The organism is Pseudomonas sp. URMO17WK12:I7 (assembly GCF_003269045.1).
In the GTDB taxonomy this organism is placed as follows: domain Bacteria; phylum Pseudomonadota; class Gammaproteobacteria; order Pseudomonadales; family Pseudomonadaceae; genus Aquipseudomonas; species Aquipseudomonas putida_J.
The window spans coordinates 344,265-425,454 of record NZ_QLTL01000002.1 but is presented as its reverse complement, the minus strand read 5'-3'; the positions used below and the strand labels follow the sequence as shown (position 1 = coordinate 425,454).

Here is an 81,190-nt window from a genome sequence, read left to right as displayed (position 1 = left end):
ATGGAGCAGCCTGGTAGCTCGTCGGGCTCATAACCCGAAGGTCGTCGGTTCAAATCCGGCTCCCGCAACCAGATTCGAGAAAAGGCCACTGTTAACGCAGTGGCCTTTTTCTTTTTGCCTGGAAATCAGGACCAAAATTAATTGTGCGTCACTTTGCAGTTAGTTCTTGACTTGAACGCCCAACTCTATAGAATGCGCACCTCTGACGCGGGATGGAGCAGCCTGGTAGCTCGTCGGGCTCATAACCCGAAGGTCGTCGGTTCAAATCCGGCTCCCGCAACCATATTCGTCAGAACAAACCCCGCCTGTGTAACAGCAGCGCGGGGTTTGTTGCATTTCGTCGCCTGAAAATTCCATCAGCCTCAAGCAAACCCGCTTGCTTGAGGTGTCGTCTTATAGGATGAACTATCTTTAACACTGCCGGACGACTGAAAGTAACGTTGCCCGGAGTAATATCTGGATACGTTTACCAAAGGGACTTTCACTTGGCCGCAGCTCTTCCCCTCCTCGCGCAGCACGCTCGAGGCATCTCATGACATCGCACACCCCTGAACCTCAGGTGCCTCTAGCCTCGGCACTGCCGGCTGCTACCCAGCGCTTGCCTTGGCTGGAGCGGATGAGCCGTTACCGTCAGCCGATTGGCCTGGCCGTGACCTTGCTGCTGTTTGCCATGGCGCTGATTGCTTGCCGGCATCTGTTGAGCGAACTGGACATCTACGCCCTCCACGATGCCATGCTCGACGTACCGGCACGGTCACTGATCGGCGCCCTGTTGGCGACAGTCGCTGGGTTCGTGATCCTGCTGGGTTACGAGTGGTCAGCCAGCCGTTATGCAGCCGTCAAGCTGCCCCCGCGAACCTTGCTGATGGGTGGCTTCAGCGCCTTTGCCATCGGTAACGCCATCGGCCTGTCGATGCTTTCGGGTGGCTCGGTGCGCTACCGGCTCTACGCGCGCCAGGGCCTCGGCGCCGCCGAAGTCGCGCGCATGACCGTGTTTGCCAGCCTGTCCCTGGGTTGCGCGCTGCCACCACTGGCGGCATTGGCCACCTTGAGCAACCTGCCGGCGGCGGCAGCGGCTCTGCGCTTGCCCGCGACGGTGCTGGCCGGCATCGCCATCGCCGTGCTGGCCGTCACTGCCCTGCTGGTGATCGGGCTGTATCGCCGCCGCCTGCCAGAACAACCGTTGGCCGACAGCCTGCTGGTCCAACTGGGGCGTCGCACCCTGCGCCTACCCGGTGGCCGCCTGGCGGCCCTGCAATTGCTGATCACCGCACTGGATGTGGCCGCTGCGGCCACCGTGCTCTACCTGCTGCTGCCGGAGGCGCCGCCCTTCGGCGCCTTCGTGCTGGTCTACCTGCTGGCCCTGGCCGCCGGGGTGCTCAGCCATGTGCCGGGTGGCGTAGGGGTGTTTGAAGCGATCCTGCTGGCTGCCTTTGCCGACCAACTCGGCGCCGCGCCGCTGGCCGCCGCCCTGCTGCTGTACCGGCTGATCTACGTGGTACTGCCACTGCTGCTGGCCTGCGTGCTGTTGCTGGCCAACGAGGCACGCCGCCTGCTGTTCGCCCAGCAGGCAATCAAGGCGGCTTCAGGCCTGGGCGCACCGATCCTGGCGATTCTGGTGTTCCTGTCGGGCGTGGTGCTGCTGTTCTCCGGCGCCACCCCGGAAATCGACACGCGGCTGGAGCACATGGGCTTCCTCGTGCCACACCGGCTGATCGACGCCTCGCACTTCGGCGCCAGCCTGATTGGCGTACTCTGCCTGCTGCTGGCCCAGGGCCTGCGCCGGCGCCTGTCGGCGGCCTGGCTGCTGACCACCGTGCTGCTGCTGGTCGGCGCGTTGCTGTCGATACTTAAAGGCTTCGATTGGGAAGAAGCCAGCCTGCTGACCCTGACCGCCGCGCTGCTGGCCATTTTCCGCCGCTCGTTCTACCGGCCGAGCCGGCTGCTCGAGCTGCCGTTCTCGCCGGTGTACCTGGTGGCCAGCGCCTGTGTGGTCGGCGCTTCGGTGTGGCTGCTGCTGTTCGCTTACCAGGACGTGCCCTATACCCACAAGCTGTGGTGGCAGTTCACCCTCGACGCCGACGCACCGCGCGGCCTGCGCGCTGCCCTGGGCAGCGCGGTTCTGCTGGTGATCGTCGCCCTGACCTGGCTGCTGCGCACCGCCCGTCCGGTCATTCACCTGCCTGATGACACCGAACTGCAACGCGCCAACCGCATCCTGCTGGCCTCCGACCAGCCCGATGGTGGCCTGGCATTGACTGGCGACAAGGCATTGCTGTTCCACCCCAGTGACAATGCCTTCCTCATGTATGCCCGTCGCGGCCGCAGCCTGGTGGCCTTGTACGACCCGATCGGCCCGGCCCAGGAGCGCGCCGAGATGATCTGGCAGTTCCGCGACCTGTGCGACCTGCACCACGCCCGCCCGGTGTTCTACCAGGTGCGCGCGGAAAACTTGCCGTTCTACATGGATATCGGCCTGACTGCCCTGAAGCTTGGCGAGGAAGCGCGAGTCGACCTGCGCCGCTTCGACCTGGAAGCCAAGGGCAAGGAAATGAAGGACCTGCGCTACACCTGGAACCGCGGTGGCCGGGATGGCCTGAGCCTGGAGATCCACGAACCTGGCCAGGCACCGCTGGCCGAGCTAAAGGAAATCTCCGACGCCTGGCTCGGCGGCAAGAACGTGCGCGAGAAAGGCTTCTCGCTGGGGCGCTTCAGCCCCGAGTACCTGCAACACTTCCGTATCGCCTTGATTCGTTACCAGGGCCGGCCGGTGGCCTTTGCCAACCTGCTGGAAACCCACAGCAACGAACTGGCCAGCCTCGACCTGATGCGCGCCCACCCCGAGGCGCCGAAGCTGACCATGGAATTCATGATGATCGGCTTGATCCTGCATTACAAAAGCCGTGACTACGGCCGCTTCAGCCTGGGCATGGTTCCGCTTTCCGGCCTGCAGCCACGACGGGGTGCGCCCTTGACCCAGCGCCTGGGCTCGATGGTGTTCCGTCGTGGTGAGCAGCTCTATAACTTCCAGGGCCTGCGGCGCTTCAAGGACAAGTTCCAGCCGGACTGGGAACCTCGTTACATGGCCGTGCCAGCCGGGCTCGACCCGCTGGTGGCACTGGCCGATACTGCCGCCCTGATTGCCGGCGGCCTGACTGGATTGGTGAAACGTTGATGATCCGACGCTATTGGCTGTACGTACTGATTCCCCTGTTGCTGGCCGCCCTGGCTGGCGCCGCGGGCTTTTGGCTGTGGGCCCGCCCTGCCCCCGAGGCACGGCTGGAGCAGCTGACCCTCAATGACACCAGCATCATCCGCGTCACCCCGGGCGTGCACGCCAAGGCGCGGGTCGCCATCGGCGTCCCCCAGGACCAGGCCCTGACCGACAAGCAGTTGCTGGACCTGAGCCAGGCCGCCGAGGCACAACTGGTGCAGGTGATCCTGCCGCCGAATGACTGCACCAAGCAGCAACAAGCCATGGATCAGGCACTGACCCAGCTTTCCGACAAACCGACCTTGGTCGCCGGCATTGGCCCAGGCGCAGCCCAGGCATGGCGCTGGCTGGCCTCCCAGAGTGACGACAAGGCACGGGCCATCTCGGTCGACTTCACCCTGGAGCAGCCGGGCTGCAAGGCCGAGCTGCCGAAGTCGGCCGCCCACGGCCACTGGAACGTCGCCTGGAACGACAACCCGGACGACGCCAGCGCCGCATTCGTGCGCGACCAGGCCAACGCCGAAACCAGCATCAGTGACTACGACATCCACCTGCCACAGGTGCTCAAGGCTCAGCTGACCCAGGCCCTGGTCGGTCGCGACGGCAACGCCCTGGCCATCCCGGTGGTGGAAGTGCCAGCCGGCCAGACCACCGACACTGTCACCCTGTTCCTGTCCGGTGACGGCGGCTGGCGCGACCTGGACCGCGATGTGGCCGGTGAAATGGCCAAGCTCGGCTACCCCGTGGTCGGTATCGACACCCTGCGCTACTACTGGCAGCACAAAACCCCGGAGCAAAGCGCCGCCGACCTGTCGGAGCTGATGCAGCACTACCGTCAGAAGTGGGGCACCAAGCGTTTCGTGCTGACCGGTTACTCGTTCGGCGCCGATGTGCTGCCGGCCATCTACAACCGCTTGCCGGCCGAAGACCAGCAGCGCATCGACGCGGTCGTGCTGCTGGCGTTCGCGCGCAGTGGCAGCTTCGAGATCGAGGTTGAGGGTTGGTTGGGCAAGGAAGGCCAGGAAGCGCCTACCGGCCCGGAAATGGCCAGGCTGCCGGCATCCAAGGTGGTCTGCGTGTACGGCGTGGAAGAAACCGACGAGAGCGGCTGCACCGACAAGACTGCTGTAGGCGAGCGCATGAAGCTGCCAGGCGGCCATCACTTCGATGAGAACTACCCGGCGCTGGCCAAGCGCCTGATCGACGAGATCGAGACCCGCCAGGGCAAGTCCAGCGTCGCTGCACAAAACTGAAAATGCCTGGGGCCGCCTTGCGGCCCCGGCACTTCAAATCTCGACCTGAGTCCCCAGTTCGATCACCCGGTTCAACGGCAGGTTGAAGAAGCGCAAGTTACCGTTGGCATTCTTCAGCAGGAACGCAAACAGGTTGCCCCGCCAACGCGACATCCCCTCCAGACGCGACGCAATCACCGTTTCCCGGCTGAGGAAGTAGGTGGTGCGCATCGGGCTGAAATCCAGCTCGTCCAGGTGGCACAACTTCAACGCCGCCGGCACATCCGGCTCGTCCATGAAGCCAAAGTGCAGCAGCACACGGAAGAAGCCGTCACCGTAGGCCTCGACTTCGAAACGCTCTTGTTCCGGTACGCGTGGACGGTCTTCACTTACCACCGTCAACAACACCACCTGGCTGTGCAGCACCTGGTTATGCAGCATGTTGTGCAACAGCGCATGGGGCACCGCATCTGCCCGCGCCGTCAGGAACACCGCCGTGCCTTCGACCCGATGCGGCGGCTGCACGCGGATGCTACTGATGAACACCGGCAGCGGCAGCCCGCCTTCATCGATACGCTCCACCAAAATCTGCTTGCCGCGCTTCCAGGTGCTCATCAGCAGGAACAGCACGCCGCCAGCCAGCACCGGGAAGGCACCACCCTGGACGATCTTCGGCACGTTGGCGGCGAAGAACAGACCATCGACAAGGAGAAAGCCCACCAGGATCGGTACCGCCAGCACGGGTGGCCATTTCCACAGCAGCAGCATCACCGCCGACACCAGGATGGTGGTCATCAGCATGGTCCCGGTCACGGCCACTCCATAAGCCGCCGCCAGGGCGCCGGAGGACTCGAAGCCGATCACCAGCAGCACCACGCCGACCATCAAGGTCCAGTTCACCGCACCGATGTAGATCTGCCCCTGCTCGTCGCTGGAGGTGTGCTGGATCTGCATACGCGGAATGTAGCCAAGCTGGATGGCTTGGCGGGTCAGGGAGAAGGCCCCTGAGATTACCGCCTGCGAGGCGATCACCGTGGCCATGGTCGCCAGCCCGACCATCGGCAGCAACGCCCAGCCTGGCGCCAGCAGGTAGAACGGGTTACGGGCGGCCTCGGGGTTCTGCAGCAATATTGCCCCCTGGCCAAAATAGTTGAGCACCAACGCCGGCAGCACCAACGCGAACCAGGCGCGGGCGATCGGCTTGCGGCCGAAGTGGCCCATGTCGGCATACAGCGCCTCGGCACCGGTCAACGCCAGCACCACGGCACCGAGAATGGCCACCCCCATGCCGGGGTGGACGATGAAGAAATTCACTGCCCAACCAGGGTTGAACGCCTTGAGCACTTCCGGGCTCTGGGAGATGCCATGCGCGCCCAGCGCGGCAAGCGCGAGGAACCAGACCACCATGATCGGGCCGAACAGCTTGCCGATCTTGTCGGTACCGTGCTTCTGCACCAGGAACAGGGCCACCAGCACCACCAGCGAAATGGGCACTACCCAGTGGTCGATGCCTTCGAACGCCAGGCCCATGCCCTCAACGGCGGACAACACCGATACCGCCGGCGTGATCATGCTGTCACCGTAGAACAGCGAGGCGCCGATCAGGCCGCAGACAACCATCAGCGCACGCAGCCGCGGATAAGCCGCCGTGGCCCGTCGCGCCAGCGCAGTCAATGCCATGGTGCCGCCCTCGCCCTGGTTGTCGGCACGCAGGATGAACATCACATACTTGAACGACACTACCCACAGCAGCGACCAGAGGATCAACGAGAGGATGCCCAGCACACCATCATGGTTGACCGGCACCCCGTAACCGCCGGTAAAGACCTCTTTAAGGGTATACAAGGGGCTGGTACCGATATCGCCATAAACCACCCCGACCGCTGCCACGAGCAGGCCCAGCGACCGTGTCGCGCCCTGCTTCCCCGCGTGCCCGCCTTCGGCGTGACTGCTTGCCTGAACCATCGAACACTCCCGCAGATGGCCTTGAAGGCCGGTAGAATTCACTCCTGCGTCAGGGGCATGCAATGACCCCGGCGCAATGGCGCGAAGCATAGCGCAGCGTTCGTCGCTTTTCTGCTGGTCAAGCGACCGTGCGCTCGCTAGAATTGCGCACTTTTTGATCAGAGGCGCCAAAAGCGTCCGTCAAGATCGCCCCCGGCTGCGCCAGGGCGAACTGCATTCAATACCGAGGTTAGTCATGTCCACCACTCCCGCCACCCCCAAGGTTGGTTTCGTCAGCCTGGGTTGCCCCAAGGCCCTGGTCGATTCCGAGCGCATCCTGACCCAGCTGCGCATGGAAGGCTATGAAGTCGTGCCCACCTACGAGGATGCCGATGTAGTGGTGGTCAACACCTGCGGCTTCATCGACAGCGCCAAGGCCGAGTCGCTGGAAGTGATCGGTGAAGCGATCAAGGAAAACGGCAAGGTCATCGTCACCGGCTGCATGGGTGTCGAAGAAGGCAGCATCCGTGACGTGCACCCGAGCGTGCTGTCGGTGACCGGCCCGCAGCAGTACGAGCAGGTGGTCAATGCCGTGCACGAAGTGGTGCCGCCACGCCAGGACCACAACCCGCTGATCGACCTGGTGCCGCCACAGGGTGTCAAGCTGACCCCGCGCCACTACGCCTACCTGAAGATCTCCGAAGGCTGTAACCACAGCTGCAGCTTCTGCATCATCCCGTCGATGCGCGGCAAGCTGGTCAGCCGCCCGGTCGGTGAAGTGCTGAGCGAAGCCGAGCGCCTGGTCAAGGCCGGCGTCAAGGAAATCCTGGTGATCTCCCAGGACACCAGCGCCTACGGCGTCGACGTCAAATACAAGACCGACTTCTGGAATGGCCGCCCGGTCAAGACCCGCATGCTCGAACTGTGCGAAGCGCTGAGCAGCCTGGGTGCCTGGGTGCGCCTGCACTACGTCTACCCGTACCCGAACGTCGACGACGTGATCCCGCTGATGGCCGCCGGCAAGATCCTGCCGTACCTGGACATCCCGTTCCAGCACGCAAGCCCCAAGGTACTCAAGTCGATGAAGCGCCCAGCCTTCGAAGACCGTACCCTGGCACGCATCAAGAACTGGCGCGAGCAGTGCCCTGAGCTGGTGATCCGCTCGACCTTCATCGTCGGCTTCCCTGGCGAGACCGAGGAAGACTTCCAGTACCTGCTGGACTGGCTCACCGAAGCCCAGCTCGACCGCGTCGGCTGTTTCCAGTACTCGCCGGTCGAAGGTGCCCCGGCCAATGACCTGGGCCTGGAAGACGTACCGGATGACGTCAAGCAGGACCGTTGGGACCGCTTCATGGCGCACCAGCAAGCCATCAGCGCCGCCCGCCTGCAACTGCGCATCGGCAAGGAAATCGACGTGCTGATCGACGAAGTCGAGGAGCAGGGCTCGGTTGGCCGCAGCTTCTTCGATGCCCCGGAAATCGACGGCAGCGTGTTCATCGACGGTAACCATGGCTTCAAGCCGGGCGACAAAGTGCGTTGCCGTGTGGTGGATGCCGATGAGTACGACATGTGGGCTGAACCCGTTTAACGCGGCCCGCACATGAAAAGCCCCTGCCGGGTATTCCCAATGTGGAAATACCCGGCAGGGGCTTTTTTATCAGAAGGTATGAAAAACCATCAGTCCACCTTCTGCATCAGGGCTGGCGTCGGAAAAGCCCTTGACCGCATACAGTTGAACTTTCCATTCCCGGTTGAGCTTATGGGTCAGGAACAGAGTCAGTTCCTGGATCTGTGACCCCGTCGAGACGACTTTCTGCCGCCAGTCGTACGAGGCGCCCGCCGAGGTACCCTGCGCCACAGGAATGGCAAAGCCCAGGCTGACAAATATCGGATCTCTGAAGTCGCTGTCAGGCGGGTCGCCGAACTTCTTCCAGCCCAGGGTTGCGAAGCCGGTCAGCGGGCCGAACGCCTTGGCGATATCAACCTGGCCGGTATAGTCGTACTCACCCGTGCCCAGGCACTGCTTTTCATCAGCAGTGGGAAATTTGACCTTGCCGATGAGGTCCAGCATCAGGCCACCGTCACTGCCATCGAGCAATGCATAACCTGCGCTGGCAACCGTGTCGCCCAACCCGCTCTCCACTGCATGGCAGCCACCAGGCAAGGGGTCGCCATTCGGGCCTACTTCAGGGTTGGTGATGCGCAGCCAGGGCACGGTGACTTTGTAAGTCATGGGGCCGGTTTCATATTTGCCGACCACGGGGACGTACCAGATTTCCGAAGTGGTACCCGTGCCATAGTCGCCACTCGAATAGTCCATGCCAATGGAGGCGCTGAAGGCATCGGCCAGAACCGGCACACTGGTACAGGACAACAAACAGGCGAAAAGAGGGAGCGTAGGTCGCATCTGCACCTCAGTATTGCATCGGGAAGTGTGATCTGACTTACCCAGCCTAGTTACCTAATGCCCGGAACGCTCTGGATGCTCGACTTTTTCGACCTTCTCTACCGTTTCGGGTCTTTCCACCTTTTCGACTTTTTCCACTTTCTCGACTTTTTCAGGCTTTTCGACTTTCTCGACCTTTTCCACCTTCTCGACCTTCTCGGGTCTTTCTATTTTCTCGACTTTTTCCACCTTCTCGACCTTCTCGGGTCTTTCGACTTTCTCGACTTTTTCCACCTTCTCGACTTTCTCGGGTCTTTCTACCTTCTCGACCTTCTCGACCTTCTCGGGCTTTTCTACTTTTTCGACCTTTTCCACCTTCTCGACTTTTTCGAGCTCTACGTTTTCTACTGCCTCGACCTTCTCCACCCGACCAGAGCTGCCGCTGTTACTGGTCTCGCGCTCCTCCACGCTATCGATATGCCCCGACCTTCCAGATCTGTCTTCACTTCCAACGCTGTCATGGCCACTGGAACCGCTATCCGAACGCCGTCCACGCTGCTCATCACTGCCTTCGTTGCGGGTGCTGGAGAGACCACGTTCACCCTGGCCACTGTTGCTCGAGCTTCCCGAGCCGCTTGTACCGTGTTCGCTGCCGCGCCCCGAATGCCCTCTGCCCGAATTGTCGGGGCGATCGTCATGGAACTCGATGCTAGATGCCCTTAGCTCATGCGCAGCACTGAACACCCCGCTTACCCGCACGCGTTGGTCGAGCGCAACTGCCGCAGGCTGTCTGCCGACGATCACGGTATCCTGCCCCAGCGTCACATTGATGCCCGCCACCACCAGCTGATGCGCCTGGGTACGCTGCACCAGCCCCTCGATCACAGCTGTCTGCACGCGGCCAGCAAACGGCAGGCTCGGGTCTGGGCGGGTTTGCGCCACTTCCAGCTGGCGCCCGGTCCATTGACCACGCACCAGCACTTCCCGCGCCGGTGCCACGCGGGTCCCGAGCTTGAGACCCTGGAGGCTACCGGGGTGGTCGATCGCACCAATGGCACTGGCCTCTCTGAGCCCAGGTGCCCGCTCGATACGGCTTGCCACCACTTCTCCAGCAGCGTCGCGCAGGCCGCTGACCCTGACCGGTTCGCCCGGGCGCAGCCCTTCAGCCACCCGCGCCCCAGCGGCAAGCCGCACAGGTTGGCCCATGACCCGCAGTGGCTGCGATGCATTAGGCAGTGCAGTCAGTGGCCCTTCGTAAACGTTGAGGATCGCAATGCGCCCCGCTTGCAGTCCGCGCTGTGTGCCATAGGCCTCCACCGCGACAACCTGCCCTATCGCCAGATGAGCGCTGCTGGCAGGAGCACCATTCTGACTCACGGGTACATCCTTGCCGTAGTGCACCTCCTGGCCATTGACGCAGATCGACGCGAACCCGGTGATGGTGCCGACGATTCCCGTGCCACCGGTACCGCCCGGACGCTGGATCGGCGCGCCACTACCGCCCACACCGCCATGGCCGCGATCGATGAAGCTAGCGTCGACGCCCTCCGCGACCGCACCGGTACCGCCAGTGCCGCCGGGGCGCTGCTGGCTCGGCGCACCTGTGCCGCCCACGCCACCGTTCTCGCTGCGCACGCCAGTGCCGCCAACACCGCCGGTCCTGGCACCGGTACCACCCACTCCCCCGGGGAACTGCATGCCCGCTGCACCGGCCATCCCCACTTCATCACGGCTGACACAAACCGGTGCTGCAGCCACCCAGGCAGGCGCCACCAAGCTCAGCCCGAAAGCCAGAACGAGTGCGACGATACTGAGGCAGCGCGCGAGGGGTCTCATGGTGCCGGCGTCTTCGACGAATCGGGATCGGTGGCTTCAGTGTAGAAATAAAGCCCGACCGTGATTCGCTGGCGTTGCTCGCGGCTTGGCACGTCGGTGTTTTCCAGTTCTGCAGCCAGCCTGCTGAAGGCCAGCAGGGTCTGCATCCCGTCCTTGGTCACCGCTTCGCGCAGCGTGTCGACACTGGCCGAGGTCAAGGCATCGTAGTGCACGCTGCGCTCGAAGAATGGCAAGCCTTCGCCGCTGAGGTTATGCACCGCAGCGCAGGCGTGGTCATGCAGGTTATGGCCGAAGTACGCGGCTTTTTCTTCGAAGCCCTTCTGCGGCACGAATGCCTGGGCCTCGAGGTGGACGCAATCCTGATCATCAAGCCGGACGATGCCCAGGCGCAGCCACTCATCCAGTACTACTCGCCCGCGGATGTCGGTACTGACATTCGCCACCAGGGCATCGAACGAGCAATCGCCGCCAACACTGGCCAGCCGAGGCAGCGCCAACGCCTCCCCAGCGTCGGAGCAGAACGGTGGGGTGCTGGTCCATACATTCACCAATTGCGCACCCAAGGTGATGTTTTCCGGCAGTGCGGCGATCGACGTGTCAACTTCGCTTCGCAGCCGCCGCACATCCTTGCGGTGCACGCCAGTCAGCAGGCTGATGCGGCTGTCTGTCGGCACCTTGTCGCCCAGGCGAAATTCACGATGGGCCACATCGACGAACACTTCCTTGAGCAGGTCGGTAAACATCGTGTAGGTCACCCCCTTGCGCAGCATCAGACGCACCAGAGGGCGCATGACCCTGCGCAGGGCGCTCAACATGGACGGGGGTAAAGTGGGCGATTGCATGAAGCGCATTCCCTGACAGTTGAACCCAGTGTACGGCGCGGGAAAAGATCCCACACAAACTGTAACTACTTCCCACCAGAATGAGAAAAAACTGTCGGCACTCACCGCAAATGCGTGATGAAGGGCAAATGTGCTGCCTGATACCCGCTCATACAAAACCCGTCCCCTGGGTCTTGTATGGGCTGTTCACTGCCAGTCAGCTCCTGCTGTTGTCATCGCCGGCTTCGCCGGCGGCATGAGCACCGCGGTCATCACCCGGTTCGCCACCCACATGGTTGCCGCGATCGTCGCCAGGTTCACCACCAACGTGATTGCCATGATCGTCGCCAGGTTCACCACCAACATGATTGCCATGATCGTCACCGGGCTCACCGCCAACATGGTTGCCATGATCATCACCGGCTTCAGCGTGGTTGCTGCTGCGTCCGGCGTTTGAACTGCCGTCATGGCCTTGGCCTGCTTCACCGTGGCCGCTGCCGCTGTTGCCTGCGTGGCCGCCGCCGCTGCCACCACCGCTTCCGCCGCCACTACCGCCACCACCGCCGTGACCACCGCCACCTCCGCCACTACCACCGCCGCCGCCGTGACCACCGCCACCTCCGCCACTACCACCGCCGCCGCCGTGACCACCGCCACCTCCGCCACTGCCACCGCCGCCGCCGTGGCCACCGCCGCCGCCACCACCACCACCGCCGTGACCGCCACCGCCACCGCCACCGCCACCATCCTTGGCATAAGCGCTAGAGCCATGAGAAATCGAGTCAGGAACGAATACGATGGCCGTCGACAGCACGCCTGCAACGGCAGCCGCCAGTAGAGCCCTTTTGAACAGCATGTGAATTTGCATTTTCCGTCTCCAGGTCTTCGCCATGAGAACGCCAAATCAAACCGGGAATCTGTTGTAAGTTTTACTTTCTTATTTCGTGGGATTTTTTCCCACGCCTAATTAATAGACCTCTGCGAACCATGCTTCAAGCGGCGCACGCGAAAGCCGACCAGTGGCTGGCCTGCTATGTTTTTCCTATCGTTCTGGAGAGATGCCGGCATGCATTCAGCCCTGACGCTGCAAACCCCGCGCTACAGCGATTACGGCGAACTGGTACAGCTCTGGGAGGACTCGGTGCGCGCAACCCATCACTTCCTTCCCGATGCCTACATCCTGCTGTTGCGCGAGCAGGTGCTACGCCGGTACCTCGACGCAGTGATGCTGATCTGCTGCCGTGATCGCCAACGCATCTGCGGCTTCGCGGGTGTTGCCAACGGCTACGTGCACATGCTGTTCGTCGCACCGGACTACCGTGGCAAGGGGGTTGGCAGGCGCTTGTTGCGATATGCGATCGAAGAACTGAATGCCGAATGCCTGGACGTCAACGAGCAGAACCCGCAAGCCCTGGGTTTCTATTTACATGAAGGTTTCGAAGTGGTCGGACGCTCGGAAACGGATGGCTTGGGGCAGCCGTATCCCCTGCTGCACATGAGGCTGATTCCTACAGCGTCCTAGGGCCGCGTCCGAATATGCCGTGCTCTGCGCCCAAAATGGCGCATCTGACACAGATTCCCCTCATCAACCGCCTGCAGGCAGGTACAATGTGAGTCTTTCCCTGCCTTGCGAATTGCCCCATGTCCGAACCCGTCCGCCTGTCCAAACGCCTCATCGAGCAGCTTGGTTGCTCCCGCCGCGAGGCCGAGCTGTACATCGAAGGGGGCTGGGTCACGGTCGATGGCGTGGTGGTCGAGCAACCCCAGTTCAAGGTCGACCACCAGCGCGTCGAACTGCTGCCGGGTGCCCGTGCCGAGGCATTGGACCCCGTCACCCTGCTGATGCATCAAGCGGCCGGTGTCGACAGCGAGACCGCGCGCATCAGCATGAACATGGGCAGCCTCAGCGAGGCCCACCGTGAAGGCGTCCGGCCGTTGCACGGGCATTTTGCCCGGCAGTCCTGCCTGGCTCCGCTGGAGCGGGGTGCCAACGGCCTGCAGGTGTTCACCCAGGACTGGCGGGTCACCCGCAAGATCGACGCCGACCTGCGCCGCATGGAACAGGAATACATCATCGAAGTACGCGGCGAGACCACGCCCCAGGCCTTGGAGCGCCTGGCGCGCGGCGCCACACGCAATGACCGGGAGCTGCCAAAGGCCAAGGCCAGCTGGCAGAACGAGACCCACCTGCGTCTGGTCGTGAAAAACCCGCAACCCGGGCAGATCTCCGAGCTGTGTGCCTACCTGCGCCTGGAGGTGCTGGGCATGCGCCGGATTCGCCTGGGTGGTGTATCGATGGGCAAACTGCCCGTGGGGCAGTGGCGTTACCTGGCAGCCACCGAACGTTTCTAAGCAATGCGCCACGCCCTGGCGTGGCTACTGAACAGGATTTTGCAGCAATGAACCACAACGATGTCCTGCGCAGCCTGCGCTACATGCTCAAGGTGAACGACGCCAAGATGGCCGAAATCATCGCGCTGTCCGGCCTCGAAGTTAACCCGATCGTGCTCGCCACCTACTTGAAGAAGGAAGATGAAGCCGGCTTCGTGCGCTGCCCGGAGCGGGTCATGGCGCACTTCCTTGACGGCCTGGTGATCCACCGCCGTGGCAAGGACGATAGCCGCCCAGCGCAGCCGGTCGAACTGCCAGTGACCAACAACACCATCCTGAAAAAGCTGCGCGTGGCCTTCGAACTCAAGGAAGAAGACCTGCACACCATCCTCAAGGCGGTCAATTTCCCGGTGTCCAAGCCTGAACTGAGCGCGCTGTTCCGCAAGGTCGGGCATGACAACTATCGCCCATGCGGCGACCAGTTGCTGCGCAACTTCCTCAAGGGCCTGACCCTGCGCGTGCGCGGCTGAGTGGCCATGCAGCATACGGTTGCACCGGTCGGCATCGTCCGCTCCTGCTTCAAGGAGAAGTTCGCCATCCCGCGCCAGCCCCAGCTGGCGCCAGCCGCCCGCGGCGTGCTGGAGCTGCTGCCGCCGTTCGATCAAGGCGATGCGGTGGCTGGGCTGGAGCAGGTCAGCCATGTCTGGTTGCTGTTCCTGTTCCACCAGGCCCTGGAAGACAAGCCACGCCTGAAAGTGCGCCCGCCGCGCCTGGGCGGCAACAAGAGCATGGGCGTATTCGCCACCCGCGCCACTCACCGCCCCAACGGCATCGGCCAATCGGTGGTGCGCCTGGAGGCCGTGGAGCCAGGGCGTCTGCTGCTGTCCGGGATCGACCTGCTCGACGGTACGCCGGTACTGGATATCAAACCGTATGTCCCCTACGCCGACAGTGTTGCAGGGGCGAGCAACCGGATGGCCAGCGATGCGCCGGCCGCGATTGACGTTGGCTGGAGCGACAGTGCCCTGCCCCAGGCCCACGAGCATGGGCTGCGGCTTGGCGAGCCGTTGGTGGAGCTGATCGAGCAATGCCTGGCACAGGATCCGCGCCCGGCCTATCAGGTGCCACCGCCGGAACGGGTGTATGGGGTGAAGTTCTGGGACGTGCAGGTGCGCTGGCATTACCCGCAACTGGATCAGATCCAGGTGCTGGAAGTCGTTCGGGAAGGTTGATATCACCGCCTTGCAGGCATAAAAAAACGCAGACCCAGGTCTGCGTTTTTTCGTTGCGTTCGTCTTACTTCTCGACGAAGGCACGCTCGATCAGGTAATCACCCGGCTCACGCATACGTGGGGACACCTTCAGGCCGAAGCTGTCGAGCACTTCGCTGGTCTCGTCGAGCATGCTCGGGCTGCCGCAGATCATCGCGCGGTCGTCTTCTGGGTTGATCGGTGGCAGGCCGATATCGCTGAACAGCTTGCCACTGCGCATCAGGTCGGTCAGGCGGCCCTGGTTTTCGAACGGCTCGCGGGTCACGGTCGGGTAGTAGATCAGCTTGTCACGGACCGACTCGCCGAAGAACTCGTTCTGCGGCAGGTGCTCGGTGATGAACTCGCGGTAGGCCACTTCGTTCACGTAACGCACACCGTGAACCAGGATCACTTTTTCAAAGCGTTCGTAGGTTTCCGGGTCCTGGATGACGCTCATGAAAGGCGCCAGGCCAGTGCCAGTGCTCAGCAGGTACAGGTGCTTGCCCGGTTTCAGGTCGTCGAGGACCAGGGTACCGGTTGGCTTCTTGCTGATGATGATCTCGTCGCCTTCCTTCAGGTGCTGCAGCTGCGAGGTCAGCGGGCCGTCAGGGACCTTGATGCTGAAGAACTCCAGGTGCTCTTCCCAGTTCGGCGAAGCGATGGAATAGGCGCGCATGAGCGGACGGCCGTTCTCCTGTTGCAGGCCGATCATCACGAACTGACCGTTCTCGAAGCGCAGGCCCGGGTCGCGGGTGCACTTGAAGCTGAACAGGGTGTCGTTCCAGTGGTGCACACTGAGGACACGTTCGTGGTTCATGTTGCTCATCTAAAGGGCTCCTGAAGAAAAACGCAGCGCGCAAGACGCGCAGTTGCGCGATAGTTTAGGGGCAGCCACAATATCTGTTAACTGAATTATCAAGATATGTGTTATCGGTTATATAGATATGCGATTTACACTTCGTCAGCTTCAGGTATTCGTCGCCGTGGCCCAGCACCAGAGCGTGTCGCGAGCTGCCAGCGTGCTTGCGCTTTCACAATCGGCGGCGAGTACTTCCATTACCGAACTTGAGCGGCAATCGAGCTGCCAGCTGTTTGACCGTGCCGGCAAGCGCCTGGCCCTCAATGCCCTGGGCCATCAGTTGCTGCCCCAGGCCGTCGCCCTGCTTGACCAGGCCAAGGCAATCGAAGACCTGCTCAACGGTAAGTCCGGCTTCGGCTCGCTGGCGGTAGGTGCCACGCTGACCATCGGCAACTACCTGGCCACCCTGTTGATCGGCAGCTTCATGCAGGTACACCCGGAGAGCCAGGTGAAACTGCATGTGCAGAACACAGCGCATATCGTGCACCAGGTCGCGCAATACGAAATTGATCTAGGTCTGATCGAAGGTGACTGCAACCACCCGGATCTGGAGGTGCAGCCGTGGGTCGAGGATGAGCTGGTGGTGTTCTGCGCACCGCAACACCCACTGGCCAAGGCCGGGCGCGCCGATGTCGAGGCCCTTTCGCAGGAGGCGTGGATCCTGCGCGAGCAGGGTTCTGGCACGCGCCTGACCTTCGACCAGGCCATGCGCCATCACCGCACCAGCTTGAACATCCGCCTGGAGCTGGAGCACACCGAGGCGATAAAGCGTGCCGTGGAATCTGGCCTGGGTATCGGCTGCATTTCCCGGCTGGCACTGCGCGATGCCTTCCGCCGCGGCAGCCTGGTACCCGTGGAGACGCCGGCGCTGGACCTGATGCGCCAGTTCTACTTCATCTGGCACAAGCAGAAGTACCAGACTTCAGCGATGCGTGAATTCCTGGAGTTGTGCCGCAACTTCACTGCGGGCTTTACCCGCAGTGATGAAATCGTCTTGCCAGCGATCGCTTAAAGCAGGATCACGCCCCACACCAGCGCGACCATGCTCAGCGCCACCAGCTGCGCGGCGCTGCCCATGTCCTTGGCGTTCTTCGACAACGGGTGGCGCTCCAGCGAGATGCGATCGATGGCTGCCTCCACTGCCGAGTTGAACAACTCGACGATCAGGCCGAGCAGGCACACGGAGATCATGATTGCCCGCTCCGCGCGGCTGACCGGCAGCCAGAAGGCAATCGGGATCAGCAGCACGTTGAGCAGCACCAGCTGGCGGAAGGCGGCCTCACCCTTGAAGGCGGCGCGCAGGCCGTCCAACGAGTAGCCGGCGGCGTTGAAGATGCGTTTCAGGCCGGTCTGGCCTTTGAATGGCGATGTCATGTGAGTCACTTCACAACAGAAAGGCCAGCAGACTAGTGCGGCGCGGGTCAAAAAAGCGTGAATCCAGACGCTGTCAGTTGCTGGCAACCGATTCAAGTTGTTGCAGCAACAGCGCAGCCTGGGTGCGGGTGCGCACACCGAGCTTGCGGAAGATAGCCGTTACGTGGGCCTTGATGGTCGCTTCCGACACACTCAGCTCATAGGCGATCTGCTTGTTCAGCAAGCCTTCGCAGACCATGGTCAGCACGCGGAACTGCTGCGGGGTAAGGCTGGCCAAGCCTTCGCTGGCGGCCTTCGCTTCGGCCGAGACATCGACCTTTTCGAAGGCCTGCGGTGGCCACCAGACGTCGCCATCGAGCACTTTTCTCACGGCATCCTGAATGACTTCAAGGCCGCTGGACTTCGGAATGAAGCCGCTGGCACCGAACTCGCGGGACTTGACCACCACGGCGGCCTCTTCCTGCGCCGAGACCATCACCACCGGAATCTGCGGGTACTGGCCGCGCAGCAGGACCAGCCCGGAGAAGCCATAGGCACCTGGCATGTTCAGGTCCAGCAGGACCAGGTCCCAGTCGGCTTTTTCGCTCAGGCGGGTTTCCAGTTCGGCGATACTCGCCACTTCAACCAGGCGCACATCCGTGCCCAGGCCGAGGGTAACGGCCTGGCGCAGAGCGCTGCGAAACAGCGGGTGGTCATCGGCTATCAGGATTTCGTATGTGGCCATCGATCTATGGATCCTGTTCTATGCCAGGCGCATGCGGGAGAGTGAGGCGCCTGGCGGGGAATCGGCGCCAAGGATGCCGAGCACGGCTGCAGGTGGTCAAACCATCTACCCTGCCGTCTCGCCCACCCTGGCTGCCAGCCCCGTCATTATGAACCAAAGTGGGACTTATGCCCCTTGGACTATAGGAAGGTATGCAAACGCTGGTGGGTGTCATCCTGATCATCCAGCGGAAGACGACGCTTGCCGCTGAGGTAATGCAGGCTGAACACGTCCAGGTAGGCATCCAGTGCCTGGGAAGCCAGATTGTCACCCGCCAGGTCCAGGCACATGGCCGCCACTTCGGCAGTGCAGAAATGGTCGTCGCGCTTGGACCGGCGCAGGCGATATCGCGACATCTGCTCGGCTTGCAGGCTCAGCACCGGGAAACGATCAAGATACGGGCTCTTGCGGAACATCTTGCGGGCTTCGGTCCAGGTGGCATCGAGCAGGATGAACAACGGGCGTCTGCCGGGTTCCCGCGCAACCTCGCTGACTACCCGCTCCTGAGCAACGAATTCGCCGGGGAAGACGATAAAGGGCTGCCACTGAGGGTCGTCGAGCAGCGCCAGCAGCCGCTCGTCCACTGAGGTGCGCAACCAGCCGAAGGCGTACGTGTCTTCGATCAGGTCGGCGATCAGCCAGCCGGTGTTGGTAGGTTTCAATGGCTCGGTGTCATGCATGATCAGGCACACCCCGGAGTCGGCCTGCACCTTGGGCTTCCACGCACACAGGCAGTGGGTGGCGATCACCCGGCAATCGGGGCAACGCTCGGCGCGCGAACCACGGGCAATGAAAGGCTTGATGCTGCGCGCCAGGCGCTCGGCACGCAGGCGTGCTACCGCATGGCTCATGCTGGCAAGCCTGTGGAAGGGTTGTGACTGGACACTGCAGGGACTCGGCAGAAGCAAAGCGCCAGTCTATCAGAGCAGGCGCCATTTGGCCGTGCAGCGGAGCCAATCGGTCCCTTATAATCGACATCTTTGGCCGCCGTGAACTTGCCCGCGATGCAGCGGGTTTCATGGAACGCCCGCCGCCGGCGCATGTCAAAGCGCCAGTCATCGAACCAGGAGAGATTCATGCTGCGTTTTATCGTCCCGGCCCTGAGCCTGTTGCTCACCCTGCCACTCGCAGCCCAGGCTGCCTCCAAGCAGGAGTTCGAGCTCAACAAACTGCTTCAGAAGGTCGCCACGGAAAGCAGTGCCGGCACCCCACGCGCCATCAACGAAGACATTCTCGATCAGGGCTATACCGTTGAAGGCAAGGCGCTGGTCAACCACCTCAGCGTACGTGCCGAGCATGCGGCACGCATGCAGCAAAACCCGGCGCAAGTCCGCAGCCAGTTGGGCGACAGCGTGTGCCGCAACAGTGGTTTCCGTAACCTGATGTCCAAAGGCGCGGTGATGGTCTATCGCTTCAGTGTTTACAAGACCAACCAGCCGGTGATGGACCAGGCCTTTGATGCTGCCAGCTGCACCGCCGGCAACAAGAAGAAGTAACTAGATTACCTGCTCCCCTTCAGCGCGCCGCGGCTCTTCGTCGGCGCGCATCTCCGCCAGCAACGCCTGCACATAGCGTGACTGGCACTCAAGTGCTGCCAGCCTTCGGCGGCACTCTGCTTCCAGGCTCACATGGTGATCCTGGGCTGCATTTTCCAGCTGCTGATAGAGCTGCCGGTCTACCTCGATGACCAAGCGATGCATACCGCCACCTCCTGCATCGACACGTTTCGCTTCTCCAGTTAACCAAACCCTCGCCGAGGCTGTTCGCAGCCCGACGAGTGGCCACGGTGATCGCGCCTGCACGATCAGGCGCTACGGTCTAGATTGATAGCGAGGACCCGCAAATCGACAAGATCCTGCACCACGGCCTTGAAGGCCTACTGCAATGCTCGAGATGCACACTCGAGTCACGGCAGCCAGCGACACACGTAGTGTCGCGGCCGAGCCACATCATCGGCCCGGTCAGAGGTTTTGCTGCAGAAGGAGACGTTGAATGCCTTATCAATCGAATGAACACCTGTTCAATCACTTCCGGGATCACAACATCGACCTGAGCAACATCGACCAGCAACTGCAACTGGTCGCACCGAACAGCCCCAACCTGCCGCTTTACCGCGACATGATGCTCACGGTCTTGCGCATGGCCCATGACGACAGCGACCGCTGGAACGCCAAGATCACCTTGCAGGCCCTGCGCGAACTGGACCACTCGTTCCGCATGCTGAAGCGTTACCGGGGGCGACGCAAAGTCACCGTGTTCGGCTCGGCACGCACCCCTGTGGAACACCCGATGTACGCCCTGGCTCGCGAGCTGGGGGCAACACTCGCCCGCTCCGAGCTGATGGTCATTACCGGGGCCGGCGGTGGCATCATGGCGGCGGCCCACGAAGGCGCCGGCAGTGATCATAGCTTGGGCTTCAACATCACCCTGCCTTTCGAGCAGCATGCCAATGCCACGGTGGATGGTACCGACAAGCTGCTGCCCTTCCACTTCTTCTTCATTCGCAAGCTGTTCTTCGTCAAGGAAGCAGACGCCTTGGTGCTCTGCCCTGGCGGCTTCGGCACCCTGGATGAAGCGCTAGAAGTGTTAACACTGATCCAGACCGGCAAAAGCCCGCTGGTGCCGGTGGTATTGCTGGACTCACCGGGTGGCACCTTCTGGCGCGATTGCCTGGCGTTCATCAGCCACCAGCTCGAGGAAAACCGCTACATCCTGCCCAGCGACCTGAAACTGCTGCGCCTGGTGCACAGCGCCGATGAGGCCGTTGAGGAAATCAACCAGTTCTACAGCAACTATCACTCCAGTCGCTGGCTGAAGAACCAGTTCGTGATCCGCATGCACCATCGGCTCAGCGAGGCCGCACTGCATGACATCCAGGAGGGGTTTGCCGACCTGCGCCTGAGTGGCCGTTATCACCAACACGCCGATAGCGGCGCCGAACACGAGGTGGGCAACTTCAGCCATCTGACGCGGCTGACCTTTGCCTTCAATGGTCGTGACCAGGGGCGACTGCGGGAGTTGGTCGACTTCATCAACCTGCCGGAAAACTGGGCCAAGCCAGAGCCGATGCATACCACCCAGCGGGCGCGGGAGGCACTGAAGGTCAGTTGATCGCTGCATGGTGCGGTCGTTGTAGGAGCGGCCTTGTCGCGAAAAGGGATGCGTAGCGCCCCCAGCAGTTTCAGTGTTAGCGCTGAAATACTGGGGGCGCTACGCACCCCTTTCCGACCGGTCCGGCGCCCCGGCAAGGCCGCCCCTACAGGGCAATGCAGGGTTAGTAATCGTCCAGATCCCTGCCACTGAGCAGGCGGCCGATCATGTCCATGGGGAAACCACGGTAGGCAAGGAAGCGGGTCTGCTGGGCGCGACTTCGTGGATCTTGGGGGCGTTGCCCCGCGAATTTGCGCTGCCAGGTATCCCGCAATAGCGTCGTCCAGTCCACTTCGCTTTCACGCAGAGCCTGTTCGATATCGCTACGGTTCAGCCCGCGCTGACCAAGCTCCTCGCGAATGCGCGCCGGACCATAGCCGGCACCGGAACGGTATCGGATGAAGCTCTCGAGATAGCGGGCTTCGCTGAGCAGCCCTTCTTCTGTGAGCCGATCGAGCGCAGGCTCGATCAGTTCATCCGGGGCACCGCGCTGACGCAACTTGCGCGTCAGTTCGACGCGACCATGCTCGCGGCGCGCGAGCAGGTCCATGGCTGTCCGCCTGACGGCGACGGGGGTGTCGAGTACGACGGACATACCAGCAGCTATCAATAACCGGCGTCGGCGTCGGCTACGTCGTCTGCGTTGGCGTCAGCAGCAGCGGCCTTGCCGGCCTCGGCTACAGCACCGGCCTTGAGCAGCTTCTCACGAATCTGCTTCTCGATCTCGGCGCCAATAGCAGGGTTCTCCTGCAGGTACTTGGCCGCGTTAGCCTTGCCCTGGCCGATCTTGTTGCCTTGGTAGGCATACCACGCACCGGATTTCTCCACCAGGCCTTGGGAAACACCCAGGTCGATGATTTCGCCGTTGCGGTAGATACCCTTGCCGTAGAGGATCTGGAACTCGGCCTGACGGAACGGAGGCGAGACCTTGTTCTTGACGATCTTGACGCGGGTTTCGCTGCCGACCACCTCGTCGCCTTCCTTGACCGCGCCGGTACGGCGGATGTCCAGGCGCACCGAGGCGTAGAACTTCAGGGCGTTACCACCGGTGGTGGTTTCCGGGCTACCGAACATAACGCCAATTTTCATACGAATCTGGTTGATGAAGATAACCAGGCAGTTGGCGTTCTTGATGTTACCGGTGATTTTGCGCAGCGCCTGGGACATCAGACGGGCCTGCAGGCCGACGTGCATGTCGCCCATTTCGCCTTCGATCTCGGCCTTCGGTACCAGTGCAGCCACGGAGTCGACGATGATCACGTCAACGGCGTTGGAGCGCACCAGCATGTCGGTGATTTCCAGGGCCTGTTCGCCGGTGTCCGGCTGCGAAACCAGCAGGTCGTCGACGTTGACGCCCAGCTTGCCGGCGTATTCAGGGTCGAGGGCGTGTTCGGCGTCGACGAAGGCGCAAGTCGCGCCGTTCTTCTGGGCTTCGGCGATGACCGACAGGGTCAGCGTGGTTTTACCCGAGGACTCCGGGCCGTAGATTTCGACGATGCGGCCTTTTGGCAGACCACCGATGCCGAGCGCGATGTCCAGGCCCAGGGAGCCGGTGGAAATGGCCGGGATACCCTGACGTTCGTGGTCGCCCATGCGCATGACCGCGCCTTTGCCGAATTGGCGTTCGATTTGACCCAGGGCCGCAGCCAAGGCGCGCTTCTTGTTGTCGTCCATTGAAATCCTCACGTGTTCGACTTGGCCCTGAACGGCCGGAATACCTGTATAAGTAGCCAGTATTATTCCACAGGCAGACGCGCGAGCAAACCCCTGTCGTCGATTTACTCGGCACCAAGCTGTAACAAGCCGTCTAACGCGGCGATCACCGTCTGTCGGCGCACGGCTTCGCGGTCACCGTCGAAGTGCCGGCGCTCGCTGCTCACGTGGCTGCCATCGGCCCAGGCGAGCCACACCGTCCCCACCGGTTTGGCCGGCGAACCGCCGTCCGGTCCGGCCACACCACTGACCGCCACGGCAAAGCGTGCGCCGCTGGCGGCCTGGGCACCACGGACCATGGCCTCGACCACTTCCTGGCTGACAGCGCCAACCTCGGCGAACAGCGCCTCAGGCACGTTCAACTGGCGGGTTTTCTGGGTGTTGGAATAGGTTACGTAGCCGGCCTCGAACCAGGCCGAACTGCCAGGCACACGGGTGATGGCCTCGGCGATGCCACCGCCGGTGCAGGATTCGGCGGTGGTTACCTGGGCGTTGAAGCGGCGCAGGTGTTCGCCGAGGCGGGTGGAGAGGACGGTGATCGGGTCCATGAGGGGTCCTTGAGGCCTTGGGAGGATGGGACACCCTAGCATCTGGAAAGGGCGATGGGGATGGTCTTGATGGTCCAACGCTTGATTGATCGACGTGCTCTGGGGGCATGCCATAAGGTTTTCAGCGACTGTGAGATCGAGCGCGGCGCTCGATCTCACAGTCGCTGAAAAATTCAAGCCAAGCACCTATCACAAGCGCTAAAAACCTCATGCCCTGCATTAATACCCCCTACTCACCTCCCGCACATACGCCTGACAAGCCCGCAACGCAATCAACCCCCGGTCGCCTTCATCGGTGATGGCGACAATTCGTCGAGCATGCGCTGGCTCAAGTTCGGCGCGTACGGTTGCATGATCCACGCTGCCGGCGCTGGCGGTGGCAGGCACTGCGTTACAGATGGTGTCGCGTTGGACCAGGACTGACAGGCGCAGATCGGCAGTAGCGAGGCGATCACGCAGGCGAGCCTGAGCGTGTTGCGCATCGGCAAGCTCCTTGAAATGACGGGTTTCACTTTCCTTCAGGCGTTGCTCGAGCGCCTGGCGCTGCTCCTGCTCGATGAGCAATCGGGCAGCCTCGGCATCTGCCTGGGCTTGCGCCTGCAGTGCCAGTTGCCGGCCGCAGCGCCAACCCTGTACCTGCCAGGCCAGCGCTGCGGACACCATCAACAGCATTGCGCCTAGGCCAAGTTGCAATCGGCTCAACACAACACCTCGCGCGCCCGTGCCCAGAGCTTGAGACGGTCCTCCAACCCATTGAGCCCACCATTGATATGGCGCGTGATGCGGTTGAACTCACCTCGGTCCGCCAGGGCATTAAGCCCACGCGAGTGCCAGAACCACGCCGCCGACTCGCAGGCCCAGCGCGGCTGTTCGAGCAGTTGTGGTTGCGCCAGCAGGCGTTCATCGCCGAACAGCGCGCGGCTGCATGCCTGGTAGTTGTTGCGCCCGGTAACTTGGATCAGGCCGCGCCCGCAGTACAGCTGGCCATCGCCATCAGCCTGCGGCGTATTGCCCAGGCGCAAGGCCAGGCTGCCCGTGTCATAGCGCGCAAGGTAGCGGTCACTGCCCAGCTCCTTGAGGTAGCGGAACTGGCCGGACTCGTGGCCGACCTGGGCGATGAACGCCGCCACACGCTTGGGGTTGTCGATTTCCCAGCGTGGCAGGGTGACGTTCAGTGCAGAAAGGAAAACGCCCGCAACGGGGCGGGCGTTCGGCAGGATCTGCAGCAATTGTGTTTCAGTGAGCATGTCTGACACTCCTTCCCTGTCTCGTTCCTCAAGCCTTGATCGCGGGCTGGCGGCGGGGCGCTGCGCCCTTGGCCTGTACCTTGCCCGCCTTGCCGCCGTTGCCCTGCACCGTGGTGCGCCAGCCCGAGCTGGTGAACACCTGCTCCACAGAATCGATCTGGTATTGCCCGTCGAGGCCATCGACGAAGCCCTGCAGGTCGATGCTGCGTTCGGCGAACAGGTCGGTACGCCCCGGCAGGTCCAGGCGTACTTGGGCGGTGTCGCGGTTGAAGCTGGCCAGGCGTGCCCTGGCCGCCTGTTCGGCAGCCGCGCGGTTGGGATAAAGGTGGCGGTCGGTGTGCACCGGCCGCTGGCCGTCAACGGCCTCCTCGTTGACCAGCTCGATGGTTTGCGACTCACCACTGGCAATGTCCCAATGACGAGTGCGCACGGCTCGGCGCGCAGCTTTATCGTCCAGGCGAAAATGCCACTGGCTGACCTCGTTGCGGGCGATGCCGACCACGCCCAAGGGTTTGCCGCTGGCGCTTTGCCCTGACTGGCGCGGCAGCACCAGTAGCTGCCCATCGGCGAGCTTGGCGGTACAGTCGTACTGGCGGGCCAGGCGCGTGATGAAATTGAAATCCGACTCGTTGCACTGATCGACCCGTGGCACCTGAATGAACACCGGGCAGACCACTTGCCAACCATTACGCGCGCCGATCTCGGCGACGATGCGCTGCAAAGGCACGGCCTCCCAGCTGCCACTGCGGATGCTCCTGCCGCTGCCACGCAGGTCACTGGCCTTGCCGCGAATCACCAGGGTATCGGGCGGGCCAGACAGTTCGACCTCATCGACGGTGTAACGCCCCAGCCGGGTCAGCGGCTGGCCGGCGTAACCCAGATGCACCTCGATCAGTGCGCCGCGCGCCGGCAACGCCACAGCGCCATCGCGCGCGTCGATGCGCAGCTCGAAGTCATCCGATTCCATGCCCGGTTTGTCGGTGGTACGCAGCAGCAACAGGCGGTCGTTGATCAGCGCAGTAATGTCCTTGCCATCGGCGTGGATGCGAAATACCGGTTGCATGGCATCAGTCCCACAGCTGCACGACGTTGGCCGCAGCCGGCGCCAGCGTCGGCAAGCGGATCGTCACGCCACTTCGAAACGGCTGGGCCTCATCGGCAAGCCCCTGGTTGGCTTGCAACACCGCCTCGACGCTACCGTCGAGATGCCCGTAATAGTGGTGGCAGAGGGTATCGAGCACGTCCCCCTCAGACGTTTTGCAGGTCTTGTCCATAGCTGACGAACTCCAGTGAGAATCCTTGTTTGCGGGGAATACCGCCGGCCAGCAAGGCGCCCTGCTCTTCCTCGACGCTGGTCAGGCACCAGGTGCCGAGCACTTCGCCATAACCGGTGGTCAACGACAGCGGCAGCAGTTGCCGGCCGATACCGCGCAGCGCCTGCAGCTGGCCCAGCCCACCCTTGAAACCCGGGAAGATCGCGCCACGGATGCTGATGCTTTCTTCGCCCAGGCTCACTGCCTGTTGGGCGTTCTCGCGGCTCAAGCGCTCTTGCCCTGCCCAACGAAATCGGGTTTGCCGGCGCAGCTGGTCGAAAGCGGCGGTGTCCAGGTTGAAGTAGTACGGTGCAGCGTTGGCCTTGAGTGGCTGCAGCACCAGCAGGTGCGGGAACGGCGTGATCGCTTCTGCCGCCGGGGTAACATCCGGCGCGAAACCGAAGGTCGAAAGCACACCACTGGCCACCGAATGTGCATCGCCGATCACTCGCCGAATGGCCGCTCCGGCCTTGCCCAGGTGTTCGGCGAAGGCATCGACGCGGTCGCGTACCTTGCGCACCACGTCGAGGGTCTGGTCATACTTGGCAATGACCTTGTCGACACGCTGCTTGGCCGAGTCGATGGCGCGCATCGTGCGTTGCAGGCGCTTGCCGATTTCCGGGCCGATCCAGGGCAGTGCTTCGAGCTCGGCGGCCGCCTCCCTGGCATGGCCGACCGCCTGGTTCATCGGGTCGAGCATGGCGTCGGCACGCCGACGCCCCTCCTCGCCCGCCTTGACCAGTGCATGCAAGCCGCCTTGCAACTGTTCCAGGTACGTCATGGGTCCTCCTCATGGTTGTGGTTGATCGGCCATCTGCACCGAACGCGCCTGGCGCATCAGATCGTCGAGCACGCGGCGGGCGATGGCTTCAAGTTGTTGCAGGGTGGTCGGGTCGTCGAAGCTGTTGTTGAAGGTCACCGGCATGTTGGCGGTGAAGGTGAACTGCTGGTTGGTGGGCGCTGGTGGTGTCGCAACGGTGGGCGACAATTGCGCAGTAGCGGCCTCCGAGACGTGAACACCGCTGCCCGCCGGGGCTTGTGCCCCCGGGGCCTGCCCAACAACCGACGAGGTGATGCCCAAATGACTCGGAGCAGGTACAGCAGGCGTACTGGTGGAAGCGCCTTCATTACTAAGCCCCGCGCCCAAGGCTTTGCCCAACCAGTTGCCGAGACTTTCTCCCCCCATGCTGCCTATCACGCCACCAATCAGCCCCCCCACCGCAGTACCGATGACCGGCACGACAGAACCGATCGCAGCACCGGCAGCGGCACCCGCCAGGGAGCCTCCCAGCCCCCCTACCGCGCTGCCGTAACCTTCCATCTTTTGTGCCGGTGTCGCGTTGCTGCTGTAGGTGTCAGCCAGTTGCAGGGAGGCATCCAGGAGCGCACCGACGGGTACTCGCCTCACCAACCCCTTGACCACGCCGAAGCCGCTACTGCCACCCTGCCCGGGCGAAGGCGAGAGAGGAGCAAGCCCAAAGCCCCGCACTGCTCGCTGAGTCCTTGCAGAAGAGGCAGCAAGGCTGGCCTGCTCTAGGGATGGGGCGCCGGAATAGGGAGCAGATGGCTGCGGTTGTCGCGTTTCGCGCTCCTCCTCTAGGCCCTCGTCAACTTCCTCTTCCTCCTCTTCTTCTTCTAGCTCCTCCTCTTCGTCCTCATTCGCTTGCCTTTCGTTGGATTGCGGCGCTTTGTCGCGACTCACTGAGCCCTTGGCATTGCCATCGGTGATGCTCGCCGCTGCAGTTGTCGAGCTTTTTGCTCTCGGCCCTGGCTTGTCTTCGTACATGGCCAGGTCATACAGACCGCCGCCAAGCACTCCGCCGACCCATTCGCCAATAAAGCCGCCCGCCATGCTGGCGTATTCCTGCACACGCGAGTTCTTGGAAAGCGTTGCCCCCAATGCGGCACCCAACAGGCTGCCACCCAACTCTCCGGCAGCGGCCCCAACACCCTTGGCCTTGTCTTCAGGTGAATCGCCTTCCAACCAAGCCTTGGCACCAGAGACTGCCGCGTTGACAACCCCTGTCTCCCTGCGAATGCTGACTGCCTTGCGCGCTCGTTGCCGTCTCTCTGGGGGTAGGTGACGGTCAACTTCATAGGCAGTACGAGCGCCGACAATCAAGCCTCCACCCAATACCGACGTGAGGACCATGGCACTTTCGGCCGCGCTTCTACGCGTTCGGGATGAAGCCTCAGGTGCAGCATCCGGGGTCTTGGAACCAGAGCCCGATGACTGCCCACGCTTTGCTCCGTCAACGGTCAACGTCTTGAACTTCGCCAACCCTGCGATCACCTGATCCAGCATCAGGTAGTGCTGGCGCAAACGCTCGACCGCCTCAGCCTCGCTCCACAACCGGCTGATCTGGCCTTCGTGTTGCTGCTCCTGGTCCAGCGCCAGCTGGCGTTCGACCTGGCGTACCTTGCCGAGCTCCAACCCCAGGCGGATCACCTCGCCGATGAGCCTGCCAAGCCGGGTGCCATCCGCCTGCCTGCGCAGGCGTTCGACATCCTGGCGCAGCTGCTCGATGGCATGGCCCAAGGGGTTGGTGACGGTGACGCCGAGCCCGAGGGTGAACACCTGTGTGTTCGCCATAGGTTCCTCCTTGTCACGGCGCGAGCCACCAGACCATGTCGCCGTACGACATGGTCATGATTTCGCTCGCGGAAAAGTTCAGCTCCTTGGCCAGCCGCTTTGCTGCGGCCTTCTGCCGGGCCGGGTCAAAGTTCGTCGTCCTGCACCAGGCGAAAATAGCCGCTTTGCAGGCGGCCATAGTCCTTCAGGGCAAGGCCTTCGAGGTCCTTGATGCCAACCTCGGCCAGCGACGCGAACAGGTTAAGTTCGCGCTGCTCGTCATCAGCCGCACCACCGGCCTGGGCATTGCGGATATCGCGCACGGTCGGCGCCCGCAGCGACAAGCTGTCGACCTGCACGCCATTGGCTTCGCTGGGGCGCGACAGGCGCACGGTGACGCGGTCGGCACTGAGGGTCAGCCATTGCGGCTGCTTTTTCGCTTGAGCCATGGTCGCCCCCTTACAAGCCGAGCGCAGCGCGCTGGGCGGCCAACTGGTCGACGCCATCGATCACCCGCTTCATGCCCAGTGCGTCGATCTCGTAGATCAGGCGGCCATCGACTTCGAGCTTGTAGTAGGTCAGGCCGACGCTGTGCTTGATCTCGGCCTTGTCGCCGGACTTCCAGTCGCCCATGTCGATTTCTTTCAGGGTGCCACGCAGGGTCACCACCACCGGGTTGATCTTGCCCTTGAGGCCCTTGAAGGCGCCGCGGAAGGTGCCATTGAAGCCGCTGCCATCGGCCAGGCCGAAGAATTTCAGCGCTTCACGGCGCACGCCAGTGGTGGTGAAGGCCGCTTCCTGCTTTTCCATGCCCAGGTCCATCTCGACCGGCATGTCCATGCCGCCGGGGCGGTGTTCTTCCATCTTCAGGGTGAGTTTGGGCAGGGTCAGGCTGGGTACATCGCCCTGGAAGCTGACGCCATCGACGAACAGGTTCAGGTTGGCCAGGGTTTCGGGAATCATTGCCATGTAGATGCGCTCCTTAAGCGGCGGAATCGAGAACTTCGGTCAGCCACTGGTTAGTGACTTCAACGCGGAAATTGGGGTTTTCGGCAGGCGGCACGTCGGTGAAGCGGATGTTCCAGTACACCTTGCCCTGCTCGAGCTGGCTGGCGGTGTTCAGCTCCGGGTCGGCGAAGACCTCGAAGTTGATGATCGCGCCCTGGTTCTTCAGGTCGCGCATGAAGGCCTGCAGGCCTTCGGTGACGTCCTTGACGTAGGTGGCAGTGATGGCGCGGTCGACCGCCCACTTGTGGCCGTAGAGGATCGCGTCCATGACGATGTCCATGGTCCGCACGCGGGTGACGAAGGCCCATTTCGGGTCGCTGGACAGGGTGCGGTTGCCCCACAGGCGGAAGCCGTCATCGCGGATGATGGTGGCGATGTTGGCGTTGTTCAGCAGGTTGGCGCGGCAGCTGTCGTCGCCATCGAGGAACTCCACCGGGCGGACGGTGCCGGTGACGCCGACGAACTCCTTGTTCGACGGCGAGGCCCAGAAGCCGTATTCGCTGTCGGTCCAGGCGAACAGGCCGGCGACCCAGGCCGAGCCCGGCGCATCGACGGTGGCCTCCTCGCCGTTGTCCCAGTACTGCACGCCCGGGTCGACCAGAAAGGCGCGCTTGGCGCCGAAGTTCTTGGCGTAGTCGAGGGCTGCCTCATCAGTGGTGTTGGGGCCGTCGATGATGGCGATGCCGCGCAGCTTGTCGGCCAGGGCTACCAATGCGGTGCCGACCGCCTGGGTGGCGCTGTGGCGTGGTGCGGCCAACAGGCGCGGCTGGGCGTTGAAACGGCTCTTGCCGTCGAGCAGCGCCTGCAGGCCGGTGCGTTTGCCGTCGGCCTGAACGCTGCCGATGATCGCGGCGGTCTGCTCGGCGGCATCGTCCAGCTTGGCCACGCCACAGGCGACGATGACCGCCTTGGCGCGGGTGTAGATGGCCCGGCAGGCCTTGGTGATGGCCGCGTTTTCGCCGAATGCGGCGACCGCTTCGCGTTCGCTGGTGATCAGCACCAGGTCGTTGGCTCTGGCCGTGGCGCCAGCGCCTTCCGTGAAGGTGTCGACCAGGCCGATGATCGAGGAAGAAGGCAGCGCGATGCTGCGGGCGCCGGTGTCGACGTTGGTTACGGTGACGCCGTGGAAGAATCCACTCATGTAGGTTTACTCCAGGTTCAGGTACGAAAAGGCCCTGCGGGTGCAGGGCCGGTAAGAATCAGTCAGATAGAAAAAAGCCCCGAGGAGACGGGGCCTTACTGTGATTGCAGAGCAATCCAAATCGGTGGTTCAGGCTTCGATGAGGAGTCAGGGAACATTGAGGAAGCTGGCCAATCACGAAGACTCTGTCTGTAGGTGAGAAGCTCGGTGTATTGCTGAGACGTCAGCGAAGTACTGATATTCATTGCGAGCTCATCTCGATGACGCATCACTAGCCATTCACCAGATTGCAGCTGATGATCACGCCAACTGCGTAACGCTAGATTCGACTCACTTTCAGCCGTGACAGAGGGGGGAACATAAACGCCCTCGACAACCTGCCAACCTGGCATCGTCTCAAGCGTACACTTTTCCCAGACAAGGTCGGAATGGAAGCGGTCGACTGGATTGATATCGGTAACTTCCATCACCTGGCCGTTTGCAATTCGTGCCCACATATAAAATCTCTTCAGTAAGTTATGAACACACAGCCATCGGCACCAGGCTGCGAACTGCTAATTGTCCGACCGGCGCCGCCCATGCCCGGCTGCGTCGGAGTGGAAAAATCAGAGGCGGCATAAATAGACTCCCCGCCCCCCCCAGGCCCGCCCCAAGCACCAGAGTTATTAGTATTGCGTACAGGCGGCGAGCCAGCCCCCAAGGAGGCGTTGAAGTCTCCACCAACCCCCATACCGCCACCTGCTCCGTTGAATAGCGTGCCCCCTTCGCCTCCGGTCGAGGAACAAAACGCACCGAACGACGAAGTGCCTCCGCTAAAACCTACCGTATTTAGGACACTTACAGCTTTGCCACCAGCACCCACTGTTACCGTAATGCTTGTCCCTGGTGTAACAAGGCAGATACGGTTGCAGATTCCGCCACCGCCGCCGCCGCCGGCACCTGTCTCAGCAGGCCCGAATGCTCCACTTCCCCCTGCTCCACGAATATCAACAAGCACTCGAGTTACATTGGCTGGTACTTGCCATTGGTAAGTACCAGCCTTGGTATAGAGCGCCCGACCACGGAAAGGAAAGTGAACGCTGGTGGCACTCATCGCACCACCTGCAACTAGTGCATAGATGCCGTCGGAAATACAGGTCAAGATTAGCGGCGGGTCTAAATGCGTAACGGTCACTGCCGCATAGGGTGTTGAGCCAACAGCGATGTACCCTTTACCGGAACGAGGAGCGTTCACCGTAAGGGTTCCGTATCCGGAGCCTACCGACACGATGAAAACAGATCCTTTTGATATACCCGATTCTGGAAGATACAAGGTGCCGACCCAACTACCCACTCCGGCCATGGTGGAATACTTGCCAGCATGAGCCTGACTCAAGGTTTGCCCGTCCGATAGCCCAGCCCCAATACTTGGCAAATTAAGCCCCAGCTGCTTGACGAACTCCGTTGTGGCCAATTGAGTACTGCTGTCATCCGGGGCTGCGGTTGGACCGCTGGGAATACCCGTGAATACCGGGCTGGCGAGGTTAGACTTCAGACTGAGCGCACTATTAACTTGAGACGCTGTAAGAACATCTGTCAGGCCATAGCCTGCTACCGTGGTTGGGTTAGTTGCCGCAATCACACGGCCATATTTGTCGACGGTGACGCTGCGATACGTTCCCGCCGTAATGCCACTGCGCCCGAAAGCCATTTCATACGCTTGCGCGCTGACTCCCACATTAATCGGCCCGTCGCTGACCAGCTGCCAGGCACTGTCGCTATTGGCTACACCCCGCTCTACCACTATCAATAATCCCGGGGTCACTTTGGCATCGGTATCAGCGTCGCTGCTGCGACTCCACTCCCCTGCAGCAGCTTCGTAGATGCCATTGTCCTTAGGAACCATCTGGTTCTTCACCAATACCCGAGCGCCCTTCACAAGTGCCACGCCATCTATCGTCTGTAAACCGCTCAAGTTGATGTTCGCTGTAGTTGCAGCCAACACAGAATGCTTAAAATCCTGCCGTGCCAGCTCCTCGGTCACCCACTCCCGCGTAGCCAGCACCACCGCCGGATCGATCTTCAACTGCACGTTGCTGGCACTGCTCACCACCAGGTTCATCCGCACCACCTGGGTACGTCCCGAGCCCTGGCTGAGTAGCGGCTTATAAGTAGGCGCACAGTTGGCCACGGCCACCATGTCGCCATCGGCATCGTAAAGCGCGATCTCGCGGATCCACTTGCCGCCGACATCCGCCGGGATGACCTGCTCGGCAATGATGATTGCGCTGTTTTTATCGTCCACTTTCAGCTGATTCAACGGCGCACGTCGCCATTCGTTGATCAGGCTGGTCTGGGTGGCGTTGGGGGTGGGGTCGGTGCCGTTGGCGTCGCCGACACCCATCTGGGTGATTTTCCATGCGATGCCCAAGGCATCCGCGTTGGCTTGTTTCGCCGCGCCCACATTGGTGAGGATGGCGTAGAACTGAGAAGTCTGGTCAACCATGTGCAATATCCAAGGTATCGATTGTATGTTCGCGGCCGCCACGACCTATGGCACCGATCACTTCGATGTCACGGGGTGCCAGCGGGTAGATGTCCAGTTCGTCGCCGTCCTGGATCGCGCAGCCGACATGAAGGGCGCCACGGCTTTCGAGGCTGATGACCAGGCCGGTCAGGTGGCGGCTGACCGGGCGGGCGTCGTCGATCAGCGATGACAGCTCCTGATAGGTGCTTTCGCTGATGCCCGCATCGGAAACGCCGATCTTCAGTGCGAAGGTGCCCGCCTGTGCAGGCGGCGTGGCTTGCCACCACTCCTGCACCTCGATCAGGTAGCCGAACGGCTCCACCACACGCCGGAGCGCACCGAGGGTGCCTTTGTGGGCGTGGACGAAGAACGCCGCACGGATCACCGAACGCTTGATCTCGTCACTCCAGCTGTCTTCCCAGCGGTCCACCGACCAGGCCCAGGCCAAGTGATAAAGCAACTGCGCGGGGCAGCTGTCGGGGCTGTAGAGCCGGCGCAGGCTGACCTTCAGGTCCTCATCGGCCGCCACTTCGATGGCCCGCTCCAGCGCTGAGCGATTGAGCGGCAACAGGCTCTGCATGTCAGCCACCCCGCTTCAAGGTGAAACCGCTGCACCACGCTGCCTGGGCCTTGCTCGGGCGAATATCCGCCCAACCGCTCAGCTCGACCCGGCTGACACCATCGATATGCAGCTGGGCATCGATCCCCGAACGGGCCACTTCCACGCCAAGCCGCCGTCGCGGGTTGATCCAGGCCTCCAGGCGACGCTGGCACTCGGCGAGGATCGCCTCGTACTCAGGGCCGCTGTCGGCCAGGTACAGCACGGCATCGATGCGATAGGGCAGGATTTCGGCGCTGCGTACATTGACCCGGTCGGCGACCGGGCGTATGTCGTCATCGTTGAGATAAGCCGCCACCTGCGCCAGCAGCTCGGGGCTGGCCTCGCCATTGCCTTCCAGGCCCAGCACGGTGACATCCACCACGGCCGGCGACGGGCTTTCGGCGGTGGCGTCAGCCACCTGCCCCGAAGCGTTGCGGGCATGCAGGATGTAACTGTTGCGCGGGCCCGCGGTGGTCAGGCCTTCGTAGACCAGCTGCACCCGCTCACGCAGGGCATCGTCCGCCTCCAGCAGGGCCTCGACGGGCGGGACGCTGGCCAGGTCCTCGGCCTGGATCACCAGGCGCTGCAGGCTGACATTTGCCGCCAACTGGTCCAGGTCAGAGCCCTGGGCGTAGGCCAGCAGCAGCGCCTTGGCGGCATCGTTGATGCGCGCCCGGTTGAGCAGCTTGCGGTAGGTGCCGACTTCGAGCAGCTTGGTGACCGGGTCGCTCTCCAGATTGGCGCTCCAGGCGTCGCCCAGGTATTCGCGGAAGGTGTCCAGGTCGGCCTGATAGAGGGCTTCGTAGTCGAGGTCCTCCAACAGCTGTGGTGCAGGCAGTTTCGACAGGTCGACCTGGCTCATACGCTCACCTCCACCAACGCGTCGTCGCCCAGGTAGCGACCGCTCAAAGCCAGGCTGACCTGGCCGTCTAGCACCGCGACGACCTTGACCCGCTGCAATTGCAGGCGCGGCTCCCAACGGCCCAGCGCGCGGGCCACTTCGGCTTGCACGGCGCTTTTCCAGCCCTCGTTGACTGGCAGGTCGACGAAGCGCCGCAGCTGGCTGCCGTATTCAGGGCGCATGCGACGGCTGCCCAGCGGCGTGGTGAGGATGTCTTCGATGGACTGGCGCAAATGATCGATGCCGGCCAATGGCTGGCCGGTGCGGCGGTCCATGCCGATCATGGTGCACCGCCCTGTTCATGAGTGTGCATGGCATTCTCCTGATATGAAAAAGCCCGCGTGGGCGGGCTTGATTCAGTGTTTGTGATTGGCCGTGTTGCCGGCGGTATCGATAATCCGCCCACCGCCGTTGATATCGCCGCTGACCTGCAGCGCGCCGTCGATGGTGACGTTGCCAGTGAGGTTGATCGCTGCCGCCTCAAGGCTGATCGCAGCGTCGCTGACCTGCACGGTGCTGGCGCCGACCTTGATGGTCGCGCTGCCGCCAGGCAGCTGGATGTCGTAGTGGCTGGCCTGCCAGTCATAGCTGAGCGAACCCCCATCGGCGAAACGCCAGACCTCGGCATGCTCACGGTTATCCGCCGCACTGCCAGCATTGCCATACAGGCCGGGGAGGAACGTGCCCTGGGCCGGCTCGCCACTGGGGCTGAGCAGCACGCCCTGCTCGCCCAGGCTGGGTGCTCGCCAGTGCCGGGCCTGGCCGGCAGCCTGGGCATGCCAGCGCAGCCAGGCGCTGGTCCAGCCACTGCCATCGGATACCCGCACCCGAGCGGCTGCAAGATCGACCGCAACCACCCGGCAGGGAATGACCATGCACGCCAGCATGCGGTCATGCATGGCGCTGACGTAGCTCATGTCAGGTCCTCCGGGGCGATGTAGTGCGCCTCGTTGCCCAAGCCAATATCTGGCGCAAAGCCCAATACCAGGTTGCCGGGAGGCTGGTCCGGCCAGCTCCAGCGTGCCTCGCCAAGCAGCACCGGCTGGTCCCAGCGCACGGTCCAGGCGCTGCCCTCGAATTGCGCCTGCACGTTGCGGCTGGCTTCGACGAAGTCCAGTGCCCAATGCTGCTGACGCAGCAGATCCATCAGTTGTGCGGCAAGCAGGCTGCCCTGCAGACGCGCTTCGGGGTTGGCGCTATCAGCGGTGATATCCGCCTCGAAGGTGGCGATCAGCACCGAGCGGCCATCGCGTGGTGCCGCATCCGCCGTCATTTGCACAATGCCGTGGCGCAGCGCCGGTCGCTCTGGGGCATTTCCTACAGCTGTATAAGCATCGACCGAGGCCAGTTCCGGCATCGCCTCACGAATCGTTGCGGTCACGGCCGCATGCAAAGTGGCCAATTCGCTCATGCATATTCTCCTTATTGCTCGTCGGCCTGCGTGGTGTCGCGCAAGCCCAGGCGCCGTATCGCCCAACGTTCGTAAAGGCGCATGGCGACATCGGCGCCGCCGACGGCGGTCATGCAGCCAAATGCACTGGCCGCCCAGATCGACAGGCCGCCCGCATACAGCAGCATCACGGTCGACACGCCGCAGACCATGCAGGCCCCGGAGCGCAGCGCCAGCCGGCGCAGCAGCGACCAACCGGTGGCTCCGGCCTTGTCGGCCCGCCACATTTCGCCGCTCAGGCCGCCCAGCAATGCCAGGACGATTACCAGCCAGAGCGGCATCTCCAGTAACGCTTGTTGCTCGTTCGTCACTGTCCTGTCTCCTGTGTAATGCCTGTTGACGGGGCCAACAGGCGGGTTGTGGGTACGCTGCATATTTCAAAAACCTCGGCATTCCAAAAAGCCCGGCTCGCCAGGCTTTTCAGTAATGCGTTGTCGAACCGCCGGCCACGACTGGTGACGCCGCACGGTTGCGCTTCAAATTGGTGACTCCGACCGCGGCCGCCTGCCCGCCGGATAACTGATCGTGGTGCTTTACGCTGCACACCCGGGCCAGTTGCCAACCCTCTGGACAGTTGAGGCCTGTCCATCGCTGCCTGTGTAACAACCGGTTTCCGTCCGGCTTGAGACACAGGCTATGCATTAATGCATATGCAGTCAATGCATTTCTTCAAATTTCTATGCGCTGATTTTTGCTGATATGCATGCAGGCCATGCATGGCTTGCTTTGTAGGGATTTTCTGCAGGCGAAAAAAAACCCGCCGAGGCGGGTTTCTGGGGAGGGTGAGGCGTCAGCGAGCGTACATGCCCCACCAGAACACATGCCCGAGCAAGCTGATCTGTTCGTCCTGCATCTGCTGGAAGCTGTAGTCCTCATCGGGGTGTTCGTCACGGTTGAAGCTGCGCAGGCGGATACCGGTAGGCAGGCGGTAAACCTGCTTAACCCGCAGCTGGCCGTTATGGTTGATGGCGTAGAGGTCGCCATCGATGATATCGCCGATCGAGCATTTGCCTGTGTTCACACCGACCGTCGCGCCATCGCGCAGCACCGGCAGCATGCTGTTGCCGCGCACGGTCACACATTTGGCCTGGTCGAACTGCACGCCGTTGTGACGCAGGCTGCGCTTGCCGAACCGCAGCCGCGCTCGCTCGCTTTCTTCGATGACGAACCTTCCTGATCCTGCTGCCAATTCGACCTCGCGAAGAAAAGGTACCGACACCTCGTCATCCTCGACGGGGGTTTCATCGTCCCACAAGCTGATATCGCTGAGGTCAGCATGGCCGTGGGCCGGCAACGCCGCTTCGCGCGACTCGCCCAGCTCGGCGCGGCCACGCAGCTGCTCGGTGCTTACACCGAAGTATTCGGCAATCTTCGACACGTGTTTGTCTGAAGGGTCGACGATCTTGCCGCCGAGGATCCGCGACAAGGTGGATTGAGGGACGCCCGTGCGCCGGTACAGCTCCGTCGGGGACAGGCCGTGGCGGTCGAGCAGTTCTCTGAGTACGGTGGCTACATTGCGTTTTTGCATAACATGCATAATGCAGGCATGCGCCGGCAAATGCAATGCGCCTGGCTGCGCGCGCATGCCCCATGGCCCGCGCCTGCATCTGGTTGAAAAAGCCTGTACCATTGCCGGTTTGATAATCGCCAACCAGATCACCCGCTGTAAGGCCCTGAATGTCTGATCTTTCCGCACACACACCAATGATGCAGCAGTACTGGAAGCTGAAAAACCAGCACCCGGACCAGCTGATGTTCTACCGCATGGGCGATTTCTACGAGATCTTCTACGAAGATGCGAAGAAAGCCGCGAAACTGCTGGACATCACCCTGACCGCGCGCGGTCAGTCGGCCGGCCAGTCGATCCCCATGTGCGGCATTCCGTTCCATTCGCTGGAGGGCTACCTGGCCAAGCTGGTCAAGCTTGGCGAATCGGTGGTGATCTGCGAGCAGATCGGCGATCCGGCCACCAGCAAGGGCCCGGTGGAACGCCAGGTGGTGCGCATCATCACCCCCGGCACGGTCAGTGACGAGGCCCTGCTCGACGAGCGCCGCGACAACCTGATTGCCGCCCTGCTCGGTGACGAACGCCTGTTCGGCCTGGCGGTGCTGGACATCACCAGCGGCAACTTCAGCGTGCAGGAGATCAAGGGCTGGGAAAACCTGCTGGCCGAACTCGAGCGCCTGAACCCGGTAGAGCTGCTGATCCCCGACGACTGGCCACGCGACCTGCCCGCCGAGAAGCGCCCAGGGGCCCGTCGCCGCGCGCCGTGGGACTTCGACCGAGATTCGGCGCGCAAGGCCCTGTGCCAGCAATTCGCGACCAAGGACCTGAAAGGCTTTGGCTGCGACAAGCTGACCCTGGCCATCGGCGCTGCCGGCTGCCTGCTGACCTACGCCAAGGAAACCCAGCGCACGGCCCTGCCACACCTGCGCAGCCTGCGCCACGAGCGCCTGGACGACACGGTCATCCTGGATGGCGCCAGCCGCCGCAACCTGGAGCTGGACGTCAACCTGGCCGGTGGGCGCGACAACACCCTGCAATCGGTGATCGACCGCTGCCAGACCGCCATGGCCAGCCGCCTGCTGACCCGCTGGCTGAACCGCCCGCTGCGCGACCTCAAGGTACTGCAGGCGCGCCAGGACTCGATCCGCTGCCTGCTCGACGGCTACCGCTTCGAAAAGCTGCAGCCGCAACTCAAGGAAATCGGCGATATCGAGCGGATCCTCGCCCGTATCGGCCTGCGCAATGCCCGCCCGCGTGACCTGGCGCGCCTGCGCGACGCCCTTGGCGCCCTGCCCGAACTGCAGAACGCCATGAGCGAGCTGGAGGCGCCGCACCTGGCGCGCCTGGCTGCCATCACCGGGACCTACCCGGAACTGGCCAGCCTGCTGGAGCGTGCAATCATCGACAACCCGCCGGCGGTGATTCGCGATGGCGGTGTGCTCAAGGCGGGCTACGACAGCGAACTGGACGAGCTGCTGGCAATCAGCGAAAACGCCGGCCAGTTCCTCATCGACCTCGAAACCCGCGAGAAGGCCCGTACCGGCCTGGCCAACCTCAAGGTCGGCTACAACCGTGTGCACGGCTACTTCATCGAGCTGCCGACCAAGCAGGCCGAGCAGGCGCCGGGCGACTACATCCGCCGCCAGACCCTCAAGGGAGCCGAGCGCTTCATCACACCCGAGCTCAAGGCCTTCGAGGACAAGGCGCTGTCGGCCAAGAGCCGCGCCCTGGCGCGCGAAAAGATGCTCTACGACGCGCTGCTGGAAACCCTCATCAGCCACCTGGCACCGCTGCAGGACAGCGCTGCCGCCCTGGCCGAAATCGACGTGCTGAGCAACCTTGCCGAGCGTGCGCTGAACCTCGACCTGAACTGCCCGCGCTTCACTGACGAGCCGTGCCTGCGTATCGAGCAGGGCCGTCACCCTGTGGTCGAACAGGTGCTGACCACGCCGTTCGTGGCCAACGACCTGGGCCTGGACAACAGCACGCGCATGCTGATCATCACCGGCCCGAACATGGGCGGTAAGTCCACCTACATGCGCCAGACGGCCCTGATCGTGCTGATGGCGCACATCGGCAGCTTCGTCCCGGCAGCCAGCTGCGAGCTGTCGCTGGTCGACCGCATCTTCACCCGTATCGGCTCCAGCGATGACCTGGCCGGCGGGCGTTCGACCTTCATGGTCGAGATGAGCGAAACCGCCAATATCCTGCATAACGCGACCGACCGTAGCCTGGTGCTGATGGACGAAGTCGGCCGTGGTACCAGCACCTTCGACGGCCTGTCGCTGGCCTGGGCCGCCGCCGAGCGCCTGGCCCAGCTGCGTGCATATACCTTGTTCGCCACCCACTACTTCGAGCTGACCGTACTGCCGGAGAGTGAACCGCTGGTGGCCAACGTGCACCTGAACGCCACCGAGCACAACGAGCGTATCGTCTTCCTGCACCACGTGCTGCCTGGCCCAGCCAGCCAAAGCTATGGCCTGGCCGTGGCGCAGCTGGCGGGCGTGCCAGCGCCAGTGATCCTGCGCGCTCGCGAGCACCTGGGCCGGCTGGAAACCACCAGCCTGCCCCATGAAGCACCGGTGACGAAAAAGGCCAAGGACGAGCCGCAAGTCCCGCACCAGAGCGACCTGTTCGCCAGCCTGCCACACCCGGCCATCGAGAAGCTGGGCAAACTCGACCTGGATGACATGACCCCACGTCAAGCTATCGAAATGCTATATCAACTAAAGAACCTGTTATAACGGCGCCCACTACAAGCTGGTAGAATCCGCCGCGGTTTGCTGGTGCTGCAGGTTATTAGCCTGGCCTGCAGCCACATGCCCGTAAACCGCGCGGCCCTGAGAGGAAGGGCCGCCGCCGTCGCCTGAGGAGAGAACTAGAAATGACCTTCGTCGTCACCGACAACTGCATCAAATGCAAATACACCGACTGCGTGGAAGTCTGTCCGGTGGACTGCTTCTACGAAGGCCCGAACTTCCTGGTGATTCACCCGGACGAGTGCATCGACTGTGCACTGTGCGAGCCTGAGTGCCCGGCCGAGGCGATCTTCTCGGAAGACGAGATCCCCGCTGGCATGGAAAACTTCATCGAGCTCAACGCCGAGCTGGCAGAAATCTGGCCGAACATCACCGAGCGTAAGGACGCCCTGCCCGACGCTGAAGAGTGGGATGGCAAGACCGGCAAGATCGCCCACCTGGAGCGCTAAGCGCCCGGATACGAAAAAGGCCCGCAACGGGCCTTTTTTACTTTTCTGCGGGCAAAAAAAAGGGGCGGTTTGACCCGCCCACATTTTTTCCGTAGTCCCTGCTTGTCCCAAACATCATCCTGATGAAATCGCGTCTTGCGATGTCCTTGGCCTTCTCCCTGAAAGCCTGTGCATGTCCGTGTGCACAGTTCGAATACTAGCGAGTTCCCTGAGCCGGGCAACTGCGAGATTTCTCAGGATGTTACTGGGGACACATTTCCACATAGCCAAAAATCACTTATATTTCAGTGATTTACGAATAAACCAGACCTGAAATCGACTTTGATTTACTGGTAGTTGCACAGATGGCTTACATAAAGAGTAAGCAAAGGCTTACACGCCATGCTTCAGGGGTAGCGCCGTACACATTGCTCGCCACCAGATTTATCCCATCTCTACCGGCCTCTTCGCGGGCAAGCCCGTCACCCCAGAGAGGGCGCAGGCCTGAGCCCTGTGATGATCCTGTGGGAGCGGGCTTGCCCGCGAAGAGGCCAGTACTGGGTTACGAAATACCGAAAATAAAAAACGCCCCGAGGTCATCGGGGCGTTTGCATACGGTACAGCCTGGCTTACTGGAACAGCGACTCGCTGGAAAGCCCGTTCTTTTCAAGAATCTCGCGCAGGCGCTTGAGCCCCTCCACCTGGATCTGTCGCACACGTTCGCGGGTCAGGCCGATCTCCAGGCCAACATCCTCCAGGGTGCTGCTCTCATGCCCGCGCAGACCAAAGCGACGCACGACCACCTCGCGCTGCTTGTCGGTCAGCTCACCCAGCCACTGATCGATGCTCTGCGACAGGTCGTCATCCTGCAGCAGTTCGCACGGATCGGTCGGGCGATCGTCGGTCAGGGTGTCGAGCAGGGTCTTGTCCGAGTCCGGGCCGAGCGACACGTCCACCGAAGACACACGCTCGTTCAGGCCCAGCATGCGCTTGACCTCGGCGACCGGTTTTTCCAGCAGCGTGGCGATTTCTTCCGGCGACGGCTCGTGGTCGAGTTTCTGGGTCAGTTCGCGCGCGGCCCGCAGGTAGACGTTGAGCTCCTTGACCACGTGGATCGGCAGGCGAATGGTGCGGGTCTGGTTCATGATCGCCCGCTCGATGGTCTGGCGGATCCACCAGGTCGCATAGGTCGAGAAGCGGAAACCGCGCTCCGGGTCGAACTTTTCCACCGCACGGATCAATCCCAGGTTGCCCTCCTCGATCAGGTCGAGCAGCGACAGACCACGGTTCACATAACGACGGGCGATTTTCACAACCAGACGCAGGTTGCTTTCGATCATGCGTTTGCGGCCGGCAGGGTCACCCTTTTGCGACAGGCGCGCAAAGTGCACTTCCTCTTCCGGCGAAAGCAGAGGCGAGAATCCAATCTCGTTGAGATACAGCTGGGTGGCATCGAGCGCCCGGCTGTAATCGATGTACTTGTGTTGCTTGAGCGAAGAGCCTGATTTGGCCCTGGTCCGAACCGAAGGTACAGCAGGTTCGTCTGACACCACATCCGTTTCCAAAACGATGCCCGTCTCCATGAGGAGGACGTCATCGTCGATGTCAAACTCCGGCGCTTCTTTACTGAGAGCCATTGTTATAGTCCTTTGCTGAGTTCGAACTCAGACTCATGCGGCGCCTGTCTCCCTGGCAACGCAGGAGCCTGTCCCCTTTACGTCACAGGAACAGGCCGGGCACAACGATCAACGACGTGGCAGGAACTGGAGTGGATCGACGGGTTTACCCTGGCGGCGAATCTCGAAATGCAGCTTCACCCGATCAGTGCCCGTGGACCCCATTTCAGCAATCGACTGCCCTGCCTTGACCTGCTGCCCCTCCCGAACCAACAGCCTGCGGTTGTGACCGTAGGCACTGACGTAGGTATCGCTGTGCTTGATGATGATCAGTTCGCCGTAGCCCCTCAAGCCACTCCCGGCGTAGACCACCGCACCATCAGACGCAGCAAAAACAGGCTGTCCCAAATCACCGGCGATATCAATGCCTTTATTCAAACTACCGTTTGAAGCGAATTTTCCAATCAGCACGCCATTGGCTGGCCACGCCCAGTTGCCCACCGCCCGCTCTGCCGCGGGCACCGTGGCAACCACCGGAGCAGGCGTGGCGGGCGTTGTTGGCGTCGGCTTTCCGCCGTTTTGCGGGGTGTTGATAGGCGTTCCGGCAGGGCGACGAATGACCGTTGTTCGGCTCGAGGAGGACGGGCTGGAGACCACCGTGGTACTGCTGGCAGACCCGCTGCTGAAACGGATCGCCTGGCCCGGGCGAATGGTATAGGGGGCGGGAATGCCGTTACGCGCGGCCAGCTCCTTGTAGTCCCAGCCATAGCGGAACGCGATGGAGAACAGGGTATCGCCAGGTTTGACGACGTACTGCCCCGAGGTCACTGCAGGTCGCTTGGGCGCAGCAGTGTTGCGATCGACCACGCGCGCACCGCTGGAGCCTGTGCTGGAGCAACCTGTCAGCAGGGTGCCCATGGCCAGTGCAATCACCAGAAGCTTGAAAACCGACCGATCCTTTCGCTGCCGAATGACTGTGTGCCCCACCCGCGCTCCCCTCATGGTGCCGAAAATCGATAATACGATATGAAATGCAATATTGTTGCAATTATAACCAAGCCAGGCGGCATTGGCAGGGCCCAGGCCCCGCCAGATAGACAGGGCCATGCTGCAAGAATTCGTTGCGGCTGCAAATATTCCTGCCGCCTCAGGCCAGCGGGCCATTGAGCAGCGGCACGAAACGCACTGCACCCAGCACGCGACGGGAGAAGCCGTGCTCTTCGCGCACGATCAGCATCAGCTGTTGCACCTCGCCGGCAGGGCCGACCGGAATCACCATCCGCCCTCCCGGTGCCAGTTGGTCGAGCAGCGCCTGCGGCACTTCCGGGGCCACCGCAGTAACGATGATGCCGTTGTAGGGTGCCAGCGCCTGCCAGCCATCACAGCCGTCGCCCCAACGGAACACCACATTGCGCAGGTTGAGCTCGACCAGGCGTTCTTTGGCCCGATCCTGCAACACCTTGATCCGCTCCACCGAGAACACCCGCTCGACCAGCTGGGCCAGGATCGCGGTCTGGTAGCCGGAACCAGTGCCGATCTCCAATACCTTGTCCAGCGGCCCCGCCTCCAGCAGTAGCTCGCTCATGTGCGCCACCATGAACGGCTGGGAGATGGTCTGGTTGTGCCCGATCGGCAGCGCCGTGTCTTCGTATGCCCGGTGCGCCAGCGCCTCGTCGACGAACAGGTGGCGTGGGGTACGGCGAATCACGTCAAGCACCTTGGCGTTCGACACGCCTTCCTCATAGAGGCGCTGGATCAGCCGCTCGCGGGTCCGCTGCGAGGTCATGCCGATACCGCCACGGCGCTGCAGATCGTCCTGTTCACGCATCAGAGCAGGCCCTCCAGCCAGCCGTCGAGCTGTTCGAAGGCATCGTTGAACGTGCGGTCCAGCTGCAACGGGGTGATCGACACGTAACCTTGCATGACAGCATGGAAATCGGTGCCTGGCCCGCCATCCTCGGCATCACCGGCCACGGCGATCCAGTAGCCTTCCTTGCCACGCGGGTTGACCACCTTGGTCGGCGCCGCCGCCCGCGCCCGGTGACCGAGGCGGGTAAGCTGGATGCCGCGGATGTGCTCCAGCGGCAGATTGGGGATATTGACGTTGAGTACAGTGCGCGGCGGCAGGTGCAGGCGCGGCAGCGCCTCTACCAGGCGGCGGGCAATGTAGGCGGCGGTCGGCAGGTTGTCGGGCAGCCGCGACAGCAGCGAGAACGCCAGCGAGGTGCCGCCCAGGAACCGGCCTTCCAGTGCGGCGGCGACCGTACCGGAATAAATCACGTCATCACCCAGGTTGGCCCCCAGGTTGATGCCCGAGACGACCAGGTCCACAGGCTCCGGCAACAGACCGTTGAGCCCCAGGTGCACGCAATCGGTAGGTGTGCCGTTGAGGCTGATGAAGCCGTTGGCCAAGGTCTGCGGGTGCAGCGGCCGGTCCAGCGTCAGCGAACTGCCAGCGCCGCTCTTGTCTTGGTCCGGGGCGATCACCACGCACTCGGCATAATCCGCCAGCGCACTGTGTAGCGCGGCGAGGCCCGGTGCCGTAACACCGTCGTCATTCGAAATCAGAATACGCATGGGCTGTCCGTCTGCCCTGCCGGCACCAGATCGACGAGTTCGCGCACCACCACGGTGGCGAAGCATCCGGCCGGAAGGACGAATTCCAGTTGCAGGATATCAGGCTCGGGATAATGCCACGTCAGGCCGCCAATAGGGAGCCGCAGGATGCGCCGTTCGTGACTCATGCCCGCATATGCCAGCCACTGGCACAGTGCCAGGTGACGCTCGCCGACTGCCGTCTCAAGCCCGAAGGTCGCGCCAGCCGCGGGCGAAGGGCCTTCCCCCCACATCGGACCAGTCGGATGCAAATCAAGAATCGCCAGGCGAGGATCGGAACATTCCTGCTCTCCAGCAGGAAAGAAGCTACGGCTATCGGTGAACGCCAACAGGTCCCCGACCTGGGCGCGCTGCCAGCTGCCATCAGCGACCCGCGCCGCCAGCACTTGGTTGAACACGTAGCTGCGCGCTGCCGAAAGCAGGCGCGAACGCACGTTGCGCTGTTCCGGCAGAGCCTTGCGCGCGGCCCAGTCCTGAGCGTCGTGGACGTTGCCGCCACCGTGACCGAAACGCTGGCTGCCGAAGTAGTTCGGCACGCCCTGTTGCTTGAGTTGCTCCAGGCGAGCATCCAGGGCCTGGCGCTCAGCCGCCAGGGCGGTCAGACGCAGGGTGAAACCGTTAGCTGAATGGGCACCGCGCTGCAGCTTGCGCTGGTGACGCACCTGCTTCAGCACCCGCAGGGTGTCATCTTCGGCACGCGACAGATCCGGGTCGGCCTTGCCCGGCAGGTGCAGGCTGAACCACTGGCGGGTCAGGGCCTGGCGATCCTTGAGGCCGGCATAGCTGATGGCGCGCACCGGTACACCGGCGGCGCGGGCCAGGCGGCGGGCAGCTTCTTCGGTGTTAAGGTCGCGCTTCTCGACCCACAGCCACAGGTGCTCGCCCTGGCCGGACAGCGGGATGTCCAGCACTTCGTCGACCTGGAAGTCATCAGCCACGGCCTTTAGCACGGCGCTACCCAACGATTCGCCCGACGCGCGCGGGCCCAGCAGGTCCAGTTCGGTCATGCTGGCAGCAGCAGGGCAACCGCATGCACGGCGATGCCCTCCTCACGGCCGGTAAAACCGAGCTTTTCGGTGGTGGTGGCCTTGACGTTGACCTGGTCGAGTTCAACCTGCAGGTCTTCGGCAATCAGCTGGCGCATGGTTTCGATGTGCGGGGCCATTTTCGGGGCCTGGGCGACGATGGTGGCGTCGACGTTGCCGACCTGCCAGCCCTTGGCCTTGACGATAGCGACCACGTGACGCAGCAGCACGCGGCTGTCGGCGCCCTTGAACTGCGGGTCGGTGTCGGGGAAATGCTTGCCGATGTCGCCCAACGCAGCAGCGCCGAGCAAGGCATCGCTCAGGGCGTGCAGCAGCACGTCACCGTCGGAATGGGCCAGGAGGCCGTATTTGTGGGGGATACGCACCCCACCCAGGGTAATGAAATCACCGTCGCAGAAACGGTGCACATCGTAGCCGTGGCCAATACGCATAGAAAAACGCCCTGATTGAGTCAGGGCGTGATTCTACCTGCTTTAGCCACTATTGGGGCCGCCATGTAGGCGCGGCCTTGCGCCGCGAAAGGGCTGCGCAGCAGCCCTGGCGATAGAGGCAGTGGCGCCGAAATCCTGGGGCCGCTTTGCGGCCCTTTCCGACCGGTCCGGCGCCCCGGCAAGGCCGCTCCTACAGGCGCCCCATTGCCTTCGCATGATGGCGCAGGTGCTCGTCGATGAAGCTGGCGATGAAGTAGTAGCTGTGGTCATAGCCAGGCTGCAAGCGCAGGGTCAGTTCATGCCCGCCTTTGCGTGCGGCCTGCTCCAGCGCTTCAGGCTTGAGCTGCTTCTCGAGGAAGTCATCACGGTCGCCCTGGTCCACCAGCAGCGGCGGGCACTCGCCTGCAGGCGTCTGCGCCAGCAGCACACTGGCATCCCATTCACGCCAGCGCGCACGGTCTTCACCCAGGTAACGGCTGAAGGCTTTCTCACCCCACGGGCAATCCATCGGGTTGCTGATCGGCGAAAATGCCGACACCGAACGATAGCGCCCCGGGTTGCGCAAGGCGCACACCAGCGCGCCATGCCCCCCCATGGAGTGGCCGCTGATGCTGCGCTGCTCGGACGCCGGGAAGTGCGCCTCGATCAGGGCCGGCAACTCCTGCACCACATAGTCGTGCATGCGATAGTGCTGGGCCCAGGGTTGCTGGGTAGCGTTGAGGTAGAACCCGGCGCCGAGGCCGAAGTCCCACGCACCATCAGGGTCGCCCGCCACTTGCTCGCCACGCGGGCTGGTGTCGGGGGCGACAATGATCAAGCCGAGCTCGGCGGCCAGGCGCTGGGCACCCGCCTTCTGCATGAAGTTCTCGTCGGTGCAGGTAAGGCCGCTGAGCCAGTACAGCACTGGCAGCTTCTCACCCTGCTCTGCCTGTGGTGGCAGGTAGACGGCGAACACCATGTCGCAACCCAGCACCTTGGAGTGATGCCGGTAACGCTTGTGCCAGCCGCCGAAGCTTTTCTGGCAGGAGATGTTATCCAGGCTCATGGCTGACCTCAGAAGTGGATCACGCTGCGGATGCTCTTGCCTTCGTGCATCAGGTCGAAGGCCTTGTTGATGTCCTCCAGGCCCATGGTGTGGGTGATGAAGGTATCCAGCGGGATCTCACCCTTCTCGGCCATGTCCACGTAGCTTGGCAGCTCGCTGCGGCCACGCACGCCGCCGAATGCCGAACCACGCCAGACACGGCCGGTCACCAGCTGGAACGGACGGGTGGCGATTTCCTGGCCGGCACCGGCGACGCCGATGATCACCGACTCGCCCCAGCCCTTGTGGCAGCACTCCAGGGCCGCGCGCATCAGTTGCACGTTGCCGATGCACTCGAAGGAGAAGTCCACGCCACCGTCGGTGAGATCGACGATCACTTCCTGGATCGGGCGGTCGTACTCTTTCGGGTTGATGCAGTCGGTAGCGCCCAGCTGGCGGGCGATTTCGAACTTGGCCGGGTTGATGTCGATGGCGATGATGCGCGAGGCCTTGGCCTTGACCGCACCAATTACGGCCGACAGCCCGATGCCACCCAGGCCGAAGATGGCCACGGTGTCACCTGGCTTGACCTTGGCGGTATTGAGCACCGCGCCGATACCGGTGGTGACGCCGCAACCGAGCAGGCAGACCTTCTCCAGCGGTGCTTCTTTCTGGATCTTGGCCACGGAAATTTCCGGCAGCACGGTGTACTCGGAGAAGGTCGAGGTGCCCATGTAATGGAACAGCTGCTGGCCCTTGTACGAGAAGCGGGTGGTGCCATCCGGCATCAGGCCCTTGCCCTGGGTGGCACGGATGGCCTGGCACAGGTTGGTCTTGCCCGAGAGGCAGAACTTGCACTTGCCGCATTCCGGGGTGTACAGCGGGATCACATGATCGCCCACTGCCACCGAGGTAACGCCCTCGCCCACGGCTTCGACGATCGCACCGCCTTCATGGCCGAGGATCGACGGGAAGATGCCTTCCGGGTCGGCGCCGGAGAGGGTGTAGGCGTCGGTGTGGCAGACACCGCTGGCGACCACGCGCAGCAACACCTCACCGGCCTTGGGCATGGCCACGTCGACTTCGACGATTTCCAGGGGTTTCTTGGCCTCGAAGGCAACGGCGGCACGGGACTTGATCATCACAGGGTCTCCAGACAATGGGGATCGATTCAGTCCAGCAGTGTAATCCACGCGCTTTTGATGAATAATCCAGTAAAAGCCAAAACATTATTGCCATACAGGGATAATCCATGAGCAGCCGCTGGGAAGGCATCGACGAGTTCGTCGCCGTGGCCGAGTCGGGTCAGTTCACGGCTGCGGCCGAGCGCCTGGGCGTGTCGTCATCCCACATCAGCCGGCAGATCGCCCGCCTTGAAGAGCGCCTGCAAACCCGCTTGCTGTACCGCAGTACCCGCCGGGTGGCCTTGAGTGAAGCCGGGCAGACCTTTCTGCAGCACTGTCAGCGCCTTCAGGACGGTCGCGAGGAAGCGCTGCGCGCCATGGGTGACCTGGCCAGCGAGCCCAAGGGCCTGCTGCGCATGACCTGTGCGGTGGCCTATGGTGAACGCTTCATCGTGCCGCTGGTAACGCGCTTCATGGCGCTGTATCCGCAATTGCGGGTCGAAGTTGAACTGAGCAACCGCACCCTCGACCTGCTGCACGAAGGCATGGACCTGGCGATTCGCCTGGGCCGGCTGGCCGACTCGCGGCTGGTGGCCACGCGCCTGGCGCCGCGGCGCATGTACCTGTGTGCCTCGCCAGCGTACCTGGAGCGCTACGGGCGGCCGCACAGCCTGTCGGAACTGGCCCGGCACAATTGCCTGATCGGTAGCTCTGACCTGTGGGGGCTGCAGCAGGATGGCCGCGAGATCAGCCAGCGGGTGCAGGGCAACTGGCGCTGCAACAGTGGCCAGGCCGTGCTGGATGCGGCGCTGTTGGGGATGGGGTTGTGCCAGTTGCCGGACTATTACGTGCTCGAGCACTTGAACAGCGGCGCACTGGTTTCGTTGCTGGAGGGGCATCAGCCGCCGAATACGGCGGTTTGGGCGTTGTATCCGCAGCAGCGGCACTTATCGCCGAAGGTAAGGCGGTTGGTGGATTACCTGAAGGAAGGGTTGGCGGAGTTGCCTGAGTATCGGGTGACCTGATCGAATGCCGGGACCGCTGCGCGGTCCTTTCGCGACACAAGGCCGCGCCTACAGGGAAATGCGATCTCCTGTAGGAGCGGCCTTGTGTCGCGAGAGGGCCGCAAAGCGGCCCCGGCAATTTCAGCGCCTGCCCGCCCAGCGCTGGCGCAGCCACTCCAGATCTTCTGGCCGGGTGACCTTGATGTTGTCGCTGCGCCCTTCGACCAGCCGCGGCGCCTGCCCCGACCACTCGATGGCCGACGCCTCGTCGGTCACCACCACATCCGAAACCAGGCTTTCGGCCAAGGCCCGATGCAGCGCGCCCAGGCGGAACATCTGCGGTGTATAGGCCTGCCAGATGGTGCTGCGGTCCACCGTCGCGGCGACCCGCCCATTGGCATCGGCGCGCTTGAGGGTATCGCGCGCCGGCACCGCCAGCAGCCCGCCTACCGGGTCGTCAGCCAACTCCGACAGCAGCTTGTCCAGGTCACTACGCGCCAGGTTCGGCCGAGCCGCATCGTGCACCAGCACCCAGTCGTTGTCCGACGCCCCCTGGGCATGCAGCAGCAACAAGGCATTGAGCACCGAGTCGGCACGTTCGTCACCACCCGCTGCACGTTGGATGCGCGGGTCGCTGGCGCAACGCAGGCCAGGCCAGTACGGGTCATCTTCGGCAATGCTGACCACCACGCCCTTGAGCGAGGGGTGGCCAAGAAAACAGTCGAGGCTGTGCTCAAGGAGGGTCTGCCCGGCCAGCTCCAGGTATTGCTTGGGGCGGTCGGCAGCCATGCGGGCACCGACGCCCGCAGCAGGAATTACGGCCCAGAAGGCCGGCAAAGATTCATTCATTTTTGCGGCAGCTGGAAGAGGGTTTCGCCCTCTTTGACCATTCCCAGTTCATGACGAGCCCGTTCTTCGACGGTCTCCATACCCTTCTTCAACTCCAGCACCTCGGCATCGAGCACGCGGTTACGCTCCAGCAGCCGCTCGTTCTCGGCGTGCTGTTCGTCGATCTGCTGCTTGAGCTCGGCCACTTGCGCCAGGCTGCCGTTACCCACCCAAAGGCGGTACTGCAGGCCACCGAGCAGCAGGAGCAGGACAAGGAACAACCAATAGGGACTGCGCATCAAGGTATCCAGGTTAAAGACCGCCGCACACGGGCGTCATATAGCACGAAGCCTGGCCGAGGCCAGGCTTCGTTGACAGAAACCCGCATGAAGCGTCAGAAATTTCAGATCGAAAGTTCCGACAGCCTCGGCTGCTGTCTTTTTACCATCTCTTGCTTAACCGCGAAACTCGGCACGACCACGGTAAACCGCTTTGGCGCCCAGTTGCTCTTCGATGCGCAGCAGCTGGTTGTACTTCGAGACGCGGTCGGAGCGGCACAGCGAGCCAGTCTTGATCTGGCCGGCAGCGGTACCCACGGCCAGGTCAGCGATGGTCGAGTCTTCGGTTTCACCGGAACGGTGCGAGATCACCGCAGTGTAGCCGGCAGCCTTGGCCATCTGGATGGCTTCCAGGGTTTCGGTCAGCGAGCCGATCTGGTTGAACTTGATCAGGATCGAGTTACCGATACCCTTCTCGATGCCTTCCTTGAGGATCTTGGTGTTGGTCACGAACAGGTCGTCGCCGACCAGTTGCACCTTCTCGCCGATCTTGTCGGTCAGGATCTTCCAGCCAGCCCAGTCGGACTCGTCCAGGCCGTCTTCGATCGAGATGATCGGGAAACGCTCGGTCAGGCCTTTCAGGTACTCGGCGAAGCCTTCGGCATCGAACGATTTGCCTTCACCGGACAGGTTGTACTTGCCGTCTTCGTAGAATTCGGAAGCCGCGCAGTCCAGGGCCAGGGTCACGTCGGTGCCCAGCTTGTAGCCGGCTTTTTCAACGGCTTCGGCGATGGCGCCCAGGGCGTCTTCGTTGGAGGCCAGGTTCGGAGCGAAGCCACCTTCGTCACCTACGGCGGTGTTCAGGCCACGGGCCTTCAGCACAGCTTTGAGGTGGTGGAAGATCTCGGTGCCCATGCGCAGGCCATCGGAGAAGGTCTTGGCGCCCACCGGCTGAACCATGAACTCCTGGATGTCGACGTTGTTGTCGGCGTGCTCGCCACCGTTGATGATGTTCATCATCGGAACCGGCATCGAGTACTGGCCCGGGGTGCCGTTCAGGTTGGCGATATGCGCGTACAGCGGCAGGTCCTGATCCTGTGCAGCAGCCTTGGCGGCAGCCAGGGACACCGCCAGGATGGCGTTGGCGCCCAGCTTGGCCTTGTTCTCGGTACCGTCCAGCTCGATCATGGCGCGGTCCAGGGCCTTCTGGTCGGAAGGATCCTTGCCCAGCAGCAGGTCGCGGATCGGGCCGTTGATGTTGGCGACGGCCTTCAGCACGCCCTTGCCCAGGTAACGGCTCTTGTCGCCATCACGCAGCTCCAGCGCTTCGCGCGAGCCGGTGGAAGCACCGGACGGCGCGCAAGCGCTGCCGATGATGCCGTTGTCGAGCAGTACATCGGCTTCCACAGTGGGGTTGCCACGCGAATCGAGAACTTCACGACCTTTGATGTCGACGATTTTTGCCATTGTTGTAAGCACTCCAGAATTGACGAAAACAACGCAGCTTAGGGAATTCTTGCCTTGCACCAGGCGGGGACGCAGCAGGCAGGCCTGGCAGAAGCAACCCCTGACCGAGCGGTCAGGGGTAGATCGGGGCGTACTTTACCCGAGAAATGAGCTTTGCGCGGTTTTAACCGTCGGAAAACTCACCAAAGACCTGAAAAAATCAGGCCTTGTTCTTCTGGGCCAGGGCCGCCTTGACGAAGCCGCTGAACAGCGGGTGACCGTCACGCGGAGTGGAGGTGAACTCCGGGTGGAACTGGCAGGCAACGAACCATGGGTGATCCTTGGCCTCGACCACTTCGACCAGCGCGCCGTCTTCGGAACGACCGGAAACCACCAGGCCGCCATCGACCAGCTGTGGCAGCAGGTTGTTGTTGACTTCGTAACGGTGGCGGTGACGCTCGGTGATGACGTCCTTGCCGTAGCAGTCGTGCACCTTGGAACCGGCAGCCAGCTGGCAGTCCTGTGCGCCCAGGCGCATGGTGCCGCCCAGGTCGGACGCTTCGGTACGGGTCTCGACGGCACCGGTGGCGTCGGCCCACTCGGTGATCAGGCCGACCACCGGGTGGCCGCTGTTGCGGTCGAACTCGGTGGAGTTGGCGTCTTTCCAGCCCATCACGTTACGGGCGAACTCGATCACGGCCACCTGCATGCCCAGGCAGATGCCCAGGTACGGAACCTTGTTCTCACGGGCGTACTGTACCGCAGTGATCTTGCCTTCCACGCCACGCAGGCCGAAACCGCCCGGGACCAGAATGGCGTCGGCACCTTCGAGCAGGCTGGTGCCCTGGTTCTCGATGTCTTCGGAATCGATGTAACGCAGGTTGACCTTGGTACGGTTGGTGATGCCGGCGTGACTCATCGCTTCGATCAGCGACTTGTACGCATCCAGCAACTCCATGTATTTGCCGACCATGGCGATGGTCACTTCCTGCTCAGGGTTGAGCTTGGCATCGACCACTTTGTCCCACTCGGACAGGTCGGCGCTGTTGCACTGCAGGCCGAAGCGCTCGACGACGAAGTCGTCCAGGCCCTGGGCGTGCAGAACACCTGGGATCTTGTAGATGGTGTCGACGTCTTCCAGCGAAATCACCGCACGCTCTTCGACGTTGGTGAACAGCGCGATCTTGCGGCGCGACGAGGCGTCGACCGGGTGGTCGGAACGGCAGATCAGCACGTCAGGCTGCAGGCCGATGGAGCGCAGCTCCTTGACCGAGTGCTGGGTCGGCTTGGTTTTGGTCTCACCGGCAGTGGCGATGTAAGGGACCAGGGTCAGGTGCATCAGCATGGCGCGCTTGGAGCCTACTTCGACACGCAGCTGGCGAATCGCTTCGAGGAACGGCTGCGACTCGATGTCACCCACGGTACCGCCGATTTCCACCAGGGCCACGTCGGCATCGCCGGCGCCCTTGATGATGCGACGCTTGATCTCGTCGGTGATGTGCGGGATCACCTGGATGGTCGCGCCCAGGTAGTCACCACGACGCTCTTTACGCAGCACGTGCTCGTAGATGCGGCCGGTGGTGAAGTTGTTGTTCTGGGTCATGGTGGTGCGGATGAACCGCTCGTAGTGGCCCAGGTCGAGGTCGGTCTCGGCGCCATCGTGGGTGACGAACACTTCACCATGCTGGAACGGGCTCATGGTGCCCGGATCGACGTTGATGTACGGATCCAGCTTGAGCATGGTGACCTTCAGGCCCCGCGCTTCCAGGATGGCCGCCAGGGAAGCCGAGGCAATGCCTTTCCCCAATGAAGAAACAACACCGCCCGTGACGAATATGTAGCGCGTCATGAAAAACCCTAGAAGTCTGCGTTAAGGCGGCCAGCGCCGCCGGAGAAAGCGAAGGAAGGCCGAAGCCCCCGATCACCTGCGTCAATCACAGTGCATCTCGAAAAACTGCCGCGTCTGTACAGACCAGGGGTATCCCCGGCATGGAGCTCGCTCGTCATTTCCAGAATCAGCCCAGCAAAAAACTGCTTGGTAATCGGCAACTGCTGTGTTTCCGGGGAAGCCACAGAAGTTGTATCAAGAAGGGAGGGTAGTCTACCGGAATGTACCCTTCAGCTCAAACCTTGCGCGTTCGTCGGCGGCTGCCAATGAAGCTGGCAATCGGCCTGCGCCAGCGAAGGCAGATTGGCCACCGCCAGCAGGCGCTCGCCGCGATATAGCAGTGGCAGGCGCGGACGCACGAAGTGCGGGACCTGCAGCTCGTTGAGCAGGCGCTTGAGGTCGCGTCGGCCGCGGCCGGGGATATCCAGGACCTCGCCGCCCTGGCGATAGGCGATACGCAGTTCGCTCAGAGGCTGGGCGACATCTAGACGCACACTGCCGTTGCCCGGCAGTGCCAGGGCCTCGCCAGGATCGCGCCAGGGCACCTCGCCCGCCGGCTGCTTCAACCAGTCGCCACTCAGCCACCAGATGCGACCGTGACTGCGTATTAACCGACCATCGGCAAGCCGCCAGATCGGTTGTGCATCTGCCGCGGCATCGCGCAGGTCCGCCCAACCTGCCCAATGACGGGTATCGGGCAGGCGGGTTCGCTGGCTCAGCCAGTGCTGCAGGGCATTGCGCTGCCGCGCAGGTGACAAACGGGTGAGCACCGCCAGATCGAGCGACTGCAGGGCAGCCCAGGCCGGCGCGCCGCCCTCCCCGGCCTTGGCCAGATCGCCCAGCGCCAGTTCATCGAGCAGCCCCAGCGCCTCGCCCAGGTGCTCTGCACAACGGGCGAAGTTCTGGCTGGCCTGCGGCCAACGCTGTTGCAAGTGCGGAAACACCTGCGCGCGCAGATAGTTGCGGTCGAAGGCGCAATCAGCGTTCGTTGGATCTTCGATCCATACCAGCCCTTGGACCTGGGCGTAGGCATGCAGCTGCTGGCGCGAGGTGGCCAGCAACGGCCGGACCAGGCTGCCCTGCCCTAGGGCGCGCTGTTCGGGCATCGCCGCAAGGCCACGCAAGCCGGCACCTCGCAGCAGGCGGAAGAGCAAGGTTTCGGCCTGGTCGTCGCGGTGCTGGGCGGTGAACAGGATGTCACCGGGACCTAGCACGTTCGTGAAGGCGGCGTAGCGAGCGTCGCGGGCAGCCTGTTCGAGGCTGGCGCCGGGGGGGACCTGGACGCGGATGACCTGGAGATCGATACCGAGCTTGTCGCAGATGGCTTGGCAGTGAGCGGGCCAGGTGTCGGCAGCAGGTTGCAGACCGTGATGGATATGGAGGGCGCGTAGTGGCGGGGTTGCGCAGTTGCGGGCGTGCTCAGCCAGCAGGTGCAGAAGGACAGTGGAATCGAGGCCGCCGGAGAAGGCGATGTACCAGGTGGGGGCGTTGAGCCAGGGGGTGAGGTTGATCATGTGCGCCTCACTCGGCTTGATAACCAAATCCCCGTGGGAGCGGGTTTACCCGCGAACACCGGCGAAGCCGGTGCCGTACACCGCGTCGTCTTCTTCGCAAACCCGCTCCCACAGGGGCCGCGCAGCGGCCCCGGGATCTATCAGAGACCGTAGCTCATCAGGCGGTCGTAACGACGGGCCAGCAGCGCGTCGTTGTCGAGCTTGCCGAGCATGTCCAGTTGCTGCACCAGATCGGCACGGATGCTTTCGGACATCTTGGCCGGGTCACGGTGGGCGCCGCCCAGCGGCTCCTGGATGACCTTGTCGACGATGTTCAGGCTCTTGAGGCGCTCGGCGGTGATGCCCATGGCTTCGGCGGCGTCGGCAGCCTTGTCGGCCGTCTTCCACAGGATCGAGGCGCAGCCTTCTGGCGAGATCACCGAGTAGGTGGAGTACTGCAGCATGTTCAGCTGGTCGCACACACCGATGGCCAGCGCACCGCCGGAACCGCCCTCACCGATCACGGTGGCAATGATCGGGGTCTTCAGGCGGGCCATGACGCGCAGGTTCCAGGCGATCGCCTCGCTCTGGTTGCGCTCTTCGGCGTCGATGCCCGGGTAAGCGCCCGGGGTGTCGATGAAGGTCAGGATCGGCATCTTGAAGCGCTCGGCCATTTCCATCAGGCGGCAGGCCTTGCGGTAGCCTTCAGGGCGCGGCATGCCGAAGTTGCGGCGAACCTTTTCACGCACTTCGCGGCCCTTCTGGTGGCCGATGACCATCACGGGCTTGCCGTCCAGACGTGCGGTACCACCGACGATGGCAGCATCATCGGAGAAGTGGCGGTCGCCGTGCAGTTCTTCGAACTCGGTGAAGATGTGCTCCAGGTAGTCCAGGGTGTACGGACGACGTGGGTGACGGGCCAGGCGGGCGATCTGCCAGCTGGTCAGGTTGCCGAAGATGCTTTCGGTCAGGGTGTTGCTCTTGTCTTGCAGACGGGCAATTTCATCGCTGATGTTCAGCGAGTTGTCGTTACCCACCAGGCGCAGGCCTTCGATCTTGGCTTGCAGGTCGGCAATCGGCTGTTCGAAATCGAGAAAATTCGGGTTCATAGTCATCCGTCTTGGGTCTACGGCCAGGCGGCCGGCCGGTTGATCCGTTTGGCGCCCTACCTTAAGGGATCAGGCGCATATAGGTCGAGATTAAATTTCGTCGATTCAACGATATTGCAGGAAGACGTTCTCACGCCCGAACTGGTCACGCAGTGCCTGAATCAGGCCATCGGCCGGGTCGATCGACCATTGCTCGCCAAACTGCAACATGGCCTTGGCATCGCTGCCGGTGTACTCCAGCGTGATCGGGCAGGCACCACGGTGGCGGGTGATCAATTCGCCCAGCCACTTCAGGCGGTCGCCCTTGAGCGCCTCGTGTGCCACCTTCAGGCGCAGGCTCTCGGCCAGCTTGGTGCGTGCGTCTTCCATGGTCATCACCTGCTTCACCCGCAGGCGCAGCCCACCGGAGAAGTCATCGTTGCTGACCTCCCCTTCGACCACCACCATCGCATCGGCCTGCAGCAAGGACTGTGCCGCCATGAACGCATCGGCAAACAGCGACGCCTCGATGCGCCCAGAGCGGTCATCCAGGGTGACGAAGCCCATCTTGTCGCCCTTCTTGTTCTTCATTACCCGCAGGGCAATGATCATGCCGGCAATGGTCTGGGTCTCGCGCGACGGTTTGAGGTCGACGATGCGCTGGCGGGCAAAACGGCGGATCTCGGTCTCGTATTCATCGATAGGGTGACCGGTGAGGTACAGGCCCAGAGTGTCCTTCTCGCCCTTCAGGCGCTCCTTGAGTGTCAGCTCGCGCACCTTGCGGTGGTTGGCGTAGACGTCGACATCCGCCTCGTCGAACATGCCGCCGAACAGGTCGACGTGACCACTGTCAGCGGTATGGGCCGCCTGCTCGGCTGCCTTGATGGCTTCGCCCAGTGCCGAGAGCAAGGTCGCACGGTTGAGGTCGATGTTGGCGTGGTAGGCCTTGATCTCATCATGGAAATGCGGGCCCAGGCGGTCCAGCGCACCGCTGCGCACCAGCGCATCGAGGGTACGTTTGTTGACTCGCTTGAGGTCGATGCGCTCGCAGAAGTCGAACAGATCCTTGAACGGGCCACCCTGGGCACGCGCCTCGACGATGGCTTCCACCGGGCCTTCGCCGACGCCTTTGATTGCCCCCAGGCCGTAGACGATACGGCCGTCGTTGTTCACGGTGAACTTGAAATCGGAGAAGTTCACGTCCGGCGCATCGAGGCGCAGCTTCATGCTGCGCACTTCCTCGACCAGCACCACCACCTTGTCGGTGTTGTGCATGTCTGCCGAGAGTACTGCGGCCATGAACGGTGCCGGGTGGTGGGTCTTCAGCCAGGCAGTCTGGTACGACACCAGGCCATAGGCGGCGGAGTGGGACTTGTTGAAGCCGTAGCCGGCGAACTTTTCTACCAGGTCGAAGATGTTACCTGCGAGATCCGCATCGATATTGTTGGCGACGCAACCCTCGATGAAACCGCCGCGCTGCTTGGCCATTTCTTCAGGCTTTTTCTTACCCATCGCCCGGCGCAGCATGTCGGCGCCGCCGAGGGTATAGCCCGCCATCACCTGGGCAATCTGCATCACCTGTTCCTGGTACAGGATGATGCCGTAGGTCGGGGCCAGCACGGGCTTGAGGCCTTCGTACTGGTAGTCCGAGTGCGGGTAGGCCAGCTCGGCGCGGCCGTGCTTGCGGTTGATGAAGTCGTCCACCATGCCCGACTGCAACGGGCCCGGGCGGAACAGTGCCACCAGTGCGATGAGGTCTTCCAGGCAGTCAGGCTTGAGCTTCTTGATCAGCTCCTTCATGCCGCGGGATTCGAGCTGGAACACCGCCGTGGTCTCGGCTTTTTGCAGCAGCTCGTAGGTCTTGCGGTCGTCCAGCGGGATGAAGTCGATGTTCAGATCGGGCAGGTTCCGCTTGGCCTGCTCGCGGTTGATGATCTCCATCGCCCACTTGATGATGGTCAGGGTGCGCAGGCCGAGGAAGTCGAACTTCACAAGGCCCGCAGCCTCGACGTCATCCTTGTCGAACTGGGTTACCAGGCCGCCGCCCTCTTCGTCACAGGCGATCGGCGAGAAGTCGGTGAGCTTGGTCGGGGCAATCACCACGCCACCGGCATGCTTGCCGGTACCACGGGTGACACCTTCGAGCTTGAGCGCCATGTCCCAGATTTCGCGGGCATCCTCGTCGCCCTTGAGGAAGTCGCGCAGGATCTCTTCCTGCTCGTAGGCTTTCTCCAGGGTCATGCCCACTTCGAACGGGATCATCTTCGACAGGCGGTCGGCCAGGCCGTAGGACTTGCCCTGCACCCGCGCCACGTCGCGCACCACCGCCTTGGCGGCCATGGTACCGAAAGTGATGATCTGGCTCACGGCGTTGCGGCCATAGGCTTCGGCCACGTAATCGATCACCCGGTCACGGCCATCCATGCAGAAGTCGACGTCGAAGTCGGGCATGGAAATACGTTCAGGGTTGAGGAAGCGCTCGAACAGCAGGTCGTAGGCCAACGGGTCGAGGTCGGTGATCTTCAGCACGTAGGCCACCAGCGAACCGGCACCCGAACCCCGGCCTGGGCCGACCGGCACGTCGTTGTTCTTGGCCCACTTGATGAAGTCCATAACGATCAGGAAGTAACCGGGGAAGCCCATCTGGATGATGATGTCCAGCTCGAACTTCAGGCGGTCCAGATAGACCTGGCGCTTCTCTTCGTAATTGGGCGTGGTCTCCTTCGGCCAGAGCACCGCCAGGCGTTCTTCCAGGCCCTCATGGGACACATGGCGCAGGTAGTCGTCGATACTCATGCCGTTGGGCGTCGGGAAATCAGGCAGGAAGTATTTGCCCAGCTGCACCTGGATGTTGCAACGCTTGGCGATCTCGACGGTGTTGGCAATGGCATCAGGCAGGTCGCTGAACAGCTCGGCCATTTCCTCGGCCGACTTCAGGTACTGCTGGTCGCTGTAGCAACGCGGGCGGCGCGGATCGTCGAGGGTCCAGCCTTCGCCGATACAGACGCGGGTTTCGTGGGCATCGAAGTCAGACTGCTTGATGAAACGGACATCGTTGGTAGCCACCAGCGGCGCGCCAAGCTGGTCAGCCAGGGCCACGGCGGCGTGCACGTACTCTTCGTCGCCGGCGCGGTTGGTGCGCTGCACCTCAACGTAGAAGCGCTCCGGGAACATGCCCATCCAGTCGCGCAGCAGGGCCTGGGCTTCATCCTGGCGGCCATTCATCAGGGCCATGCCGATATCGCCTTCCTTGCCCGCGGACAGGGCAATCAGCCCTTCGCTGGCGGGGGCGATCCACTCACGCTGAAGGATCACCAGGCCGTTGCGCTGGCCGTCGGTCCAGCCGCGCGAAATCAGCTCGGTGAGGTTGCGGTAGCCCTTGGGGTCCATGGCCAGGAAGCAGATACGCGACAGCGGTGCTTCCGGATCGGCCCCGGCCAGCCACAGGTCGGCACCGCAGATCGGCTTGATCCCGGCGCCCATGGCGGTCTTGTAGAACTTGACCAGCGAGCACATGTTGCTCTGGTCAGTGATCGCCACCGCCGGCATGTTCATCCCCGCCAGTGCCTTGGCCAGCGGTTTGATCCGCACCAGGCCGTCTACCAGCGAGAATTCGGAATGGACGCGCAGGTGAACGAAGGGAACCGACATGGAAAGTCCTGTAGCAATGCTTAACGACAAGGGCGGGATTGTAGCGTAATTGAGTGGGGGATTTGGCGGCTGCTTTGCAACACGATCTCTGTAGGCGCGGCTTTAGCCGCGAATCAGGCGCCGCGGTGGTTGGCACCGGCTGTGCCGGCGTTCGCGGCTGAAGCCGCTCCTACAAAAGCGATTGGGCCGCATAGCGGCCCCAGTTAATCAGATCAGGGAATCGGTGATGCTCTCGCGGGCTTCCCAGGCTGCCCGCACCGGGGCGAAGGAACGCCGATGAATGGGGGTAGGCCCAAGGCGCGCCAGGGCTTCGAGGTGCACCGGCGTAGGGTAGCCCTTGTGCCCGCCTATCCCATACCCCGGATAGATCAGCTCGAACGCGCTCATCTCCCGGTCGCGGGTAACCTTGGCCAGGATCGACGCTGCGGCAATCGCCGGCACCTGGCTATCTCCCTTGACCACCGGTGCTGCCGGGACCGCCAGTTTCGGGCAACGGTTGCCGTCGATCAGTGCCAGCTTCGGGGTAACGTGCAGCCCTTCCACCGCTCGCTGCATGGCCAGCATGGTGGCCTGGAGGATGTTGAGCCGGTCGATTTCCTCGACTTCGGCGCGGGCGATGCAGAAGCTCAGGGCTTTTTCGCAGATCTCGTCGAACAGCGCCTCGCGCCTGGCTTCGGTGAGCTTCTTCGAATCGTTGAGACCGACAATCGGCCGCGCCGGGTCGAGAATCACCGCAGCCGTGACCACTGCACCGCACAGGGGGCCGCGGCCTACTTCGTCTACGCCGGCAACCAGGTCTTCGACCAGGTTGAAGTCCAGTCCAATCTGCATGTCAGCGGTCCTTGAGCAGGGCCAGCACCGCGTCGGCCGCCTGATTGGAGGCGTCGCGGCGCAGGGTACGGTGTATCGCGTCGAAGCGTTCGGTTTGCTGGGCGCCGTCGGTGACCAGCGGTGCCAAGGTCTGTGCCAGGGCTTCGCTGGTCGCGGCTTCCTGCAGCAGCTCAGGCACCAGTTCGCGCTGGGCGAGCAGGTTGGGCAGCGATACGTAAGGGCTTTTCACCAGACGCTTGAGAATCCAGTAGGTCAGCGGGGCCAGGCGATAGGCAACGACCATCGGGCGCTTGTACAGCAACGCCTCCAGCGTGGCGGTACCAGAGGCGATCAGCACCGCGTCACAAGCAGCCAGCGCCCGGTGCGACTGGCCATCGAGCAAGGTCAACGGCAGATCGCGGCCTTCGAGCATCTGCTCGACCTGGGCACGCCGCGCCGCGTTGGCGCACGGCAACACGAAACGCACGCCAGGCACCAGCTCGCGCAGGTGCTGGGCGGCGTCGAGGAACAGTACCCCCAGGCGCCCGACCTCACCACCACGGCTACCCGGCATCAAAGCCACCAGCGGCCCATCGGCCAGGCCCAACTCGCTACGCGCTGCCTGACGGTCTGCCGCCAACGGAATGGTATCGGCCAGCGGGTGGCCGACGAACCGCACCGGTACGCCCTGTTCCTCATAGAAGCGTGCTTCGAACGGCAGCAGCGTGAGCATCAGGTCGCAACCTTCGCGAATTTTCAGCACGCGCTTCTGCCGCCAGGCCCAGACCGACGGGCTGACGTAATGGACGGTCTTGATCCCCGCCTGGCGCAGTTTCAGTTCGATATTGAGGGTGAAATCGGGGGCGTCGATACCAATGAACACATCGGGCTTTTCGCCGATCAGGGTCTGGATCAATGCCTTGCGGCGCTTTAGCAGCTCACGCAGGCGCCCCAGCACTTCGACCAGCCCCATGACCGCGAGGCGCTCCATGGGGAAGTATGACTGAAGGCCTTCGGCCTCCATCAACGGGCCACCCACACCGATAAAGCGGACATCGGGATGGCGCGCCTTGAGGGCGCGCATAAGCCCGGAACCGAGAATATCGCCGCTGGCCTCACCCGCGACCAGGGCTACGCAAAGCTGCGCCATGTCAGCGGGTAATGCCGCGGGCGGAGTTCACGATCGACTGGCGGAACAGCTCGACCTGCTCGTACTTGGCGGCCAGCTCGTCCAGTTCCTTGATTGCCTCTTCCACGGTCAAACCCTGGCGATAGACGATCTTGTAGGAACGACGCAGGGCATGGATGACCTCGTCGCTGAAGCCACGGCGGCGCATGCCTTCGAAGTTCATGCTGCGGGCCTCGGCAGGGCTGCCGAACACCGTGACGAAGGCAGGTACATCCTTGCCAATCGCCGTACCCATGCCGGAGAACGCATGGGCGCCAATATGGCAGTACTGGTGCACCAGGGTGAAACCGGACAGGATCGCCCAGTCGCCCACGTGCACATGCCCGGCCAGCGCCGTGTTGTTGACCAGGATGCAGTGGTTGCCAATGACGCTGTCGTGACCAATGTGGGCATAGGCCATGATCAGGTTGTGATCACCCAGCGTGGTTTCCGCACGATCCTGGACCGTACCACGGTGAATGGTCACACCTTCACGGATAACGTTGTGGTCGCCGATCACCAGACGCGTCGGCTCACCCTTGTACTTGAGGTCAGGGGTGTCTTCGCCAATCGAGGAAAACTGGTAGATGCGGTTGTGCTTGCCAATCCGGGTCGGCCCTTTGAGCACCACGTGCGGGCCAATGACCGTACCCTCACCGATTTCGACATCCGGGCCGACGATCGACCACGGGCCAACCTCGACGCCGTCGGCCAGCTTGGCCGACGGATCGATGATCGCCCGCGGATCAATCGAACTCATAGGGAGCGTTCCGCACAGGTGATCTCGGCCGAGCATACCGGCTTGCCGTCGACCAGAGCACGGCACTCGAACTTCCAGATCATGCTTTTGCGGCTGAGGAACTTGGCTTCCAGTACCAACTGGTCACCCGGCAGAACCGGTTGGCGGAAACGCAGCTTGTCGGAACCGACGAAGTAGTACAGGGTGCCATCGGCCGGCTTGGCATCGAGCATCTTGAAACCAAGGATGCCGGCCGCCTGGGCCATGGCTTCGATGATCAGGACGCCCGGCATGATCGGGTGCGCCGGGAAATGGCCATTGAAGAACGGCTCGTTGATGCTGACATTCTTGTAGGCACGAATGCTCTGGGCCTCGAAGTCCAGATCCGTCACGCGATCTACCAGCAGAAACGGGTAGCGGTGAGGCAGGTATTCGCGAATCTCGTTGATGTCCATCATTTCGGGGGGAAGCCTGTAATAAGAATAGGGAGCGCAGGTGCTGACCACACGCTCCTTTTGCAGTCCAAAGAGGAGCCAGCTAGCGACTGTTCACTCTTGCTCAGGAAATGGTATCAGCCTTCTGATGTCGGCTGGCCACCTGAGGTCACGGTATCGACACGTTTTTCCAGCTGCTGGAGACGCTTGGCCATGTCGTCGAGCTGGCGGATACGCGCCGCGCTCTTGCGCCAGTCAGCCAAAGGCTGCATGGCCGTGCCGGATGAATAGGAGCCTGGTTCGGTGATCGAGCGGGTCACCATGGTCATCCCGGAGACAAATACGTTATCGCAGATATCGATATGCCCCACCAGGCCAACGCCACCCGCCAGCATGCAATGCTTGCCGATGCGCGTGCTGCCGGAGATACCCACACAAGCAGCCATGGCCGTGTGATCACCGATCTGCACGTTGTGGGCGATCTGGATCTGGTTGTCGAGCTTGACCCCGTCGCCGATCCGCGTGTCGGACAGCGCGCCACGGTCTACCGCAGTATTGACACCGATTTCCACGTCATCACCAAGGGTGACGCCGCCAATCTGGGCGATCTTGCGCCAGATGCCCTTTTCGTTCGCGAAGCCGAAGCCCTCGCCACCGATCACGGCACCCGACTGAATGACCACACGCTTGCCGATGGTCACGTCGTGATACAGCGTGACCCGCGGTGCCAGCCAGCCGCCTTCACCGACCACACAACGGGCACCGACGAAGCAATGTGCGCCAATGCTGACATTGGCGCCGATGCGCGCACCGCTTTCGATGACCGCAAACGGCCCGATACTGGCGCTGGCATCCACCTGGGCATCATCCGCCACCACGGCGCTGGGATGTATACCCGCCACAGCCTTGGGTTTGGGGTCGAACAGGTGGGAAATGCGCGCATACGCCAGGTACGGGTCGGCCACGATCAGGGCATTGCCGGCAAAGCCTTCGGCGTCCGCAGCCTTGAGCAGCACCGCAGCGGCCTGGCAGTTGTCCAGGTATTTGCGGTACTGCGGGTTGGCGAGGAAGCTCAATTGACCGGGGCCGGCCTCCTGCAAGGTGGCCAGCCCGGTAATCGGCAGCGCCTCAGGGCCTTTGAGTGTGGCCCCGAGGGCCTCGGCCAGCTGGCCGAGCGTCATGGTCACGGTCATATCAACGCGCTTGGTTCATGCGCTCGATGACTTGGCGGGTGATGTCGTACTGAGGTTTGACATCGATGACCGCGCCGCGCTCGAGAACCAGGTCGTAGCCGCCCTTCTTGATCACTTCCTCGACAGCACCGTCCAGCTTGGGCTTCAGTTGCTTGAGCATGTCGCGATCGGCAACGGCCTTGGCCTCGTTCAGTTCCTTGGACTGGAACTGGAAGTCACGGGCTTTCTGCTTGAATTCGAGCTCCAGGCGTTCACGCTCCTGCTGCTGCATCTTGTCACCGCCCTTGATCAGACGGTCCTGGATGCCCTTGGCGCTGCTTTCCAGGCTTTTCAGCTTGGTCAGTTGCGGGCCGAACTTCTTCTCGGCATCGACCGCGTACTTCTTGGCGGCATCGGATTCGAGCAGAGCCATCTGATAGTTCAGCACGGCGACCTTCATTTCGGCGAAAGCCGGGGTGGCGACCAGCGCCGCGGCCACTACGGCCAGTTGAGCCAATTTACGCACGATGCACTCCTGGAAAAACCGTTGTCGTTAAGCAAGGGCCGACCTTAGAAGGTCTGGCCCAGAGAGAATTGGAACACCTGGGTATCAGCATCGTCCGGCTTCTTCACCGGCATCGCCAGGCTGAAGCTCAACGGGCCCAGAGCAGTAATCCAGGTCACACCCAGGCCGACCGAACTGGCCATGCCCGAGAAACCGACCTTTTCGCAATCCGGTTTGCTGCCGCAGTTGGTGTCGAACACGTTACCCACATCCCAGAACACGGAGGTGCGCAGGGAACGCTGGTCCTTGACGAACGGCAGCGGGAACAGCAGCTCGACACCACCTTGCACGAGCACGTTACCACCGAACGGCAGCGGATCCTGATCCGGGTCGGCAATGGTGCCTGGGTTCTTGCCGGTACTAGGCGTACTGCGTGGACCCAGGCTGCTGTCCTTGAAGCCGCGAACAGAGTTGAAACCACCCGCGTAGTAGTTCTCGTAGAACGGCAGGCCCGAAGTGCTACCGAAACCATCACCATAGCCCAGTTCGGTGTGCAGGCGCAGGGTGTAGTCGTTGGTGATTGGCTTGAACAGCTGGCCGCGGTAGTCGAGCTTGTAGAACGACAGGTCGCTGCCCGGGATGGTGCTCTCGAGCGTCAGGCTCTGGGAGTGACCGCGGGTCGCCAGCACACCTTTGTTCAGGGTCGACTCGGACCAGCCGATCGATGCCTTGAAGTTGGTGAAGCTGTCACCTTCCTGCTTGAGGAAGTCGAAGATCTCGTCAACGGTGTATCTACCGGTCTTGATCTTGTCCTGCTGAACGCTCAGGCCATAGGTCAGACGCGAGGTTTCGCTGATTGGATAGCCAAGGCTCACACCGGCACCCAGGCTGTCTACGGCATAGCTGGCCACGTCGACATCAAGGTCGCTGTAGTCGGTGCTGCGGTAGAAGGCGTTGTAACCCAGGCTCACGCCGTCGGCAGTGAAGTAGGGGTCAACGAAGCCGAAGTTGTAGCGGGTCTGGTATTCCGAACGGGTCAGGCCAATGGACACCTTGTTACCGGTACCGAGGAAGTTGCTCTGGCTGATCGAACCACCCAGGATCAAGCCGGCGCTCTGGGCAAAACCGACGCTGGCAGTGATCGAGCCGGAGGCCTGCTCTTCGACGCTGTAGTTGACGTCGACCTGGTCGTCGGTGCCTGGCACCGCCGGGGTCTCGACGTTGACTTCCTTGAAGAAGCCCAGGCGCTCGAGGCGGGTCTTGGACTGGTCGATCAGGTAGGTCGAAGCCCAGCCACCTTCCATCTGGCGCATTTCGCGACGCAGCACTTCGTCTTCGGTCTTGGTGTTGCCGCGGTAGTTGATGCGGTTGACGTAGGCTCGCTTGCCCGGGTCGACCACGAACATGATGTCGACGGTGTGGTCCTGGTCGTTCGGCTGTGGCACGCCGTTGACGTTGGCGAAGGTATAGCCTTCGTTGCCCAGGCGGCGAGTGATCAGCTCGGAGGTGGTGGTCATCACCTTGCGCGAGAACACCTGGCCCGGCTGCACCAGCAGCAGCGACTTGACCTGGTCTTCCGGCACCTTCAGGTCACCCGAGAGCTTGACGTCGCGAACGGTGTACTTCTCGCCTTCGTTGACGTTGACGGTGATGTAGACGTGCTTCTTGTCCGGGGTGATCGACACCTGGGTGGAAGCGATGTCCATATTGATGTAGCCGCGGTCCAGGTAGTAGGAACGCAGGCGCTCCAGGTCACCGGAAAGCTTTTCGCGGGCGTACTTGTCGTCGTTCTTGAAGAACGACAGCCAGTTGGTGGTCTTCAGCTCGAACAGCTGCTCCAGCTCGTCATCGCTGAACACGGTGTTGCCAACGATGTTGATGTGCTGGATGGCAGCGACGGTGCCTTCGTTGATCTTGATCTTCAAGGCCACGCGGTTGCGCGGCTGCGGCACCACCTCGGCGTCGACCTCGGCCGAGTAGCGGCCCTGGGCCACGTACTGGCGCTGCAGCTCGTTGCGCACGCCTTCGAGGGTGGCACGCTGGAAGATCTCGCCTTCGGCCAGGCCCGACTGCTTCAGGCCTTTCATCAGGTCTTCGGTGCTGATCGCCTTGTTGCCTTCGATCTCGATGCTCGACACCGATGGGCGCTCGACCACGTTGATGATCAGGACGTTGCCATCGCGGTTGAGCTGGATGTCCTGGAAGAAGCCGGTCTTGAACAGCGAACGGGTGGAGTCGACCAGGCGGCGGTCGTCAGCCTGGTCGCCGACGTTGAGCGGCAACGCGCCGAACACGCTGCCAGCGGATACCCGCTGCAGGCCGTTGACACGAATATCGGAGATGGTGAAGGACTCGGCGTGAACTTCAGCGATCATCAGTGCGGACATGACCGCAGTTAGCAGCAGACGTTTCATGAAGTCCTTTTATTCCAACTGGCAATAAACAACCCGCCGCATGAAGGCGGCAGGTTCGCAATTGAGCGAATCTTTTAAAGTCGACCCAGATCGTTGATCAGGGCGAGCAACATCACCCCTACGACCAAACTGATACCGATCTGGATCCCCCAACCTTGCACCCGTTCCGACAGCGGACGACCGCGCGCCCACTCGACGAGGTAAAACAGCAAATGCCCCCCATCCAGTACCGGAATGGGCAGCAGGTTAAGAACCCCCAGGCTTATGCTCAGGTAGGCCAGGAAATTCAGGAAATCCCCCACGCCGGACTGGGCTGAAGCGCCCGCCACTTTAGCAATGGTTATCGGTCCGCTCAAGTTTTTTACCGAGAGCTCCCCGAACAGCATTTTCTTCAGCGACTCGAGGGTCAGGACACTCATGTTCCAAGTACGCGAGAGGCCCTCGCCAACGGCATCCAGCGGCCCATAGCTGACTTCGCGGAGCATGCTCGCGGGCCATTCGGCGCCCTTCACACCCGCCCCGAGATAACCACCGGCAGCCTTGCCTTCGCCTTTATGAGCCAGTGTCACCGGCACATCCAGGGCCGCGCCATCGCGCTCGACGCGCAGCACCACGGGGGCGTCCGGACGAGCGCGAACGCTGTCCACCACCTGCTGCCAATCACTCAGTGCCGCGCCGTCGAGCGCAAGCAACTTGTCGCCAGCCTTCAGACCAGCGGCAGCGGCCGGGCCTTTCGGATCGATCTCGGCCAGTACCGGCGCAACCGCCGGCCGCCATGGGCGCAGGCCCAGGGACTGGATTGGGTCCGGCTCGTCGGCCCCCTTGAGCCAATGGTCCAGCTTCACCTGCAGCTGGCGCTCGGCACTGGCGCCTTCGTCGCGCACCCCTACCTGCAGCGTGCCACTCTCGCCCAGGCGTCGAACAAGCTGCAGATTGACGGCCGACCAGCCATTGGTCGCCTTGCCATCGATAGATACAATTTCCTGACCAGCGGCCAGGCCTGCGGACGCTGCCAGGCTCCCGGATTCGACCGCGCCGATTACCGGGCGGACCTGCTGGGTGCCGAGCAGGGCCAACAGCCAGAAGAAGACGATGGCCAGGAGGAAGTTGGCAATGGGGCCAGCAGCCACGATCGCGATGCGCTGACGCACCGACTTGCGATTGAAAGACTGGTGTGCGAGCGCAGGAGGAACTTCCCCCTCACGCTCGTCGAGCATCTTGACGTAGCCGCCCAGCGGGATCGCCGCCACCACGAACTCGGTGCCTTGGCGGTCATGCCAACGCAGCAGCGGCGTACCGAAGCCGACGGAGAAGCGCAGCACCTTGACTCCGCAGCGCCGGGCAACCCAGAAGTGGCCGAATTCGTGGAACGTGACCAACACACCCAGGGCCACCAGGGTGCCGACAATCATGTAGAGCGCAGTCATATCTATCTCCGAATGACGTTCAGCAGAACCCTGGAAGAGCGACCAGCCTCAACGGCCGTGACGCCTCAGCCACTCACGAGCCAGCTCGCGGGCGCGCTGGTCGGCAGCGAACACCGCTTCCAGCGACAGCAGCGGTACCACAGGTTCCTGATCTAGCACTTGTTCGATCATACCCGCGATCTCCGGGAAGCGGATACGCCGCTGGAGAAATGCCTCGACCGCGACCTCGTTGGCCGCATTGAGCACCGCAGGTGCACTGTTCCCGGCCTCTGCCGCCGCGCGCGCAAGGCGCAGGCAAGGGAAGCGCTGTTCGTCTGGCGCCTGGAAGTCCAGGCGTGCGATGGCGAACAGGTCCAGCGGGGCAACCCCGGAATCGATGCGCTCTGGCCAGGCCAGGGCGTTGGCGATCGGGGTGCGCATGTCCGGGTTGCCCAGCTGGGCCAGCACCGAACCATCGACGTAGTCGACCAGCGAATGGATCACGCTTTGCGGATGCACCACCACTTCGACCTTGGCCGGTGCTGCGTCGAACAGCCAGCAGGCCTCGATCAGCTCCAGGCCCTTGTTCATCATGCTGGCCGAGTCCACCGAAATCTTCCGGCCCATGGACCAGTTGGGGTGAGCACAAGCCTGTTCCGGCGTGACATCGACCAAGGCTGCCTGGGGCGTTTCGCGGAACGGCCCACCCGAGGCAGTCAGCAGGATGCGGCGCACGCCGACCTGGCTCAGGCCACGGGCATAATCGCCAGGCAGGCACTGGAAGATCGCATTATGCTCGCTGTCGATTGGCAACAGCACGGCGCCACTGCGACGCACAGCTTCCATGAACAGTGCGCCGGACATCACCAACGCTTCCTTGTTGGCCAACAATACTTTCTTGCCCGCCTCGACCGCAGCCAAGGTAGGGCGCAGACCGGCAGCGCCGACAATGGCCGCCATCACCGCATCCACTTCGGGGGCTGCTGCCACCTCACAGAGGCCCGCCTCCCCTTCCAGTACCTGGGTAACGCAGCCAGCGCCAGCCAGGCCATCACGCAGGCGCGCGGCGGCTTCACCATTGGGCACCACGGCATAGACCGGGCGGTGTTGAACGCACAGGGCCAACAGCTCGTCGATGCGCGAATAGCCGCTCAGGGCGAAAACCTGGTAGCGCTCGGGGTGCCGTGCAATCACATCGAGGGTGCTGAGGCCGATCGAGCCAGTAGCACCCAGGACGGTAATGCGCTGCACGCCACTCACATCACACCCCATTCTGCAGCCCACAGCAGCACGGCAAAGATCGGGATTGCTGCCGTCAGGCTGTCGATGCGGTCAAGCACGCCACCATGGCCAGGCAGCAGGTTGCTGCTGTCCTTGATGCCGGCACGTCGCTTGAACATGCTTTCGGTCAGATCACCGATCACCGACGACATGACCACCAACGCGGCGCCCAGCAGCCCCAGCAGAAGCTGACCGAAACCCCAGTCACGGCTGATGCCGACCACCAGGGCGATCACCAGGCTGACCGCCAAGCCGCCGTACACGCCTTCCCAGCTCTTGCCTGGGCTTACCTGCGGCGCCAGCTTGCGCTTGCCGAAGGCACGCCCGGAGAAATAGGCACCGATATCAGCGGCCCAGACCAGCACCATGACCGACAGGATCAGCCAGTTACCCAACTGCCAGTGCTTGAGCAGGATCAGCCCTTGCCAGGCCGGCAACAAGATCAGCAGGCCGATCAGCAGTTTGCAGGCTGCGCTGGCCCACAGCTCGCTGCTGCGTGGATAGGTCAGCACGAGCCAGGTGGCCAGCCCCCACCAGATGACCGAAGCCCCGAGCACCCAGGGCGCCAGGTCCGGCATGAGGTGGAGCAGCATCAGCGCCCCGGCGACTACAGCGGCGTAGGCGATGCGCAGAGGCTGGGCTACGAGCCCGGCCAGACGCGCCCACTCCCAGGCACCGAGGGTCACCACGAAGCCGATGAACAGGGCGAAGTCCCCGCCGTTGAGCAGGAAAAAACCACCCAGCGCGACCGGCAACAGGATCAGCGCAGTAATGATGCGTTGTTTAAGCATTAAGCACGAGCTCCAGCCTCGACCTGCTCGCTGGTCTTACCGAAGCGGCGCTGGCGCGAAGCGAAATCGGCCAGGGCTTTGCGCATGGCCTCGTGTTTGAAATCCGGCCAGTAGAGGTCGGAGAAGTACAGTTCGGCATAAGCCAGCTGCCACAGCAGGAAGTTGCTGATGCGATGCTCGCCACCGGTGCGGATACACAGGTCGGGCAACGGCAGCTCGCCTGTGGCCAGGCAGGTCTGCAACAAGCCTGGGGTGATATCGTCCGGACGCAGATGGCCGGCCTGCACCTCACGCGCCAGACGCTGGGCAGCCTGGGCGATATCCCACTGTCCACCGTAGTTGGCGGCGATCTGCAGGATAAAGCGATTGCTGCCCGCGGTAAGCGCTTCAGCCTCGCGCATGGCAGCCTGCAGCTCTGGGTGAAAACGCGAACGGTCACCGATGATGCGCAGGCTGATGTTGTTCTCGTTGAGACGCCGGGCCTCACGACGCAAGGCTGAGAAGAACAACTCCATCAACGCACCGACCTCTTCGGCCGGGCGCTGCCAGTTCTCGCTGGAGAACGCGAACAGGGTCAGCACTTCGACCCCGGACTCGGCACACACCTCGATGACTGCGCGCACCGCATCGACGCCAGCCTTGTGCCCGGCGACGCCGGGCAACAAGCGCTTCTTCGCCCAGCGGTTGTTGCCATCCATGATGATCGCGACATGACGCGGCACCGAGGACGGTGCCGCCAACTTGGACTTTTCCATTAAAAAACCTCGGCCTTAAACGGCCATCAGGTCCTTTTCCTTGGCTTTGTAAGCAGCATCGACTTCAGCAATGAACTTGTCGGTCAACTTCTGGATTTCATCAGCGGCGCGACGCTCTTCGTCTTCGCTGATTTCCTTGTCCTTGGTCAGCTTCTTCAGGTCACCCAAGGCATCGCGGCGCACGTTGCGCACGGCCACCTTGGCATCCTCGGCAACGCCGCTGGCCTGCTTGGTGTAGCCCTTGCGGGTCTCTTCGGTCAGGGCCGGCATCGGTACACGGATGGTGGTACCGGCGCTGGACGGGTTCAGGCCCAGGTCGGAGGTCAGGATGGCCTTCTCGATGGCAGCGCTGAGGTTCTTGTCGTGAGCGACGATCTTCAGGGTACGGGCATCTTCGACGGTGATCGCGGCCACCTGGTTGAGCGGCATCTCGCTGCCCCAGGCAGTGACCCTGACGGTATCCAGGATGCTTGGGTGAGCGCGACCGGTGCGGATGGCAGCCAGGTTGCGAGCCAGGGCTTCGAGGGACTTGCCCATGCGGTCCTGGGCGTCTTTCTTGATATCGTTGATCATTTTTGAACTTCCTCGATCAGGGTTCCTTCCGCGCCGCCGTGCACGATGTTCAGCAGGGCGCCGGGCTTGTTCATATTGAAGACGCGCAGCGGCATCTTGTGGTCGCGGCACAGACAGATTGCCGTCAGATCCATCACACCCAGCTTGCGATCCAGCACTTCATCGTAGGTCAGATGATCGAACTTCTCGGCATGCGGGTCCTTGAATGGATCTGCAGTGTATACACCATCGACCTTGGTTGCCTTCAATACCACGTCGGCATCGATTTCGATGGCGCGCAGGCAGGCGGCGGAGTCGGTGGTGAAGAACGGGTTGCCGGTACCGGCAGCGAAAATTACAACTTCCTTGGCGTTCAGATGGCGCATGGCCTTGCGGCGATCATAGTGATCGGTCACGCCAACCATGGAAATAGCCGACATGACAATGGCGGTGATGTTCGCCCGCTCCAGCGCGTCACGCATGGCCAGGCCGTTCATTACGGTCGCCAGCATGCCCATGTGGTCGCCGGTGACGCGATCCATGCCGGCTGCACTGAGCGCCGCACCACGGAACAGGTTGCCACCGCCGATCACCAGACCTACCTGAACACCAATGCCGACCAGTTGGCCGACTTCCAGCGCCATGCGATCCAGGACCTTGGGGTCGATCCCGAACTCTTCCGAGCCCATCAGGGCCTCGCCGCTAAGTTTGAGTAGAATGCGTTTATAGCGAGCCTGATGACCACTGCCCTGCTGAGCCATTGCGAATCTCTCCTGCGGCGTTTGTAAAAAATTCTGGCGGGCTTGTTGAGCCTGCATGTAACTCTAACGAGACGCAGCGACTGCGTCAGCGAGCAACGGTCTCGTAAACCGCTCCCGCTTTGACAAAGAGGCTGCGCGCGTGAGCGGGCAGCCTCTTTGGGGCGACAGACGGGGCTGTCTTACTGCTTGGCAGCTGCTACCTGAGCGGCAACTTCAGCAGCGAAGTCGTCGACCGGCTTCTCGATGCCTTCGCCAACCTTGAAGTAGGTGAAGGAAACGATTTCAGCGCCAGCTTTCTTGGCCAGCTCGCCAACTTTGACTTCCGGGTTCATGACGAACGCTTGCTCTTTCAGCGAGGCTTCGGCTTTGAACTTGGTGATACGACCGTTGATCATGTTCTCAACGATGTTTTCCGGCTTGCCGGCGATCTTGTCGGCGTTCAGCTGCAGGAAGACGTTCTTCTCGCGCTCGATGGCCTCGGCGGAGATTTCCGACGAATCCAGGAACTCTGGGTTCGAAGCTGCAACGTGCATGGCGATGTTCTTGGCCAGCTCGATGTCGCCGCCCTTCAGGACAACGGCAGCGCCGATCTTGTTGCCGTGCAGGTAAGCACCGACAACGTCACCTTCAACGCGTACCAGGCGACGGATGTTGACGTTTTCGCCGCACTTGGCAACCAGGGCTTCACGAGCAGCTTCACGCGAGGCGATCAGGGGAGCCGCGTCGGTCAGCTTCTGAGCGAAGGCTTCTTCCAGGCTTTCGGCCACGAAGTTCTTGAAGTCGTCTTGCAGGGCCAGGAAGTCGGTCTGCGAGTTCACTTCCAGCAGGACGGCGGCCTTGCCGTCGGTCTTGACGGCGATGGCGCCTTCAGCAGCCACGTTGCCAGCCTTTTTGGCGGCCTTGATGGCGCCCGAGGCACGCATGTCGTCAATGGCTTTTTCGATGTCGCCGTCGGCCTTTTCCAGGGCCTTCTTGCAATCCATCATGCCTTCGCCGGTACGCTCGCGCAGTTCTTTGACCAGCGCTGCAGTAATTGCTGCCATTTCAAAATCCTCTTGGAAAGTTTTTCAACCATTCCACCCGCTTTTCACGGGCGTTAAATTCTGCAAATCGCTGCCTTTATATCAGCTCGCCCATCATGCGGGGCCGTTGCTGACAGCAGGATTTCAAGGTGGCAAAAAGGGGGCAGAGCCCCCTTTTCGCGTGCCAAGTAGACGCTAGCGCCTATTACTCAGCAGCAGGTGCAGCCGCTTCTTCAGCGTAGACTTCAGTGCCGCCGGCAACGTTGTTGCGGCCGCGGATGACGGCGTCAGCCATCGAAGTCATGTACAGCTCGATAGCGCGGATGGCGTCATCGTTACCTGGGATAACGAAGTCAACGCCTTCTGGGCTGCTGTTGGTATCGACAACGCCGATAACCGGGATGCCCAGCTTGTTGGCTTCGGTGATAGCAATGCGCTCGTGGTCAACGTCGATCACGAACAGGGCATCAGGCAGGCCGCCCATGTCCTTGATACCACCCAGGCTGCGGTCCAGCTTTTCCAGATCGCGCGAACGCATCAGGGCTTCTTTCTTGGTCAGCTTGGCGAAGGTGCCATCTTCGGCCTGGGTTTCCAGGTCGCGCAGACGCTTGATCGAAGCACGGATGGTCTTGTAGTTGGTCAGCATGCCGCCCAACCAACGGTGGTCAACGTATGGCGAACCTGCACGAGCAGCTTGCTCGGCAACGATCTTGCCGGCGGAACGCTTGGTGCCGACGAACAGGATCTTGTTCTTGCCCTGGGCCAGGCGCTCTACGAACGACAGAGCGTCGTTGAACATCGGCAGGGTTTTTTCCAGGTTGATGATGTGGATCTTGTTACGCGCGCCGAAAATGTACTTGCCCATTTTCGGGTTCCAGTAACGGGTCTGGTGGCCGAAGTGCACACCGGCCTTCAGCATATCGCGCATGTTGACTTGGGACATGATAGTTCCTTGATAAGTCGGGTTGGGCCTCCACGTATCCCAATGACCAACCCGCGAATCATTCGACTCGGGGCACCCAGGTCATCGTGTCGACACGTGTGTGGGTTTGGCGCTGACGGGATCGACCCCGAAAGCGGCGCATTTTATACCACAGACCGCGAGCGAACGGAACCCGGTTAAAGTCGCGTCCGTCAGCAGTTTTTGCAGCACCCCGGCAAACAGGCCAGAATGCCTTCTATAGACCGCAGCATGGCCGCCTTTATCCCGACAGAAGGCCGCCCTGCTCTGCTAGAATCCGGCCTTTCCCGTTTGTTCGCGCCGCCTGCGGCGCCGTAGAGAGCCTGTAATGACCGTCACCATCAAGACTGCAGAAGACATCGAGAAGATGCGCATCGCCGGCCGCCTGGCCGCCGAGGTGCTGGAAATGATCGAAGAACACGTCAAGCCCGGTGTCACCACCGAAGAGCTCGACCGCCTGTGCCACGACTACATCGTCAACGTCCAGCAGGCCATCCCGGCGCCCCTCAACTACAAGGGCTACCCGAAGTCGATCTGCACCTCGATCAACCATGTGGTCTGCCACGGCATCCCCAACGACAAGCCGCTCAAGGACGGTGACACGCTCAACATCGATGTCACCGTGATCAAGGACGGCTATCACGGCGATACCAGCCGCATGTTCCACGTCGGTACCGTACCGGTCTGGGCCGAGCGCCTGTCCAAGGTCACCCAGGAATGCATGTACAAGGCCATCGAGCTGGTCAAGCCGGGCTGCCGCCTGGGCGATATCGGTGAAGTGATCCAGAAGCACGCCGAGAAGAACGGTTTCTCGGTGGTGCGCGAGTTCTGTGGCCATGGCATCGGCAAGGTGTTCCATGAAGAGCCGCAGATCCTCCACTACGGCCGCGCAGGCACCGGCATGGAGCTCAAAGAGGGCATGACCTTCACCATCGAGCCGATGATCAACCAGGGCAAGGCCGACACCAAGGTGCTGGGCGATGGCTGGACCGCCATCACCAAGGACCGCAAGCTCTCGGCCCAGTGGGAACACACCTTGGTGGTCACGGCCACCGGTTACGAGATCTTCACCCTGCGCAAGGACGACACCATCCCGCGCACCTCGGCCTGATTGCACCCAAGGCAACCCTCCAGACAGGAACGCGACGCGATGCCCCAGGTGGATCCCGAGCTGTTCGACCGCGGCCAGTTCCAGGCGGAACTGGCCCTCAAGGCGAGCCCCATTGCCGCCTTCAAGAAAGCCATCCGCCAGGCCGGCGAGGTGCTCGACAAGCGTTTTCGCACGGGTGGCGAAATCCGCCCGCTGATCGAAGCCCGCGCCTGGCTCGTCGACAATATCCTGCAACAGGCCTGGAACCAGTTCGACTGGGGCGACCCCAGTGGTATCGCCCTGGTCGCGGTTGGCGGCTATGGCCGCGGTGAACTGCACCCGCATTCGGACATCGACCTGCTGATCCTGCTCGGCGCCGCCGAGCACGAGCAGTACCGCGAGGCCATCGAGCGCTTCCTCACCCTGCTCTGGGACATCGGCCTGGAAGTCGGCCAAAGCGTGCGTACCGTCGGCGAATGCGCCGAACAGGCCCGCGCCGACCTGACGGTGATCACCAACCTGATGGAAAGCCGCACCATTGCCGGCCCCGAAGACCTGCGCCAGCGCATGCTCGAGGTGACCAGCACCACCTACATGTGGCCGAGCAAGGAGTTCTTCCTGGCCAAGCGCGCCGAACTCAAGGCCCGCCACCACAAGTACAACGACACCGAGTACAACCTCGAGCCCAATGTCAAAGGCTCGCCCGGTGGCCTGCGCGACATCCAGACGGTGCTCTGGGTGGCCCGCCGCCAATACGGCACCCTGAACTTGCACGCCCTGGCCGGCGAAGGCTTTTTGCTGGAAAGCGAGAACGAACTGCTGGCCTCGTCCCAGGACTTCCTGTGGAAGGTGCGCTATGCCCTGCACATGCTCGCCGGGCGCGCCGAGGACCGCCTGCTGTTCGATCACCAGCGCAGTATCGCCGCGCTGCTTGGTTACAGCGACGACAACCCCAAGCGGGCCATCGAACAGTTCATGCAGCAGTACTACCGGGTGGTGATGAGCATCAGCCAGTTGTGCGACCTGATCATCCAGCACTTCGAAGAAGTCATCCTCGCCGATGACGACAGCGGCACCACCCAGCCGCTTAACGCACGCTTCCGCCTGCACGATGGTTATATCGAAGCGGTCAACCCGAACGTGTTCAAGCGCACCCCGTTCGCCATGCTGGAGATCTTCGTGCTGATGGCCCAGCACCCGGAGATCAAGGGCGTGCGCGCCGACACCGTGCGCCTGCTGCGCGAGCACCGGCACCTGATCGACGACACCTTCCGCAACGATATCCGCAACACCAGCCTGTTTATCGAACTGTTCAAGTGCGAGATCGGCATCCACCGCAACCTGCGGCGGATGAACCGGTACGGCATCCTTGGCCGCTACCTGCCGGAGTTCGGCCTGATCGTCGGGCAGATGCAGCACGACCTCTTCCACATCTACACGGTCGATGCGCACACCCTCAACCTCATCAAACACCTGCGCAAGCTGCAGTACACGCCGGTGTCCGAGAAATTCCCGCTGGCCAGCAAACTCATGGGCCGCCTGCCCAAGCCCGAGCTGATCTACCTGGCCGGCCTGTACCACGATATCGGCAAGGGCCGCCAGGGCGACCACTCCGAGATCGGCGCGGTGGATGCGCAGAAGTTCTGCGAACGCCATCAGCTTCCCGCCTGGGACAGCCGGCTGATCGTCTGGCTGGTGCAGAACCACCTGGTGATGTCGACCACGGCGCAGCGCAAGGACCTGTCCGACCCGCAGGTGATCAACGATTTCGCCCTGCACGTGGGCGACGAAACGCGCCTGGACTACCTCTACGTACTGACCGTGGCCGACATCAACGCCACCAACCCCAGCCTGTGGAACTCCTGGCGCGCCAGCCTGTTGCGCCAGCTCTACACCGAGACCAAGCGTGCCCTGCGCCGCGGCCTGGAAAACCCGCTGGACCGTGAGGAGCAGATCCGCCAGACCCAATCGGCCGCACTGGACATCCTCGTGCGCGAGGGCACCGACCCGGACGACGTCGAGCAGCTGTGGTCGCAACTGGGCGATGACTACTTCCTCAAGCACAACGCCGCCGACGTGGCCTGGCACAGTGACGCCATCCTCCAGCAACCGGCAGATGGCGGGCCGCTGGTGCTGATCAAGGAAACCACCCAGCGCGAATTCGAAGGCGGCACGCAGATCTTCATCTACGCGCCCGACCAGCACGACTTCTTCGCCGTGACCGTGGCCGCCATGTCGCAGCTGAACCTGAACATCCATGATGCGCGGATCATCACTTCGAGCAGCCAGTTCACCCTCGACACCTATATCGTGCTCGACAACGACGGCGGCTCGATCGGCGACAACCCGCAGCGGGTCAAGCAGATCCGCGACGGCCTGACCGAAGCGCTGCGCAACCCCGAGGATTACCCCACCATCATCCAGCGCCGGGTGCCGCGCCAGCTCAAGCACTTCAACTTCCCGCCGCAGGTGACCATCCTCAACGACGCCCAGCGCCCGGTGACCATCCTCGAGATCACCGCACCGGACCGCCCCGGCCTGTTGGCGCGGATCGGGCGGATCTTCCTGGAGTTCGACCTGTCGCTGCAGAACGCCAAGATCGCCACCCTCGGCGAGCGGGTGGAGGATGTGTTCTTCATTACCGATGCCGACAACCAGCCGCTGTCCGACCCGCAGCTGTGCAGCCGCCTGCAGGAAGCCATCGTGCAGCAACTGCAGGCCGGCCAGGCCAGCGATGCCAGCCCGACCCGCGTGATTTTTTAACGATTAGACGATTGACGAGACCTTGCGCCGATGAACCATGCCTTGACCCAGCTTCAGCCCTACCCGTTCGAGAAACTGCGCGCCCTGCTGGGCACTGTGAAGCCAGCGGCGGACAAACGCGCCATCGCCCTGTCGATCGGTGAGCCAAAGCACGAATCGCCGGCGTTCGTCGCCCAGGCCATGGCCGACAACCTCGACAAGCTGGCGGTGTACCCGAGCACCATCGGCCTGCCAGCCCTGCGCCAGGCCATCGGCCAATGGTGCGAGCGCCGCTTCGGCGTGCCGGCCGGCTGGCTGGATGCCGACCGCCACATCCTGCCGGTCAATGGTACCCGTGAGGCGCTGTTTGCCTTCACCCAGGCCGTAGTCAACCGCGCCGATGACGGCCTGGTGGTCAGCCCCAACCCGTTCTACCAGATCTACGAAGGCGCAGCCCTGCTGGCCGGTGCCACCCCGCACTACCTGCCATGCCTGGAAGACAACGGCTTCAACCCGGACTTCGATGCCGTGCCGGCCGACGTCTGGAAGCGTTGCCAGATCCTGTTCCTGTGCTCGCCAGGCAACCCGACCGGTGCGCTGGTGCCGATGGACACCCTGAAGAAGCTGATTGCCCTGGCTGACGAGCACGACTTCGTGATCGCCGCCGACGAGTGCTACAGCGAGCTGTACTTCTACGAAGACGCACCCCCGCCGGGCCTGCTGAGCGCCTGCGCCGAACTGGGCCGCAACGATTTCAAACGGTGCGTGGTGTTCCACAGCCTGTCCAAGCGCTCCAACCTGCCAGGCCTGCGTTCGGGCTTCGTCGCCGGTGATGCATCGATCATCAAGCCGTTCCTGCTGTACCGCACCTATCACGGCTGCGCCATGCCCGTGCAGACCCAGTTGGCCAGCATCGCCGCCTGGCAGGACGAAGTACACGTGCGCGAAAACCGTGACCAGTACCGCGCCAAGTACGATGCCGTGCTGGATATCCTGCAGCCAGTGATGGATGTGCAACGTCCGGATGGCAGCTTCTACCTGTGGGCCAAGGTGCCAGGCTGCGATGCCGCGTTCACCCGCGACCTGTTCGAAGCCCAGCATGTGACCGTGGTGCCAGGGTCGTACCTGTCGCGTGAAGTCGACGGCGTCAACCCGGGGGCCGGCCGGGTGCGCATGGCGCTGGTTGCGCCGCTGGCCGAGTGCATCGAAGCCGCCGAGCGGATTCGCGCCTTCCTGCAGAGTCGCTGATTGAATCTGGGGGCGCTTTGCGCCCCTTTCGCGACACAAGGCCGCTCCTACAGATGATCGCAGTTTCCTGTAGGAGCGGCCTTGTGTCGCGAAAGGGCTGCAAAGCAGCCCCTGCGGTCTATCTGACCTGCCCCAGGTTGGCTTCACTCAGATCCAGCTCACCCAACACCTGCCTGACCACCTCATCCCCAACCAGATGCTGGCGATGCAGGTTATAAAGCTCCAGCCGCTGCGCCCGCAGCGCGCGCAAGCGCAAGCGCCGCTCCAGCAAGTCCATCTGTTCGGCCAGTGCCCTTGCCTCGGCCGTATCGTTGTAGCTGTCCAGCTCATCCCGATACTCGGCCATCAATCGCGCCTTGAGCTCCGTGGCCAAGGTGGCCTGAGCCGCATCCTGAGGCGCACTGGTGTCGATCACTTCTTCAGCCTCCAGCGCGTGGATCGCCGCCTCGGCCGTACGTCGCCAAGCTTCCTGCACTTCCTGATGCAGCCGCTCGTCCGGGCTCTTGGTGACCCCGCGCAGCAACAGCGGCAAGGCAATACAGGCACTGATCAACGACAGCAGGATCACACCGGCCGCAATGAAGATCAGCAGGTCACGCTCGGGGAAGGCCTTGCCCGCGCCCATCAGCAGCGGTATCGACATCACGCCCGCCAGGGTCACCGCCCCACGCACGCCACCCAGCGTCATCAGCCAGCAAGAACGCGCGGTGGGCATCAGCACCAGCGCCGGCTTGCCGCGCCAGCGGCGCACCATGCCAATCGCACGCCAGATGCTCTGCACCCAGACAAAGCGCAGCACAATCAACGCAGCGAAAATCGCCAGTACATCCAGGCAGCGCCAAGCCAGGGTTGGCCACACGGTTGCCTCATGGCTGACCACAGCCTTGATGATGTCTGGCAGCTGCAGGCCCAATAGCAGGAAGATCAGGCCGTTGAAAGCGAACTCCAGCAG

The 81,190-nt window shown here is 62.5% G+C and carries 78 protein-coding genes and 1 tRNA gene (1 of these 79 running past the window's edge); 17 read left to right on the top strand and 62 right to left on the bottom strand.

Translation table 11 applies throughout. The annotated features are described in order from the left end of the window. Positions 1 to 206: 206 nt before the first annotated feature. From H040_RS04185 to H040_RS04175, 3 genes are all read left to right on the top strand, one after another. A tRNA-Met gene (locus H040_RS04185) sits at positions 207 to 283 on the top strand. 249 nt (positions 284 to 532) lie between these two features. Beyond that, positions 533 to 3,175 (top strand): bifunctional lysylphosphatidylglycerol flippase/synthetase MprF, encoded by a 2,643-nt coding sequence (gene mprF, locus H040_RS04180; RefSeq protein ID WP_027919970.1) that lies wholly within the window; start codon positions 533 to 535, stop codon positions 3,173 to 3,175. After that, positions 3,175 to 4,467, top strand: a complete 1,293-nt coding sequence (locus H040_RS04175) for a virulence factor family protein (protein WP_027919971.1) — start codon at positions 3,175 to 3,177, stop codon at positions 4,465 to 4,467. The genes mprF and H040_RS04175 overlap by 1 nt, the downstream gene beginning before the upstream one ends. A 33-nt stretch (positions 4,468 to 4,500) precedes the next feature. Here the strand turns inward: H040_RS04175 and H040_RS04170 are convergent, their stop codons facing one another. Beyond that, positions 4,501 to 6,411: a potassium transporter Kup gene (locus H040_RS04170; RefSeq protein ID WP_027919972.1), complete on the bottom strand. Its 1,911-nt coding sequence runs from the start codon at positions 6,409 to 6,411 to the stop codon at positions 4,501 to 4,503. A gap of 235 nt (positions 6,412 to 6,646) precedes the next feature. On the opposite strand from H040_RS04170, the gene rimO reads away from it, so the two are divergent. Then, positions 6,647 to 7,978: a 30S ribosomal protein S12 methylthiotransferase RimO gene (gene rimO / locus H040_RS04165; protein WP_027919973.1), complete on the top strand. Its 1,332-nt coding sequence runs from the start codon at positions 6,647 to 6,649 to the stop codon at positions 7,976 to 7,978. 69 nt (positions 7,979 to 8,047) lie between these two features. On the opposite strand, the gene H040_RS04160 is transcribed toward rimO, so the two are convergent. From H040_RS04160 to H040_RS27935, 4 genes are all read right to left on the bottom strand, one after another. Then, positions 8,048 to 8,797: a hypothetical protein gene (locus tag H040_RS04160; protein WP_033696466.1), complete on the bottom strand. Its 750-nt coding sequence runs from the start codon at positions 8,795 to 8,797 to the stop codon at positions 8,048 to 8,050. Between the two features lie 54 nt (positions 8,798 to 8,851). Next, the gene (locus tag H040_RS04155) at positions 8,852 to 10,612 is read right to left on the bottom strand and encodes a DUF5666 domain-containing protein (RefSeq protein WP_027919975.1); all 1,761 of its coding nucleotides are present in this window, start codon (positions 10,610 to 10,612) and stop codon (positions 8,852 to 8,854) included. Continuing rightward, a complete protein-coding gene (locus H040_RS04150; RefSeq protein WP_027919976.1) occupies positions 10,609 to 11,454 on the bottom strand; it encodes a DUF6502 family protein in 846 nt (281 codons plus the stop codon). The genes H040_RS04155 and H040_RS04150 overlap by 4 nt, the downstream gene beginning before the upstream one ends. Positions 11,455 to 11,650: 196 nt before the next feature. Beyond that, the gene (locus H040_RS27935; RefSeq protein WP_033696523.1) at positions 11,651 to 12,289 is read right to left on the bottom strand and encodes a hypothetical protein; all 639 of its coding nucleotides are present in this window, start codon (positions 12,287 to 12,289) and stop codon (positions 11,651 to 11,653) included. A 210-nt stretch (positions 12,290 to 12,499) separates the two neighbouring features. On the opposite strand from H040_RS27935, the gene H040_RS04140 reads away from it, so the two are divergent. The 4 genes from H040_RS04140 (at position 12,500) to tsaA (ending at position 14,996) form a co-directional block, all read left to right on the top strand. After that, positions 12,500 to 12,955, top strand: a complete 456-nt coding sequence (locus tag H040_RS04140; protein ID WP_027919978.1) for a GNAT family N-acetyltransferase — start codon at positions 12,500 to 12,502, stop codon at positions 12,953 to 12,955. Between the two features lie 119 nt (positions 12,956 to 13,074). Further along, positions 13,075 to 13,785 carry an rRNA pseudouridine synthase gene (locus H040_RS04135; RefSeq protein WP_027919979.1) on the top strand — a complete coding sequence of 237 codons (711 nt, stop codon included), beginning with the start codon at positions 13,075 to 13,077 and terminating at the stop codon, positions 13,783 to 13,785. Positions 13,786 to 13,832: 47 nt separating this feature from the next. Next, positions 13,833 to 14,294 (top strand): DUF1456 family protein, encoded by a 462-nt coding sequence (locus H040_RS04130; RefSeq protein WP_027919980.1) that lies wholly within the window; start codon positions 13,833 to 13,835, stop codon positions 14,292 to 14,294. A gap of 6 nt (positions 14,295 to 14,300) precedes the next feature. After that, positions 14,301 to 14,996 carry a tRNA (N6-threonylcarbamoyladenosine(37)-N6)-methyltransferase TrmO gene (gene tsaA / locus H040_RS04125; RefSeq protein ID WP_027919981.1) on the top strand — a complete coding sequence of 232 codons (696 nt, stop codon included), beginning with the start codon at positions 14,301 to 14,303 and terminating at the stop codon, positions 14,994 to 14,996. A 64-nt stretch (positions 14,997 to 15,060) separates the two neighbouring features. Here tsaA and fpr read toward each other — a convergent pair whose 3' ends face one another. Continuing rightward, positions 15,061 to 15,840, bottom strand: a complete 780-nt coding sequence (gene fpr, locus H040_RS04120; RefSeq protein WP_027919982.1) for a ferredoxin-NADP reductase — start codon at positions 15,838 to 15,840, stop codon at positions 15,061 to 15,063. 118 nt (positions 15,841 to 15,958) lie between these two features. Between fpr and finR the strand changes: the two genes are divergently transcribed. Continuing rightward, on the top strand, positions 15,959 to 16,885 hold the full coding sequence (gene finR / locus H040_RS04115) for a LysR family transcriptional regulator FinR (RefSeq protein WP_027919983.1): 927 nt from the start codon (positions 15,959 to 15,961) through the stop codon (positions 16,883 to 16,885). On the opposite strand, the gene H040_RS04110 is transcribed toward finR, so the two are convergent. The 3 genes from H040_RS04110 to H040_RS04100 form a co-directional block, all read right to left on the bottom strand. Then, positions 16,882 to 17,247: a diacylglycerol kinase gene (locus H040_RS04110; RefSeq protein ID WP_027919984.1), complete on the bottom strand. Its 366-nt coding sequence runs from the start codon at positions 17,245 to 17,247 to the stop codon at positions 16,882 to 16,884. The two genes, finR and H040_RS04110, sit on opposite strands and share 4 nt — an antisense overlap. Positions 17,248 to 17,320: 73 nt before the next feature. After that, entirely contained in the window at positions 17,321 to 17,971 is a 651-nt protein-coding gene (gene erdR, locus H040_RS04105; RefSeq protein ID WP_027919985.1) for a response regulator transcription factor ErdR, read from the bottom strand. Between the two features lie 179 nt (positions 17,972 to 18,150). Next, on the bottom strand, positions 18,151 to 18,861 hold the full coding sequence (locus tag H040_RS04100) for a tRNA-uridine aminocarboxypropyltransferase (RefSeq protein ID WP_027919986.1): 711 nt from the start codon (positions 18,859 to 18,861) through the stop codon (positions 18,151 to 18,153). A 225-nt stretch (positions 18,862 to 19,086) separates the two neighbouring features. On the opposite strand from H040_RS04100, the gene H040_RS04095 reads away from it, so the two are divergent. Continuing rightward, positions 19,087 to 19,506: a quorum-sensing-regulated virulence factor family protein gene (locus tag H040_RS04095; protein ID WP_027919987.1), complete on the top strand. Its 420-nt coding sequence runs from the start codon at positions 19,087 to 19,089 to the stop codon at positions 19,504 to 19,506. Here H040_RS04095 and H040_RS04090 read toward each other — a convergent pair whose 3' ends face one another. Further along, positions 19,507 to 19,710: a hypothetical protein gene (locus H040_RS04090; RefSeq protein WP_027919988.1), complete on the bottom strand. Its 204-nt coding sequence runs from the start codon at positions 19,708 to 19,710 to the stop codon at positions 19,507 to 19,509. Positions 19,711 to 20,002: 292 nt separating this feature from the next. On the opposite strand from H040_RS04090, the gene H040_RS04085 reads away from it, so the two are divergent. Further along, positions 20,003 to 21,121 (top strand): LOG family protein, encoded by a 1,119-nt coding sequence (locus H040_RS04085; protein ID WP_027919989.1) that lies wholly within the window; start codon positions 20,003 to 20,005, stop codon positions 21,119 to 21,121. A 163-nt stretch (positions 21,122 to 21,284) separates the two neighbouring features. Here the strand turns inward: H040_RS04085 and recX are convergent, their stop codons facing one another. From recX to H040_RS03980, 21 genes are all read right to left on the bottom strand, one after another. Next, complete coding sequence (recX, locus tag H040_RS04080; protein WP_027919990.1) at positions 21,285 to 21,755, bottom strand: recombination regulator RecX; 471 nt, start codon at positions 21,753 to 21,755, stop codon at positions 21,285 to 21,287. A gap of 11 nt (positions 21,756 to 21,766) precedes the next feature. Next, the gene (recA, locus tag H040_RS04075) at positions 21,767 to 22,834 is read right to left on the bottom strand and encodes a recombinase RecA (protein ID WP_027919991.1); all 1,068 of its coding nucleotides are present in this window, start codon (positions 22,832 to 22,834) and stop codon (positions 21,767 to 21,769) included. A gap of 104 nt (positions 22,835 to 22,938) precedes the next feature. Further along, entirely contained in the window at positions 22,939 to 23,421 is a 483-nt protein-coding gene (locus H040_RS04070; protein ID WP_027919992.1) for a CinA family protein, read from the bottom strand. A 219-nt stretch (positions 23,422 to 23,640) separates the two neighbouring features. Continuing rightward, on the bottom strand, positions 23,641 to 24,093 hold the full coding sequence (locus tag H040_RS04065) for a lysis system i-spanin subunit Rz (RefSeq protein WP_033696467.1): 453 nt from the start codon (positions 24,091 to 24,093) through the stop codon (positions 23,641 to 23,643). Between the two features lie 26 nt (positions 24,094 to 24,119). Beyond that, complete coding sequence (locus H040_RS04060; RefSeq protein ID WP_027919994.1) at positions 24,120 to 24,668, bottom strand: glycoside hydrolase family 19 protein; 549 nt, start codon at positions 24,666 to 24,668, stop codon at positions 24,120 to 24,122. A 28-nt stretch (positions 24,669 to 24,696) separates the two neighbouring features. Next, the gene (locus H040_RS04055) at positions 24,697 to 25,731 is read right to left on the bottom strand and encodes a phage late control D family protein (protein WP_027919995.1); all 1,035 of its coding nucleotides are present in this window, start codon (positions 25,729 to 25,731) and stop codon (positions 24,697 to 24,699) included. Between the two features lie 4 nt (positions 25,732 to 25,735). Continuing rightward, positions 25,736 to 25,942, bottom strand: coding sequence for a tail protein X (locus H040_RS04050; protein WP_027919996.1), 207 nt, complete (start codon positions 25,940 to 25,942; stop codon positions 25,736 to 25,738). Then, a complete protein-coding gene (locus H040_RS04045) occupies positions 25,917 to 26,762 on the bottom strand; it encodes a phage tail protein (RefSeq protein WP_027919997.1) in 846 nt (281 codons plus the stop codon). The genes H040_RS04050 and H040_RS04045 overlap by 26 nt, the downstream gene beginning before the upstream one ends. A 9-nt stretch (positions 26,763 to 26,771) precedes the next feature. Then, positions 26,772 to 28,574 (bottom strand): hypothetical protein, encoded by a 1,803-nt coding sequence (locus tag H040_RS04040; RefSeq protein WP_027919998.1) that lies wholly within the window; start codon positions 28,572 to 28,574, stop codon positions 26,772 to 26,774. A gap of 125 nt (positions 28,575 to 28,699) precedes the next feature. After that, positions 28,700 to 29,002, bottom strand: a complete 303-nt coding sequence (locus H040_RS04035) for a phage tail assembly protein (RefSeq protein WP_027919999.1) — start codon at positions 29,000 to 29,002, stop codon at positions 28,700 to 28,702. 10 nt (positions 29,003 to 29,012) lie between these two features. Further along, the gene (locus tag H040_RS04030) at positions 29,013 to 29,522 is read right to left on the bottom strand and encodes a phage major tail tube protein (protein ID WP_027920000.1); all 510 of its coding nucleotides are present in this window, start codon (positions 29,520 to 29,522) and stop codon (positions 29,013 to 29,015) included. A 13-nt stretch (positions 29,523 to 29,535) separates the two neighbouring features. Next, positions 29,536 to 30,702, bottom strand: coding sequence for a phage tail sheath subtilisin-like domain-containing protein (locus tag H040_RS04025; RefSeq protein ID WP_027920001.1), 1,167 nt, complete (start codon positions 30,700 to 30,702; stop codon positions 29,536 to 29,538). 95 nt (positions 30,703 to 30,797) lie between these two features. Continuing rightward, the gene (locus tag H040_RS28030) at positions 30,798 to 31,094 is read right to left on the bottom strand and encodes a phage tail assembly chaperone (RefSeq protein WP_081784333.1); all 297 of its coding nucleotides are present in this window, start codon (positions 31,092 to 31,094) and stop codon (positions 30,798 to 30,800) included. Between the two features lie 116 nt (positions 31,095 to 31,210). Continuing rightward, complete coding sequence (locus tag H040_RS04015) at positions 31,211 to 33,187, bottom strand: phage tail protein (protein WP_112312764.1); 1,977 nt, start codon at positions 33,185 to 33,187, stop codon at positions 31,211 to 31,213. Continuing rightward, positions 33,180 to 33,788, bottom strand: coding sequence for a phage tail protein I (locus tag H040_RS04010; RefSeq protein WP_027920002.1), 609 nt, complete (start codon positions 33,786 to 33,788; stop codon positions 33,180 to 33,182). Before H040_RS04010 ends, H040_RS04015 begins: the two co-directional genes overlap by 8 nt. 1 nt (position 33,789) lies before the next feature. Continuing rightward, on the bottom strand, positions 33,790 to 34,671 hold the full coding sequence (locus tag H040_RS04005; RefSeq protein ID WP_027920003.1) for a baseplate assembly protein: 882 nt from the start codon (positions 34,669 to 34,671) through the stop codon (positions 33,790 to 33,792). Beyond that, positions 34,668 to 34,994, bottom strand: a complete 327-nt coding sequence (locus H040_RS04000; RefSeq protein ID WP_027920004.1) for a GPW/gp25 family protein — start codon at positions 34,992 to 34,994, stop codon at positions 34,668 to 34,670. The genes H040_RS04005 and H040_RS04000 overlap by 4 nt, the downstream gene beginning before the upstream one ends. Before the next feature lie 72 nt (positions 34,995 to 35,066). Further along, positions 35,067 to 35,627 (bottom strand): phage baseplate assembly protein V, encoded by a 561-nt coding sequence (locus H040_RS03995; RefSeq protein WP_027920005.1) that lies wholly within the window; start codon positions 35,625 to 35,627, stop codon positions 35,067 to 35,069. Further along, a complete protein-coding gene (locus H040_RS03990; RefSeq protein ID WP_027920006.1) occupies positions 35,624 to 36,121 on the bottom strand; it encodes a hypothetical protein in 498 nt (165 codons plus the stop codon). The genes H040_RS03995 and H040_RS03990 overlap by 4 nt, the downstream gene beginning before the upstream one ends. Positions 36,122 to 36,132: 11 nt before the next feature. Beyond that, complete coding sequence (locus tag H040_RS03985; protein WP_027920007.1) at positions 36,133 to 36,471, bottom strand: phage holin family protein; 339 nt, start codon at positions 36,469 to 36,471, stop codon at positions 36,133 to 36,135. 479 nt (positions 36,472 to 36,950) lie between these two features. Continuing rightward, positions 36,951 to 37,697 carry a LexA family transcriptional regulator gene (locus H040_RS03980; protein ID WP_027920008.1) on the bottom strand — a complete coding sequence of 249 codons (747 nt, stop codon included), beginning with the start codon at positions 37,695 to 37,697 and terminating at the stop codon, positions 36,951 to 36,953. A 140-nt stretch (positions 37,698 to 37,837) separates the two neighbouring features. Between H040_RS03980 and mutS the strand changes: the two genes are divergently transcribed. Both mutS and fdxA read left to right on the top strand, forming a co-directional pair. Beyond that, a complete protein-coding gene (gene mutS / locus H040_RS03975; protein ID WP_027920009.1) occupies positions 37,838 to 40,411 on the top strand; it encodes a DNA mismatch repair protein MutS in 2,574 nt (857 codons plus the stop codon). Positions 40,412 to 40,551: 140 nt separating this feature from the next. Next, positions 40,552 to 40,875: a ferredoxin FdxA gene (gene fdxA, locus H040_RS03970; RefSeq protein WP_027920010.1), complete on the top strand. Its 324-nt coding sequence runs from the start codon at positions 40,552 to 40,554 to the stop codon at positions 40,873 to 40,875. A gap of 608 nt (positions 40,876 to 41,483) precedes the next feature. Here the strand turns inward: fdxA and rpoS are convergent. From rpoS to H040_RS03930, 8 genes are all read right to left on the bottom strand, one after another. Then, a complete protein-coding gene (gene rpoS, locus H040_RS03965; protein WP_016392283.1) occupies positions 41,484 to 42,491 on the bottom strand; it encodes an RNA polymerase sigma factor RpoS in 1,008 nt (335 codons plus the stop codon). Positions 42,492 to 42,599: 108 nt separating this feature from the next. Continuing rightward, the gene (locus tag H040_RS03960) at positions 42,600 to 43,457 is read right to left on the bottom strand and encodes a peptidoglycan DD-metalloendopeptidase family protein (RefSeq protein ID WP_027920011.1); all 858 of its coding nucleotides are present in this window, start codon (positions 43,455 to 43,457) and stop codon (positions 42,600 to 42,602) included. 160 nt (positions 43,458 to 43,617) lie between these two features. Next, positions 43,618 to 44,256, bottom strand: a complete 639-nt coding sequence (locus H040_RS03955) for a protein-L-isoaspartate(D-aspartate) O-methyltransferase (RefSeq protein WP_177326721.1) — start codon at positions 44,254 to 44,256, stop codon at positions 43,618 to 43,620. 41 nt (positions 44,257 to 44,297) lie between these two features. Continuing rightward, the gene (gene surE / locus H040_RS03950) at positions 44,298 to 45,047 is read right to left on the bottom strand and encodes a 5'/3'-nucleotidase SurE (protein ID WP_027920013.1); all 750 of its coding nucleotides are present in this window, start codon (positions 45,045 to 45,047) and stop codon (positions 44,298 to 44,300) included. Then, entirely contained in the window at positions 45,035 to 46,093 is a 1,059-nt protein-coding gene (gene truD, locus H040_RS03945) for a tRNA pseudouridine(13) synthase TruD (RefSeq protein ID WP_027920014.1), read from the bottom strand. Before truD ends, surE begins: the two co-directional genes overlap by 13 nt. Beyond that, positions 46,090 to 46,563 (bottom strand): 2-C-methyl-D-erythritol 2,4-cyclodiphosphate synthase, encoded by a 474-nt coding sequence (ispF, locus tag H040_RS03940; RefSeq protein WP_027920015.1) that lies wholly within the window; start codon positions 46,561 to 46,563, stop codon positions 46,090 to 46,092. The genes truD and ispF overlap by 4 nt, the downstream gene beginning before the upstream one ends. A 190-nt stretch (positions 46,564 to 46,753) precedes the next feature. Beyond that, positions 46,754 to 47,608 carry an S-formylglutathione hydrolase gene (gene fghA, locus H040_RS03935; RefSeq protein WP_027920016.1) on the bottom strand — a complete coding sequence of 285 codons (855 nt, stop codon included), beginning with the start codon at positions 47,606 to 47,608 and terminating at the stop codon, positions 46,754 to 46,756. A gap of 8 nt (positions 47,609 to 47,616) precedes the next feature. After that, a complete protein-coding gene (locus tag H040_RS03930) occupies positions 47,617 to 48,729 on the bottom strand; it encodes an S-(hydroxymethyl)glutathione dehydrogenase/class III alcohol dehydrogenase (protein ID WP_027920017.1) in 1,113 nt (370 codons plus the stop codon). A 110-nt stretch (positions 48,730 to 48,839) separates the two neighbouring features. Here H040_RS03930 and H040_RS03925 point away from each other — a divergent pair, with 110 nt between their 5' ends. Then, positions 48,840 to 49,736: a LysR substrate-binding domain-containing protein gene (locus tag H040_RS03925; protein ID WP_027920018.1), complete on the top strand. Its 897-nt coding sequence runs from the start codon at positions 48,840 to 48,842 to the stop codon at positions 49,734 to 49,736. 120 nt (positions 49,737 to 49,856) lie between these two features. Here the strand turns inward: H040_RS03925 and ispD are convergent, their stop codons facing one another. From ispD to rpsB, 22 genes are all read right to left on the bottom strand, one after another. Beyond that, entirely contained in the window at positions 49,857 to 50,564 is a 708-nt protein-coding gene (ispD, locus tag H040_RS03920; protein WP_027920019.1) for a 2-C-methyl-D-erythritol 4-phosphate cytidylyltransferase, read from the bottom strand. After that, positions 50,561 to 50,842, bottom strand: a complete 282-nt coding sequence (gene ftsB, locus H040_RS03915; protein ID WP_023534037.1) for a cell division protein FtsB — start codon at positions 50,840 to 50,842, stop codon at positions 50,561 to 50,563. Before ftsB ends, ispD begins: the two co-directional genes overlap by 4 nt. Positions 50,843 to 50,998: 156 nt before the next feature. Then, entirely contained in the window at positions 50,999 to 52,288 is a 1,290-nt protein-coding gene (gene eno / locus H040_RS03910; protein WP_027920020.1) for a phosphopyruvate hydratase, read from the bottom strand. Between the two features lie 199 nt (positions 52,289 to 52,487). Further along, a complete protein-coding gene (locus tag H040_RS03905) occupies positions 52,488 to 54,116 on the bottom strand; it encodes a CTP synthase (protein ID WP_027920021.1) in 1,629 nt (542 codons plus the stop codon). 269 nt (positions 54,117 to 54,385) lie between these two features. Next, positions 54,386 to 55,669: a tRNA lysidine(34) synthetase TilS gene (gene tilS, locus H040_RS03900; RefSeq protein WP_027920022.1), complete on the bottom strand. Its 1,284-nt coding sequence runs from the start codon at positions 55,667 to 55,669 to the stop codon at positions 54,386 to 54,388. A 140-nt stretch (positions 55,670 to 55,809) separates the two neighbouring features. Continuing rightward, complete coding sequence (accA, locus tag H040_RS03895) at positions 55,810 to 56,757, bottom strand: acetyl-CoA carboxylase carboxyl transferase subunit alpha (protein WP_027920023.1); 948 nt, start codon at positions 56,755 to 56,757, stop codon at positions 55,810 to 55,812. 105 nt (positions 56,758 to 56,862) lie between these two features. Then, positions 56,863 to 60,387 carry a DNA polymerase III subunit alpha gene (dnaE, locus tag H040_RS03890; RefSeq protein WP_027920024.1) on the bottom strand — a complete coding sequence of 1,175 codons (3,525 nt, stop codon included), beginning with the start codon at positions 60,385 to 60,387 and terminating at the stop codon, positions 56,863 to 56,865. Between the two features lie 207 nt (positions 60,388 to 60,594). Further along, on the bottom strand, positions 60,595 to 61,218 hold the full coding sequence (gene rnhB / locus H040_RS03885; protein WP_027920025.1) for a ribonuclease HII: 624 nt from the start codon (positions 61,216 to 61,218) through the stop codon (positions 60,595 to 60,597). A gap of 1 nt (position 61,219) precedes the next feature. Next, positions 61,220 to 62,347 carry a lipid-A-disaccharide synthase gene (lpxB, locus tag H040_RS03880; RefSeq protein ID WP_027920026.1) on the bottom strand — a complete coding sequence of 376 codons (1,128 nt, stop codon included), beginning with the start codon at positions 62,345 to 62,347 and terminating at the stop codon, positions 61,220 to 61,222. Position 62,348: 1 nt separating this feature from the next. Beyond that, positions 62,349 to 63,125: an acyl-ACP--UDP-N-acetylglucosamine O-acyltransferase gene (gene lpxA, locus H040_RS03875; protein WP_027920027.1), complete on the bottom strand. Its 777-nt coding sequence runs from the start codon at positions 63,123 to 63,125 to the stop codon at positions 62,349 to 62,351. Then, positions 63,122 to 63,562 (bottom strand): 3-hydroxyacyl-ACP dehydratase FabZ, encoded by a 441-nt coding sequence (fabZ, locus tag H040_RS03870; protein WP_003252314.1) that lies wholly within the window; start codon positions 63,560 to 63,562, stop codon positions 63,122 to 63,124. Before fabZ ends, lpxA begins: the two co-directional genes overlap by 4 nt. 113 nt (positions 63,563 to 63,675) lie before the next feature. Continuing rightward, positions 63,676 to 64,731, bottom strand: a complete 1,056-nt coding sequence (gene lpxD / locus H040_RS03865; protein WP_027920028.1) for a UDP-3-O-(3-hydroxymyristoyl)glucosamine N-acyltransferase — start codon at positions 64,729 to 64,731, stop codon at positions 63,676 to 63,678. A gap of 1 nt (position 64,732) precedes the next feature. After that, positions 64,733 to 65,236 carry an OmpH family outer membrane protein gene (locus H040_RS03860; RefSeq protein ID WP_003252311.1) on the bottom strand — a complete coding sequence of 168 codons (504 nt, stop codon included), beginning with the start codon at positions 65,234 to 65,236 and terminating at the stop codon, positions 64,733 to 64,735. 44 nt (positions 65,237 to 65,280) lie between these two features. Beyond that, a complete protein-coding gene (gene bamA / locus H040_RS03855; protein WP_027920029.1) occupies positions 65,281 to 67,629 on the bottom strand; it encodes an outer membrane protein assembly factor BamA in 2,349 nt (782 codons plus the stop codon). Between the two features lie 74 nt (positions 67,630 to 67,703). Further along, positions 67,704 to 69,056, bottom strand: a complete 1,353-nt coding sequence (gene rseP, locus H040_RS03850; RefSeq protein ID WP_027920030.1) for a sigma E protease regulator RseP — start codon at positions 69,054 to 69,056, stop codon at positions 67,704 to 67,706. A gap of 48 nt (positions 69,057 to 69,104) precedes the next feature. Next, positions 69,105 to 70,295 (bottom strand): 1-deoxy-D-xylulose-5-phosphate reductoisomerase, encoded by a 1,191-nt coding sequence (gene ispC, locus H040_RS03845; RefSeq protein WP_027920031.1) that lies wholly within the window; start codon positions 70,293 to 70,295, stop codon positions 69,105 to 69,107. Further along, a complete protein-coding gene (locus H040_RS03840; RefSeq protein WP_027920032.1) occupies positions 70,292 to 71,107 on the bottom strand; it encodes a phosphatidate cytidylyltransferase in 816 nt (271 codons plus the stop codon). Before H040_RS03840 ends, ispC begins: the two co-directional genes overlap by 4 nt. Continuing rightward, positions 71,107 to 71,862, bottom strand: a complete 756-nt coding sequence (gene uppS, locus H040_RS03835) for a polyprenyl diphosphate synthase (RefSeq protein ID WP_027920033.1) — start codon at positions 71,860 to 71,862, stop codon at positions 71,107 to 71,109. Before uppS ends, H040_RS03840 begins: the two co-directional genes overlap by 1 nt. 15 nt (positions 71,863 to 71,877) lie before the next feature. Further along, on the bottom strand, positions 71,878 to 72,435 hold the full coding sequence (frr, locus tag H040_RS03830) for a ribosome recycling factor (protein WP_027920034.1): 558 nt from the start codon (positions 72,433 to 72,435) through the stop codon (positions 71,878 to 71,880). Beyond that, positions 72,432 to 73,175: a UMP kinase gene (pyrH, locus tag H040_RS03825; protein WP_027920035.1), complete on the bottom strand. Its 744-nt coding sequence runs from the start codon at positions 73,173 to 73,175 to the stop codon at positions 72,432 to 72,434. The genes frr and pyrH overlap by 4 nt, the downstream gene beginning before the upstream one ends. 179 nt (positions 73,176 to 73,354) lie before the next feature. Next, positions 73,355 to 74,218 (bottom strand): translation elongation factor Ts, encoded by an 864-nt coding sequence (tsf, locus tag H040_RS03820; protein WP_027920036.1) that lies wholly within the window; start codon positions 74,216 to 74,218, stop codon positions 73,355 to 73,357. A gap of 184 nt (positions 74,219 to 74,402) precedes the next feature. Continuing rightward, entirely contained in the window at positions 74,403 to 75,140 is a 738-nt protein-coding gene (gene rpsB / locus H040_RS03815; protein WP_027920037.1) for a 30S ribosomal protein S2, read from the bottom strand. A 346-nt stretch (positions 75,141 to 75,486) separates the two neighbouring features. On the opposite strand from rpsB, the gene map reads away from it, so the two are divergent. From map to dapC, 3 genes are read left to right on the top strand one after another with little or no spacing between them, the layout of a single operon-like run. After that, positions 75,487 to 76,269 (top strand): type I methionyl aminopeptidase, encoded by a 783-nt coding sequence (gene map / locus H040_RS03810; protein ID WP_004375406.1) that lies wholly within the window; start codon positions 75,487 to 75,489, stop codon positions 76,267 to 76,269. Between the two features lie 39 nt (positions 76,270 to 76,308). Further along, positions 76,309 to 79,011, top strand: coding sequence for a [protein-PII] uridylyltransferase (locus H040_RS03805; RefSeq protein ID WP_027920038.1), 2,703 nt, complete (start codon positions 76,309 to 76,311; stop codon positions 79,009 to 79,011). 30 nt (positions 79,012 to 79,041) lie between these two features. Continuing rightward, positions 79,042 to 80,238 (top strand): succinyldiaminopimelate transaminase, encoded by a 1,197-nt coding sequence (gene dapC, locus H040_RS03800; protein ID WP_027920039.1) that lies wholly within the window; start codon positions 79,042 to 79,044, stop codon positions 80,236 to 80,238. Positions 80,239 to 80,356: 118 nt separating this feature from the next. Here dapC and H040_RS03790 read toward each other — a convergent pair whose 3' ends face one another. Beyond that, a protein-coding gene (locus H040_RS03790; protein WP_027920040.1) for a Na+/H+ antiporter crosses the window boundary here: on the bottom strand, positions 80,357 to 81,190 show its 3' portion. 813 nt of this gene lie beyond the right edge of the window; 834 of the gene's 1,647 nt are visible here — the last part of the coding sequence; the start codon falls outside the window, past its right edge; it ends in the stop codon at positions 80,357 to 80,359.

What these genes read in the sequence shown, in the direction of transcription:
- ispF (WP_027920015.1), bottom strand. Translation starts at nt 46,563, where the DNA reads ATGCGTATTGGCCACGGCTACGATGTGCACCGTTTCTGCGACGGTGAT.
- H040_RS04170 (WP_027919972.1), bottom strand. Translation starts at nt 6,411, where the DNA reads ATGGTTCAGGCAAGCAGTCACGCCGAAGGCGGGCACGCGGGGAAGCAG.
- H040_RS04030 (WP_027920000.1), bottom strand. Translation starts at nt 29,522, where the DNA reads ATGGCAATGATTCCCGAAACCCTGGCCAACCTGAACCTGTTCGTCGAT.
- mutS (WP_027920009.1), top strand. Translation starts at nt 37,838, where the DNA reads ATGTCTGATCTTTCCGCACACACACCAATGATGCAGCAGTACTGGAAG.
- rimO (WP_027919973.1), top strand. Translation starts at nt 6,647, where the DNA reads ATGTCCACCACTCCCGCCACCCCCAAGGTTGGTTTCGTCAGCCTGGGT.
- H040_RS04095 (WP_027919987.1), top strand. Translation starts at nt 19,087, where the DNA reads ATGCTGCGTTTTATCGTCCCGGCCCTGAGCCTGTTGCTCACCCTGCCA.
- truD (WP_027920014.1), bottom strand. Translation starts at nt 46,093, where the DNA reads ATGACCGAACTGGACCTGCTGGGCCCGCGCGCGTCGGGCGAATCGTTG.
- mprF (WP_027919970.1), top strand. Translation starts at nt 533, where the DNA reads ATGACATCGCACACCCCTGAACCTCAGGTGCCTCTAGCCTCGGCACTG.
- H040_RS03930 (WP_027920017.1), bottom strand. Translation starts at nt 48,729, where the DNA reads ATGATCAAGTCCCGTGCCGCCGTTGCCTTCGAGGCCAAGAAACCCCTG.
- H040_RS04035 (WP_027919999.1), bottom strand. Translation starts at nt 29,002, where the DNA reads ATGGCTCAAGCGAAAAAGCAGCCGCAATGGCTGACCCTCAGTGCCGAC.
- lpxD (WP_027920028.1), bottom strand. Translation starts at nt 64,731, where the DNA reads ATGACCGTGACCATGACGCTCGGCCAGCTGGCCGAGGCCCTCGGGGCC.
- fghA (WP_027920016.1), bottom strand. Translation starts at nt 47,608, where the DNA reads ATGAGCCTGGATAACATCTCCTGCCAGAAAAGCTTCGGCGGCTGGCAC.
- H040_RS04070 (WP_027919992.1), bottom strand. Translation starts at nt 23,421, where the DNA reads ATGGACCCGATCACCGTCCTCTCCACCCGCCTCGGCGAACACCTGCGC.
- tsaA (WP_027919981.1), top strand. Translation starts at nt 14,301, where the DNA reads ATGCAGCATACGGTTGCACCGGTCGGCATCGTCCGCTCCTGCTTCAAG.
- eno (WP_027920020.1), bottom strand. Translation starts at nt 52,288, where the DNA reads ATGGCAAAAATCGTCGACATCAAAGGTCGTGAAGTTCTCGATTCGCGT.
- H040_RS04040 (WP_027919998.1), bottom strand. Translation starts at nt 28,574, where the DNA reads ATGGCGAACACACAGGTGTTCACCCTCGGGCTCGGCGTCACCGTCACC.
- bamA (WP_027920029.1), bottom strand. Translation starts at nt 67,629, where the DNA reads ATGAAACGTCTGCTGCTAACTGCGGTCATGTCCGCACTGATGATCGCT.
- map (WP_004375406.1), top strand. Translation starts at nt 75,487, where the DNA reads ATGACCGTCACCATCAAGACTGCAGAAGACATCGAGAAGATGCGCATC.
- erdR (WP_027919985.1), bottom strand. Translation starts at nt 17,971, where the DNA reads ATGGCCACATACGAAATCCTGATAGCCGATGACCACCCGCTGTTTCGC.
- H040_RS03955 (WP_177326721.1), bottom strand. Translation starts at nt 44,256, where the DNA reads ATGACCTCGCAGCGGACCCGCGAGCGGCTGATCCAGCGCCTCTATGAG.
- lpxA (WP_027920027.1), bottom strand. Translation starts at nt 63,125, where the DNA reads ATGAGTTCGATTGATCCGCGGGCGATCATCGATCCGTCGGCCAAGCTG.
- H040_RS03905 (WP_027920021.1), bottom strand. Translation starts at nt 54,116, where the DNA reads ATGACGCGCTACATATTCGTCACGGGCGGTGTTGTTTCTTCATTGGGG.
- H040_RS04050 (WP_027919996.1), bottom strand. Translation starts at nt 25,942, where the DNA reads ATGGACAAGACCTGCAAAACGTCTGAGGGGGACGTGCTCGATACCCTC.
- H040_RS04160 (WP_033696466.1), bottom strand. Translation starts at nt 8,797, where the DNA reads ATGCGACCTACGCTCCCTCTTTTCGCCTGTTTGTTGTCCTGTACCAGT.
- H040_RS04060 (WP_027919994.1), bottom strand. Translation starts at nt 24,668, where the DNA reads ATGCTCACTGAAACACAATTGCTGCAGATCCTGCCGAACGCCCGCCCC.
- fdxA (WP_027920010.1), top strand. Translation starts at nt 40,552, where the DNA reads ATGACCTTCGTCGTCACCGACAACTGCATCAAATGCAAATACACCGAC.
- pyrH (WP_027920035.1), bottom strand. Translation starts at nt 73,175, where the DNA reads ATGGCTCAGCAGGGCAGTGGTCATCAGGCTCGCTATAAACGCATTCTA.
- H040_RS04000 (WP_027920004.1), bottom strand. Translation starts at nt 34,994, where the DNA reads ATGATCGGCATGGACCGCCGCACCGGCCAGCCATTGGCCGGCATCGAT.
- H040_RS03995 (WP_027920005.1), bottom strand. Translation starts at nt 35,627, where the DNA reads ATGAGCTACGTCAGCGCCATGCATGACCGCATGCTGGCGTGCATGGTC.
- H040_RS03925 (WP_027920018.1), top strand. Translation starts at nt 48,840, where the DNA reads ATGAGCAGCCGCTGGGAAGGCATCGACGAGTTCGTCGCCGTGGCCGAG.
- H040_RS04065 (WP_033696467.1), bottom strand. Translation starts at nt 24,093, where the DNA reads ATGCTGTTGATGGTGTCCGCAGCGCTGGCCTGGCAGGTACAGGGTTGG.
- H040_RS04100 (WP_027919986.1), bottom strand. Translation starts at nt 18,861, where the DNA reads ATGAGCCATGCGGTAGCACGCCTGCGTGCCGAGCGCCTGGCGCGCAGC.
- finR (WP_027919983.1), top strand. Translation starts at nt 15,959, where the DNA reads ATGCGATTTACACTTCGTCAGCTTCAGGTATTCGTCGCCGTGGCCCAG.
- H040_RS04155 (WP_027919975.1), bottom strand. Translation starts at nt 10,612, where the DNA reads ATGAGACCCCTCGCGCGCTGCCTCAGTATCGTCGCACTCGTTCTGGCT.
- H040_RS03980 (WP_027920008.1), bottom strand. Translation starts at nt 37,697, where the DNA reads ATGCATGTTATGCAAAAACGCAATGTAGCCACCGTACTCAGAGAACTG.
- recA (WP_027919991.1), bottom strand. Translation starts at nt 22,834, where the DNA reads ATGGACGACAACAAGAAGCGCGCCTTGGCTGCGGCCCTGGGTCAAATC.
- lpxB (WP_027920026.1), bottom strand. Translation starts at nt 62,347, where the DNA reads ATGGCGCAGCTTTGCGTAGCCCTGGTCGCGGGTGAGGCCAGCGGCGAT.
- H040_RS04090 (WP_027919988.1), bottom strand. Translation starts at nt 19,710, where the DNA reads ATGCATCGCTTGGTCATCGAGGTAGACCGGCAGCTCTATCAGCAGCTG.
- H040_RS04005 (WP_027920003.1), bottom strand. Translation starts at nt 34,671, where the DNA reads ATGAGCCAGGTCGACCTGTCGAAACTGCCTGCACCACAGCTGTTGGAG.
- rnhB (WP_027920025.1), bottom strand. Translation starts at nt 61,218, where the DNA reads ATGCAGATTGGACTGGACTTCAACCTGGTCGAAGACCTGGTTGCCGGC.
- H040_RS04135 (WP_027919979.1), top strand. Translation starts at nt 13,075, where the DNA reads ATGTCCGAACCCGTCCGCCTGTCCAAACGCCTCATCGAGCAGCTTGGT.
- H040_RS04055 (WP_027919995.1), bottom strand. Translation starts at nt 25,731, where the DNA reads ATGCAACCGGTATTTCGCATCCACGCCGATGGCAAGGACATTACTGCG.
- dapC (WP_027920039.1), top strand. Translation starts at nt 79,042, where the DNA reads ATGAACCATGCCTTGACCCAGCTTCAGCCCTACCCGTTCGAGAAACTG.
- H040_RS28030 (WP_081784333.1), bottom strand. Translation starts at nt 31,094, where the DNA reads ATGCCAGGTTGGCAGGTTGTCGAGGGCGTTTATGTTCCCCCCTCTGTC.
- rpsB (WP_027920037.1), bottom strand. Translation starts at nt 75,140, where the DNA reads ATGTCCCAAGTCAACATGCGCGATATGCTGAAGGCCGGTGTGCACTTC.
- H040_RS04045 (WP_027919997.1), bottom strand. Translation starts at nt 26,762, where the DNA reads ATGACGTACCTGGAACAGTTGCAAGGCGGCTTGCATGCACTGGTCAAG.
- rseP (WP_027920030.1), bottom strand. Translation starts at nt 69,056, where the DNA reads ATGACTGCGCTCTACATGATTGTCGGCACCCTGGTGGCCCTGGGTGTG.
- H040_RS27935 (WP_033696523.1), bottom strand. Translation starts at nt 12,289, where the DNA reads ATGCTGTTCAAAAGGGCTCTACTGGCGGCTGCCGTTGCAGGCGTGCTG.
- H040_RS04010 (WP_027920002.1), bottom strand. Translation starts at nt 33,788, where the DNA reads ATGCAGAGCCTGTTGCCGCTCAATCGCTCAGCGCTGGAGCGGGCCATC.
- H040_RS04130 (WP_027919980.1), top strand. Translation starts at nt 13,833, where the DNA reads ATGAACCACAACGATGTCCTGCGCAGCCTGCGCTACATGCTCAAGGTG.
- fabZ (WP_003252314.1), bottom strand. Translation starts at nt 63,562, where the DNA reads ATGATGGACATCAACGAGATTCGCGAATACCTGCCTCACCGCTACCCG.
- H040_RS03805 (WP_027920038.1), top strand. Translation starts at nt 76,309, where the DNA reads ATGCCCCAGGTGGATCCCGAGCTGTTCGACCGCGGCCAGTTCCAGGCG.
- recX (WP_027919990.1), bottom strand. Translation starts at nt 21,755, where the DNA reads ATGTCCGTCGTACTCGACACCCCCGTCGCCGTCAGGCGGACAGCCATG.
- H040_RS04085 (WP_027919989.1), top strand. Translation starts at nt 20,003, where the DNA reads ATGCCTTATCAATCGAATGAACACCTGTTCAATCACTTCCGGGATCAC.
- H040_RS03840 (WP_027920032.1), bottom strand. Translation starts at nt 71,107, where the DNA reads ATGCTTAAACAACGCATCATTACTGCGCTGATCCTGTTGCCGGTCGCG.
- H040_RS04110 (WP_027919984.1), bottom strand. Translation starts at nt 17,247, where the DNA reads ATGACATCGCCATTCAAAGGCCAGACCGGCCTGAAACGCATCTTCAAC.
- H040_RS04150 (WP_027919976.1), bottom strand. Translation starts at nt 11,454, where the DNA reads ATGCAATCGCCCACTTTACCCCCGTCCATGTTGAGCGCCCTGCGCAGG.
- dnaE (WP_027920024.1), bottom strand. Translation starts at nt 60,387, where the DNA reads ATGTCGGTTCCCTTCGTTCACCTGCGCGTCCATTCCGAATTCTCGCTG.
- accA (WP_027920023.1), bottom strand. Translation starts at nt 56,757, where the DNA reads ATGAACCCGAATTTTCTCGATTTCGAACAGCCGATTGCCGACCTGCAA.
- H040_RS04015 (WP_112312764.1), bottom strand. Translation starts at nt 33,187, where the DNA reads ATGGTTGACCAGACTTCTCAGTTCTACGCCATCCTCACCAATGTGGGC.
- H040_RS04175 (WP_027919971.1), top strand. Translation starts at nt 3,175, where the DNA reads ATGATCCGACGCTATTGGCTGTACGTACTGATTCCCCTGTTGCTGGCC.
- H040_RS04140 (WP_027919978.1), top strand. Translation starts at nt 12,500, where the DNA reads ATGCATTCAGCCCTGACGCTGCAAACCCCGCGCTACAGCGATTACGGC.
- ispD (WP_027920019.1), bottom strand. Translation starts at nt 50,564, where the DNA reads ATGAATGAATCTTTGCCGGCCTTCTGGGCCGTAATTCCTGCTGCGGGC.
- ftsB (WP_023534037.1), bottom strand. Translation starts at nt 50,842, where the DNA reads ATGCGCAGTCCCTATTGGTTGTTCCTTGTCCTGCTCCTGCTGCTCGGT.
- rpoS (WP_016392283.1), bottom strand. Translation starts at nt 42,491, where the DNA reads ATGGCTCTCAGTAAAGAAGCGCCGGAGTTTGACATCGACGATGACGTC.
- frr (WP_027920034.1), bottom strand. Translation starts at nt 72,435, where the DNA reads ATGATCAACGATATCAAGAAAGACGCCCAGGACCGCATGGGCAAGTCC.
- surE (WP_027920013.1), bottom strand. Translation starts at nt 45,047, where the DNA reads ATGCGTATTCTGATTTCGAATGACGACGGTGTTACGGCACCGGGCCTC.
- uppS (WP_027920033.1), bottom strand. Translation starts at nt 71,862, where the DNA reads ATGGAAAAGTCCAAGTTGGCGGCACCGTCCTCGGTGCCGCGTCATGTC.
- fpr (WP_027919982.1), bottom strand. Translation starts at nt 15,840, where the DNA reads ATGAGCAACATGAACCACGAACGTGTCCTCAGTGTGCACCACTGGAAC.
- H040_RS04025 (WP_027920001.1), bottom strand. Translation starts at nt 30,702, where the DNA reads ATGAGTGGATTCTTCCACGGCGTCACCGTAACCAACGTCGACACCGGC.
- tilS (WP_027920022.1), bottom strand. Translation starts at nt 55,669, where the DNA reads ATGATCAACCTCACCCCCTGGCTCAACGCCCCCACCTGGTACATCGCC.
- tsf (WP_027920036.1), bottom strand. Translation starts at nt 74,218, where the DNA reads ATGGCAGCAATTACTGCAGCGCTGGTCAAAGAACTGCGCGAGCGTACC.
- H040_RS03990 (WP_027920006.1), bottom strand. Translation starts at nt 36,121, where the DNA reads ATGAGCGAATTGGCCACTTTGCATGCGGCCGTGACCGCAACGATTCGT.